This window comes from Caulobacter sp. FG121, from assembly GCF_057809815.1.
The window spans coordinates 330,087-435,475 of sequence record NZ_JBMDKR010000001.1 but is presented as its reverse complement, the minus strand read 5'-3'; the positions used below and the strand labels follow the sequence as shown (position 1 = coordinate 435,475).

Genomic DNA, 105,389 nt, shown 5'->3' with positions numbered 1-105,389 from the left:
CGCAGGGCGTTGGCCCCTCGACCACGGACGCCCCCGCGCTGGCGGGCGCCCCGACCTCCACGCCGGTGACCACGCCGGTCGAAAGCCCGGCCTCCCTCTATGCCGACGCCATTCGCCGGATCGACGCGCGTGACCTGACCGGCGTGGCGACCCTCAAGCGCGCTGCCAATCTCGGCTACGCCCAGGCCCAGTTCTACCTCGCCAAGCTGTACGAAAACGGCGAGGCCGGCCTCCGCAAGGATCCGGTCGAGGCGCGCCGCTGGACCGAACGGGCCGCCCTGGGCGGCGATCGCAAGGCCATGCACAACCTCGGCCTCTATTTCTTCGAAGGCCAGGGCGGGACCAAGAACACCACCACGGCCGCCCAGTGGTTCCGGAAGGCCGCTGACCTCGGCCTGTCGGACAGCCAGTACAATCTCGGCCGCCTCTACGAGGAAGGCTACGGCGTCTCCCAGAACGCTGCGGAAGCCTACAAGTGGTATCTGATCGCCGCACGGGCCGGAGACTCCGAGGCCCGGTCCAGCGCCGCGCGCGTCGCCAAGGACCTGTCGCCGCCGGCGATCGCCGCGGCCGAGCGGTCGGCCCAGGGGTTCCGCGCGGCAAGCCCGACGGCGACGCCGGCCAGCGCGGCGGTCCAGGCCGCTGTCGGCGGGACGTCAAGCGACGTGACCGCCGCCCAGCGGGCGCTTTCGACCCTTGGCTTCTATCGCGGTCCGCAGGATGGCGTGCCGTCGCAGGGGCTGAAGGGCGCCATCGCCGCCTTCCAGCGTGAGCAGGGCATCCCCCCGACGGGTACGCTCGACGCCGCGACGATGCAGAAGCTGTCGACCTACGCCCGATAATGCGCGGCGTTCGCGCCGGCGGTTTTTCCGGTCGCATGGCGCCCCGGGAGGGGCATAGTTAGGCCGTGGACCTCTACCTTCCCATCGCCGAGATGTCGGTCAACGCGCCACTGCTGATCGCGCTTGGGGCGCTGGTCGGCTTCATCTCGGGCCTGTTCGGCATCGGCGGCGGGTTCCTGATGACGCCCGTTCTGGTGTTCATGGGCATCCCGCCGGCGGTGGCCGTGGCCAGCCTGGCCAACCATGTCGCCGCTTCATCCTTCTCGAGCGTCACCGCCTACAGCCGCCGGCGGATGGTCGATTTCCGCATGGGCGGCGTTCTGGCCGCGGGCGGCGTCGCCGGCGCCTTCATTGGCGTCGAGGTGTTCCGGGTTTTGCGCCTGCTCGGACAGGCGGACCTCGTCGTGGCGGTGTCCTATCTGGTGTTCCTGGGCGTGATCGGGGCCTTGATGCTATGGGAGTCGCTCGGCGCGGTCCTGCGCAGCCGCCGGGGCGAGCCGCCGCCGCCACGCCGCGACCGCCGCCCGATCCTGCTGTACGCCCTGCCGTGGAAGATACGGTTCCCCAAGTCCCGCCTGTACATCAGCGTGATCCCGCCGATCGTGCTGGGCCTGTTCGTCGGCATCCTGTCGGCGATCATGGGCGTCGGCGGCGGCTTCGTCCTCGTCCCGGCGATGGTCTATCTGCTGCGCATGCCGGCCAATGTCGTGGTCGGCACCAGTCTGTTCCAGATCGTCATCACCACGGTGCTGACCAGCGTGCTGCAGGCCGGACGCAACCAGACCGTCGATGTGGTGCTGGCGACCTTGCTGCTGATCGGCGGGGTGCTGGGCGCCCAGCTTGGCGCCAGGGCCTCCGCGCGATTCCGGGCCGAAGAGCTGCGCGCCCTGCTGGCCCTGGTCGTGCTGCTGGTCGGCTTGCGCATGGGCCTTGGCCTGTTCATTCAGCCCGCCGACCCGTTCGTGCTGGTGGCGGGGGTCGGATGATGCCCGTCGCCGCGCCGCCGCCTGTTCTATCCGCAACGATCTCGGCGACGCTGACCGAGACGGATGTGCGCGTCACATCGGGGTTCCGGGGGGCGAGGATCTCGGTTTACGGCGCGGTCTTCAATCCGGGCGGACGGCCCAGCGACGTCGTGGTTGTGGTCAAGGGCCCGGTCCAGCCGGTGCGTATCGCCCGCAAGGTCCGCGTCGCCGGCGTCTGGCTCAACAGCCGGCCTGTCGTGTTCGAGGGCGCGCCGGGCTTCTACCGGGCGGCCTCGACCCGGCCTCTGGGCGACATCGCCCGGTTTGGGCAACTGCGAAAGCTGGGCCTCGGCCTCGATCACCTGGCCATCGCGGCCCCGGCCGAGCGGCGCATCGAGACCCGCTACGGCGTCCGCGACATGGTCGTGAACACCCTCGGCCCCGACTACTACGCCTGGCGCGCCGCGGTGGTGCGATTGAAGCAGACGGCGGGCCTCTACAGCGCTGACGCCGACGGCGTCACCTTCGTCGACCGTGGACTGTTCCTCGCCCAGGTCGTTCTGCCCGCCGAGGCGCCGATTGGTCAGTACACGGCGCGCGTGATCCTGTTTCAGGGGGGACACCCCGTCTCCGACCGCACCTTGCCGCTCAAGGTGGAAAAGGTCGGGCTTGAGAGGGCGCTTTACCTTTTCGCGCACCTGCATCCGTGGTCGTATGGCATTGTTTCGGCGCTCATTGCCCTGGGCGCCGGCTGGGCGGCCTCGCGGGCGTTTCGCAGGAGTTGACGGGGATGAGGCAGGCGAGCGCGCGGGTGCCCGCGTCGGCGTGGACGCTCGGGATCATCAGCCTGACGCCGTTCTATGTCACTTCGGCCATCTACTGTTACGGCCCTCACCGCTTCGGCGCCCTGGCGCTGCTGGCGCTCGGAACCTGGTCGACAGCCATGCTGGCCTACCTCGGCGGCATCCGCGCCGGCCTGGAGCTGGCCAGCGATCACCCGCCGCGCTGGTGGAGCATGTCGCTGTCGCTGCTGACGCCGATCGCGGGGTTCGGCCTGCTGTACGGCGCCCTGGCCCACCGCTTCGACGCGGTCTGGGAGGTGTCGGGCTTCCTCATCGCCTTCCTGCTGGTCTGGGTCTGGGATGTCCGCGACATCGAGGGCCCCGCCTGGCGACCGCGCTATCGCACCCTGATCACCGCCGGCGCCGCCATCGCCCTGGCGTTTGCGCTGGAACAGGCGATGAGCATGTAGAGCCCCGGCGGGGTCAATCCCCGACCAGCGACGCCCAGCCGATCGCGTGCACCTTGCCCGCCCCCAACGCCGCGGCGAGCGGCCGGCTCGCAAACATCCCGGCGAAGGCCTCATCCTTCACGTTCAGTCCGCCGGCATAGGCTCCGAAGGCCGGCAGGATGACCCGGGTCCCGTCGGTCAGGAAACAGCGCCGCCGCACGCGTCCGCCGCGCCCGGCGACCTTCGCGGCGGGATGAAGATGTCCGGACGCCTCGCCCGGCTGGCAGCCTGCCCGAGGCTCGTGCCGCAGGCGAAGACCCCCCAGATCCATCTCGTCGACGATCTCGCCCGGCAGGGCGCGCGGGCCGTCGGCATCATGGTTGCCGACAATCCAGATTAACCGCCGCGCATCGGCCAGCGCCGCCAGACGTACGGCGTCAACACGGTCCAGCCGATCCTCGGCCGACCCGTCGTGGAAGCTGTCGCCGAGGAAGATCAGCAGATCAGGCGCTGTGGCCGCGACCTCGCGCTCCAGCCGGTCGAGCGTCTCGCGCGTGTCGTAGGGTGGCAGCAGCTGGCCGCGCCGGGCGTAGGCCGAGCCCTTCTCGAAATGCAGGTCCGCGACGATCAGCGCCCGATGATCCGGCAGCCACAGCGCGCCGGTGGCGCGCAACACCGCAGCCTCGCCGTTGATCGCGATCGCCAGCCCGCCGCAGGGCGAGGCGTGGAACATCGGCGGGAAGGCGACGGGGGCGTTCATCCCATGGCCTCGGCGATCAGGGCCTCGGCCGCTTCGGCCAGCATCATCTCGCTGGCGCCGCCCGGCGCGCGTTCGCGGCCCAGTTCCATGAACATCGGCACAGCGAACGGCGAGACATGCTCGAGCTTCACATGCCGGATATGACCCTTGATCCGCGCCAGCATCTGGCTGACCCGGCCGATCTCGACCAGGTTGGTCGCCGCATCCGACCGCGCGCAGCGCAGCAGCAGATGGTCGGGCTGGTGCCGGCGCAGCACGTCGTAGATCAGGTCGGTCGAGAAGGTCACCTGCCGCCCGGACTTCTCGGCCCCCGGCATCCTCCGCTCGATCAGGCCGGAGATCAGGGCGCAGCCCTTGAACGCGCGCTTCATCATGAAGCTCTCGTCCAGCCAGGCCTCGAGATCGTCGCCCAGCATGTCCTCCTCGAACAGGGCGTCGAGATCGAGCCCGTCCATGGGCCGCAGCGACCAGATGGCCATCGAATAGTCATTGCAGACGAAACCCAGCGGCCCGATGCCTAGCCGGTCCAGCCGGCGCGTGAGCAGCATGGCGAGAGTCGTGTGCGCGTGGCGACCATCGAACGGATAGCAGGTCAGGAAGTGACGCTTTCCTTCCGGAAAGGTCTCGACCAGCATCTGGTCGGGCCGGGGCAAGGCCGAGTGCAGGCGCTGGGCCTCCAGCCATTCCCGCACCTCGTCCGGAAATACGTGCCATTCGGCGTCGTTCGACATCATCCGCCTGACCTTGCCGGCCAGGAAGGTCGAGATGGCGAACTTGCTGCTGCCCCAGCTGGGCATCTTGGGATCGACATGCGGCGCCGGCGTCACCAGCACGTCGACGCCGGTCACCGCCTGCAGCCGCCAGACCTGGCCGCCGAAGATGAAGGTGTCGCCCGGCGACAGCATCTCGAGGAAGCCTTCCTCCATCTCGCCCAGCTTGCGGCCGGGCCGCCCGCCGCGCGCCGCCATCCGTACGCTGAGCATGGCCGGTGCGATGATCGCGCCGATGTTCATCCGGTGCCTGCGGATGGTGTCGGCGTCTCGCGCGACCCACAGCCCGTCGCGGGTCTTCACGATCCGGCGGAAGCGGTCATAGGTCTTCAGGGCGTAGCCGCCGGTCGAGACGAACTCGATGACGCTCTCGAAATCCTCCCAGCTGAGGTCGCGATAGGGCCCGGCCCCGCGCACCTCGTCGTACAGCGCCAACAGGTCGAACGGTCCGGCGCAGGCGCAGCTCATGACGTGCTGGGCCAGCACGTCCAGCGCGCCGGTTCGCGGCGGGTCGCCGTCCAGCGAGTTCTCGGCGATCGCCTCGATGGCCGCCTGGCACTCCAGCACCTCAAACCGGTTGGCAGGCACGAACAGCGCCTTCGACGGCTCGTCCAGTCGGTGGTTGGCCCGGCCGATGCGCTGGACCATCCGCGCGGCGCCCTTGGGCGCGGCGAGCTGGATGACCAGGTCGACGTCGCCCCAGTCGATGCCCAGATCGAGCGTCGAGGTGCAGACCACGGCCTTCAGCTCGCCCCGCGCCATGGCCGCCTCGACCTTGCGCCGCTGCTCGGCCGCCAGACTGCCGTGGTGCAGGGCGATCGGCAGGCTGTCGTCGTTGATCTTCCACAGCTCCTGGAACGCGAACTCGGCCTGGAAGCGGGTGTTGACGAAGATCAGCGTGGTGCGGTGCCGCTTGATGATCTCGTAGACGTCGCCCATCGCGTGCTGCGCCGTATGCCCGGCCCACGGCACCCGCCCGCCAGAGATCAGCACGTCGACGACGGGAGAGGGGCCCGGTGGCCCCCGCACGAGATCGACGCTGTCGGTGTTCCGGCCGAGCCAGTCCCGGATCAGGTCCGGATCATCCACCGTGGCTGACAGCCCGACCCGCCGCATCTTCGGCGCGATCGTCTGCAGCCGGCTCAGGCCGAGAGCCAGCAGATCGCCGCGCTTCGACGGCCACAGCGTGTGGATCTCGTCGATGATCACGCAGCTGAGGTCCTCGAACAGCCCCTGCGCGCCCTCCCAGGCCAGCAGCAGCGCCAGTTGCTCGGGCGTCGTCAGCAGCATGTCCGGCGGCTTCAGCTTCTGGCGCTGCTTTCGCGACACGCCGGTGTCACCGGTGCGGGACTCGGCGACGATGTTCAGGCCCATCTCGCTGATGGGCGCCAGCAGGTTGCGCTCGACATCGACGGCCAGCGCCTTCAGCGGCGACAGGTACAGGGTGTGGATGCCGCGCGGACCATTGGGCGGCGGCCGTTCAGCCAGCTCGATCAGGCTCGGCAGAAAGCCGGCAAGCGTCTTGCCGCCGCCGGTCGGGGCGATCAGCAGGGCGTCGCGGCCCTGCCGGCCCTTCTCGACCATCGCCAGCTGATGCTCGCGCGCGGCCCAGCCGCGGCTGGCGAACCAGTCGGCGAAGCGCGGCGGCAACGGCGGGGAGGCGACGCCGTCCATGGGGTTCAGCCACTGACCGCGTTTGCGAGCAGGCTGATGCCGACGGCGAGAATGGCGGTGTTGTAGAGGTAGGCCGCCATGCCGTGGGCGGTGACCAGGTTGCGCAGCTTCGTGCTGCCGATGGTGTTGTCCGACACCTGGAAGGTCGCGCCGATGGTGAAGGCGACATAGGCGAAGTCGAGGTAGCTGGTCGGCGGCTCGCCCGGGAAGCCGATGCCGGCATTCTGGCTCTCGCCGGTGATCGCGAAATGCCGGTGGGCGTAGTGCGGCACGAACACCGAGTGCATCAGCAGCCAGCCGACGGCCAGGGTCACCCCGACGATGACCGGCGTCAGCGCCTTGTGGTCCTTGTCCGGGTGAAGCAGCGCCATGACGATGCCGCCCAGGCTGGCGATGATCGCCGCGCCGACGACCAACAGGACCACGCCTCCGCCGTCATCCTGCCGCCCCGCGCGGTCGCGGATGTCCTTCTCGCTCGCCGTCAGGAACAGCCGCCACAGCAGGATCAGGTACAGCAGCGCCCCGGCATCCCAGCCCACCAGGACGGGGTGGACCTGCAGCAGCGGGACCGTCGTCGCGGCGAATCCCGCGGTCACCGCGACAGCGAGGGCGGCGACCGGGCGCCAGTGCGCGGCCAGCATCGAGGGTCGGATCGGGGCGGGGGACGTCATTGTCCCGCAACCCATCACTCCGGCGGCCTCGCGTCAATGTTCCCGGTCTGTTTCAGTGACACCGCTTGACGCGCCCGTAATCCTCGCGTTCGAATGGCGAGGGGCTTGAGGGGGTCTTGATGCGCGGTTTCTGGATCATTCTCGCGGCTGTGGCGGTGGTGTCCGGCGCGACGCCGGCGCTGGCGGGCGAGCGGCTCGATGACCGCACGGCCGAAGCGGTCACGCCGGGCGATGTCGTCCGTCTGCAGCGCGCCGCCGCGCGGGGCGACGCCCAGGCGATGTACGATCTGGCCATGGTCTATCGCGATGGCGACGGTGCGGCGAAAGACCTCGAGAAGGCCTTCGCCTGGTTCCGCAAGTCGGCCGTGCGCGGCAACGCCGAGGCGATGAACGAGGTCGGCTGCGCCTATTCCCGGGGTCTCGGCGTGGCCCAGAACTACGTCGCCGCCCTGGCCTGGTTCCGCAAGGCCGCGGACAAGGGCGACGTCATCGCCATGCTCAATGTCGGCGTCGCCTACGACAACGGCGAGGGCATCCCAAGCGACGACGCGGAGGCGGTCCGATGGTACCGCCGCGCGGCCGAGGGCGGTGATCCCACGGCGGCCCTCTATCTGGCCAACATGTACGAGCGCGCCGAGGGCGTGAAGCTCGACTACGCCGAAGCCGCCCGCTGGTATCGCCGCGCGACGGCCTCCGACGACGCCGGCGAACGCGCCCAGGCCGAGGCCGGCCTCGACCGCGTCGACGACGGTCAGCTGCCGATCGCCCCGCCGAGGGATGCGACCTCGCTGACCGCGACCTGAACTCGAACCGGACCGTTCCGTTTTTGTTCAAAGCCCGCTAGACCGGGCGGGTGAACGCGCCGACTCCCGTCCTGGAACTCGCTCCCGCCCTGGTCGTGCTGCCGGGCGCGCGGGCGGCCGTGGCGGACGCGGTCGGGGCGAAGGATCTGCGGCCGCCCTATGCGCGGGAGCTGCTGGAGCACGGGCCGGTGCTGCTCGCTCATGCCGGCATGACGGCCCGGCGCCTCGGCCTGCACGCCCCGGCCCGATCCCGGTCGATCTTCGATGCTCTGGAGCTGTTCGCCTTCGTCCGCCCGGCGAAGTTCACCGCCCCCTCGGCCGCGGGACTGGCGCAGGCGCTGGGTCTGGAAGAGCCCAAGGGCGCCGCCGCCCAGGCGGTCTCCCTGCGTCAGACCTGCGCCCTGTTGCTGGCCGAACTCGGCGCCCAGCCCTGGCCGTCGCGCGAGGAAGCCCTGGCCCTGGCCGAGACGCTGGAGCGCGCCGGCTGGGCCTGGGGTCCGGCCTGCATCGCCGCCCTGCGCGCCGGCGGGCCGATCAATCGCCCCCATCGCGGCTCGGGCCTGGAGGTCTGGAGCCGTATCCCCGAATGGGAGGACCAGGCCCCGGTCGGCGAGCCGGGCACGCGCGCTATCACCCCGGAGGACGCCGAACAGCGCCTCGCGGACCTGCTGCAGCGGGCCGGCCTCGATGAGGTCCGCACCCTGCAGAAGGTGTTCGCCGCCGAGACGGCTTACGCCTTCCAGCCGCGTGAGCGGGAAGGGGAGCCCCGCATGATGCTGGCCGAGGCCGGCACCGGCGTCGGCAAGACGCTCGGCTACCTCGCCCCGGCCTCGGTCTGGGCCGAGACCAACGGCCCCTCCGTCTGGGTCTCGACCTACACCCGCGCCCTGCAGCGCCAGATCGAACGCGAGAGCGCGGCCATCTACCCCGACCCCGAGGTCCGCGCCCGCAAGGCGGTCGTGCGAAAAGGTCGTGAGAACTATCTGTGTTTGCTCAATTTTCACGAGGCTGTTCAAGCAGCCCAGCTGGGCAACGGCGACCTGATCGGGCTCGGCCTCACTGCCCGCTGGGTCCGCGCCAGTCGCGACGGCGACATGACCGGCGGCGACTTCCCGGCCTGGCTGCCGACCCTGTTCGCCGTCGGCGTCGCCCACGCGGCCAGCGCCGGCAACCTGGTCGACCGGCGCGGCGAGTGCGTCCACGCCGGCTGCGTCCACTACCGCTCCTGCTTCATCGAGAAGGCCGTGCGCGGCTCCAAGCGGGCCGACATCGTCATCGCCAACCATGCGCTGGTCATGACCCAGGCGGCCTTCGACGGCGCTCGCACGGCGCGCGGCCTGAAGGGCGACAACGAGACCACCACCCTGCGCCGCATCGTCTTCGACGAGGGTCACCACCTGTTCGACGCGGCCGACAGCGCCTTTTCCACGGCCCTCAGCGGCGCCGAGGCGGCCGAGATGCGCCGCTGGATCCGCGGGCCCGAGGGACGCGGCCGGCGCGGGCGCGGCTTGGAGCAGCGGCTGCTGGAGATCGTCGGCGACCGCGAGGAAGCGCGCCACGCGCTGCAGGACGCCATTCGCGCCGCCGGCGCCCTCCCGGGCGAAGGCTGGTCAGGCCGCATTGCCCCGCCCGACGGCGGCGTCAATCCGCAGGGCCCGGTCGAGGCCTTCCTCGTGGCCGCCATGGAACAGATGCGCGCCCGCGCCAGCCAGAGCGACCAGGGCATGGAATGCGCCGCCCGCCCGGCCACCGACCTGGTCCGTGAGACCGCCGCCGGCGCGACGCGGGCTTTGGCCGCCGTCGAGGCGCCGCTGCTGGCGCTCGCCCGCCACCTCGAAGACGTGCTCGACCAGGACGCCGACGAGCTGCCGACCAGCGACCGCGCCCGCATTGAAGGGGCCCTGCGCGGCCTCGACCGCCGCGCCCGCATGACCCTCCCGGCCTGGCGCTCGATGCTCAAGGCCATCGAGGAGGACGCCGAGGACGACCCCGACTTCGTCGACTGGTTCGACGCCACCTTCCTCTATGGCCGGGTGGTCGACGCCGCCTGCCGCCGCCACTGGGTCGACCCGACCGAGCCGCTGACCGCCGCCGTCATCGCCCCGGCGCACGGCATCCTCGTGACCAGCGCCACCCTGGCCGACAGCACGCTCGCCGACCCCTTCGCGCTCGCCGAAATGCGCACCGGCGCCGCCCGCCTGCCCGAACGGCCCCAGACCCTGCGGCTGGCCTCGCCGTTCGACTACGCAGCCAACAGCCGGGCCTTCGTCGTCACCGATGTCGGCAAGGACGACCCGCGCCAGGTCTCGGCCGCCATGCGCGAACTGTTCCTCGCCGCGGGGGGCGGGGGCCTTGGCCTGTTCACCGCCATCCGCCGGCTGAAGGCCGTGCACGAGCGCATCGCCGCGCCGCTGGCCGACAAGGGTCTGGCCCTCTACGCCCAGCACGTTGACCCGCTGGAGGCCGGCGCCCTGGTCGACATCTTCCGCGCCGAGGAAAACGCCTGCCTGCTCGGCACCGACGCCGTCCGGGACGGCATCGACGTCCCCGGCCGCTCCCTGCGCCTGCTGGTCTTCGACCGCGTGCCCTGGCCCCGGCCCGACATCCTGCACAAGGCCCGCCGCCTGCGCTTCGGTGGCAAGGGCTACGACGACGGCCTGGCCCGCGCCCGCATCGCCCAGGCCTTCGGCCGCCTGATCCGGAGAGCTGACGACAAGGGCGTGTTTGTCATGCTCGACGCGGCGGCGCCGACGCGACTGTTCAGCAGCTTGCCGGAGGGGGTGGAACTGCAGCGCATGGGTCTGGTCGAAGCGATTGAAGCGACAGCGGAATTTTTGAAGGCACCGCAAGATCCCAATTGAAACTCCGCTCATCCTCGCGGAAGCGAGGACCCAGGTTTGCGGCCGGTGCACGCACGGCAGCCGCTGTTCGCCCATCACCACGATGAGCCGCTGCATCGAAAAGCCTTGGGCCCCTCATCCGCGAGGATGAGCGAGGGGAGGCTCAGCAGATCTCCGGATACAGGTCCCGCCATCCGGGATTGGTCTTCTCGATCAGTTCGATCTTCCAGGCCCGGCGCCAGACCTTCATCTGTCGCTCGCGGCGGAAGGCGTCGTCGTGGGTGTCGAAGGCCTCGTACCAGACCAGCCTCTTCACGCCGTAGCGGCAGGTGAACCCCGGTATCAGGCCTTCGCGATGCTCGCCGACCCGGCGCACGAGGCTGTCGGTCGAACCGATATAGAGCGTCCCGTTTCGCCGGCTTGCGAGAATGTAGACATAGAAGGCCATGGGGTTCGGAGGGAGCTTGCCGAAAAAACAATCATAAAGGGTGTTTAGGTAGTTGTCAATCTAGGGAAATTCCCGGCTCGGGGAGCCAGACATCCCTCGAGGTGCGTGCACCGGCAGTAAACCTGGGTCCTCGCTTCCGCGAGGATGAGCGGGGAGAAAGGGGCGGGGGGCGGAGGAGTGAAAGCCGATACCCACAAGTCACCCTCGTCCTGACTCCCCACCGTCTTATTCCTGCAACGCTGCCGGCCTACAGGCGTTGCGGCGGGGCTTGAGTAGCGTAGCGGAGGCGTCCAGTGATCAGCGATATCCCCGGGGAACCCCGGTCATTCCTGCCCCGCCAGACCCCGGCCGCGACCCTCGCCCGAAAAGTCCGCTGGCATGTCGGGCTGTCGCAGCAGGCCTTCGCGGTGACCTTCGGCATCGACCCCGAGCGCCTCGGCTGGATCGAGCGCGGCGAGGTCGAACCCGACCCGGTGCTGGAAGCCTATCTCCGTGTCATCGACCGCGCCCCGCACATGGTGCTGGCGGCGCTGGCCGAACGGCGCGGCTGAACCCCTAGTCCCTGAAGAACGACGCCTGCACGCTGGTCGCCAGCAGCAGGCCGTCATCGCGCCACAGCCGGGCTTCCTGGTCGGCGAACCCGCGATGGAACACGTTGGCGTCGGCCACGCCCAGCACCGGCCGCGCGCCGTTGGCGGTCAGGGCCTCGCCGTCGGTGTGGAAATAGGTCGTCAGGGTGATGGTGCCCATCGGCCCCAGCTTTCCGCGCACCTGGATGATCCGCACGATGAAGGCGTCGCTGAGGGCCGCCAGCGACAGGAAATCCAGAGTCCGTTCGGGCAGGTCGCTCAGCCAGCAGCGGGTCAGGGCGCTGCGTGGGCCGTCCGCGGGCGGCTCTCCGAACTGCGGCGAACCCTCGATGAAGCGGAAGGCGTAGCGCTGGGTCCAGCCGTTGCGCCCGCCCATGAACAGGGGTTCGGCCTCGGAAGCCGGCGGGGCGCCCGGCATCACCGCCGGCCGGTGGGTCCAGGTCTCGGTCCGCCGTCCGCAGACCACCGAGGCGGTGGCGGCGACCTTGCCGTTCTGGACCAGATCGACTGTCCAGTGCTGCACGGTCCGGCCGGTGCGCTTTTCTATCCAGCTGACCTCGAATTCGCCGTCGGCGATGGCGCCGCAGAAGGTCACCGTGAGCGCGATCGGGTCGCCGAGACAGGCCGGATCCTCAAGCACCGCCCGCAACAACGTCGCCGCCGTGGTCCCGCCGAACGGCCCGGCCATGTTGGCGTAGGCCGGATGGGTGCGTCCCGTCGCGCTCCGCTCGCCCGTGGACGTCAGGGTGGTGGCTTCGTCGAGCGGATGGAGGGCGGTCATGGGCGGTCGGATCCTGCGGGCGAGGCAACCATCCCTATCAGCGCCGCCGCTCCGGGCAAGACGGGTTTTCAAAAAAGACCCGCTCAGAGGCGACTATCTGGAAGTCATCGGTCTTGCACGCCGCGCGGCCGACAAGGTCGGCGCGGCGGTAGAGCGGCGCTCCGATGCCTGGTCCAGAGAGGGCGGACGGGACTTCCGGCGTTCCCACTCGTCGTAGTACCCGACCTTCTCGTCGATCAGCACCAGCGCCGATCGCAGGTCGGCGATCCGCTCCTCGACCTGGGCGCGATGTTGCAGCAGCAGCGCGCGTCGATCGCCGAGCGTGCGCCAGCCGGCCACCGACAGGTCGGTCAGCCGGCGCATCTCGGCCACGGTCATCCCCGCCCGACGGAGCCGCTCGAGGAACAGCAGGTGCTCGACGTGGCCGTGTTCGTAGACACGCCGACCGCCGCCATCGCGATCGACGTTCGGGATCAGCCCCTGGCTTTCATACCAGCGGATGGTGTGGACGCTGCGGCCGCAGCGCTTGGCCAGGCCGCCGATGTGAAAGCGTTCGGTCATGGCGTCAGGGGCTCCAGGACGGCTTCGGAGAGAGCGCTGTCGAGATACTCCCTCACCTCGGTCATCTTGCCGTCCTTCATCGTGATCACGAAGCAGTACTGGTTGTTGTAGGCCTTGCCGGATTTCAGCGTCACCGCGCCACGGGCCTCGACAACGACCACGTCGCCATCAGCCAGGATGCGGCTGGCGGTGTTGGTGTAGGTCGTTGCGTACTGTTCGCGCAGCGGCCGGAAAAGGTTGTCGCGGGCGGCCCTCTTGCCGTGATGGACCTGGCTCCAGACGCCGTCGGTCATGGGCCGCCAGACAACATCGTCGGCGAACGCCTCGAAAAAGGGCTGACTGTCGCCGAGGGCGAGCGCGTCCATCACCGCCGAGACGATGGCGCGGTTTTCTTCTGTATGGGACATGGGACTGGTCTCCTGAACTGAACCAGTCACGGAAGAAACCGCCTAGAGGGGACTCTAGGTCAAGAGGTCTTCGCCAACACCCCGACTGGACCTCGCGCCCGACCGCCCTAGCTGGACCTGACGGGGGAATACCGGAGGTCTGATGATGAACCGCGTGCTCCTGCCGCTTGTGGCCGCCCTGCTGCTCGCCCCGCCCGCCGCGCTGGCCTGGGCTCCCACGAGCGAGGCGACCGCGATCCTTCTCGCCGGCAAGCCGTGGGTGTCCGTCACCGTCGACCCTGCCGGCGACGCGGCCCTGATCCGCGCGGCGATCGACATTCCCGCTCCACCGGAAAAGGTCTGGGCGGCGATGATCGACTGCCGCAACGCGCGGGCCATGGTCGCCAACGTCGCCAGCTGCCGGATCCTGTCGCGGGGAACCGGCTGGGACATCCGGGAGCACGTCACCCAGGGCGGGGCGCTGATCCCGACGATCCGCAACGTGTTCCGGTCGGACTATGAACCGTACCGCCGGATCCGGTTTCACCGCGTCGACGGGGATCTCAAGGCTATGAACGGCGAGTGGGGCCTGATCCCGCTGAATGGCGGCCAGGGTACGCGGGTGACCTACGAGAACCACCTGTCCGTCCGCCTCTTCGCTCCGCCGGCCCTGATCCGCGCGGGTCTGCGCAAGGACACGCCAAAGGTGCTGGAGAACCTGCGGCGGATCGTGGCCGGCGGTTAGTGCTTCCCCCTGTCCCGGCCGAAGTTCGGCTCGGCGCTTTCCTGGCCGAGCGCGATGACGCCTCGACGGATGGCGCGCGTGCGGGTGAACAGCTCGTGCAGCTTGTCGGCCTCGCCCCAGCGGATCGCGCGGCTGAGCGCCTGCAGGTCCTCGGTGAACCGACCCAGCACCTCCAGCACCGCGTCCTTGTTGGCCACGAAGATGTCGCGCCACATGGTCGGGTCGCTGGCGGCGATGCGGGTGAAGTCGCGGAAGCCGCCGGCGGAATACTTCATCACCTCGCCCTCGGTGACGCCCTCGAGGTCCGAGGCCGTGCCGACGATGTTGTAGGCGATCAGGTGGGGCAGGTGGCTGGTGATGGCCAGCACCAGGTCATGGTGCGCCGTGTCCATCACCTCGACCTGGGCGCCGCAACCGCGCCAGAAGGCCGACAGCTTCGCGACGGCCTCGGCATAGCCGGACGCCTCGCTGGGCAGCGGGGTCAGGATGGTCCAGCGGCCGTCGAACAGCTCGGCGAAGCCGGCGTCCGGGCCGGAGTGCTCGGTGCCGGCGATCGGATGGCCGGGGATGACGAACACGTTGTCCGGCGCATGCGCCATCAGCGCCTCGGCGACCGTACCCTTGACCGAACCGACGTCGCTGATGATGGCGCCGGGCGCCAGATGGCCGGCGGCGGCCGCCATGGCCTCGCCCATGGCCAGCACGGGCACGGCGAAGATCACCAGGTCCGACCCCGTCACGCCGTCGCCGATGTCGCCGGTCACCCGGTCGGCCAGACCCAGCTCGGTCACCCGCGCCCGCACGAACTCCGACGGGTCGGCAACGACAATCTTGCCGACGAGGCCATGCGCCCGCGCCGCCCGGACAATTGAGGAGCCGATCAGGCCGCAGCCGACGATGGTCAGCTGGTTGAACAACTTGCCGGGCATCAGCGGGCCATGAACGTGGCGAGGGCGTCGACGACGGCGCGGTTGTGCTCTTCCAGGCCGATCGTGATGCGAAGGTGGTCGGGCAGGCCGTAGTTGCTCACGCCGCGGGTCAGATAGCCCTTCGACGCCAGAAACGCTTCGGCCTCGACGGCGGTCCTGCCCGGCGTCGTCGGGAATCCGGCCAGAACGAAGTTGGCCGCCGACGGCGCGATGTCGAGGCCGAGGCCCGACAGTTGCTGCGTCAGCCAGGGCCGCCAAGTCTCGACCAGATCGATCGAGCGCTGCTTGAACGCCTCGTCGCCCAGCGCCGCCACCGCGGCCAGCTGGGCCGGGATGTTGACGTTGAACGGCAGGCGGATGCGGTCGATGGCGGCGGTCATTTCGGCCGGCAGATAGCCCCAGCCCACGCGCAGCGCGGCCAGGCCGTAGATCTTCGAGAAGGTCCGGGTGACGGCGATGTTGCGCTCGTGGCGCGCCAGCTCGAAGTCCTCGCGCTCGCCTTCGCCGGTCTGGAACTCGGCATAGGCGCCGTCGAGCACCAGCACCACCGACGGCGGCAGGGCCTCGTGCAGGCGGCGGATCTCGCTGAACGGGATCCAGGTGCCGGTCGGGTTGGCCGGGTTGGCCACGAACACCAGCCGGGTGCGCTCGTCGACCTGCGCCAGCAGGGCGTCGACGTCGACGTGCAGGTCCTTCTCCGGCGCGTTGCGGATTTCGGCGCCGCAGGCGCGCGCGCCGATGGCCCAGGCGGCGAAGCCGTGTTCGGGCTGGACCATGTTGTCGCCAGGCTCGAGATAGGTCTGGCAGAGCAGCTGGAACACCTCGTCCGAGCCACAGCCGAACAGCAGTCGTTCGGGTTCCAGCGCGTAAGCCGCCGCGATGCCTTCGCGCAGGATGGTCGTGCGGGGGTCGGGATACAGGTTCAGCTTGCCGGCGGCCTCGGCGTAGGCCGCGTGGGCCTTGGGCGAAGAGCCGAGAATGTTCTCGTTGGCCGACAGCTTGATCGGGTGCGCGATGCCCTCGGCCGTCGCCTTGCCGGGCTTGTAGGCCACGATGTCGAGGATGCCCGGCTTGGGCGTGGGGCGGTCGGCTTTGGAACGGTCGGTCGCTTGGGCGGTCATGTCAGAGGTCCGGTTTAAGCGGGCCTCTTACACGAAGAGGCCTAAAGGTCGAAGGGTTCGGGAGCCGCGCCGATGACGCCATGCAGCCGCCCCGGCGCGCGGGCCAGCCTGGCGTCATCGTGCTGATAATAGCCCGCCAGAGCATAGAGGGTCAGGCCGCCATGCTGGGCCAGCGGGCCGCCGGCGACGCCGTCGCGGCTCAGCGCCTCGATGGTCTTGCCGATGTCGGGGGCGTCGGTGACCCACAGGGTCTGGTCGGCGCCGGACGGGCCGACCTCGACCTGGGCCACGGCCAGGGCGGCGGTCGGGCCCCAGGCGGTCAGGCAGGGCAGGGTGGCGAACACCTTCAACGTCGGCTCGGCCAGCAACCGGCCCCACCAGCTGGAGTCCGGCGTCAGGGCCAGCACGCCGACGCCGCCCAGCGTCTTGGCGGCGGCCAGCGCCTGTTCGGGCTTGTCGGCCAGCGACAGCTTCGGCGCGACCCCGAAACGCAGCCGGGCCAGCTCGACGGCGCGGCTCTCCAGCTTGCCGCCCCAGACAGTCAGGTGGAACTGGCCCTGCTGGCTCAGGCTGTCGCCGATGATCTCGCGCCAGATGCGCACGACAAGGGCCGGACTGGCCGCCGGATCACGCGCGGCCAGCAGCCGCCGCATGATCTGGGCCTCGCGCACCGGCCGCAGACCGAACTTTCCGCCGTCGCCCGCCGCCTTCTTGGCCTCGGCCACGGCCTTGGCCAGCGCCGCCCGTTCGCCCACAAGCGCCAGCAACTCGCCGTCGAGGACGTCGATGCGGGCGCGGATGGCGTCCAGTGTCAGAGGCGGTGTGGGGGCGTCGGCGCCCATAAATCTTCCCCGAAGCGAGCCTGCGGACCTATGGCATTGCGGCGAAAGGGGCAATACCCCTCAAGAGGCGCAAGAATATTCCATCATTGTAATCCCGGCCGCCGCGCAGCGATGAGCCGGGAAGACGGTAGATCAGAAAACCCGCGGCGACGGCCCCAAACCCAACGGCCCGAACTTCGCCTCGCCGTCACGGAGCTCGACCGGGCCGCCGAAGCTCTGGCCTCCGCCGTCCGCGTCTTTCAGTCGGGCGTCGAGCCGGCCTTCCAGCCGTCCGTCGGGCCCGACCCGCAGCGGCCCGCCGTTGCCGGTCAGCAGGGCGTCGCCGCCCCGCAGTTCCGCGCCGCGCACGGTCAACACGCCGCCGCCGTCGCGCCAGCGCCGCACGGCCGACGGCCAACTGTTTCCATGGAAGCCGCTGACCTTTGACAGCACGAGGTCCCAGGTCATCGAGACCGGCCGATCCTGCGCGATCCGCGCGGGCAGGCCCTTCAGCCGCAACCGCGCGCCCTCGACCCTGAACATCACGCCGCCCTGGTCGTCGGGACCCGGCCGGGTGTGCAGCTCCAGTCGGTCGGCCGACTGGATCATGTAGGGCCTGGCGCCGGGGGGCGTGTCGAAACTCAGGTCCACCCCCTCGATCGACAGCTTCGGCGGCGTCGCCCCGAACCCGCCGAGGCTCGCGCGCAGGGCCTTTGCCCGCACGGCCACGGGGCCGCCGTCCGGTCGCGTCAGCGTCACGCCTTCCGGCGCCACCATCATCCACTGGTCCAGCCGGTAGATATAGGCCTCGCTCTTCAGCAGCGGCATCGCCAGCGCCCAGCCTGACGGCTCGCCGATGCGCGGCTCGGTCAGGGTCACGTCGAGCCGGAAGGGAAAGCCGGTCACAGTCCGGGTCTTCCACGCCACCGGATAGCCCCGCGCCCGCAGCTGCGCGACGGCGGCGTCCATTCGGGCCACCGCCTCACCGCGCAGCTTGACCCAGGCGATGCCCCAGCCGCCGATCAGCAGCAGCGCCATCAGCCAGGGCAGAAAAAGTCCGATCCGCGAGGACTTCCGGGCGGGCGGGCGATCGGGCAGGGTCATCGGCGGGCACGCTTTGCAGGGACAGCGAATGGGCGACGCGGCAGGGGACCGCTGGGTGTTCGGATACGGATCGCTTATGTGGCGCCCCGGGTTCCCGTTCATAGACCGCCGACGTGCAACCCTCCACGGGCGGCGGCGCGCCTTCTGCATATATTCGGTGCACCATCGCGGCACCTATGAGCGTCCGGGGCTGGTGCTCGGCCTGGCCCCCGGCGGCGCGACCCGGGGCGTGGCCTATCGCGTCGCGGCCAGGGACTGGCCGGAAACCTACGCCTATCTGCGCGAACGCGAGCAGCCGACCGAGACCTATGTCGAGGCCTGGCGACAGGCCAGAATCGATGGCGTCGGCCGGGTCGAGACGCTCGTCTTCCTCTCAGACCCGAAACATCCGCAATGGGCCGGGGCCCTGACGCTGGAGCGGCAGGCAGACCTCATCGACGGCGCGACCGGCCTTTCCGGCCGCAACATCGACTACCTGCGCGATCTCGTCGTCCACCTGCGCGAGGAAGCCGTCCGCGACGCTGGCATGGATCGCCTGCTGGCCATGGTCGAGGCCCGCGAGGCGTCAGGGGCGGCGCCGGTCTAGCTGGCCCGCTTCCAGGTTTGCGACGCGCAGATGGGCGCGACGATGCAGCCCTTGAGCTTCAGCGTGTTGGGGTCGGTCATCTCGATGGCGCCCTGGTAGACGCCGCCGTTGCTCGGCCGATAGATCGCGCCGCCGGACCAGCGGGGCGGCCCGCCGGAGAACCCGGTCATGATCACCAGCCCCTTGAGCGTCCGGTTGCGCAGCGTGGGGTCCTTGTTTTCGGTGTCCTTCAGCGTCGGATCGGCCTTGATCTGGTCCGAGGTGAGAATCTTGCCGCAGATCTTGCCGCCGCAGTTGAACACCTCGACCAGGCCGTGGCTGTCGCCGGTCATCCAGACGCCGACGGGCGATCCGGGGCCGGCTGCGACGGATGAAGAGGCCGCGCCGGCCGTCAACAGCAGGACGGCGGAGAGGGCGAGGAAGGGCCGGGGCAGGGTCATGAGGGTTTCCGGTCAGGTCTGGAGTGTCAGCAGGATAGGACAGGGTCCGTATCCAGCGCGAGAGCGAGGGTCCAGTTCAGCGCCAGTATTGGCCCAAAACGGCGATCGTGGGGCGACTAGAGCCCCTCAGCGATCAGGGCGTTGGACGCCGTCTCGATGCGGGTCTCCATCTCGCGCATGAACTCACCGCGCTTGAGGCCGGGCGGGATGGCGGGCAGGAACTCGAACACGATGGTGCCGGGGTAGCGCAGCACGCCGTGGGCCGGCCAGTGCACGCCGGTGTTCAGCGCCATCGGCGTCACCGGCATGTTCAGGTCGCGGTACAGCGCGGCGATGCCCGGCTTGTAATCAGGCTCGGCACCCGGCGCCTTGCGCGTGCCTTCTGCGAAGATGACCAGCTGCCGAGCGTCCTTCAGCCGGTCCCGGGCGTCCAGCACCAGTTTCTTGAGCGCGGCGGCATGCCCCTCGCGGTCGACGACGATCATCCCGCCCTTCCGCGCGTACCAGCCCAGGAAGGGGATCCACATCAGCTCCTTTTTGGTCACGAAGCAGGCGTCCGGGAGCAGGGCGAAGCCGCCGAAGACGTCGAACATGCATTGATGCTTGCCGGCGATCAGCACGGCGCCCTTCGGCAGGTGCTCACGGCCGCGAACCTCGACCTTGATGTTGCAGATCACCCGCAGCAGCAGCGTGGTGCCCGCGCCGTACCAGGTCAGCACATGCGTCACCCAGCGCCGCGGCGCGAGGAACAGCGGGATCATGCACAGCGCGACGAGCAGGGAGTAAAGGTAGTAGGCGACGGTGAAGGTCAGCGACCGGACCAGGATCAAGGCTTGGTTCCTTTTGCGGCCGGCCCGGCCGGCGGCGTCTTCGAGGATTTGGAGCCGGCGCCGGCCACGCTTTCGCGGACCAGGGTCGCCAGAAACTTGCAGTACTCGATGGACAGCCGCCGCGCATCCCCGCTCTTGCGCCACCAGTGGCGAACGTCGACGGGGCCGGTGACCACGGGATAGGGCGTCAGGGTCGCGCCCGGCATCGCTTCCCGCAACAGCAGCATGGTCCGCGGCATGTGGTAGTCGGACGTCACCACGATCAGGCTGTCATAGCCCTTGCCGCGCGCCCATTCGGCGATTTCGCCCGCGTTGCCGACGGTGTCGGCGGCCGCGTAGCCGAGGTCGACGCAGCAGTCGTAGATCGGCTTCACCGCGCCGGTCACGGCCAGCAGGTCGGCGCGGCTGGCCTCCTTGTTCACGCCGGAAATCAGCAGCCGACGGCCCTTGCCGCGTTCGAGCAGCCGCACCGCCGCTTCCAGGCGCAGGTCCGAGGCGCCGGTCAGGGCGACTACCGCGTCGGCCACTGGCGGCTGGTCGGCCGGCGTCGAGCGCTCGATCCGCTGGGCGAACGCGACGAGGCCGACGGCCCAGATCAGGGCCAGGACAAGGACGGCGGCAAGAACGCGTCTCACGTCAACTCTCCAATCAGTCCGCGCGCGGCCAGCCGGGCGGCGACGGCGGCGACCAAGGCGGCCAGCAGCGGCGTCGGAACGACCGCGACAAGGTCAATCCAGGCCACCGGCAGCACCGGCGTCAGGCCCTGCCCCCCGCCGGCCAGTCTGGCCAGGGCCCCGATGATGGCCGCCCCGCTCGCGCCGAACAAGCCCGCCAGCGCCGCGGCCTGCGCGAATCGTGTCTGGAACAGGCGAATGACGAAGGCAGGCTGGGCGCCGGACAGGTGCAGCACCTCGATGGTGTCCCGGTCCGCCGCCATGGCCGCTCGCGTGGCGAAGGCGATCACCGCGCCGGCCGCCGAGGCGATCAGCAGGAACACGGCGAGCGCCGACCAGCGCGCGATCCCGGCGCCCCGCTCGATATCGCCGATCCAGAGACTGTGGTCGTCGACGGTCGCATCGAGGCCGGCGGCCTTCAGGGCCTGATCCAGCGCCGCGGCGCTGGCCGGGGCCTTTGGGTCGAGGTCGACGGCGACGAGGCGCGGGATAGGCAGGTCGTCCAGCAGCGCCTCATGGCCGAGCCAGGGCTCCAGCAAGGCTTCCGCCTTTTCCTTCTCCAGCGCGCGGGCTTCGGTGACGCCCTTGACCCCCGACAACGCCTCGGCGGCGCGACCGGCGGCGGCGTCCGGCGTCTCGGCCGCCTGGGCGCGCACCACCACGGTGGCCGAGCCGGTCAGCTGGCTGGTCCAGCCATGCGCGGCGCGGTTGGCGGCCAGCGCGCCCAGCGCCGTCAGGCAGGCGAGGAAGCACAGCACCGCGACCACGAACACCAGCGAGCCGTCCTGCGGATCGCGGCGCGGCAACAGCGGGCCGGGCTTCCAGCGTAGCGGGTCAAACAGGTCGCTCATGCGCCCGCCATCCCAACGCCCCGACCGAAGGCGCGCAGACGGCCCTTGTCCAGATGCAGCACGGGCTGGCCGGAGCGGGCGACGAGGTCCTCGTCATGGCTGGCGATCAGCACGGTCGTGCCGAGCCGGTTCAGCTCGACGAACAGCTTCAGAATGCGCAGGGCGTGGGCGTCGTCGACGTTTCCGGTCGGTTCGTCGGCCAGCAGGATGTCGGGGCGGTTCACCACGGCCCGGGCGATGGCCAGCCGCTGCTTCTCGCCGCCCGACAGGGTCGGGGGCAGGGCGTGCATGCGCGCCTTCAGCCCGACCCAGGCCAATAGTTCGGCGACGTCATTGCGGTATTCGTCAGGCTTGGCTCCGGCGATGCGCAGGGGAAGGGCGACATTGTCGAACGCCGACAGGTGATCGAGCAGCTTGAATTCCTGGAACACCACGCCGATGCGCCGGCGCAGGAACGGGCGGTTGGACGGGGCCACGGCCTCAACATCGCGACCGAACAGCTCGATGGTTCCGCGCGAAGGACGCTCCGCCAGGTAGATCAGCTTGAGCAGGCTGCTCTTGCCGGCCCCGGAGGCGCCGGTGAGGAAGTGGAACGACCCCGGCGTAAGGTCGAAATTGACGTCCCGCAGCACCTCGGCCGACCGGCCATAGCGCATCCCTACGCCGTTGAAGCGCAGTATGGGGCCGGCGAGCGGTTCACCGGTGGGTGCGGCGTCTCGGTTTCTGGACATGGGAGCCGAAATCGGCGACCTCAATGGAGGAGCGGGAGCGTCCGATTCGCCGGCATGATACTGACCTGTCCAGAGTGCGCTACCCGCTATTTCGTCCCCGACGACAAGGTCGGTCCCGAGGGGCGAACGGTTAAGTGCTCGTCCTGCGGAAACCGCTGGACGGCCCATGGCGAACCCGCCCTGGAGCTGTTCGTTGACGCCCACGAGGGCGCGACGGCCCGCAACACCCCCGACCCCGCCTTTGACGAACAGCCCGTCAGCGCCCTGCCGGGCGAGGAACTGCCGAAGGTCTTCCGCCAGAAGGCCGACACCGATCGCAAGGTCCGCGAAGCGGTGACCACCGGCATCGTCTGGGCGGGCATGGCCGTGGCCCTGATGGCCATGGTTGGAACGGCGGCCGTTTTCAGGGTTCATGTGGTCAAGCTCTGGCCAGGTAGCGCCGCGGCCTATGCCAGAGTGGGTCTGCGAGTAAACCGGCTGGGCCTGACCATCGAAAAGGTCCACGCCCGAGCCGACAAGGTGGACGGCCACGCTGCCCTGGCCGTGACCGGCGTGATCCGCAACATCAGCAATGAAGCCGTCGCGGCGCCGCCCTTGATCGTCTCCCTCTCCAACAAGGCGCATAAAGTCGTGGCCCGGAAAATCGCCGCGCCGTCGGAGCCTTCCGACCGCCTGATCCCGGCGGGCGGCGTTCGCCATTTCTCCGTTATGATGCTCGACCCGCCGACGACCGCCGCCGATCTGGACGTCGACTTCGATCTCGACCATCGGGCGGCGCCGGTCGCCCATCAACCGCAGGCGAAGCGGCCGGAGCTTCGGGGCTCGGCCGCGGCCGAACCCGTGGCCGGGGCGCCGGTCGCGGCGGCGGAAGCGCATCCGCTGCCCGACAGTTCTCCCTACGCGTTGCCCAAGGAAGGCCACTGATGAGCGACCAGCCGTCCGTCCTGATTTCGGAAGCCGAGGTCGCCGAGCGCGTCGCGGCGGTGGCCGCCCTGATCGCGCCCCGGATCGACGACGAAACGGTCATGGTCTGCCTTCTGACCGGCGGCCTGTGGTTCGCCGCCGACCTGACCCGCGCCCTGGCCCGCCGGGGTCGCCATGTGCATTTCGACGCCCTTTGGCTGTCGTCCTACCGTGACGAGCGCCACAGCTATGGCCGGTGCGAGGTCCGCGCGGACCTGCAGCGCCCGGTTCTGGGCCGCAAGGCGTTGATCGTCGACGACGTGTTCGACACCGGCCTGTCGCTGAGCGAGGCGGCCCGTCTGGTCAAGGACGCCGGCGCCGCCGAGGTCCTGACCGCCGTCTTCGCCAGCAAACCCTGGCCGACCGAGCGGGCGCTCAAGGTCGACTTCGTCGCCTGGGAAGCGCCCGCCCGGTTCCTGGTCGGCTACGGCATGGACGTGGCGGGCACGATGCGCGGGTTGCCGTACATCGGGGCGATGGACTGACTTCCAGATGATCCTCTCCGCGAAGCGGGGAGGGGGACCATGCGAAGCATGGTGGAGGGGCAGCGCTATCATCGGCGGGATGACCGGAATTCAGGATGGGGCCGCTTGCGTTCGCGCCGCCCCTCCACCGCCGTCCCGGCGGCCCCCCTCCCCGGCAAGCCGGGGAGAAATGTCAGTTCACCCCTCCCACTGAAACACCTCTTCGACCCCCACCCCGAACACCCGCGAAATGCGGAACGCCGCCTCGAGCGAGGGCGAGTACTTGCCCTGCTCGATGGCGACGATGGTCTGGCGGGTCATGCCGATGGCGTCGGCGAGCGCCTGCTGGGTCATCTCGCCCCGGTCGAACCGCAGGCGGCGGATCTGGTTCCGGATCGGCGGAGGGCCGGCCACGGTCAGACGCCCCGGCGATAGGCGATGATGATCCAGCCCGACCGGACCACTTCGCCTACCACCATCGCGGCCAGAATGCCGTTGGCCATGAACAGAGGGCTGACCTTGAGCATCCACAACGCCGATACGCAGAACACCGCGCCATTCAGGGCGTAGAATCCGGCGCGGGCGCCCTTGAGGTCGATCAACTGCTCCCGCTCGTCCATCGGCGCGTTCGCGGCCTTGCCGGAGGTGACAGCCAGGGCGATGGCCAGGATGATCTGCACGATGGTCAGCACCACCACACCGCCGATGAACAGGCCCACGGCCGAGGGGCTCAGCGACCGGTCCTGCAGGTCGGGCCACAGGATCCAGAAATAGGTTCCCCACACGCCGGTGGTGGCGAGCAGCGAAATCCAGGCGGACTTTTCGCGGAAGGGCATGACGGGCTCCAGAGGTGGAATGTCGGATATGTCCGACGTGGTGTAGAAAATATTGGACACAGAGTCCAGAATATTTTTCATCCCGCCGCTGCAAGCCTGCCGCCACGTCATACTTGCCGCTGCCCCGCGTGGCCTGACAGGCTGCCGGAAAAGCCTCCGGGAGCAGACGGCCATGGCCTTCGAAGCGATCACCACCGACCTGCGGGACGGGATCCTGACCATCACCCTCAATCGGCCCGACGCGCTAAACGCCTACACCGCCCGCATGGGCGCCGAACTGGCGCAGGCCTTCGTCGACGCCGACGCCGACGACGCGGTGCGGGTGATCATCGTCACCGGAGCGGGCCGCGGATTCTGCGCCGGGGCGGACATGTCGGCCGGGGCGGACGCCTTCGGCGGCGACGGCGCGAAACTGTTCGGCGAGGGCCGTCCGAAGACCGGCGCGCCGAAGGGCGGCTTTGTCGAGGCCATCTACACCTGCCGCAAGCCGTCGATCGCCGCGATCAACGGCGGGGCGGTCGGGGTGGGCATCACCATGACCCTGCCGATGGACATCCGCATCGCCTCGACGAAGGCCAAGATCGGCTTCGTCTTCGCCCGTCGGGGTCTCGCGCCCGAAGCCGGCGCCGCATCCTTCCTGCCACGCATCGTCGGCCTGCCCCAGGCCCTGCGCTGGTGCTACTCGGGCAGGGTGTTCGGCCCCGACGAGGCCCTCGCCGGCGGCCTGGTCAGCGAGGTGGTCGAGCCCGAAGTCCTGCTCGACCGCGCCCGCGAGATCGCCCGCGAGATCGTCGAGGAAACCGCCCCGGTCTCGATCGCCATCACCCGCGCCCTGTTCCAGCGATTCGCCGAAGAGCCGGATCCCCTGAAGGTGCTGGCCGTAGACGGTCCGCTGGCCATGGCCATGGGCGCGAGCGCGGACGTCCGCGAAGGCGTCTCGGCGTTCCTCGAAAAGCGCAAGCCGGCCTTCCCGGGCAAGGTCTCGACCGACATGCCGCCGCCCTGGCCGTGGTGGGAATAGGGGACATGTACCGCAGGTACGTGTCCCCCAATCGAGCAGCCCGGTTTAGGGGACACGTACCTTCGGTACATGTCCCCGCCTAAACCCAGTCCCCCGCCGTCTCGGCCGCCAGCATCTCGTCATAGGTCGGCCGGCGGCGGATCACCGCGAACCGCGCGCCATCGACCAGCACCTCCGGAACCAGCGGCCGGGAATTGTACTCGCTGGCCATCGCCGCCCCGTAGGCGCCGGCGCTCATGAAGGCCACCAGGTCGCCGGCGGCCATCGGCGGCAGCAGGCGGTCGCGGGTGAAGGTGTCGCCGGTCTCGCACACCGGCCCGACCACGTCGCAGATCACCGGCGCCGCGTCGGTCGCCTTCACCGGCTGGATCTCGTGATAGGCGTCGTACATCGCCGGCCGGATCAGGTCGTTCATCGCCGCGTCCAGCACCAGGAAGCGCCGGCCTTCCGGCCGCACGTTAAGGTGCGTGACGCTGGCAAGCAGCACCCCGGCGTTGGCGGCGATCACCCGGCCGGGTTCGAAGGCGAAGCGGATGTCCTTCAGTCCCGCCATCACGCGCCCGATCATCGCCGCGTAGGCGGCCGGTCCCGGCGGATCGGGCATGTTGAAATAGGGAACGCCCAGCCCGCCGCCGAGATCGAGCCGCTCGACGGTCATGCCCTCGGCGCGCAGGGCTTCGACCAGCCCGCGCATGCGCGTGAACGCGGCCTCGAACGGGGCCAGGTCGGTGATCTGGCTGCCGATGTGGCAGGCCACGCCGAGCGGCTTGAGGTGCGGGTTGTTGGAGGCGTTGGCGTACAGCCGCGCGGCCTCGTCGAACGACACGCCGAACTTGTTCTCGGCCTTGCCGGTGGCGATCTTGGCGTGTCCGCCGGCCGCGACGTCCGGATTGACCCGGAACACGATCGGCGCGCGCAGGCCCAGGTCTTTGGCCACCTGCGCCACCAGCTTCAGCTCCGGCTCGGACTCGACGTTGATCTCCGACACGCCGGCCTTCAGCGCGAACGCGATCTCGCCGCGGGTCTTGCCGACGCCGGAGAAGACGATGCGCTCGCCTGGAATGCCCGCCGCCAGCGCCCGGCGGATCTCGCCCTCGGAGACGGTGTCCGCCCCGGCCCCGAGATCGCCCAGGGTCCGGAGCACCGACACATTGCCGTTGGCCTTGACCGCATAGGCGACCAGCGGATCGCCCAGGCCGGCGTCGACCAGAGCCTCACGGAATACGGTGTAGTGCCGCTCCAGCGTGGCGCGGGAATAGACATAGACCGGCGTGCCCACGACCTCGGCGATCCGGGAAAGGGGCGTGTCCTCGCAATGGAGCTCGCCGCCCCGGACCTCGAAGTGGTTCACAGGCGTTCCGGTCTACTTGGGATTGGAGCCCGGGATCGGGGCTTCGGTCGGCGTGCGCCGGTCGATGGCCGGGTCCATGACGGTGCCGTTGGATGAGGCGCGCGGCGCGGGGCCGCCGGGGCCCGGAGGCTGCAGTTCGCCCAGCCGGCCGCAACCGGCCAGCGTCACGGCCGCGAGGGCCGTCATGAGGATCAGGGCCTTGGCTTTCATTTCAGAGCATCCTTCCAGCGCTTGATCTGGGACCGCACCTGGTCCGGCGCCGTTCCGCCATAGCTTACGCGGCTTGCCGACGAGGCGGCAGGGGTCAGAACCTTGAAAACGTCCGCGCCGATGCCCTGGTTCAGGGCCTGCAGCTCGGCCAGCGGCAGCTCGGCCAGGTCGACGCCCAGCTGTTCGGCCCGCTTCACCGCCGCGCCGGTCACATGGTGGGCGTCGCGGAACGGCAGATCGAGCTCCCGCACCAGCCAGTCGGCGAGGTCCGTGGCCGTCGAGAACCCGGCCCCGGCCGCGGCGGCCATCCGCTCGGTATTGGGCTCCAGGTCGGTGATCATGCCGGTCATCGCCAGCAGGCTCAGCTCCAGCGCGTCGAACGCCTCGAAGGTCGGGACCTTGTCCTCCTGCATGTCCTTGGAATAGGCCAGCGGCAGCCCCTTCATGACTACCGTCAGGCTGGTCAGCGAGCCGAGGATCCGCCCGACCTTGGCCCGGATCAGCTCGGCCGCGTCGGGGTTCTTCTTTTGCGGCATGATCGAGCTGCCGGTGGTGAAGGCGTCGCTCAGCCGGATGAAGCCGAACTGCGGCGTCATCCACAGCACGATCTCCTCGGCCAGCCGCGACAGGTGCGTGGCGGCGATGCTGGCGGCGGACAAGGCCTCCAGCGCGAAGTCGCGGGCCGAGACGCTGTCCAGCGAGTTGGCCGTGGGTCGGTCGAAACCGAGCGCCTTCGCGGTCATCTGGCGGTCGATGGGGAAGGGCGAGCCGGCCAGCGCCGCCGCCCCCAGCGGGCATTCGTTCATCCGCGCCCGCGCGTCGCGGAACCGCGAGGCGTCGCGGCCGAACATCTCGACATAGGCCATCAGATGGTGGCCCAGCGTCACCGGCTGGGCCGGCTGCAGGTGGGTGAAGCCGGGCATCAGCGTGTCGGTATGCGCTTCGGCCTTGGCGATCAGGGCGGCTTGCAGCCCCTCCAGCTGGGCGGCCGAACGGTCGCAGGCTTCGCGCACCCAGAGGCGGAAATCGAGCGCCACCTGGTCGTTGCGCGAGCGGGCGGTGTGCAACCGGCCGGCCACCGGGCCGATCAGCTCGCGCAGCCGCGCCTCCACATTCATGTGGATGTCCTCGAACTCGTCCCGGAACGGGAAGGTCCCGGCCTCCATCTCTGCGGCGATCGCCGAAAGCCCGCGCTGGATTTCGGCGGCGGCCTCGCTAGATATGACCCCCGTCTTCGCCAGCATAGCGGCATGGGCCTGCGATCCGGCGATGTCCTGGCTCGCGAGGCGCTTGTCGAAGCCGATGGAGACGTTGATCGCCTGCATCAGGGCATTGGGGCTGGCCGAGAACCGACCGCCCCACATGGCTTGCCCTTCACCGGGCTTATTCGAGGGTTTGTCAGTCATATGAGCGAAGTCCAGCCGGCCAAACCCGGACCCGACCTGTTGAAGTGGGCCATCCGGGGCGCCGCCCTGATCGGCGTCGCGGCGGTTCTATACGTCATCGTCAGCGCCTCCATCAAACCCAAGAGCGAGGCGGACTTGCGACAGTTCGCCAGGGGCGAGCTCGTCAAGCTGGTGGTGCCCTCCGCGCCGACCGCGCCGCCTACGGCCGGGTTCACCGACGCGACGGGAAAGGCCATGACCCTCGCCGACTTCAAGGGCCAGATCGTGGTGGTCAACCTGTGGGCAACCTGGTGCGCCCCGTGCCGCCTGGAAATGCCGACGCTGGCCAAGCTGGCGGCCGCCTACCAGACCCAGCCGGTGCAGGTCGTGGCCATCAGCGTCGACCGCGATGCCGACCTGAACCTGGCGAAGGACGACATCGCGAAGAACGCCCCGCTCAAGCTCTATCGCGACCCCGGCTACAAGTTCGCTTTCGGCCTCAAGCCCACGGCGGCGGGCTTCCCGACGACGATCATCTTCGACAAACAGGGCCGCGAACGCGCCCGCCTCAGCGGCGGCGCCGACTGGAACGGCAAGGAATCCCGGGCGCTGATCGAGGCGCTGCTGAAGGAGTAGGGGGGACTGCTCCCCCCCATCCGTCATCGTCGGACTTGTTCCGACGATCCATGCGTGGACTGTTTGCCGGGTGGGGCAGGGCGCTGAACGCGCGCTCCGGCTTGAGATCGGTGTTCATGGGTCGTCGGAACAAGTCCGACGATGACGGGAGGTATGTTGAACAAGAGCATCGACGCTGACGCCCTCGAACGCATCGCCGACCGGTCCTGGCCGGCGGCAGGCCGAGGTCGACTCGGCGACTGGATCGTCAACACGGATCGCGGCTTCTCCGGGCGGCTGAATGCCTGCTGGCCGCTGGGCGATCCGGGGCTGCCGATCGGCGACGCCGTCGACGCCGTCGAAGCGCGCTACGCCGCCGCGGGCCTGCCGTCGCTGTTCAAGCCGGTCGACCGCCTGTCGCCTGAGCTGGAGACCGAGCTGACCCGGCGCGGATACACGTCTCGCACAGAGACCCTGATGATGATCGGGCCGTTGCACGGCGAGGGCGGCCGGGCCGAGGTCACCGCTCATCCCGACGAACGCTTTGAAGCCGTCTTCAACGGCGCCCAGAACGATTCCGAGGACGCCGCCGAGCGGATGGGAGCCTTTCACCGCATTCCGTCGCCGCGTGGCTTTGCGGTGATCGAGATCGACGGGGCGCCCGTGGCTATCGGCGGCACGGCCATCGAGGGCGAGTGGGCCGGGGTGTTCGGCATGCGCACGCTGGCGGCCCATCGGCGCAAGGGTCTGGCAAGAGACATCCTGGGCGCCTTGTTCGCTACCGCGCGGGCGGCTGGCGCAAGCCGGGGCTATCTGCAGGTCGAGGCCGACAACGACCCTGCCGTGAGGCTCTACGAGGGCTTCGGCTTCCGCGAGGCCTATCGCTACCGCTACTGGGGTCGGTAGACCGGCGCGCGCTGCGCGATCACCACGCCCGCCAGCGTCAGCACCCCGCCGACCATCTGCAGCGGCGTCAGGGCTTCATGGAACAGAATCCATCCGGCGACCGCCGCGACCACGGGCTGGGCCAGCACCACCACCGACGCGATCGAGGCCGGAAGCCGGCCCAGCGCCCAGGCGATCGAGCCCTGTCCAGCCACATGCACGACGGCCAGGCCGATGCAGGCCAGCCAGCCGGCGCCTGACGCCGGAATGATGTCCTCGCCCATGCCGAACGCGACCACCAGCAGGACGGGCGTGCTCACCAGAGTGGACCAGAACATCGCCCGTGACGCGCCCGCGCCCTGCCGCGCCTGGCGCATGGCGAGGAAATAGAGGGCGTACCAGACCGCCGTGGCCAGCGAGAGGAGGTCGCCCAGCATCGGGGCGATGGCCTGCCCCTTGTCGGCGGCGGCGGCCATGGTCCAGGCGCCCGCGATGGCCAGGGCGAGGCCCGCAAGGAAGATGCGGCCAGGGCGTTCGCGGAACGCGAACCAGGCCACGGTCGTGACCACCACCGGCGACAGGTTTGTCAGCACCGTGGCGTTGGCCACCGAGGTCAGCTTGACCCCGTAGTGCCAGAACGACAGGTCCATGGCGAAGAACAGCCCGGCCAGCAGCATGGCGCGGGAGGGCAGGGCGCGCAGGGCGCCGCCTTCGTTGCGCCAGGCGAGCACCGCCAGCAGCGGCAGGGCCAGCAACAGCCGCCAGAAGCCCGCGGCGGCCGGGCCGGTTTCGGTCATCCGAACGAAGATCGGCGCGAAGCCGATGGCGCAAGCGCCGAACACCAGCGCTACAAGGGCCGAAACGGGCGCCTTCACGGGCGCGGCCGCCTCGGTCACCAGTCGAAGCCCAGCTCGGCCCGCAGCGCCGCGCCGGTCATCCCGGCCTCGCGCAGCGTACCCAGAGTTTCGCCGCCCTTGCGTTTGGCGAACCGCTCGCCGGTCGCCGGGTCGAGGATCAGCCGGTGATGGCGATAGGTCGGGGTCGGCAGGCCCAGCAGCGCCTGCAGCAGGCGCTGGATATGGCAGGCCTCGAAAAGGTCGGCGCCGCGCACCACGTCGGTCACGCCCTGCAGCGCGTCATCGACGACGCAGGCCAGATGGTAGGCCACCCCGACATCCTTGCGCGCGAGGACGACATCGCCGGCCAGCTCGGGCTTGGCCTCCAGGCGGCCATGCTCGCCGGCCGGTCCCTCGCCCTTTTCCTGGAATCGCAGCCCACGCAGGCTTCCGAGTTCGGCGCGGGCCGCGTCGATCGACAGTCGCCAGGCGAACGGCTTGAGCTCCGACAGCCAGCGGTCTTCCTCATTGGGATGGATCGGGCCGCCGCGGAACGGCTCGACATGTCCGTGCGGCGCGCTCAGGGCGGCCTCGGCCAGGTCCTTGCGCGTCCTGAAGCAGCGATAGACCAGGCCGCGCGCCTGCAGCTGCTCCAGGGCGGCCTCATAGTCAGCCAGATGTTCGGACTGCCGGCGCACCGGCTCATCCCACTCGAGACCCAGCCAGGCCAGGTCATCGAGGATCGCCGCCTCATGCTCGGGCCGACACCGGGTCGCGTCGATGTCCTCGATACGCACAAGGAATCGCCCGCCGGCCTTCCGGGCGGCGGCGAAGCCCTTCACCGCCGAATAGGCATGGCCGCGATGCAGCCGGCCGGTCGGGGAGGGGGCGAAACGGGTAACGAAGGAGGCGCTCACCGGCCGTCTGTAGACCGGCGCGCGCCGTTTCGCATCGTCAGTTGTTGGCGGGGGCCTCGGAAATGTCTTCCAGCACCGCGCCGGCCTTGCGGGCCGAGGCCTCCTGGGCGACGTCGCCGAGCGAGACGATGCCGGTCAGCTTGTCGGCGCCGTCGACGATCAGGATGCGCCGCACCTGCTTGTCGGTCATCTGGAAGATGACGTCGGCGATCGAGGCGTCCTCACGGCAGGTCTGCACCTCGGTGGTCATGACTTCATCGACCCGGGTGTCAAAGCTGCGCTGCTCGCCGACCACGCGCAGGACGATGTCGCGGTCGGTGATGATGCCGCGGATCTGCCCGTCCTCGACCACCGGAATGGCGCCGGCGTCCAGGTGGGTCATGCGGCGGGCCACATCGGCCACGGTATCGGAAGGCTTGGCGACCTGCGGATTGGCGGTCATCACGTCGGAGATCAGCATGGGAGAACTTTCGGCCGTTGAGGGTCAGCTGACCCAACGGCTTGCGGCGGCGGCTGTTCCGCTCTCACTTCCGCTCATCCCGGCGAAGGCCGGGATGAGCGGATTTTGGGACCGAACCCGATCAGCCCGCCTTCGCCCGTGCCGCCGGGAACATGCCCAGGTGACCCAGCACGGCGCGCAGGAAGCCCTCCTCGCCACCGAGGCCTTCCTTGAGCGGATCGAACTGGCGGAAGCTGGTCATTTCGGCCAGGCCGTGGGCGGCGCACCAGGCGGCGATGGTCGCCAGCTCGATGTCGACATCCGCCACCGTCGGCCCGGCCAGCGCGCGGAAGGTCTCGCGGACCTGGCAATAGGCGCTGTCTTCCTTGTCCTGCATGCCTTCCGGCAGCTCATCCTTGTCGCGCGAACAGTCGTACATCACCCGGTACAACGCCGGGTGCGCCCGCGAGAACTGCACATAGGCGACGCCGATCTCGGTCATCCGCGCGCCGACTTCGCTCGTGCGTTCCTTGGCGGCGGTCATGGCTTCGCCCAGCGCGTCCCATCCGACGTGGGCCACGGCTTCGAGAAGTTCGCCCTTGTCCTTGAAGTGGTGATAGGGCGCGGCCGGACTGACCCCGGCCTCGCGCGCCACCGCACGGAGCGACAGGGCGCTGGGCCCCTCGTTCTCCAGAATCCGGCGCGCGGCGTCCACGAGGGCGCGCCGCAGGTCACCATGGTGATAGGGCCGGGCTTCGGCGGTTGCAGCTTCTCTCATGGCGCTCACGTTAAATCTCTATCCGAACGCTGTAAAGATCATCTTGACGGCGTTCAGATAGGTGCTATTTAAGCATCGTTCAGATCGAACAGCCCCTCGCTCCCCCGAGGGGACAAACTGGGGGGCTCCGATCAAAACAGGGGCCCAAACTTAAGGACTGTGTGTCATGACCAATTCCAAGCTCATCAGCTTCGAGCGCTTCTTCGACCGTTCGAGCGTCGCCTTCTTCCTCATCCTCGGCGCCGCCGCGGCCGGTGCGACCCTCTTCGTCGGGGTCTAATTCCCGCAACGACCATTCGATCCCGTTACGTCCCCCCGATCCCCCGGGGCGGACGGCGGGGCCGACCTGACAAGGGCCGCGATGAGCGGCCCTTTTTCGTGGCTCGCGCCCGGCCCGTCTTGGCCCCGTCACAAAACAGGGTCTATCCTGCGAGTCGCGTTCGGGGATGTTGGCGATCCCTGATGAGGCGCGGAAAGCGAGGCGGGTCTTCAGGACGGTCGCGTATTCAGTTCAGCCGTTGTCGGCTCCCCCGTCGTCGGGGAGCGCCCGATGACGATGCAAAGGATTCAGGCGCACACGGCCAGGGTGCTGAAAGCGCCCCCGTCGGGTTTTCCCGCCCTGGTGCTGAACGCCGACTTCCGGCCGCTCAGCTACTACCCCCTGTCGCTCTGGCCCTGGCAGGAGGTCATCAAGGCCGTGTTCCTCGACCGGGTCGAGGTCATCTCCACCTACGACAAGATGGTCCACAGCCCCTCGTTCGAGATGCGGCTGCCCAGCGTGGTCTGTCTCAAGTCCTATGTCGCCCAGGACCGTCCGCCGGCCTTCACCCGTTTCAACCTGTTCCTGCGCGACAGCTTCAGCTGCCAGTACTGCAGCGCCGGCGCGGACCTGACGTTCGACCACGTCATCCCGCGTTCGCGCGGCGGCCGCACGACCTGGGAAAACATCGTCACCGCCTGCTCCCGCTGCAACCTGACCAAGGGCGGCCGCACGCCCAAGGAGGCGCAGATGCACCCGCACCGCGCGCCGCGCCGTCCTTCGATGCACGAGCTGCAGGACCACGGCCGGCGCTTCCCGCCGGGCTTCCTGCACGAGAGCTGGCTCGACTTCCTCTACTGGGACATCGAACTGGAGGCGTAGAAGGGATCCTCCCCCATCGGGGGAGGTGGATCGCCGTCAGGCGAGACGGAGGGGGTCCGTTCCGGTCTCGGGTGACCCACTCAGTCAGCCCTGCGGGCTGCCAGCTCCCCCGGTGGGGGAGCATCCACGCGGTTCCGGCTTGGGAATTGCAGGAAACCTGCGATGACTGTCCCCGCTCGCGCCATGACGGCCGGGCTTCGCGACCCGGAGCGTCCATGAAGCCCCCCATCAAACGGCTGTCCGACCTCAAGCCGGCGAGCGCGCCCGAAGCCTATGCGCCGCCGACCCCGAAGGTGTCCCGTCGCAAGCCCGGCAAGGTATTGACCGCCGCCGAGAAAGCCGCCTTCCTCGCGGCGCGCCCGGACCTCAATTCGAAGAGTTGAAACCAAACCGTCACACCGGCGTTGTGAACGGACGGCCATTCAGGGGCAGGGGGTGACCCATGAAGATTCTCGAGATCATTCGACTGCCGTTTGCCGTCGCCGGCGCCTTCGTCGGGGCGCTTGGCCTGCCGGGCTGCTGGGAGGCGATCAAGGGCTGTCTCGCCGAGGCGCGGGCGATGCCGAAGTCACAATCCGGCGTTCTGGCAAACCGCCTGTAAACCCTTTTGGCGGTAAGGTTCCGCCATGAGTACCTCGACCCTTTCTGTTGCCCCTGATCGTCGCCGCGCCGGGCGTCACCGCGCCCTGCTGGCCGGCAAACTGGCCAACGACGACGCGACGACGACGATCGACTGCGTGATCCGCAACATCAGCAATACCGGCGCGATGATCGAAACCGCGACGCCGCAGCTGATCCCCAATCGCCTGCAACTGGTGCAGGTCAAGGAAGGCACGGTCTGGGACGTCGAGGTCGTCTGGCGACGCGGCAACCGCATCGGCCTCGCGCTCGGCGAACGTCACGATCTCCGGGACACCACCGAAACGCAGCTCAAGGCCCTGCGCGCCATCTGGAGCCAGATGACGCTTCGCTGATCCTCCCCTCTCGGGGGAGGTGGCCCGAAGGGCCGGAGGGGGTCCGCCCGGATTTCGGATGACCCCCTCAGTCGTCGCTGCGCGCCGACAGCTCCCCCGATGGGGAGCATCTACATTACTGTGTCAGGCTCGGGCGGATCATAGGCGGGCGCCGGGTCCGGCTCGCCGGGCAGACCGGGGTCGTTGTCCGGCTGCGGCGGCGAATAGGGCGGCGCGGGATCGGGGTCGGTCGGTGTTCCAGGATCGGGCATGCGAGTCCAACCCGCGAGCCGCGCCGGAGTTCCTAGACCTTTTCGCTGATCCGGATCGCGGCCTTGCAGCCAAAGCGGATGAGCGCCGCCAGCACCGGATAGCCGGGCGCCTCGTGCGCGCCCTCGTCGCGGGCGATGTCCCGATGCGACAGTTCCTCGTCGCGGAATTTCGACAGTTCGGCCGCCAGGTCCGGATCGCGTCCGGCAAGCTCGGCGATCTGGCCGGCGTAGTGACCTTCGATGACCGACTCGACCGCCTCGGTGCAGGCATGGGCGGCCTTGTCGCCCATCAGGGCGGTGCCGGCGCCGAGCGCGAAGCCCGCCGCGCGCCACAGCGGCGCCATCAGGGTCGGACGCACCTTGTGCTGGTTCAGCAGGGCGTCGAAGCGGGCCAGGTGCACGGCCTCGTGCCCCTCCATCTCGGCCAGTTGGCCGGCGACCCGCTCATGGCCCCGCGCCTTGCCCAGTACGGCCTGCTGACCGCGATAGATGTGCACGGCGCCGAGTTCGCCGGCGTGGTCGACGCGCAGGATCTCGGCCAGACGCTGGCGGCTGGCGCCACGGCCGGGACGGGCGGGAACCGGGCGATCAGACACGACGCATCCTCACGGCGAGCAGGCTGTAGACAAGCAGCTTGAGAGACACCAGCGCGTTCCAGCCGGCCATCGACAGGCCGAGGAACACCCAGGCCGCCTTGTCGCAGGCCGGGGCCTTGATCGAGCCGCCCTTCATGACGGAGTCGAGGCTGGTCAGATGGGGAATGGCGCCCGAGGCGCAGGTCTTGGGTCCGGGCCAGAACTTCCATTCCGCGCCCGCGTGATAGACGGCGACCGCGACGCCCACCAGGAAGATCAACGCCAGGACCAGGCTCCCCAGCCGGCGGACCCGGTCGTCCTTCAGCAGCATCTGGCCCGCGACGGCGATCAGGCCGACGGTCAGGGCCACCCAGTAGACCTCGCGCGCTTTCAGACACAGCGTGCAGGGAGCGAGATGGCCAAAGGTCTCGAAAGCATGGGCGATGGCCAACATCAACGCCGACGACAGCGCGGCGACCAGTGGCCAGTTTTCGAGAATGCGATTGATCAGGGCTTTGAGGGCGGGAGGCATCTCAGCAGGCGCTCGTTCCGTTTCCGAGGAAGTGGCTGGCCACAAGACCTATCACGATCAGGGCGATCGCAAGGCCGGCGATCAGCGCAAGCCGGCGTTCGATGATCGGCAGCATGGCCGGCCCGAATTTCTTGACCACGCCGGCGACGAGGAAGAACCGCGCGCCCCGCGTCACGACGGAGGCGGCCAGGAATACGGGGAAGGCGAACTGGGCGAGGCCCGAGGCGATGGTCACCAGCTTGTAGGGAATCGGCGTCAGGCCCTTGATCAGGATGACCCAGACTCCGTACTTCCCGTACCAGCACTGGAACTGGGCCAGGCCGCCTTCGTGCCCGGACAGTTTCATCAGCCAGAGCGCCGCGTCCTGCAGGAAGTAGCCGATGGCGTAGCCCAGGCAACCGCCCAGCACCGACGCCAGGGTGCACAGCGCCGCATAGCGCCAGGCCTTTTCCGGCCGGGCGAGCACCATCGGCGCCAGCATGACGTCCGGCGGAACGGGAAAGAACGAGCTCTCGGCGAACGAGACCGCGAACAGCGTGGCGGGGGCGTGACGCGAGGCGGCGAGCCCCATCACCCAGTCGTAAAGTCGGCGCAGCATCCGGCTGTGCTATCAGGGACGGACAACCTTGTCTCGCGCCTGCATGGAAAAGGGATGTCTCAATGACGACTCGGACGGCGAGCTGCCAGTGCGGCGGCCTGACGGCGACCTGCACGGGGGAGCCAAACGTGGTCTCCTTGTGCAGCTGTCTGGCCTGCCAGAAGCGGACCGGGTCAGCCTTCGGGCTCGTCGCCGTCTACCCGCGCGAAGCGGTCGAGGTGAGTGGCGCATCAAGCGCCTACCATCGCGTCGCCGAGAGCGGAAACACGAGCGCGATGCACTTCTGCCCGACGTGCGGCGGGATGGTGTACTGGCTGCCTGACGCCTGGCCGGAAATCATCTGCGTCTCCGTCGGGGCCTTCGCCGACCCGACTTTCCCGATGCCGGTCCGGACGGTCTACGACGAGACCCGTCATCCCTGGATCGGCTTCGAGGCGGCTACCCGACTTTAGTTTCATCTGTTACTAACGCGCCCGAACGCGAAGGAGATCTGACGATGAACGCCCAACCCAAGGCCGACCTGTTCGACAACCCGCTCGGCACCGACGGCTTCGAGTTCGTCGAGTTCACCTCGCCCGAGCCGGAGAAGCTCAAGGCGCTGTTCGAGTCGATGGGCTTTACGGCCGTGTCGAAGCACCGCTCCAAGAACGTGCTGCGCTTCCGCCAGGGCGACATCAACTTCATCCTCAACATGGAGCCCGAGGGCCAGCCGGCGGAGTTCCGCGAGGTTCACGGCCCGTCGGCGAACGCCATGGCCTTTCGTGTGCGTGACGCCGCCCAGGCCCTGAAGATGGCCGTCGAGCGCGGCGCCAGGCCGGTCCAGGGTCTGGTCGGTCCGATGGAGCTGAACATCCCGGCCATCGAAGGCATCGGCGGCACCAACCTCTATCTGGTCGACCGCTACGGCGCGCAGGAGATCTACGATGTCGACTTCCTGCCGATCGAAGGCGCGGCGGCCGTCGAGGAAGCCAACAGCGTCGGCCTGACCTATCTCGACCACCTGACCCACAACGTCTTTCGCGGCGGCATGGCCAAGTGGGCGGAATTCTACGAGCGGGTCTTCAATTTCCGCGAGATTCGCTATTTCGATATCGAGGGCAAGGTCACCGGCCTGTTCTCCAAGGCGATGACCAGCCCGGACGGCAAGATCCGCATCCCGCTCAACGAGAGCCAGGACGAGCAGAGCCAGATCGAGGAATTCCTGCGCGACTACAAGGGCGAGGGCATCCAGCACCTGGCCTTCGGGACGGACGACATCTTCGCCACCGTCGAAACGCTGCGCGCGCGCGGCGTGAAGTTCCAGGTGACCCCGGACAGCTACTACGAGCTGCTCGACGGCCGGGTGCTGAACCACGGTGAGGACACGGCCCGCCTGAAGGCGAGCCACATCCTGCTCGACGGCGCCCCGACTGAAGGCCAGGGCCTGCTGCTGCAGATCTTCACCGAGAACCAGGTCGGCCCGATCTTCTTCGAGATCATCCAGCGCAAGGGCAACGAGGGCTTCGGCGAGGGCAACTTCAAGGCCCTGTTCGAGTCCATCGAGCTCGACCAGATCCGCCGGGGCGTGGTGAAGGCGTAGCGGTTCTATCCTCCCCGCGAAGCCGGGGAGGGGGACCGCCCGGAGGGCGGTGGAGGGGTCAGCGCGAACGCCAGCGGCCCCATCCTGAATTCAGGTTCTTCCGGCGAGCCCGGCGCTGCCCCCTCCACCATGCTCCGCATGGTCCCCCTCCCCGGCTTCGCGGGGAGGAAAGTTGAGGTGGCTGTTGTCGGTGATCGGGAGTCGAAAGGTGGATCGTATGAGACTCATCACCCTCGCCATCATGGCGCTTGCCCTCATGGCCCCCCCCGCCCTCGCCAGGCCCAAATGGGCCATCGCCATCCACGGCGGGGCCGGGGTCATCGAGCGCAAGGACATGTCGCCGGAGACCGAGGCCGCCTATCGCGCCGCCATGGCCCGGGCGGTCGCCACCGGGACCGCCGTGCTCGACAGGGGCGGCGCGGCGATGGACGCCGTCGAGGCGGTGATCCGCGAATTCGAGGATGACCCCCTGTTCAACGCCGGACGGGGCGCGGTGTTCACCGCCGAGGGAGCCAACTCCCTCGACGCGGCGGTGATGGACGGCGCGACGCTCAAGGCCGGCGCCGTGGCCGGGGTCACCCGCACCCGCCACCCCATCAGCCTCGCCCGCGCGGTGATGGAAAAGTCGAAGCACGTGATGATGGTCGGCGCGGGGGCCGACGCCTTCTCCGTCTCCGCCGGTCTGGAGCAGGTGGAGCCGTCGTTCTTCTTCACCGAGCGGCGGTGGGCCCAGCTGGTCGCGGAACTGACGGCCCAGGGCCTGCCGATTCCGCCGCGGCCCCAGGGCGCGCCGGCGCCGCACGCCTTCATCTCCATCCCCGACGATCGCAAGTTCGGCACCGTCGGCGTGGTCGCGCTGGACAGCGCCGGCAACGTGGCGGCAGGCACCTCGACGGGCGGCACCACCGCCAAGCGCTGGGGCCGGGTCGGCGACAGCCCGATCATCGGCGCGGGCACCTATGCGTCGAACCAGTCCTGCGCCGTCTCCGGCACCGGGACCGGCGAGTATTTCATCCGCCTGACGGTCGCCCGCGAGATCTGCGCCCTGGTGCAGTACAGGGGTCTGAGCCTGCAGAAGGCCGCCGACGAGGTGATCCAGACCCGCCTGACCGCCCTCGGCGGCGACGGCGGCATCATCGCCCTCACCCCCGACGGCCAGATCGCCTGGAGCTTCAACACCTCGGGCATGTATCGCACCCGCGCCGCCGAGGGACAGGCGCCGGTGATCTCCATCTACAAGGACGAGCCGTAGCCATGGCCAAAGGTAACTGGATCCCCGTTCGCGGCGCGGAAGGCCTGCACAGCAAGCAGGCGCACGCCGATCTGCCCGAAGGGACCTACGAGCGGGAGATGTCCAAGGAGGGCTTCTTCGGCCCGGCGGCGTTCCTCTACCATCGCAAGCCGCCGACCGGCTGGACCAGCTTCGAGGGCCCGCTGCGACCGCGCGCCTTTGACCTGAACGGCCTGAACGAGGCCGCGCCCTCGCCCTGGGACGCCCCGGTCATCCTGCACAACGCCGCCTGCGAGATGCGCTTCTGGAAGCTGTCGGCCGCCATGCCGGTCCTGGCCCGCAACGCCGATGGCGACCAGCTGCTGTTCATCCACGCGGGGGCTGGCGAGCTCTACTGCGACTTCGGCCGGCTGTCGTATGAGGCCGGCGACTACCTCTATCTGCCGCGTGGCACGATGTGGCGGCTCAGCCCCGCGGCCCCGACCGCCGTACTGACCATCCAGGCGACCAACGGCCACTTTACCCTTCCGGACAAGGGCCTGCTCGGGAACCACGCCCTGTTCGACCCGGCCCTGCTGGTCACCCCGGCCATGGACGACGCCTTCCGCGCTCACCAGGCGGAGGAGGGGACCTTTCCGGTCCAGATCAAGAAGCGCGGCCAGGTTTCGGTGGCAACCTACGGCTACAATCCGCTGGACGCCGTCGGCTGGCACGGCGAGCTGGCGCCGGTGAAGATCAACGTCCGCGACTTCCGGCCGCTGAACAGCCACCGCTACCACCTGCCGCCGAGCGTCCACACGACCTTCCTGGCCGACCGGTTCGTCGTCTGCACCTTCGCCCCGCGCCCGTTCGAGACCGATCCCGGCGCGATCAAGATCCCGTTCTTCCACAACAATGACGACTACGACGAGGTGCTTTTCTACCACGCCGGCGACTTCTTCAGCCGCGACGGCATCGACGCCGGCATGCTGACCTTCCATCCGAGCGGCTTCACCCACGGCCCGCACCCCAAGGCGCTGAAGAACATGCTCAGCCAGCCCAAGCCGGCGACCGACGAATACGCGGTGATGATCGACACCCGCGACCCGCTGGAGGTTGGCGAGGGCGCGGCGACGGTGGAAAATGCGGCCTACGTGGACAGCTGGAAGGCTTCATGACCGACGCGACCGACCCTGATCTGCTCGACATGGCCGAGGACGAACTGAAGCGCGCCCTGACGATCCGCTGGCGTGAGCTCGCCAAGGTCACCCCATGGGGCGATACCTTCGAGGGAATTTCGCCTGACGGGAGAAATGTCGAGGTGGAACGAAACTATCTGTGGGCGAGCGAGCCGGGAGGGGACATTCTGGTGGAGATTGCGGTGTTCGGCGGCCCCTCGCGCTATGATGCTGGGGCCAAGGTCAGCCGCCTGATCCCGAAGACCGCCTGAACGGCGGCTTGGGGATCTTCGAGGGGGTGCGAAGATGACGGATCACAGTGAGTTTCCCTGGGGGCCGCAGTATGAGCCCGGCCTGCTGACGCCGTTCGGCGTGATCGGCTGGGTCGTGGCCTCGGCCCTGCTGCTGATGCTGCTGCTGGGCATGGTCAATCCGCCGGCGCGGCGGGCCGGCGCGGCGCATCTGGACGAGATCTACAAGATCATCCTCGCCGCGGCCCGTTTCGCGCTGAAGCAGGACGAGTTCGGCATCCTGCGCGGGGCGGACGTCCTGCGCCGGGTGATCAAGACCTACCTCGGCGGCGTGCTGATGGCCGGCGGTTCGCTCGGCAAGCAGATGAAGGCGCTGAACACCGCCCTCGGCGAGAAGGACGACAAGGACAAGAAGAAGGACGACAAGCACGGCAAGGACGCCCACGGGAAGGGCGGCCATGGCGGCGGTCACGGCGGCGGACATGGCGCCCATGGAACCCCGGCGGCCCACGGCGGCCATGGCGGCGGCCACGGCGAGGCGCCCTCGGCGGTCGCCCATACGGTCCAGGGCCACAGCATCACGGTCAATGTCGGCGGCGACGGCCACGGCGGCCATGAGGAAGAGCACGAGGAAGAGGAAAAGCCCCTCAGCCTCGAGGAACAGCTCATCGCCCTGCGCAAGGCGGTCCGCGAGTTCGAGGCCTGGTGGAGCGACAAGCCGGCCCGTATGGCCGAGCTGCGCGCCGCGCACGACGACCTGACGATTCCCAAGAAACCGGACCCGGCCATGATGGCCCTATTTGAAGAGAAAAAATGAAGCTAGCGTCCCTCAAGGGTGGCCGGGACGGCCACCTCGTCGTCGTCTCCAACGATCTCGCCTGGTGCGTATCCGCGGGGGCCGTCGCGCCGACCCTCCAGGCGGCGCTCGACGATTGGGGGTACTGCGAACCCTTGCTGCGCGGCCTGGCCGAGAGCCTTGAGCATGGGTCGGTGCCGAAGGATCGCTTTCACGAGCATGACGCCGCCTCGCCCCTGCCGCGCGCCTACCAGTGGGCCGACGGCAGCGCCTATGTGAACCATGTCGCCCTCGTGCGGCAGGCCCGCGCCGCGGAGATGCCGGCCAGCTTCTGGACAGACCCGCTGATGTACCAGGGCGGCTCTGACGGCTTCCTCGGCCCCCGCGACAACATCCCCCTCAAGGACGAGGCCTGGGGCTGCGACATGGAGGGCGAGATCGCGGTGATCACGGGCGACGTCCCGCTCGGCGCCACCCGCGAAGAAGCCCTGGCCGCGATCCGGCTGGTCCTGCTCTGCAACGACGTCTCCCTGCGCAACCTGATCCCGGGCGAGATCGGCAAGAGCTTCGGCTTCTTCCAGTCCAAGCCGGCCAGCGCCTTTTCGCCGGTCGCGGTGACGCCGGACGCGCTCGGCGACCGCTGGAAGGACGGCAAGCTCCATGGCGCCCTGGAGGTCGAACTCAACGGCAAGCCGTTCGGCGAGGCCGACGCCGGGGTCGACATGACCTTCGACTTCGGGACCCTCATCGCCCACGCGGCAAAGACCCGCGCGCTGGGCGCAGGCACGATCATCGGCTCGGGCACGGTGTCGAACCGCGACGCGGACGGCGGTCCAGGCAAACCGATCAGCGACGGCGGGTTGGGCTACAGTTGCATCGCCGAAGTGCGCACTGTGGAGACGCTGCTCGCCGGAGAGGCGAAAACGCCTTTCCTGCGCCACGGCGACACGGTCCGCATTGAGATGCGCGACGAGAAGCGCCACTCGATCTTCGGCGCCATTGAACAGCAGGTGGCCGCCGCCTGAGCCGCCGGCTGATGGGAAGGAAGAGGATCATGGGCGCAGACGTGACGCCGTTGCCGCGCAAGCGGTCGCCCGACACGCTGGTGCTCGACGACTACCTTCCCTATCGGCTGTCGATCGCCTCGAACGGGGTCTCCGGCCTGATCGCGCGGGCCTATCAGGATCGCTTCGGCCTCTCGATCCCGCAGTGGCGTCTGTTGGCCGTGCTGGCCGAGGGCGCCCTGTCGCCCCAGGCTCTGGTCGCCCGCACGGCGATGGACAAGGTGACCGTCAGCCGCGCCGCCCAGGGTCTTGTCACGCGCAACCTCGTCGTTCGGACCGACAGCCCCTCCGACGGCCGCTCCCACACCCTGGCGCTCACCGACACCGGCCGCCGCCTGCACGGCGAGATCGCCCCCCTGGCCCTGGCCTATGAAGCGGCCCTGCTGGCCGGTCTCGCCCCCGCCGAAGTGCTCACGCTCAAGCGCCTGCTGTCCCGACTGGAAGCCGCGGCGGCCCGCCTGTCGGGTGAAGGTCGCTGACGACTCCGCCAGCGCGTTGACCTGAGCCGCGCCGTCGCTAGATTGCCGCCTCCGCAGGCCCCTGTGGTGGAATTGGTAGACGCGCCGGACTCAAAATCCGGTTCCGCAAGGAGTGTCGGTTCGAGCCCGACCGGGGGCACCATCGTGCTTCGCCTTGCGGGCTTCGCAGGACAGGTCCGGCAGTTTCATGCGAAGCAGGATGCCCTTCGAAGCCTTGGCGAAGGAGGGCGAAGACGCCCGATCCCGAGATGGAGTGACCCTGATGGCCCAGACGAAGATCGGCGCGGCGACGGCGGTGACCCGGCTCAGCGGCTGGACAGCGGCCACGGACGGCCGGGACGCCATCCTCAAGACGTTCACGTTCCCGGACTTCAACGCCGCCTTCGGCTTCATGACGCGGGTCGCGCTGATGGCCGACAAGCTCGACCACCATCCCGAATGGTTCAATGTCTACAACCGCGTCGAGGTGCTGCTGGCGACCCACGACGCCGACGGGGTCACCGAACTCGACGTGACGCTGGCCGGTTTCATGGACGCGATCGCCGGCTGATCCTGATCGACGGCCCTTGCGAAGCGCCGGATAGCGTTGGAACATCGCCCCCACCCCCGTGAACAGGGGACAGGCGGGGGGAGTGTTGATGATCACGGGCGCCGGCGGCGATGGCCGCCCCCTGTCGAACTGGCGGCTGGCGGCCTTCGCGCTGCCCTGTGTTCCCGTGGCGGCGATGCTGCTGCCGGTGACGGTCTATCTGCCCAACTACTACGCGACCGAACTGGGCGTCGGCCTGGGCGTGCTGGCGACGGTGTTCGGCGTGATCCGCCTGTTCGACCTGGTGCTCGACCCGGTGCTGGGCTTCCTGATCGACAAGACCGACACCCGCTACGGCCGCTACCGGCCATGGCTGGTGGCGGGCGCGCTGATCGCCGTGGTCGCCGCCTGGATGCTGTTCATGGCCGGCCCGGGGATCGACGGCGCCTATATCCTCGTCTGGCTGATCTTCGGTTTCGTAGGCCAGTCCATGGCCTCGATGGCCCATGTGGCCTGGGCGGCCCGGATCGCGCCGCACTACGACCAACGGTCGCGGGTCTACGGCTGGTGGCAGGGGTTCACGGTGCTGGGCCTGATCTCGATCCTCGCCATGCCGCCGCTGATGCGACTGGGCTTCGGCCTGGATCATGCGGCCGGTGTGCAGGCCATGGGCTGGTTCGTCATGCTGACCCTGCCGCCGACCATAGCCGCGGCGGTTCTGCTGGTCGGCGAGCCGCCAACCACGCCAAACGCCAGCCCGCCCCACTGGCGCCAGTATCTGGCCCTGATGGGCCGGGGTTCGGTCCTGCGCCTGCTGGCCACCGACATCGCCCTGGGCACAGGACCGGCCATCGCCGGGTCGCTGTTCTTCTTCTATTTCGAGGCCATCCGCGGGGTCGACCGTGGACTGGCCGGTCTGCTGCTGCTGGTCTATTTCGTCGGCGCCATGGCCGGGGCGCCACTGTGGGCCCGGCTGGCCCGGCGCATCGGCAAGCACAGGGCCTTGATGATCGCGGCGATCGGCTACGCCCTGGCCCAGATCGCGATTCTGGTCGTGCCGTCGGGCCTTGTCTGGGCCATCGTGGTCATGGCTCTTTCGGGCCTGCCCTTTTCCGCCGGTCCGATCCTGTTGAGGGCGATGATGGCCGACGTCGGCGACGAGGAGCGGTTGGCCAGCGGAGTCGACCGCAACGGCCTGCTCTTCGGTCTGCTCAGCGGAACGGTCAAGATCGGCTCGTCCCTGGCCGTGATCGTCGGGTTCAGCGCCCTGGACGCATTGGGGTTCGAGGCCAAGGCGGGTGCGGCCAACAGCCCGGAGGCGCTGTTGGCCCTTACGATCGGGTTTTCCGTCGCGCCGGCGTTGCTGGGTCTGGCCGCCGCCGCGATCATCGCCGGCCACCGGCTGGACGCCGACGCCCACGCCTCCATGCGCCGACAACTCGACGACCGTGACGGCCGGAACGGCGAGGGTGCATAGCCGGCGCCCGGCCTGCCGCCGAGCCTGAGGCCGGGCGGCGCGGAACGGACGACAGTCAGGTGGACGCCTCGGCGTCCACCGTCAGGTCGATCAGTAGCCGATGAACTTCGAGAAGGTCGGCACGATCAGCAGCCAGGTGTCGAGGGCATAGGCCATCGATTCCGAGGTGTAGCCCTTGGCCACGTCGATGTCGTAGCGGGCGTAGGGGTCCATCTCGTCGTCCAGCGCGCAACGGCCGAAGCGCTTGGTGTAGTTCCACTCGTTGCACTTCGAATAGGTCATGCCCTTGTCGAGATCGAAGCCGGCGGAGAACTGGATGCTGGTGCAGCGGCCGGCGGTGCAGTCGTAGAAGTAGACGCGCCAGTTCAGATCGTCGGACGAGCTCTTGATCATCGGATCACCGGCGTCGTCCTTGGTGATCTCGACCGGCAGGTTCTTGGCGCGCAGCACGGACGCCACGTCCTGGGCGCTCACGCCGGCGACGGGATAGGTGAGGGCGGCGGCGGGCGCGGCGGACAAGGCGACGGCGGCGATCGCGGCGGCGGCGGCGGCGGCGAGGATCTTCTTCACGATGGTAGTCCCCCAAGTGACACAGGCAATGAAGGCCATATGAAGCCAGCCTGCACCTGAAACCATACCCCAAAGAGGGGGCTCCCCGCGAGACTGATCTCGACAGCCCGGCTCAGGGCGGGGCCTTGCCCAGACAGGTCGCAACGCAGTGTTCGGCGAGAACCTGGCCCGCGTCGATCAGCCGGATGTCGAGATCGTCGGGCCCCAGGACCAGCGGGACCTCGGTGCAGCCGGCGATGATGGCCTGGGCGCCGGCCTCGGCGAGCGACTGCGCCACGGCGGCCATCTCGTCCTGGACCTCCTCGCCCAGGTCGCCGCCCTTGATGCGGTAGAGCAGGCTCATGAACCACTCCTGCTTGGCTTTCGTCAGTGCGACGGCCTCCAGCCCCATGCCCGTCAGCCGGTCCGAATAGAGCCCAAGCGCCAGTCCGGTGCCCAGGATGCCGACCCGGCTGGCGCCGTCACGCCGCGCCCTCTGGCAGGCGGCGTCGATCATGTTCACCAGCGGCAGTCCGGCCGCCGCCTCGACCTCGGCGGCATAGGCATGGGCGGTGTTGCAGGCGATCGCCAGCACTTGCGCGCCGGACGCCGCCAGGCCCTTCGCCATCGCCGCCAGCACCGGACCGGGGTTGCTGCTCGGTTCGTTTCGGTCGGGCGCCTGCGGATTGATGTCGACCAGCACCCGCAGGTGATCCTGATCCCGCCCGGCGGGCGTCGCCGCCTGCAGCTTGGCGAGGAAGTCCAGCGTCGCCGCCGGCCCCATTCCGCCCAGAACACCGAGGGTTTTCATCACAGCAGCGCCGGCTCAAGTTCGCCGTGATAGCCAAACAGCCCCTGCGCCCCGCCTGTGTGCAGAAACACCACGGTCTCGCCAGCGAAGGCGCCGGCCTTCGACAGGGCGATCAGGCCTTTCATGGCCTTGCCGGTATAGACCGGATCAAGCAGCAGCCCCTCGGTGCGCGCGGCCAGCGTCAGGGCGTCGATGACGGCCTGGTCGATCAGGCCATAGCCGGCCCCGACATAGTCGCAGTCGGCCACGACCATCTCCCGGGTCACGCGCTCGGGATGGCCGAGCAGGCCGGCGGTCTCGACGGCCAGGTTGAAGACGTTGGTCTCCTGCTTCTCCTTCGGCGCCCGCACGCCGATGCCCAGCACCGGGATGTCAGCCCCGCTGACGGCCATACCGGCCACGAGACCGGCGTGGGTTCCAGCGCTGCCGGTCGCGGTCACCAGCCGGTCGATGACCAGCCCCTCGTCGTTGGCCTGCGCCGCCAGCTCAAGCGCGCAGTCGACATAGCCCAGGGCCCCGACCGCATTCGAACCACCGCCGGGGATAATGTAGGGAACCGCGCCCCGCGCCCGGGCGGCGGCGGCGTTGACCTCCATCTCGGCGTTCATGTCGAGGCCCGCCGGCACGGTGCGGATCTTCGCGCCCAGAAGTCGGTCGAGCAGCACATTGCCCGAGCCGACATAGTCGACGGCCGTGTTGCCCGTGCGGTTCTCCAGAACGATCTCGCAGGCCATGCCGAAGCTGGCCGCCGCCGCCGCCGTCTGGCGGACATGGTTGGACTGCACCGCCCCCTGGGTGATCAGGGTGTCAGCGCCCTGTTCCAGCGCCTCGCCCAGCAGGAACTCCAGCTTGCGGGTCTTGTTGCCGCCCCCGGCCAGGCCCGTGCAGTCGTCGCGCTTGATCCACAGGTCGATGCCCAGCTCGGCGCTCAGGCGCGGCGCCGGCTCCAGCGGGGTCGGCAGATGCGCGAACCGGGCGCGGGCGAACTTGGCGAGATTCATGAGGCGACCTGAGTCTGGATTTTCGTGATATCCAGACTACTTCAAAGCTTCGCGCAGGGGAGGAGATTCACAATGACCCCCAAAGTCGTGTTCGCGTCAGCCGCACTGGTACTGTCCCTCGGGTTCGCCGCGCCGGCGTCATCGGCCGCCTTCGTGCTGGGCGGAGGGCTGGCCGACGCCTGTTCCCGCTTCGCGGTTCAGGGCCGGTCGGACGATTATTCGCTCAGCACCTGCACCTACGCGCTTGAGACCGAAAACCTGGTCAAGCGCGACCGGGCGGCCACCCTGGTCAATCGCGGGGTCATCCAGCTTCGGCGCAAGGCCTACGCCCAGGCCAACCGCGACTTCGACACGGCCATCCGCATCCAGCCGGCGATGGGCGAGGCCTATGTGAACCGCGGCGCGGCCCTGATCGCCCAGCGGCGCTGGGAAGAGGGCAAGACCGACATCGACAAGGGCCTGACCCTGAGCCCGGACGAGCCGGAAAAGGCCTATTTCAACCGGGCCCTGGCCTGGGAAGCACTCGACGACATGGCGGCCGCCTGGCGCGACTACAGCAAGGCGTCCGAGCTGAAGCCGGACTGGGACGCCCCCCGCAAGGAACTGGCCCGCTTCACGGTGACGCCGAAGTAGGGCCGCCCACATCCGGTCATCCCGGTGAACGGAAACAGGAAGGGTTGAGGGGAGTTGACGAAAATGTCGGCGCTCAATCGCATACTCATTGCCGCATTGGCCTTCGCCGTCGCCGGTCCCGCTGCCGCTTCGGTCATGGTCCTGGGCTCCGGCCTGGCGCCGGATTGTTCGAAAGCGGCCTTCGCCGGCCGGTCCGACACCGACTCAATCCAGCTCTGCAGCCGGGCCCTCGCCGAGGAGGGACTGGTTCGCCGCGACCGCGCCGGCACTCTGGTCAATCGCGGCGTGATGCTCATGCGGACCCGCGACTACCTCTCGGCCCGGGCCGACTTCGACCGGGCCATCGCGCTGGAGCCGACGCTGGGCGAGGCCTTCGTCAATCGCGGCGTCTCCCTGATGGCCGACCAGGACTACGCCGGCGCCCTTGCCGAGATCGACCGCGGCCTGGCCCTCGGCGTCGATGAGCCGGCCAAGGCCTGGTACAATCGCGGGCTTGTCCAGGAGGGCCTCGGCGACGCGCCCGGCGCCTACCACGACTACCGCAAGGCCCAGGACCTCGCCCCCGACTGGGCCCTTCCGGCGAAACAGCTGACACGGTTCACGGTGACGCAGCCCTGAAGGATGCTCCCCTTCGGGGGAGCTGTCCGCGAAGCGGACTGAGGGGGTCCCCCGAGACCGGAGCGGACCCCCTCCGTCTCGCCTATGGCGAGCCACCTCCCCCGAGAGGGGGAATTATATACGTGACAAAGCAGCATTGATTTCGTAAGGTTTCCTCACTGAAGGAAGCCCTACCGATGAACCTGACCGCACCGATCTTCACCGACGCCGACAAGGCCCGCGAACACCTTGAAGCCACCCGTTGGCCGCAAGGTCCGATCTGCCCGCATTGCGGCGTCGTGAACGAAGCCACCGCGCTCAAGGGCAAGGCTCACCGTGCGGGCCTGTATCAGTGCAACGCCTGTCGCGAGCAGTTCACCGCTACGGTTGGAACCGTGTTCGAAAGCTCGAAGGTTCCGCTCAACAAGTGGCTACTGGCGACCTACCTCATGTCGTCCAGCAAGAAGGGTATCTCGGCTCACCAGATCGGCCGCACGCTCGGCGTCACCTATAAGACCGCTTGGTTCATGTGCCACCGCATCCGCGAGGCGATGGGCGACAACGGCGCCCCGATGGGCGGCGAAGGCAAGTTCGTCGAAGCCGATGAAACCTATGTCGGCGGCAAGGAAACCAACAAGCACCTGTCCAAGCGCAAGCCCGGCCAGATCGGCGGCGTTGGCAAGCAGGTCGTGTTCGCCCTCGTTGAGCGTGGTGGCCGCGCCCGTTCGTTCCATGTGGCCAACGTCACCGGCAAGACCCTCGCGCCCATCCTGCGCACCCAGGTCCGCCGCGAAAGCGTCCTTATGACCGACGAAGCGGGCCAATACCGCAACGTCGGAACCGAGTTCGCGGGCCATGAGAAGGTCAACCACGGCAAGGACGAATACGTCCGTGGCAATGCGCACTCCAACACCGTCGAGGGCTTCTTCGCGATCCTGAAGCGCGGCGTCGTCGGCACGTTCCATCATGTCTCGGAAGCGCACCTCGCGCGCTACCTTGCCGAGTTCGACTTCCGCTACTCCAACCGCATCGCCCTCGGCATCACCGACACGATGCGCACTGACGAGCTGCTGCGTGGCATCGCTGGCAAGCGCCTGACTTATCGGCGGGTTGGTCAAGCCGCGCACGCGTAGGCAGAAGGCGCGTCGTATCTATGCGATGCGAAAATCCACGCGAGAATACGAGCCAAAATAGCGCGTACTTTTTTTGATCGCATTCAGAATGAGAACGCAAAATTGCACATTTTTGGCTGTATGGTCCGTTTTATGGAACACGACCTGTTTCCTCCGCTTGTCGGATTCGAGTCTAAAAAGGCGGCCCAAGCAGCGGCCTTTTTTGCGCTGTGCGCGGACGGAAAGATCGAGAAGCTGAAACTGATCAAGCTGCTGTACTTGGCGGAACGCTACGCCATGGATCGCCTCGATCATCCGATGTTCTATGACGAGTTTTATTCCCTGAAAGATGGGCCGATCTGTTCCAGCGCCCTAAATGGGATCAACGGCGGCATCGATCAGGAGACGTGGTCTCGCTACATCGCGCGTAACGGAAACATCGTAACGCCTGTTCGGAAAATGGACCGCGCGGATTTCGATGAACTGAGCAATGCGGACATCGCGATCCTCGAAAGTCTGTGGGACAAATTCGCCCGATTTACTTCGGGACAAATTCGCCGCCACACGCACGAGCACTGCCAAGAATACGAAGAGGTGACGTCTGGTCGCCTTCCAATCAGCTACGCCGCCGTCTTTCGAGCGCTCCGCAAGCCTGACCCTGAAGGGCTCGCCGAAACCGTCGATGAGGTGCGACGCACACAGAGCCTGCTGGCGATCTGAGTGGCGGGGACAACGCTCTCTCCCGGCGATGTCTTCTGGTTGTTCGGAACTGGCGGGGCCGCCAATCCGACAGGTGGTCACCGCATGATCTGCTTGGCCGCAAATCCTGCCGACAAAGATTACTTGGTGGTCCCGATTTGTACGCCGCAGCCGCAAAGCGACCGCACCTGCGAGCTTACGCCACAAGAATATGCACTGCTCAAGCACAGGAGTTACGCGGCATATCACTTGATGCGCGTCATGAGCCAAAAGGCCTTGGACGCGGCGGTGCTTGGCACTCAGTTCAAGAAACAACCCTCAATGGACGCCGCCACTCTTAAGCGCGTCCGAGACGGCGTATCCACATCACCAGAATCGATACCCAGACTTCAAACCTACCTGAAGACACACGCCTAGCGGCTATCGGCCTTCACCGGCCTTCCTCGCTTGCGCCCCGGAACCGGTTTGGACACCGCATGCGGCTTCGGAGGCATTGCCGCGAGATTGCGTAGAACCCGCTCGAACTCCGCGTTGTCGGCGTCGGGCTCATTCAAATCGGCCGGGCTGTCCTTTGACATTCAAACCCTACTTCCCGTCCAAGCCGATGAAGCTGGACTACATATATTTCCACGTTGGCCGCATATCCGTGAACTGGGCGGACGCCGAAGAAGCGATCGACGGCTGTCTCCGCTTATTCGCCCGCGCCAATCCAGACCCGCTCTATCAAATCCCCATTAGCACAAAGCGCCGCATCGAAGTTTTCAAACGCCAACTCAAAGTGCTGAACCTCGATGACGAGGTTCGGACTAAGGGGAAGGAAATCATAGCCCGCTTCAAGCACCTCGCCTGGCACCGGCACTGGACGACACACGGCACAATCGAAACCCCGTCGTTCATGGGGCAGACATGGCGAAGCTATCGAGGGTTTGTCTCTTTCCTCAAAGAAAACATTTCGACTCGTGAGCTGGAATCCTTGGACCTGCATCTTAGCGATCTTGAAGAGATGGGTGACGAGGCTCTTCGCCTATTCTCCGATATCGTCCACTGGAAGGCGTACGATCTCGGGTGTGAGACCCCGAAAAAGACCGAGAAGGTCCTTCGCAAAATCAGCGTGCGTTTGTCCTGACGCCTCCCACCTCGCAAGGCGTTCGACCAGAGCCTTCAGAATCTCAATCTCAGTAGCGCCGGCCTGTCCCTCTGGGGAATCGCACGGTTCAGATTGCTTTGTCACGTATATAATTCCCCCGAGAGGGGAGGATCCCCACTGGACGAACCCTTCCCGGCGCCCCAGCGTTAGAACCGACTGAACGGGAGGCACGATCATGCGCTGGCGCGACGGCAGACAATCGGGAAACATCGAGGACCGACGCGGACTGGGACCGGTCGGCGCGGTCGGCGGCCTCGGCCTCGGCGGGGTGGTGATCGTCCTGATCGGCGTCTTCGTCTTCGGTGTTGATCCCCAGCAGATGATCAGCGCGGTCACGGACGGCGGCGCGGTCAGCGCGCCGGCCCAGGAGGGCAAGCGCGGCGCCGTAACCGACGAGGGCGGCCAGTTCGTCGGGGCGGTCGAGACCTCCACGACCGACGTCTGGACCGAAATCTTCCGCCAGTCCGGCGCGACCTACAGCCCGACGGCCGGGGTGGTGCTCTATGACCAGGCCACGGCCACCGGCTGCGGCGTCGGTCAGGCCGCGATGGGCCCCTTCTACTGTCCGGAGGACAAGAAGGTGTACCTCGACCTGACCTTCTGGACCGAACTGGAGACCCGTTTCGGCGCGGCCGGCGATTTCGCCCGCGCCTATGTCATCGCCCACGAGATCGGCCACCATGTCCAGGACCTGCGCGGCGAACTGTCGGCGGGGCAGGGCGCGCAGGCCCGCGGCGCGGGCGGCGGCTCGGTCCGCGTCGAGCTGCAGGCCGACTGCTACGCCGGCGTCTGGGCCGCCCGCACGGGCGCGGCGACGCAAGGCCGCGTGGCGCTCGAGGCGGGCGACATCGAGGAGGGCCTGCAGGCCGCCAGCGCCGTCGGCGACGACACCATCCAGCGCCAGACCCAGGGCCGCATCGTCCCCGATGCCTTCACCCATGGCACGGCGGCCCAGCGCATGCGCTGGTTCAAACGCGGCTACGACAGCGGCGACCCCGCCCAATGCGACACGATCCGGGCGCCGGCGCTCTAGGCGGGCAGCCGAACGATTCCGTCAGGCGCGAGGTTCAGGCGGAGCCAGCCATCCCGCTGCGCGACGGCGCCGGTCACCCGCACGGGATCGGCAACGAAGGGCAGCACGTCCGTGCCCAAAATCGCCCCGTCAGGGCCGAGTGCAATGAACACCCGCTTTGTCCGTTCGGGCCCACCGGTGACGAACAGCAGCGGCAGGCCGGACCGGACGCACAGTTCCGCGCAGCCCTTGTGCGTCAGCCCCTCGCCCGGTCGCATGGACCCCAGCCAGCATTTGGCGTCCATCAGTTCGCCCTCGAGGCTCACAGCGCCGAGGGTCTGACCTGGCGGTGGCTCCGGCGGCGGAGCCTCAGCGATCTCGCGAATCCAGCCGAACGGCTTCGACGCTGTGATCATCAGATGGTCGCCGCGCACGGCGGCCGAGCCGCTGACCTCGACCACCTTCCCGACGAACGCGGACAGCTCGAGCGCCACGCCGCATTTGTCGGGGCAGCCGATCAGGGCGGTGCGGGATCGCCCCTCCGCGTCGACGAACCGCAGCATCGGGTAGGGGTCCATCACCAGCCGGCCGCGCCAGGTCTCGACCTTCGTGGGATCCCAGCGGCCGGGGCCGGGCGGCGTCATGTGGCCGCCCAGCGCCACCCCCGCCAGTCCTGCCGCGCCGGCGGTCGCCAATCCGCCGAGTAGCAGCCCGCGCTTCACGCCGTCGGTCGGGGCATTGTAGCCGACGAACAACGGACCCGTTCGACGGGTCATCAGAGGTTTGCGGCTCATCCGGGCGCGCCTTCGATCAGGGCGCCAGGGCTGACCGCGCCGATCGGCAGCGGATCAACACCGACCAGCGCCCGGCCGGCCTCGATCCGAACCGGATAGGTCGCCACGCGTTCCTCGAAAGGCGGCGGCGAGATCCCGTCGGTCGGCCGGTACTGCCAGCCGTGCCACGGGCAGGTGACGCAGCCGTCGATGATCCGGCCTTCGCCGAGCGGGCCATTCTGATGCGGACAGACGTTGCTCAGGGCGAACACCCGGTCGCCGTCGCGGAACACGGCGATCCGTTCGCCGCCTTCCGGCGCGACGATCACAGCGGCTCCGTCGGGGATGTCCAGCGCGGGGCCGGCGTCGAGCCAGTCGCCCGCGCGTCCGGCCTGCCGGTCCCGCAGCGCCTCGCGCACGCCGGCGAGGAGATGCAGGACCGCCAGCCCGCCCGCCGCGCCCAGCAAAAAGCGCGGATAGACGTCGGCCCGTTCGACCAGCAACGCGCCGAACGCCACATGCGCCACCAGCAGGCCGTAGGCGACGTAGACCGCCATATGCAGCCCCTTCCACCAGCCCGGCGTCAGCACCTTGAGCCAGTGGTCGTGACTGGTCGCGGCCATCAGCAGCAGGATCAGAAGCGCCGCCAGGCCGAACAGCTCGAACGGCACGGCCGTGATCGCCAGCGCCGGCGGGCGCGAGACCAGCAGGGCGACGAACGGGTTGTAGGGCGAGGCGCCGTAGTACCAGGCCAGCACCAGCCCCGCGTGGACCAGCGCGATCAGGCAGACCATCACCCCGAAGTGTCGCCGATTGTACAGCAGCGGCGTCGCGGCCGGGACCAGCCGCGCCATCGGGCCGATCGCCAGCACCACCGTCAGCAGGGCGAACGCGGCCGCGCCGGTCGCCCGTAGCACGATCTGCACCGGATGAAATGCTTCCCCGGCCGGGACGGCCAGGCTGGCCGCGACAACGAACGCCGCGGTGAAGGCCAGGGCGATCACGACCATCCAGGCGTCATAGAGCACCTTGAACGGGTTCCAGCCGATGGCGCTGTACCTGTGGGACATCAGCGCGGCGTTTCCGCCGGCGCGGCGGCGGGCAGGGGCGGGCGATGCTTCACCGTCGTCGCCACGGCCGCCAGCATCAGCGGCGTCAGGATCAGCCAGACGGCCAGGTGCCGCCGGCGCTTGCCCCGGGTCATGGCGCGAACCCTCGCAGCGCCTTCAGCAGCAACACCGGCCAGAGCAACACGGCCGCCGGGGCGATGATCAGCCGGAAGCCGAGGCCGGCGCCGCGCGCGCCCGGGTCGGCCCGGCCCGCCAGCACGGTGATCCATATCAAGGCGAAGACCGCGCCGGCGGCCAGATACAATCCGGCGCCCGTCACGATCAGTCCGGCAATGGTCAGCAAGGTCCCGTCCATGGAGCCTCCCCCGGCGATGACAGTGCGAACCCGCCCGATCACAGTCAATCGCGCACCGGTCACAGGTTGCGGCGCGGTCGGTGAACGACGCACGGCGGCTTCCCCCGGCAAGCGCCGTACAAAGCGCTTGTCAGGCCAGGCCGCCGGGCCTACGCCGCGCGCCAGCGATCGCCCGGCGGCTCCCGGGTCAGGGGCGGAGAGAGCATGAGCAAGGACGCGACACCGGCGCAGCCCGGGGCGCACGGCGCGGGGCGGTTCTGGCCGCTGGTGCTGGGCTCGATCGGCATCGTCTACGGCGACATCGGCACCAGCCCGCTCTACGCCTTCCGTGAAGCCCTCGGACAGGCCTCGCCCAACGGCGTGGTGCTGGCCGGCGTCATGGGTGTGACCTCGCTGGCCCTGTGGGCGCTGATCCTCGTCGTCACGGTCAAGTACGTCTTCTTCCTCATGCGGCTCGACAACCGGGGCGAGGGCGGGGTGCTGTCGCTGATGGCGCTGGCCGAGCGCGCCACCGGCGGCCGCACGATGCTGATCTTCGCGCTCGGCGTCATGGGCGCGGCGCTGTTCTACGGCGACGCCATCATCACGCCCGCCATCTCGGTGCTGTCCGCGGTCGAGGGCCTGCGAACGGTGCCGGGCCTCGAGACCGCGGTCACACCCCAGGCCCTGATGATCATCAGCCTGATCATTCTCGGCGTCCTGTTCGCGGTGCAGTCGCGCGGCACGGGCGGGGTCGGCCAGTGGTTCGGACCCATCTGCCTCGTCTGGTTCGGCCTGCTGGCGGTGCTCGGCGTCACACACCTGGTCGGGCAACCGGCGATCCTGCTGGCGCTCAGCCCGACCTACGCGGCCGCCTTCCTCGCGACCCACGGGACCGTCGGCCTGTTCGTGCTGGGATCGGTGTTCCTGACCGTCACGGGCGCGGAAGCCCTCTACGCCGACATGGGCCACTTCGGCCGCCGGCCCATCGCCTTCGCCTGGCTGGCGCTGGTGTTCCCCTGCCTGATCCTCAACTACCTCGGCCAGGGCGCCATGGCCCTGCAGGCCATCGCCGGGGCCGGCGGGAACAAGGTCGAGAACGCCGACTGGTTCTTCCTCATGGCTCCCGAAGTGCTGCGCGCGCCGGTGGTCATCCTCGCCATGGCCGCCACCGTCATCGCCAGCCAGGCGGTGATCACCGGCGCCTTCTCGATCAGCCGCCAGGCCATCCAGCTGGGCCTGCTGCCGCGCATGGTCGTACGCCAGACGTCGCGGCACGAGGCCGGCCAGATCTACATGCCGCAGATCAACGGCCTGCTGCTGGTCGGGGTCGTGCTGCTGATCGCCATCTTCAAGACCTCCAGCGGCCTGGCCCACGCCTACGGCCTGGCGGTCACCGGCACCATGGTCATCACCACCTCGCTGGCCTTCCTGGTCGTACGCCACAAGTGGAAATGGCCGCTGTGGAAGGCCGCCCTCCTGATCGCGCCGATGATCACCGTCGACCTGATCTTCCTCGGCGCCAACGCCCTGAAGATCCTCCACGGCGGCTTCGTGCCGCTGATGCTCGGCGGGGCCCTGTTCCTCGTCATGGCCACCTGGGCCAGGGGCAGCGGCCTGCTCAACGCCAAGGCCGCCCGCGACAGCGCCCCGCTGGCCGACGTGCTGGCCATGCTGACCGGCCGCCCGCCCCGCCGCGTCGCCGGCACGGCCATCTTCCTCACGGCCGACCCGGACCACGCGCCGTCAGCCCTGATGCACAACCTCAAGCACAACCGCGTGCTGCACGAGGTCAACGTCTTCCTGACCGTCCGCACGACCGACACCCCGACCGTCGCCGAGGCCGATCGCGTGATCACCCGCCGGCTCGACGGCGATTTCTGGATGGTTACGGTGGCCTGGGGCTACATGGAGACGCCGAACGTCCCGGCCGCCCTGACCGCCTGCCGCGCCGAGGGCCTGAAGATCGACCTGATGTCGACCAGCTTCTTCCTCGGCCGCCGCACGGTGGTCGCCTCGGCGAAGTCGGGCATGCCGAACTGGCAGGACCGCCTGTTCATCGCCCTGTCGAAGAACGCCACCACCCCGACCGACTTCTACCACCTGCCCCCGGGCCGCGTGGTCGAGATGGGCACGCAGGTGAGCATCTAGGGGGCGTGCGTGGTTCGAGACGCGGACCTGAGGGTCCGCTCCTCACCATGACGAACACAAATGCCCGTCATCCTGAGGAGCGAGCCTCAAGCGAGCGTCTCGAAGGACGCAACAATCCCCCGCGCGGCGAAACCCTGCGTTCTTCGACACGGCCCGGAGTTTATCCTCGGGCCGACCGCCGGTCGGACCCGGGGGGGGGCTGCTCAGGATAACTTGGAGGGGAGGCGCTGAACCACCTCATCCTGCCGTAGACAAACTGCAAGTCATCCTGAGCAGCAGCCGCAGGCTGCGTGTCGAAGGACGCAGGAACGCTCCACCTTGCCCCCAAACCGAGCCGGGCCTACTCTCCGCGCGTTCTCCGGGGAGCCGCACCTGAGCGGCTGAGATTCGGCTATCGCCGTGACCCGCCGAACCTGATCCGGGTCATGCCGGCGAAGGGAGAGGAGCCTACCCTATCCGTGTTCCCGGCGAAGGCCGGGATCCAGATTCAGCCTCCCAAGCCAGGGGGTTTCATCTGGGCCCCGGCCTTCGCCGGGGAAACGGGAAAGGTGGATCACCCGGACCCGGCAAGGCTCCCAACCGAGGACCTTGCGCCATGAACATCCACGCTCCCGTCTCCCCGACCACCGATGACGTCGCCGTCGGCCCGCGTCTGGGCAGCCGCAAGGTCTACGCCTCGGGCGAGCTGTTCCCGGACATCCGCGTGCCGTTCCGCGAGGTCGCCCTGCACCCGACGGCCAACGAGCCGCCGCTGACCATCTACGACCCCTCGGGCCCCTACACCGACCCGGACGCGGTGATCGACATCGACAAGGGCCTCCCGCGCATCCGCGAGGCCTGGGTCACCGGCCGGGGCGACGTCGAGGTCGTCACCGACCCCCGTCAGGTCAAGCCCGAGGACAACGGCTTCGCCCGCGGCAAGCACCTGGCCCCGCAGTTCCACGACGAGACCCGCAAGGTCTACAAGGCGAAGACCGGCGCCGCCGTCACCCAGCTGGAATACGCCCGCAAGGGCATCACCACGCCGGAGATGGAATACGTCGCCATCCGCGAGAACCTGCGCCGCGAGCAGACCGCCCCCTGCGTCCGCGACGGCGAGGACTTCGGCGCCTCCATCCCCGACTTCGTCACCCCGGAGTTCGTCCGCCAGGAGATCGCCCGCGGCCGCGCCATCATCCCGGCCAACATCAACCACGGCGAGCTGGAGCCGATGGCCATCGGCCGCAACTTCCTCGTCAAGATCAACGCCAACATCGGCAACAGCGCCGTGCTCAGCACCGTGGCCGACGAGGTCGACAAGATGGTCTGGGCCACCCGCTGGGGCGCCGACACGGTCATGGACCTGTCGACCGGCCGCAACATCCACAACATCCGCGACTGGATCCTGCGCAACAGCCCCGTGCCGATCGGCACGGTGCCGATCTACCAGGCGCTGGAGAAGGTCGGCGGCGTGGCCGAGGACCTCAACTGGGAGGTCTTCCGCGACACCCTGATCGAACAGGCCGAGCAGGGCGTCGACTACTTCACCATCCACGCGGGCGTGCGCCTGCCGTTCATCCCGCTGACGGCCAAGCGCGTCACCGGCATCGTCAGCCGCGGCGGCTCGATCATGGCCAAGTGGTGCCTGGCCCACCACAAGGAGAGCTTCCTCTACGACCACTTCGAGGACATCTGCGACATCATGCGGGCCTATGACGTGTCGTTCAGCCTCGGCGACGGCCTGCGCCCCGGCAGCACGCGCGACGCCAACGACGAGGCCCAGTTCGCCGAGCTGCGCACCCTGGGCGAACTGACCAAGGTCGCCTGGAACCACGGCTGCCAGGTGATGATCGAGGGGCCCGGCCACGTGGCCATGCACAAGATCAAGGCCAACATGGATGAGCAGCTCAAGCACTGCCACGAGGCGCCGTTCTACACCCTCGGTCCGCTGACCACCGACATCGCCCCCGGCTACGACCACATCACCTCAGCCATCGGCGCGGCGATGATCGGCTGGTTCGGCACGGCGATGCTCTGCTACGTCACGCCCAAGGAGCACCTGGGCCTGCCCGACCGCGACGACGTCAAGACGGGGGTCATCACCTACAAGCTGGCCGCCCACGCCGCCGACCTCGCCAAGGGCCACCCGGCCGCCCACCTGCGCGACGACGCCGTCTCCCGCGCCCGCTACGAGTTCCGCTGGGAAGACCAGTTCAACCTCGGCCTAGACCCGGAAACGGCCCAGAAGTTCCACGACGCCACCCTGCCGAAGGAAGCCCACAAGACGGCGCACTTCTGCTCCATGTGCGGCCCCAAGTTCTGCAGCATGAAGATCACCCAGGAAGTCCGCGAGTTCGCCGCCGGGCTGGCCCCGAACGAGGCGGCCGAGGGGATGGCGGCGATGAGCCGGAAGTTCAGGGACCTGGGCGGGGAGATTGAGGTGAAGGTGGAGTAGGGGGTTAGGCCTCGTCACGAACCTTCGCTACGTAGATTTGCAGCCGTTGAATGGCATCTGCGACAAGTTGCTGAATGTCGTGATCGTCGAGGTGCCGGGGAAATCGTCGGACTGCTTCTAGGCTGGTTAGAGCTTCGTCGATCTCCCCCAAGGCCTCTTCATCAATTTCGGTCTTATCTTGCCATCGATACATGTGGGTCAGCTCATGAGCGACCGCTGCCTTCATACTGAGAGAGGAGTTCGGATCCACGACGTTCGGACCAGGATAGATGTCTGATCCGAATACAATCTCGTGAACTTCCACTTCCTCTTCCTCGTAGACTCGAAATCGCGTCCTAGCCCCCTGCTCATGCCGCACCGGTGCAAGTCGATCCATCCCCATGAAGGTGTTTCGCGCCCGACTCGCCTCGTGGCCGGTCAAAGGAGCGACATGTCGGCCCGTTAGCAGCGAGTCCTTGTTCTTCGGCATAGAAGGTCTCAGCGCCGCGCAAGGAATTCAAGATCATGAGGGGCGTCTGGCAAGGCCAGAAACTGTCGAAGAATCCGTCCGCATTCGCCGCGAGCCGCTCCTGTATTTAGTACAGTCATCCTAGTTTGGTCACGATTGGGTTTTTCAACACCGACGGCGACCCAAAGCGGATTTCGCTTATCAAAGAAATCACCGGACCACCCGCGGAAAGTATATCGACAATCTCGTGCAAGACGAGATAGTCGTTTTCTCCATCGCTGCCTTGCTTTATCCGTGCCTAGGTTTGCAAGATCGGTATTATATTCTTTCATCGTTGCCGCGTAGCCGTGCATCATTACGGCGGCGTCGACTAGAGAGGCGCGCCGACTTGCCGCGCGTGCGGGGGCGGGAAGGTGGCCCAATTCTGGGCGGACGCTCGCGAGCAGGTCGTAGAATTCTGCCGCGACGAGCGCCAAACCATCTAGCTCGGGTGCTTCGAGGGTTTGCTCAGCCGCAAATGTTTTCATCATTTCTCGAAGTGTCGAGAGGGTCATGACCTGCGGATTTTTTGCAACGAGACGATCCGTCACACGATTTACATTTCCGGTAAGATTATCGGAATGGTCTATGACTCGCTTAGCAAGTAAGGAAAGGTCATCATGCGTTGTAAGATCGTATGCTTTTGATTTAGCGGTGGGTTTTGTTCTTTGATTTTTGTCAAAAAAGTAGTTTCCCTCATCTTCTCGGCTCAGGAAATACAATTCAATTTTGAATTCCTTGGAGTCTGAGAATTTCGGATAGTCACGTTTGGCGTTCCGCCAAATATTTACGGCCTTTACGATCGCTTGTTGTCTATGGTGAGAATCAGGAAGGTATATCTTTCCAGAATATATGTATAACTCGTCCGTATCGGTATTTGAGTATGCCTCGAAATTTGATGGCCTGAGGTTCCAAATTAGCGGATTCAAGAAAAGTTGCTCACCCTTCAGGAGTTTTTCCACAATATCGTTGGCATTGTCGGCGTCGAATATATAATTCGAGCTATCCGGATAGCCTCCTGCAAGTGAAAGTTCGCGAGGCGGTGAGGGGTGAACGTCCGGCTGGATGCCGCGTTGTACGTCTTGATCCGTCCATAGGATGCCGCCGGCGGCAGCGTCCGCCAGCTCACCCGCAGTGATCGAGAAGGTCGCTAGTGTGTCTGGCCCGCCATCTGTCCACTGGACCCCAGGACAAGTGAATCGACCACGGTAGATCGTTTCGTTGGCCCCCATTTTGGGTTTTGGGAGTAGTCCATCGATCTTTGCGTCAATGCTCACGGCGGCCCTCGACGAGAAAATAGAGCATCACTCTACTGCGGATTGTTCGTGGGGCAACTGGCGTGAAATTCTGATGGACGGAAATCGACGTATGGAAGCAGGGGCGCACACTCTTTTCTGCTCTCACCCCCTTCATCTCATGCCAAGATCATCGCCGACCGGCCCAGGTCACTCAAGGCCGGGCCTGCGGCCCGCCGCGCGCGGGCGCTCGCACAGCGCGCCTTGACTGACCCGGGCCGGTCGGCAGGCTGGCCTGCGTGAGATTTGGGACTTCCTCCCCGCGAAGCCGGGGAGGGGGACCACGCGGAGCGTGGTGGAGGGGGCGGCGCGGACGTCAGCGGCCCCGTCCTGAATTCCGGTCTTTCCGGGGAGTCCGGCGCTGACCCCTCCACCGCCTGGCGGCGGTCCCCCTCCCCGGCGCGCTTCGCTTGCGGGGAGGATTCTCCCGGGGGAATTCCGCCGATCCCCGCGCCCAACCCCCTGAAATCCCTCACCTCCATCCCCGCTACGCTACAGCGCGAAACAATCTGTCCCACACCCCTCCGCCCCGCCCCCATACTCACCTCATCCCGCTGCAGGGGAGGGCGTCTCGGCCAGGCGATCCGATGCGGCGGCGGGGTGGAGTTCGAGCGGGAAGCTCCGACGGCGTCAGTCGTTCAGGTCCCTCATCGTCGGCGTTGGAGCCGGGCGGAGAGATCAGACCGGAACGGCCTCTGGCCGGAGGGGCGGCAGGTGAGCGGGGGTTACGCTCACGGTCTGGGGAGGGCTTCGCCGCCCCCCGCCCGCCGGAGGCTTCTGCCGGCCAAGCGCTAAGAGCGCTGCCTACCGGCGGCCACCGGATAACGGATTTCGCGGCGCGCGACGGTCTTCCCACCGCTTGCACCCTCTACCCACAAACATCCGGGCAAGCCCGGAGCGCGCCGCGCCCTCCTCATCCTTCACTGCCCGTGAAGTCGCGTAGTCATGTCCACAGACGGATCAGACTGCCCCGTTGACTCCCGCCGCCTGACAAGAACAAAATAAGAACATGCTCATCCCCGGTCCCATCCCCCATCCCCTGCCGCCGGGGCGGCGATCTGCGCCTCGCCGGTGAATGGCGCGGATGTTCCAGATCCTGCGCACCGCCATGCCGGCGCCGGGCGACACGCTGAAGTTCGAGTGCGGCGCCTGCAAACACCAGGCAAGCTGGACCCGCCGCAGGGCCTTCGCCACCTTCGGCGAGGGCGCCTCGCCCTACGATGTGCGCAAGGGCCTCAAATGCAGCCGCTGCCGCGAGACGCGCGACATCAGGGTGTGGATTTGACGCCGCGCCCGGCGGGGCCGTAGCGTCGGCGCCATGTGCAACGCCTACAATCTGACGACCAGCCTGTTCGCCATCGGCGAGGCGCTCGCGGGCCAACTGGACCAGGGCCTGGTCCTGCCGGACGGGGTGACGGCGGCGAGCTCCAACCTGCCGGTGCCCGAGGCGCTCTATCCGAAGAAGGACGGCCTGTTCCTGCGGCCTGTCGACGGCGGGGTGGAGCCGGTCGTCGGCCGCTGGGGCTTTGTGCCGTTCAATCACAAGGGCCCGCTCAAGGCGGTCAAGTTCCCGATGAACAACGCCCGGTCCGAGACCATGGCGAGCAAGTGGCCGTTCCGCGAGGCGACGGCCCGCCGCCGCTGCCTGATCCCGATGACCGCCTTCACCGAATGGACCGGCCCGGTCGGAAGCAAGACCCGCCACGCCATCACGGCCGCCGGCGGGGGCCTGCTGTTCGCCGCCGGCCTGTGGGAGGACAGCAACCCCGACGAGGGGCCGCTGACCAGCTACACCATGGTCATGACCGCCACGCAGCCGGGCGACGACATGGCCCCGTTCCACGATCGCCAGCCGGTGCTGCTCGACGCCGGCCGCGCGGCGACCTGGCTCGACCTGACCGCCGACTACGCCCCGATCCTGACCGCCCTGCCGCCGGGCGCGCTGGCCTTCGACCCGCCGGAGCCGGCTGCGGGATAGGATGAACTATCGCCGCGAGGAGCCTCTGATGGCCAAGCCGCTGGACCGCGAAGGCATCGCCGCCGCCATGCGCGACACCGCATGGAAGGCCGTTCACGGCACACGCGAGGAGCGCTCGGGAGTGTTCAATCCTGCTCCCGCAAAGACCCTCGCCGCCAGAACCGCCCCGCAGCGCGCGGTGAAGCGGGGCGGCTGAGCCGACGATACCCCGGGCTCCGCAAGGCGACTCCGCCCCTCGCAAGAGGAAGAAGGTTGCCGCCCCGGCTCCCTCAACCTATCACCGTTCACATGTCCCCCGCCGATCCCGCCCAGCCCCCGTCACCGGAGGCGCCGTCGACCGCGCCCCGGTTCGCGGCGGCGTCGCTGATCGCGGTGGTGTTCATCAACATGCTCGGCTTCGGGATCATCGTCCCGCTGCTGCCGTTCTACGCCCATTCGTTCAACGCCCCGGCCTGGCAGATGGCGCTGATCTTCTCGGCCTATTCGGTCGGAGCCTTCTTCGGCGAGCCGTTCTGGGGCCGGCTGTCGGACCGCTACGGCCGCAAGCCGATCCTGATCTCGACGATCACGGCCAACGGGCTCTGCTACCTCTGCCTGGCCTTCGCGCCGAACATCGGCATGGCCTTTCTCATCCGCCTGCTCGGCGGGCTGGCGGCCGGCAACGGGGCGGTGATCCAGGGCTATATCGCCGACGTCACTCCGGTGGCGAAGCGCGCGCGCCAGCTCAGCTACCAGGGCGCGGCCTGGAACGTCGGCCTGATCGTCGGGCCCTCGATCGGCGGGCTGTTCGCCCATACCGGCATCGGCCCGGCGGGCTTCCGCATCCCGCTGTTCATCGCCTCGGGCCTGGCCTTCCTCTGCGTGGCCGCCGTGGTCACGGTGATCCGCGAGAGCCGTATCCGCGAGACCAGCTTCTCGCACCGGGCCAGCCGTTGGGCGGCGCTGGACGAGGCGCTGCGCCATCCCGTGATCGGCCGGCTGATCCTGCTGACCTTCCTCGTCGGCTTCGCCTTCACAGGCATCGAGTCGGTATTCGGCCTCTGGGCCCAGGCCCGCTTCGACTGGACGCCGCGCAACATCGGCTTCGCCTTCGCCTGCGTCGGGGTCTGCGCCTTCCTGTCCCAGACCCTGCTGACCGGCCGCCTTTCGGAGCGCTACGGCGCCGGGCCGATGCTGGCCGTCGGCATGGCGCTGGCGACCGTGTCGATGCTGCTGCAGATCGTCTCGACCGGCGGGGTGATGACCACGGTGCTGATGTGCCTCAACGCGATCGGCAGCTCGGTGGCCTTCCCCAATGTCGGGGCGCTGATCTCCGGCGCCGCCGACCCGCATCGCCAGGGCCAGATCATGGGCCTCAACAACGCCGCCGGAGCCCTCGCGCGGGTGGCCGGACCGCTCAGCGCCGGCCTGATCTTCGCCAAGGTGATCAACGGCCCCTTCATCCTCGGCGCGGCCGTGGTCGCCCCCGCGATCCTGCTGGCCCTGTCGGCCAGTCTACGGGCGGCGGCGAGCAGGGACTCGACCGTTCACTGAACGGCGGTCTAGGCTGGGGCATGACCCACGCCCGCCTGATCCCCGCCGTCCTGTTCGCCCTGGCCCTGTCGGCCTGTGACAAGCCCGCTCCGGCCGCCGCGCCGCCGCCGGCCATGGCGCCCGCGCCGGAGGCGGGTCTGGCGCTCGATCTCGACAGCGGCGGGCTGACCATCGTCATCGCCGACACCGGCTCGACCCGGCCGGTCGCCTTCGGCCTGGCCAAGGCCGACGCCCTGTCGATGCTCAACAAGGCCGAGGGCGTGGCGGGCAAGGAGAGCGTCAACAGCGAGTGCGGCGCCGGTCCGCTGACCTTCGTCGAATGGCCCGACGGCCTGACCGCCCTGTTCCAGGACGGCAAGTTCGCCGGCTGGACGGTTGACGAGCGCGGCAGCGGTTCGCTGGGCTTCATGAACGGCGTCGGTATCGGCTCGACCCGTGCCGAGCTGCTCGCGCAATTCCCGGCGACCACGGTCGAGGAAAGCACGCTCGGCATCGAGTTCACGATCGACGCCGACGCCCCCGTCGGCGGCCTGCTGGCCGGCCGCGACGCCGCAGCCAAGATCACCGACCTCTGGGCAGGCGTGACCTGCATGTTCCGCTAGGCGGCTCCGATGCGCGGCGCGGCGCCTCCGGTCTCCACCGACGCCTATCTGGACGGCCTGCCCGACGCCCAGCGCGCGGCGCTGCAGGCCCTCCGCGCGACGGTGCTGGACGTCATCCCGAACGCGGTGGAGTGCATCAGCTACGGCATGCCGGCCTTCCGGCTGAACGGGAAGGTGGTCTGCTACTTCGCAGCGGCGAAGGGCCACTGCGCCTTCTATCCCGGTGGTCTGGTCGACGCTTTCCTGCCGGAGCTCGACGGCTTCTCGACCAGCAAGGGCACGATCCGCTTCCAGCCGGACCGGCCGATCCCCGAACCCCTGCTGCGCCGGATCATCGCCGACGCGGTGGAGCGTACGATCGCCCGGAGCCGCACGTGACGGACGTCGCCATCCGCAGCCTCACCGCCGCCGACGTCGACGCCTTCCGCGCCCTGCGGATCGAGGCGATGACGGCCGAGCCGGAGTCTTTCGGCACCGACATCCTCGAGGAGCGGGCCAAGACCGTCGAGGCGAGCGCCGCCACGCTGGCGGCCACGACCCTGTTTGGCGGCTTCGTTGACGGCGAACTCGTCGCCATGGCCGGCTTCGCGCGACACAAGGCCCTGCGCGAACAGCACAAGGGCACGGTCTGGAGCATGTACGTCCGCGCCTCGGCCCGCGGCCGGGGCCTCGGCGGCCGGCTGCTCGATGCGGTGATCGACCATGCCCGCGGCGAGGTCGAAGTCCTGCAACTCGTCGTGGTCTCGACCAACACGGCGGCGGTTGCGCTCTACGAAAGCCGGGGCTTCCAGCGCTGGGGCCTCGAGCCGTTCGCGCTGAAACTGGGGGAGGGGCGCTTCACGACGGACGGCTACTACTGGATGCCCCTGACCCGGGGCGCGCCCTAAGACCGTGTTAACGCGACACATTCTAAACTTCAGGGGAATTTGGGGCCGTCCCGGCGGCCCGTCTGAAGGCAGGACGCATGTCCGTAACCCGCACCAGCAACTTCCGTCGTCCGAACGACCACTTCGAGCCGGAGGACCAGAGCGATCCCCAGGCCCAGCGCCGCATGCGGGGCGTGCTCGAACACATCGACTACACGACCTTCGCGGCCAACAAGGCCGTCATCGGCCAGGCGCTCGGCGCCGGGGACGCGAAGAAGTTCCAGCGGCTGGCCGTGGCGGCCGCGTCCGCCCGCGCGACCTGGGTTGCCCAGGCGCTGGCCGTTTCCGCCGGCGGCGGCAAGATGACGCCGCAGGATCTCAGCCAGCTCACACATCTGCGCCAGACGTTCGAGGAACTGGCCGAGGCCTACGAGGCGATGCGCCGGATGGTCGAGCGCGGCTATATCGGCTTCTCGACGCCGATCGATCCGGTTTGATTATACCCGGACGTTATTGACATTCTATTTTGCCCGGGTAAAAGGCGCGCTCTGTTGAAAGGAGCGCCGTCATGGCCCACGACCCCGAAACCCCCTGCGCCGCGTTTGAAGGTCAGCGCCTGATCGCGGCCGGCCCGCTGTCCGATGTCGCCCCGGCGGTTCGCGGCGTGCTCAACCAGCGTCCCAACGCTTCGGTCCTGATCCTGTCGGATGACGACAGTCGCCGGGTCGAGGTCGATCTGCGCGGCACCGTCGCCGAGGTCGCCGCCCGCGTCGCCGCCGTCGAGGCCAAAGGTCCCGGCCGTCCGAAGCTGGGCGTGGTGCCGCGTGAGGTGACCCTGCTTCCGCGCCACTGGGACTGGCTGGCGGCCCAGCCGGGCGGGGCGTCGGTGGCGCTGCGCAAGCTGGTCGAGGCGGCCCGCAAGGACCCGCGCGAGCGCGCCCGGGCGGCCCGCGACAGCGCCTACACCTTCATGACCACCCTGGCCGGCGACGCACCGGGCTTCGAGGACGCGGTGCGGGCGCTCTATGCGGCCGACGGCGCGGCCTTCGAGACCCATACGGTCGCCTGGCCGGGCGATGTCCGTGACCACGCCCTGCGGCTCGCCGCGCCCTTCTTCGGAGATCCGTCATGAGCCGGGAACGTCGCAAGGAACTGCTGGCGGCCTACAAGGAGCGTAAACCCCGGCCGGGGGTCTTCGCCGTGCGGTGCGCGGCGACGGGCCAGGCCTGGGTCCAGGCGACGCCAAACCTCGACACCTGTCGGAATGGCGTCTGGTTTCCGCTCAAGCTCGGCTCGCATCCCAACAAGGTGCTGCAGGCGGAATGGAAGACCCACGGCGCCGACGCCTTCACCATCGAGGACATCGAGGCGTTGGAAGAAGACGACCTGTCCAACTGGGAGCTGACGAGCAAGCTCAAGAGCCGCGAACGGCACTGGCGCGAGGCCCTGAACGCGACGGCGGTCACGGGCTAGGCGAGGGGACATGCGCCGCTTTCGGTGCGTGTCCCCTAGGTCCGCTGGATAAGGTCCCAGCGGTTGCCGCAGAGGTCCTCGAACACGGCCACGGAACCGTAGGGCTCGCGGCGGGGAAGCTCGAGGAACCGCACGCCGGACGCGGCCATGCGCGCGTGGTCGCGGTCGAAATCGTCGGTCTCGAGGAACAGGAACACGCGCCCGCCACCCTGTTTGCCGATGACGGCCCGCTGGTCGGCGTCAGCCGCCCGGGCCAGCAGCAGACCGCCGCCGGGCGATCCCGGCGGCGCGACCACCACCCAGCGCTTGTCGCCGCCCTGGGCGGTGTCCTCGATCAGGTCGAACCCCAGTTTGCCTGTGAAGAAGGCGATGGCCGGATCATACTCGGCGACGAGCAGAGCGGTCAGGGCGAGGCGCTGGGGCATGAGTCGATCTCCGGAGTCGGATGCAGTCTACGGCCGAAACGCAAAAGGCCCTCCCGTCGGGAGGGCCTCTGCCTTGGACTTTTCGTCAGCCGACTACTGCGGCGGCATGGTCGGGTCCGGCGTCACCGGCGGCGCCATGGGCGACGGCTCGGGCGCGACGATCGGCGGCGGGGCGGCCGGGGCGACGATGACCGGCGGCGTGGTCGGTTCAACCGGAGTCGCTACCGGCGCGGGCGGCGGAACATAGGGTTCATGCACGCTCGTGTCGGCGGGAGGCGTCGGGGCCACCTCGGCCCTGCGCGCCGGCGAAGCGCGACGCGCGGGTTCCGCGCTCCGGGCCCGGATCTCGGGCGCGGGACGGGCGGCCGGGGTCTCTACCACGAGGGGCGGCGGTGCGACCGGCGTGGCTTCGATGGGGGCCGGTTCCACCGGCCTCAACGTGGCCGCCATGGCCACGGGGCGCGGAGCCGGCGTCGCGGCCACGGACTTGCCCGGTCGCGCATTGTCGCCCTGGGCGGTGATCACCAGAACAGCGCCGGCGCACAGGGCGGCGATGCCGATCGGGGCAACCAGGCGCCAGTCGGGTCCCTTGCGGGTTGATACCCCGCTCATGCGGGCGGTCAGGGCGTCGTTACCGACCGGAGAGAACGGCGGGCTGGAGGAAAAAGGTGCGCCACCGGCAGTGGCGGGCATCGGGGCGGCGTTGCCGAACAACGCGAGAGCAGCTTCACGATCCAAAGTCATGGCGGGCCTTTCTGCGGGAATTGACTAGTTGTTCAACGGTCAATCCGCGGAAAGGGTTCCCCTGATATCAAACGGAGATTTGGATAACGACAAGGGCGTCGCGAATGGGGATCCGATACTGAGGTGCACTGGCGCAATGGAAATCATGTCTGAAATATGTGCTTTATTCGGCGAGATTGGGGATCGAATACATGAAGACGATAGGGTCGTCGGTAGTGAGTTCTGACGTCGCCCTTGCGGCCCCCTCGGCGCCGGGCGCCTCGATTACGGGCAGCCGGGTGCGCTCTTTGCGCCACGTTCACCGGCGCGCAATGCCTGACCTCTAGGCTTGGCTTGACCCCAATTCGCTCGACAGGCGAAACATCGGGGGCGTTCGGAGGGCGTACTCATGAAGCTTAAGGCGCGGATCGCGCGCGAGGTCAGGTTCTTCAAGGGCCTCAGTCGCACGTTGAAGTGGGTCAAGCCCATCGCGCCCGACAGCAAGGAGCTGATCTGCGACGATCTGGAGGCGGCGGTCGACCGCTTTCGCGACAGTCCGGCGATCACCTTCGAGGGCAAGACGCTCAGCTATGGCGACGTCGACGCGCTGGCCAACCGCTATGCACACTGGGCCAAGGAACAGGGCATCACGCGCGGTCAGACCGTCGCGCTGTTCATGCCCAACCGCGCCGAGTATCTGGCGATCTGGTACGGCCTGACCAAGGTCGGGGTCGCCACGGCCCTGATCAACACCAACCTGACGGGTGCGCCGCTGGCGCATTGCCTGAACATCTCAGGCGCCCTGCACTGCCTGGTCGACGGCGAGACCTCGCCGGCCTTCGAAGCCGTCCGGGACCAGCTGACCAAGCATATCGCCCAATGGACGCTGGGCCCGGTCGCCGGCGACCGGCGCGATCTTGTCGCCGCGCTGAAGAGCTGCAGCAACCTGCGCCCGGACCGGCTGACGGCTCGCGGCGAGCTGCGGGCCAGCGACACGGCGTTGTGGATCTACACCAGCGGGACGACGGGCCTGCCCAAGGCGGCGCGCATCAACCACATGCGCGTCCAGCTCTACATGCGGGGTTTCGCCGGGGCGACGGGTGCGGAAGCGACCGACCGGATCTATCAGGTGCTGCCGCTCTACCACGCCACCGGCGGGCTGTGCGGCATGGGCGCGGCGCTGCTGACCGGCGCGTCGGTCGTGCTGCGCAAGAAGTTCTCGACGACCCACTTCTGGAAGGACGTGCACGACGAAGCCTGCACGATGTTCGTCTACATCGGCGAACTGTGCCGCTATCTCGTCAACAGCCCGCCCGATCCGCTGGAGCGTGATCACAAACTGCGACTGGCCTTCGGCAACGGTCTTCGGGCCGACGTCTGGGAACAGATGGTCGAGCGCTTCAACATCCCGCAGGTGATGGAGTTCTACGGCTCGACCGAAGGCAATGTGTCGATGTTCAACTTCGACGGCCATGTCGGGGCGATCGGCCGGCTGCCGAAGTGGCTGAAGAAGCGCGCCAACGCCCGCCTGGTCCAGTTCGATGTCGCGACCGAACAGCCTGTCCGCGGCCCGAACGGCTGCTGCATCGAATGCGGCCCCGACCAGATCGGTGAATGCATCGGCAAGATCGACACCAGCGACCCGCGGACCAACTTCACCGGCTACGCCGACAAGGCTTCGACCGAGAAGAAGGTGCTGCGCGACGTCTTCGACAAGGGCGACGCCTGGTTCCGGACCGGCGACCTGATGCGCCAGGACGCGGACGGCTATTTCTACTTCATCGACCGGATCGGCGACACTTTCCGCTGGAAAGGCGAGAACGTGTCGACGGGCGAGGTCGCCGACCAGCTGGCCGAGGCTCCCGGCGTCGAGGAGGCCAACGTCTATGGCGTCGCCGTGCCGCAGCAGGACGGTCGCGCCGGGATGGTCGCCCTGACGGTCAATGACGACTTCGATCTCGCGGCCTTCTACACCCACGTGGAATCGAAGCTGCCGGCCTACGCCCAGCCGCTGTTCCTGCGGCTGCAGCGTCAGATCGAGATCACCGGCACCTTCAAGTATCGCAAGGTCGACCTCGTCGAGGACGGCTTCGACCCTTCGAAGGTCAAGGACCCGCTGTACTTCCGCAATTCCGTGAAGAAGGCCTGGACGAAAATCAGCAAGGCCGCCTTCGAGAAGATCTGCGAAGGCGGGTTCAAGCTCTAGCGGTCAGCCCGGCACAACGATGTAGCCGGCCCGGGGGAAGTGGACGTGAACCGTGCCGACGGCCGCGTCCTCGCGCGCCAGGGTCACGCTGCGCGGCGTCGCCGCGACCAGAAAACCGGACACGGGATCGCGGCCATAGTCGTCCGCCATGACCACGACCTTGTCGCCCGGCGCCAGGCCGAGCGGATCGCGGATATCGTGCTTCAGGCCGGACTCGGGCGCGGTGACCATCGCGATCGCGAGAGCCTCGGCGCCGGACATCTCCGTCGGCTTGCCATGGCCCAGCGCCGCGACGCGTGCGGCCCATTCGCCCAGCTTCGGCATTCCGGCCGTCAGCTCCGCGAGCGCGGGGGGCAGGGCGCCGCCGAGGAACCAGATGTTCATGTAGGCGGCGATGTCGGCGAGGCCGGCGGTCTCGCCGTTCAGCCAGCCGGTGGTCGACTGGGCCAGCTGGTCCTCGAGCCAGGCAGCCTGGGCTCGCCACTGGCCCTTCATCGGTCCGACGGCGGCCTTCATCGCCTTGACGTCGAACGGCCGGCCGGACAGCTGCTCGCGATCCTTCAGAAAGGCCTCGGGCGTCTGGTCGCCCAGCGTGCCGAAGATGATCGGCACCGTCGCCTGGAAGAACGGCCGGTCGGCCCACAGGTTGATCGCCCAGTCGAGGCCGCCCCGCACGGCGCGCGGCTGCGGCCAGCGCCGTTCGATCTCGGCGAGAATGATCTGGGTGTCGCAGTAGATGTCCGCGCCGATCTGCAGCGACGGCGTCCGGCGATAGCCGCCGGTCAGGGGCGTGTAGTCCGGCTTGGGCATCATGTTGGGGATCTTCACCGACCCCCAGGCCAGGCCCTTGAGGCCGAACAGCAGTCGCACCTTCTCCGAGAAGGGCGAGCTGTCGAAGTGATGCAGGATGGGCAGGTCGGTCATGGCGTCTTCCCCGTTTTGTGCATCGGACGCGCCTGCCTTCCCGTCAGTCTACGAGAAAGCACTTTACAATACAAAGTGACGGCGTTATCTCCGGAATCACAGACCATGGCCGGGAGAGGCTGCGATGACCGACGAGAAGATCCAGACCCTGAAAGACGACATCGCCTTCATGCGCGCGCTGGCGCAGGAGGGGCAAAGCGCGCCGCTGCTCGGAGGATCGATCCTGGTCGCCGCCGGCGTGACGTTCGGCGTCGCCGGCGTTGCCCACTGGGCGGTGGTGTCGAAGGTCCTGAACCTGCCGCAGGTCACTCTGGCGTTTATCTGGCCGGGGGCGCTGATCCTGTTCCTCGTCCAGCTGGTCTGGCTGCGACGGGGCGGGAACGCCCGGCCGGGGGCCCAGTCGCCCGGCAACCGCGCCTCGAGCGCGGCCTGGGCGTCGATGGGCTGGACCATCTTCGTAATCAGCCTCGCCATCGGCATTCTCGCCGCCAGGACCCACAGTTCCGTCCCGGTGCTGATCTTCCCGCCGCTGATCCTCGGCCTCTACGGCATGGGCTGGAGCGTCGCCGCGGCCATGACGCGCAAGCGCTGGATCTGGATGACGGCGGTCGGCTCCTACGCCGGGGCGCTGCTGGTAGCCTGGCTCGCGGTCGATCCGATCGTCTATCTGGTCTATTCCGCCGCCCTGCTGCTGTTGATGGCGTTGCCGGGATACATCCTGATGCGTCAGGAACCCTCGGACACGATTTGAGAAAGCGTTCGTCATGACCGACGGATTCGACATCGACCGGATCGACGAGGTCATCCATGGCCGCGTGCGGTTGGGCATCATGGCCTTCCTGTCGGGGGCGGTGACCGCGGACTTCAACACGTTGAAGGCCCGGCTGCAGGCGACCGACGGCAACCTGTCGGCCCACCTGCGCAAGCTCGAGGACGCCGGGTATGTCGCCGTGGCCAAGAGCTTCGTCGACCGCAAGCCGCTCACGACGCTGACGCTGACCGATGCGGGCCGACAGGCCTTCACCACCTACCTCGACGCCATCGGCAAGCTGGTCGACGGTCAGCGGTAGGCCTTGCCGCATTCGCGGACCGCGTTAAGTCCGTCACATGACCCAGACGCGCCGCACCCTGCTTGCCGGACTGACCGCCCTGGCCGCCGGATTCGCGGCCGCCTGCTCTCCGCTGACGATGTTCGCGACGCTCGCGCCGCGCGACCCTGCCAGACGGGGTGCGGCCGGCATCGCCTACGGACCGAACCCGCGTCAGAAGCTCGACATCTACACCCCCGCCGTCCCGGCCCCGGGATTGCCGACAGCGGTGTTCTTCTACGGCGGCTCATGGGATTCCGGCCGGCGCGGCGACTATCGCTGGGTGGGCCAGGCTCTGGCCTCGCGTGGCTTTGTGGCCGTCGTGGCGGACTACCGGCTGTACCCGGAGGTGCGCTTCCCCGACTTCCTCGACGACTGCGCCCTGGCTGTTCGCTGGGCGGCCGACCATGCCGCTCAGTTCGGCGGCGACCCGTCGCACATCGTGCTCGTCGGCCATTCCGCCGGGGCCTACAACGCCATGATGCTGGCGCTGGATCCCGGCTATCTGACCCGCGCCGGCGTTGATCCGAAGGTGATCCGCGGCGTCGCCGGTCTGGCCGGCCCCTACGCCTTCCTGCCGCTGGACGGTCCGGTCACGAAGCGCACCTTCGGCGAGGCCCCCGACCTGACCCTGACCCAGCCGATCCATTTCGTCAGCCCGGACTCACCACCGGTGTTCCTTGCAACCGGAGAGGCCGACACCACGGTCTATCCGCGCAACAGCCGCAAGCTGGAAAAAGCGCTGCGTGACGCCGGCGCGACGGTTCAGGCGGAATACTATCCGGGTATCGATCACGCCGGCATCGTGCTGGCGCTGTCGCGACCGCTGCGGGGCAGGGCCCCGGTTCTCGACCAGTTGACCACCTTCCTGAAGGCCGGCCTCTAGCGTCCAGCCCCGCCGCGCCTATCTAGCGACGATGCGTCTGAACCAGGTCACCGCCTCCGCCCGCGATCTCGCCGCATCGATCGCCTTCTATGAAACCCTCGGCCTGAGGCTGATCGTCCGCAACGATCACTACGCCCGCTTCGAGTGCCCCGACGCCGACGGCGGCGAGCCGCCGACCTTCTCCCTGCATCTCGCGCCGGAAGCGGCCGGCGTCTCGGACACGGTGGTCTATTTCGAGGATGACGATCTCGACGCGACTGTCGCCCGCCTCAAGGCCGCGGGTCTCGCCTTCGACAGCGATCCTGCGGACCAGAGCTGGCAGTGGCGCGAGGCGCGGCTGCGGGATCCGTCAGGCAACAGCGTCTGCCTCTATCGCGCGGGAACGATCCGACGCTTCCCGCCCTGGCGTCTCGGCTAGTCCTGCGACGACCAGCCGTATTTGAGGACCACCGACAGCGTCCAGGCGTCCTTGCCGAGCGACTGCATGTCGTCCAGCCGCCAGCGCCCGCCGGACTGCTCCCAGTAGGTGCGGATCACCTGCGGCTCGCCGCCGTTCTTGAACCGCGTCGTAACGATCATCCGGTCCGGGCGCCCGTCGACGACTTCGCTGGTGAGTGACAGGTCGCTGAGCGTCCAGTCCTGCGAATTGGTCCAGGGGAAGAAGTCTATCCGCCCGACCTCGCCGCCGGCGTCCTTTCGCATGCCCTGCCAGAGCGCCAGCAGGCGCGGCGTGTAGAGCGCGTCAGGGTCGTCATAGGTCTGGTCGCGTGACAGCCGGTCGTAAACGCTCGCGACATAGACGGATGGCGCATCGGTCAGCGCCTGGGCGCGCGCGACAGCAGGGGCCAGCAGGATGAGAACGGCGAGCAAGACAGAACGCATGGGACCCCCGGATTTGCGCCGCCACGCTGCGCCACGGTCCCTCGACTGTCAAAGGCGCTGAAAAACCACCGATACCCGCAATGGGCCAAGCCCTTGTGATTGTTGCGGGATTGGCGCGAAACATCGCGCAGGGACGTTATCTGAACAGCGTTCATCATGCGCCGCAATTGAACGGCAAAGCCTTAGACGCTATATGCCGGGGCTCCAGAGCGGCCGCGATTTTTGTGCGGCGCCGCGAATTTTCCCGGGTAGAGGGACGACGCCATGCTGCTGACCATGATGAAGGCCAAGCTGCACCGCGCCACGGTGACCCAGGCTGACCTCGACTATGAGGGTTCGATCGCCATCGACCGCGATCTGCTCGACCAGTCCGGCATCCTGCCGCACGAGCAGGTGGACGTGCTCAACATCACCAACGGCGCCCGCTTCACCACCTACGCCATCGAGGCGCCGCGTGGGAGCAAGGTGATCGGCGTCAACGGCGCGGCCGCCCGTCTGGTGCAGAAGGGCGACAAGGTCATCGTCGTGACCTACTGTCAGCTGCCGGCCGAAGAAGCCCGCAACTACAATCCAAACGTCGTGCTTCTGGACGACGCGAACCACGTCAAGCACGCGGCCTGATCCAGACGATTGAGTGACGGCGCGTGATGGCGCAGGGTTCTTCCAACAGGAGGATTCCATGCGCACGCCCGTAACCCTGCTCGCCCTGGCCGCTGCTTCGTTGGCGCTGGCCGCCTGCGAACCGACCGGCCCCAAGGGCATCGATTCCGACCTCCTGACCCAGCAGGTCCGCAACGCCATCGGCGATCCCAACACCTGCGTCCTGATCGTCGAGAAGGTGTCCGCGAGGGTCGTTTTCCGCTTCGGCGACTACACCACCTGCGCCACCGCGCGGCCGTCCTGCAACGGGCCCGGAACCATCACCACCGACGATCTGGCGAAACTCGCCGCCGCCGGCGACGCCCGCACCCTGAGCTGCGACGCGCCCGGCGAGGCCGGTGATCGGGTCGGCTGGGCCTCGGGCGCGATCACTCCGACCCCGGGCAAGTCCTACGGCGACCTCGCCTACGCCGCCAACATGCAGGGCCCCGCCGTCCTGCCCGGCCGCGAAATCAAGGTCCGGCTGGAGAGCGCGTTCCGGAAGGCCGGGATGTAGGAATAAGGGGACATGTACCAAAGGTACGTGTCCCCCAATCGAGCGGCTACGGGGTCAGGGGACATGTACCTCCGGTACATGCCCCCACGCACCTACTTCACCAGTTCGAACGTGGCGTTGATGTCGATCCGGACCTTCAGTTCACCGGCCTCGACCGGCGTCGACTCGGCCTTGTCCATGCGGGCCATGGCCAGCATCGGCATCGGCGTGGGCGGGCTGTAGCCGCCCCCTTCGCTGAGGGTCACAAGTCGGGCGATGCGGTAGCCGGTAGCCCTGGCATACAGATCCGCCTTGGCCTGCAGCGCTTTCACGGCGTCCAGCCGCGCGGCGTCCTCGGCCGCGTCGCTGTTCTGCAGCCCGAACGCAATGCCGCCCAGCGAGTTGGCGCCGGCGTTGACCACCGCATCGACGGCGAGGCCCAGCCTGGTCAGGTCCCGCACGACCACGGTCACCTGGTTGGACGCCTGGTAGCCGGTCAGCTTCGGCGGCAGGTTCTCCTGATAGACATACTGCGGGCTCAGGCTGAGGCCGCTGGTCTGGATGTCCTTGTCGGCGATGCCGCCCTTCTTCAGCGCAGCGATCACCTGAGTCATCCGCGTGGCGTTGAGGCGCAGGGCTTCGGCGGCCGTCGGGGCCTCGGTCTGCACGCCGGTGGAGATGGTCGCCATGTCCGGCTTGCGGCTCACCTCACCGGAGGCGGCGAGGCTGAGCGTGGTGGCGCGGAAGAGCGTATCGGCGGTCGCGGTCGGGGCGGACTGCGCCAGCGCGGCGCCGGCAGAGGTGACGGTAATCAGCGCGCCGAGGGCGGCGGCGCGGAAGAGGGCTTTCATGACTGGTCTCCTGATCGGGGCTGGTTGCGTATCCCCGTCGCGATTGTGTTTGGCTGATCCAACATGAACCGGACCTTTAAGGCGTGTTCGGGGCATGCTAACCGGCGCAACTCGCTCTAGAGGCCCGTAGCTCAATGGTTAGAGCTGACCGCTCATAACGGTCTGGTTGGGGGTTCGAGTCCCTCCGGGCCTACCAGCCTTCGCGCCGCACGATGTGCGCCGCTACGGCTCGGCAAGCGAGCGGGGACATGTACCAAAGGTACGTGTCCCCCAATCGTGCGCGCGGGTTTAGGGGACACGTACCTGCGGTACATGTCCCCCTCGGACCACCTGACGCCTGGTCGCGCGACCTTCCCCAACGACCCCCTACCCATCTCCGTCCGCCATCCTTAGGATCGTTGCCAACAACAACGCGCCCCAGGAACAGGACACCCGCCATGAAGACCCGCATCACCGAGATGTTCGGCATCGAGCATCCGATCCTCCAGGGCGGCATGCACTTTGTCGGCTTCGCCGAGATGGCGGCGGCCGTGTCCAACGCGGGCGGCCTGGGCATCATCACCGGCCTGACCCAGCGCACGCCGGACGATCTGGCCAAGGAAATCGCCCGCTGCCGCGAGATGACCGACAAGCCGTTCGGCGTGAACCTCACCTTCCTGCCGTCGGTCAACACGCCGGACTACCCCGGCTATGTGAAGGCGATCATCGAGGGCGGGGTGAAGGCGGTCGAGACCGCCGGCAACAACCCGGCCAAGTGGCTGCCGGCCCTCAAGGACGCCGGCATCAAGGTGATCCACAAATGCACCTCGGTCCGCCACTCGCTGAAGGCCGAGTCCATCGGCTGTGACGCGGTCAGCGTCGACGGTTTCGAATGCGGCGGCCACCCGGGCGAGGATGACGTCGGCAACTGGGTGCTGCTGCCCCGCGCGGCGGAAGAGCTGAAGATCCCGTTCGTCGCCTCGGGCGGCGTGGGCAACGGCGCCCAGCTGGTCGCGGCGCTCGCCATGGGCGCCGACGGCATCAACATGGGCACCCGCTTCATCGCCACGAAGGAAGCGCCGGTCCACCAGAACGTGAAGGACGCCATCGTCGCGGCCAGCGAACTGGACACCCGCCTGGTCATGCGCCCGCTGCGCAACACCGAGCGCGTGCTGGTCAACGCCGGCGTCGAGCGCCTGCTCCAGAAGGAGAAGGAGCTCGGCTCCAACATCAAGTTCGAGGACATCATCGCGGAAGTCGCGGGCGTCTATCCCAAGATCATGATCGAGGGCGACATGGACGTCGGCGCCTGGTCCTGCGGCATGGTCGCCGGCCTGATCCACGACATCCCGACCTGCAAGGAGCTGATCGACCGCATCATGGCCGACGCTCACCAGATCATCAGCCAGCGGCTGGCGAAGTTCGACGCCTCCTGACCGGGGCGTCCCGTTGGAGCGGGGCAGGGCGCGTCAAACGCGCGTCTTGCCTTCCCCAACGAGAGAGCGATTAGGTCGCCGCGTTCACTGACAGGACCGGTTCCATGAAGCTCGATTCCTCCATCTCGGCCGTCATCACCGGCGGGGCCTCGGGCCTCGGCGCTGCGACGGCGCGACGCCTGGCCGCCGACGGCGTCAAGGTCGCCATCTTCGATCTCAACGAGGAACTGGGCGAAGCCCTGGCGAAGGAGCTGGGCGGGGTCTTCTGCAAGGTGAACGTGGCCTCCAGCGAGGAGGTCGACGCCGGTTTCGCCAAGGCCCGCGCGGCGATCGGCCAGGAACGGATCCTGGTCAACTGCGCCGGCGTCGGCGGCGGGGCCAAGACGGTCTCGCGCGACAAGCAGACCGGCGAGATCAAGGAATACCCGCTGGAGAACTTCGAGCGGATCGTCGGCATCAACCTGATCGGGACCTTCCGCTGCATCACCAAGAGCGCGGCCGGCATGCTGACGCTGGACCTGACCGACGAGGGCGAGCGCGGCGCGATCGTCAACACCGCCTCGGTCGCGGCCGAGGACGGCCAGATCGGCCAGGTGGCCTATTCCGCCTCGAAGGCCGGCATCGTCGGCATGACCCTTGTCATCGCCCGCGACCTCGCCAGCGAGTCGATCCGGGTGAACACCATCCTGCCGGGCATCTTCGACACCCCGCTGCTGGGCCGCGCGCCGGAGCATGTGAAGGCCGGGCTCGCCGCCCAGGTGCCCAACCCGCGCCGTCTGGGCGTGCCGGACGAGTATGCCCATCTGGCCCACACCATGATCACCAACGGCTATTTCAACGGCGAGGACGTCCGTCTCGACGGCGCCATTCGCATGACCCCCCGCTGACTTTCGACGCTTTCAAACCCATCCCCTCCGAAGGAACACGACCATGAGTGAAGCCTGGATCATCGACGCCGTCCGCACCCCGCGCGGCATCGGCAAATACGGCAAGGGCGCCCTGTCCGAGATGCACCCGCAGCAGCTGGGCGCCGCCGTGCTCAAGGCGCTGGCCGAGCGCAACAAGATCAACACCGCCGAAGTCGACGACGTGATCTGGGGCACCAGCTCGCAGCGCGGCCCCGCCGCGGGTGACCTCGGCCGCATGTCGGCGCTCGACGCCGGCTATGACATCAAGTCCAGCGGCGTGACTCTCGACCGCTTCTGCGGCTCGGGCATCACCACGGTGAACTTCGCCGCCTCGACCATCATGGCCGGCATGTCCGACATGGTCGTGGCCGGCGGCTGCGAAATGATGTCGATGCCGAACCGTCGCTCGCCGGAAGACGGCCCGGTGACCATGGACCAGGGCAACCTGCGCCTGCGCGCCAGGCACCCCCAGTCGCACCAGGGTATCTGCGCCGACTCCATCGCCACCCTGGAAGGCATCAGCCGTGAAGCCCTCGACGGCCTCGCCCTGGTCAGCCAGCAGCGCGCCGCCGTCGCCATCGCCGAGAACCGGTTCGCGAAGAGCCTGATCCCGGTCTACAAGGAAGACGGCACGCTGGCCCTCGACCACGAGGAATTCCCGCGTCCGCAGACGACCGCCGAAGGCCTCGCGGCCCTGAAGCCGTCGTTCGAAGCCCTGGCCGACGTCCCTCTTGACGCCAACGGCACGACCTTCCGCAAGCTGATCACGGCGGTCTATCCGGACCTGGACATCAAGTTCTTCCACCACGCCGGCAACAGCTCGGGCGTCGTCGATGGCTCGGGCGCCCTGCTGCTGACCTCGCCGGCCTACGCCAAGGCCAACGGCATGACCCCGCGCGCGCGCGTCGTGGCCATGGCCAACATGGGAGACAGCCCCACGCTGATGCTCAACGCGCCGGTGCCCGCCGCCCGCAAGGTCCTGGCCAAGGCCGGCCTGACGGTCGAGGACATCGACCTGTGGGAAATCAACGAAGCGTTCGCCGTGGTGGCCGAGAAGTTCATCCGCGACCTGAAGCTCGACCGGGACAAGGTCAACGTCAACGGCGGCGCCATGGCCCTGGGCCACCCGATCGGCGCCACCGGCTCGATCCTCATCGGCACGATGGTCGACGAGCTGGAGCGGACCGGCAAACGCTACGGCCTGATCACCATGTGCGCCGCCGGCGGCATGGCCCCGGCCATCATCATCGAGCGCATGTAGGCAAGGCTCCTCCCCTTCGGGGGAGGTGGATCGCCTCAGGGCGAGACGGAGGGGGTCCGCTCAGATCGAGCGGGCCCCTTCTGCGTTTCGGAACCCACGCGTCGCGCCCTGCGGTCTCAGCCGCCCACCACCTTCAGCACATGCTCCCACTCCGCCTCGGTCACCGGCTGCACCGACAGCCGGAACGAGGTGATCAGGGACATCTTTTCCAGCGCGGGGTCGGCCTTGGCCTCGGCCAGGGTGAAGGGCCGCGTCAGCGGCGCCACGGCCTTCAGGTCCACGCAGCGGAACACGCCCTTGGCGTCGGTCGGGTCGATGTAGGCCTCGGTGATCACTTCGGCGATGCCGACGATCTCCTTGCCGGCCTGGGAATGGTAGAAGAACACCCGGTCCCCGAGCCGCATGGCCATGAGGTTTAGCTTGGCGGTGTGATTGCGCACACCGGTCCAGGGCTCGCCCTTCGCGCCTGTCGCGACCAGATCGTCCCACGAGAAGACATCCGGTTCGGACTTCACCAGCCAGTACGCCATCGCTCGCTCCTTCGCCGCTGATCCCCTATATCCCTGACATGGCCGAAGCCTTCAACGACCTGAGCCTGTCCGCCGACCGCGAGGCCCGCTACGCCGAGGTCGCCGCCGAGATCGCCTCCGTGCTGGACGGCGAGCCCAACCGCACGGCCCGCATGGCCACGGTCGCCTCGATGCTGGCCGCCAGCTTCGAACACTACTTCTGGACCGGCTTCTATGTCGTCGATCCGGACAAGGCGGATGAGCTGGTCGTCGGCCCCTATCAGGGCACGCTCGGCTGCCTGCGCATCGCCTTCGGCCGCGGCGTCTGCGGCGCGGCCGCGGCCACGGGAAAGACCCAGCTTGTCCCGGATGTGCACGCCTTTCCGGGACACATCGCCTGCGACAGCCGCTCCGCCAGCGAGGTCGTCGTCCCGGTGTTTGGACCCGATGGCGCCCTGATCGCCGTATTTGACGTGGATTCCGACCAGCCGGCCGCCTTTGACGAGACAGACGCCCGCTGGCTGGAGCGAATTCTCGCCTCGGTATTCAGCGGTTAATTTCGGCCCGCTACTTGCTGGTACGGGGGAGAAATTCCCCGTCCGGGACACATTCCGTCCCTACAAGCGAGCCGCGACCCGATGCTGAACGCCAGGACCGTCCATCCTTCCGACCTGTCTGCCGACGACATCGCCGTCTGGGACACCCTGGTCGCCGCCGAGCCCGCGTTCGGCAATCCGCTGTTGAGCCCCGACTTCGCGCTGGCCGTCGGCGCGGTGCGCGACGATGCTCGCGTGACGGTCTATCGCGACGACGACCAGGCCGTGGGTTTCCTGCCGCATCACCGTCGTCCGGGCGGCATGGGTCGGCCGCTGGGCGCCCCGTTGTCCGATTATCACGCCCTGATCGCCGGGCCCGTCGCTGGCCTGAGCGGGCCGCGCGCCCTGGCGCTCGCCGGTCTCGGCGCCTGGCGCTTCACCGGGCTCATCGATCCGCACGGGGTCTTCGCCGACACCGAACAGGGTGAGACGTCCGGCTACGCCATCGCGCTCGACGAAGCGCCCGACGCCTACCTCGAACGACTCCGCGCCGCGTCGCCGAAACGGTTCAAGAACTGGCGCCGGCTCGACAGCAAGCTGGAACGCGAAGTCGGTCCGGTGCGCATGGAGGCCAGCGATGATCCCGCCGTCTACCAGCAGATCATGGACTGGAAGCGGGAGCAGCTGATCCGCACGGGTGTCGCCGACTTCCTCCGTCCCGACTGGACCCGCCAGCTGCTGGCCAACCTCGCCGTCGGCCAGGGAAACCTGCGCGGCCTGAACCTGACGATGTGGGCCGGCGACACCCTGGTGGCGGGCCATTTCGGCGTCACCCGCAACGGCTGGTATCACCCGTGGGTCGCCTCGACGAACCCGGACCTGGGCGAGTACTCGCCCGGCCAGACCTTCCTGATGAAGGCGATCGCCGCCATGCCGGGGCTGGGCCTGTCGGTCTACGACCTCGGCCCGAGCCACGACCACTACAAGAGACACTACGCCGCGCCGAGCCAGACGGTTGGCGAAGGCACCGTCGCCGCCTCGTCCCCCGCCGGGATGCTGGCGGGCGGGCGTGAACGCGTGTGGACCATGGCCGGCGCCCGGCGGGACGGCCTCGTCGCCAGTCTGCGCCGACGGCTGGACGCCATCGCGGTGACCGAGCTCTCGACCGCCGGCCGGGTGAAGGGTTTCGTTGACGCCGTCGCGGCCCAGCCGCGCCGCCGCCTGGCGATGGAGGGCGAATAAGAGCTCATGGGCGCGACGGTCTCCATCGTCATCCCGACCCAACGCCGGCCCGCGGGCCTCGCGCTCGCCCTGCGCTCGGTGCTCGCCCAGACGGGCGTAGACCTCTCGACCGTCGAACTGATTGTCGCCGACAATGACCAGCAGCCCAGCGCCCGGCTGGCCGTCGAGTCGGCGGCCCGGACCGCTCCGTTCCCGGTGCGCTACCTCCATGTGCCCGAAGCAGGCGTCGCCAACGTGCGCAACGGCGCGGTGAAGGCGGCCGAGGGGGGGCTGATCGCCTTCCTCGACGACGACGAGGAAGCCCCGGCCGGCTGGCTCGCGGCCCTGCTGGACGCCATGACCCGCTATGAGGCTGATGTCGTCTTCGGCCCTGTCCAGGCTCGCGCGCCGGATTCGGTCACCGCCCATCGCGACTATCTCGAACGCTTCTTTTCCCGTGAGGGACCGGCGATGGCCGGTCCGATGCCGGGCTACTTCGGGTGTGGCAACAGCCTGCTCCGCCGGGCCGCGCTTCCCGACCCCGTGCAGCCCTTCAGCCTGCTGCGCAACCGCATCGGGGGTGAGGACGACATGCTGTTCGGCCACATGCAGGCCGCCGGCGCCCGCTTTGTCTGGGCGCCTGACGCGGTGGTCTGGGAAGACCCGGTCCCCGATCGCCTGACCCTGCGCTACACGCTGGCGCGCGCCTTCGCCTATGGCCAGGGGCCGACCGCCCACTGCGCGGCCGCCAGCCCGCCGGACTGGATCGGCGTCGCCCGGTGGATGCTCATCGGCCTCGGCCAGGCGGCCGTCTACGGCCTGATCGCCGCCGTCAAATGGGCCGCTCACACCCCCGACCGGGCCCAGGCGCTCGACCGCGCCGCGCGCGGCCTCGGCAAGACCTTCTGGTTCGGCCCCTTCAAGATCAACTTCTACGGACGCAGCGCATGACCATCATTCGCGACTGGACCCCGGACAAGGTCTACGCCTTCGGCAAGGAGGTGCAGACCTACGAGCACGATCTGCACACCCGGCCGATGTTTGATGACGCCGGCCTGGCCGATCTGCTGGATCGCTACCCTCGCGAGAAGCTGGGCGTGTTCACGATGGGCGAGGATCCGCGCGAATGGCGGACCTGGCGGCGTGGCACGGCCGGCGGCCTGCCCGGCAGGGTGCTGCTTGAAATGGCCCGCGAAGGCCGCATCTGGCTGAACCTGCGGGCGACCAACGACTACCTGCCGGACTACGCCGCGCTGGCCGACGAGGTGTTCGCCGAGAAGGAGGCCCAGGTTCCGGGTCTGCACACGATGAAGCGTGATCTCGGCGTGCTCATCAGTTCGCCCAATGCCCAGGTCTTCTATCATCTGGACGTGCCGATGGTGTCGCTGTGGCAGATCCGCGGTGTGAAGAATGTCTGGGCCTATCCGGTGGCGGAGCCTTTCGTCGGGGCGGAGGCACTCGAGGCTATCGTTCTGCGCGAGACGGCTGAACAGTTCGCGTTCGACCCTGACTGGGATGCCGGCGCCGCCCGCGTCGAATTGACGCCTGGCCGGATGTTGACCTGGCCGCAGAACGCACCACATCGTATCGAGAACGGGCCAATGCTGAATGTCTCTCTGTCGATGGAGTTCATGACCCCTTCGGCGCTGATGCGGGCCAACGTTATCTACGCCAACGGCCTGCTGCGCCGGCGGCTTGGCGCTGACCCGCGGGTCCAGCCGGGCTTCTCGCCCGTCGGTCTGGCCAAGGTCGCGGCGGCACGGGCCGCCAAGGCGCTGAAGCTGCAAAAAGCCCACGAGCGGGTCCTGCCCGTGACGTTTGATCTTGAATCCGGAGTTCCGGGCCGCGCGCAGCGCGCGGCCTAGAGGAGGGGGACACACACCATTCGTGCGGAGACGATTGGCGTGTGTCCCCTTTACCCCTTCAGCACTCTTGCCCGATCGGCCTGATCGCTCCAAATGATCGGGATGACAGGCCCCCGAACCATCGACCTGACCGGCGAAGCCGCCGCCGACGCCCGCGCCCTGCGGGACGCCTTCGGCTGTTTCACCACGGGCGTGACCGTCGTCACCACGATCGATGGCGAGACGCCGGTGGGCTTCACCGCCAACAGTTTCGCGTCGGTCTCGCTCGATCCGCCGCTGGCGCTGATCTGCGTCGGGGCCGAAGCCAGCTGCCTGCCGGCCCTGACGGCCAGCGGCGTCTTCGTGGTCAATGTGCTGCACGTCGACCAGCAGGCCCTGGCCGCCCAGTTCGCCCGTCGCGGCGCCGACCGGTTCGAGGGCGTCACGCCGGAAACCTGGCACACTGGCGCGCCCGTCCTGCCCGGCTGCATGGCCAACTTCGAGTGCCGCACCCATGCCATGGTCGATGCCGGCGACCACCAGATCATCATCGGCCGCATCCTCAAGGTGCATCATGACGCCGACCACGAGCCGCTGGTCTATCTGCGCGGCGGGTACCGCAAGGTGCACACGGATTGATCCTCCCCCATCGGGGGAGGTGGATCGCCGCAGGCGAGACGGAGGGGGTCACCCGAGATCTGAGCGGACCCCCTCAGTCGGCTTCGCCGACAGCTCCCCCGATGGGGAGCAACTTTCGGTGCGCCCACCCCTGACGCTGGGTCATACTTGGCGTCGGCCCTTCGAGGGCTTAAGTGACGCTCACGTAAACGATAACCTGATCAGGGAGATACCCCATGGGTGAAGCCTATATCGTCGCCGCCGGCCGCACCGCGGGCGGCCGCAAGGGTGGCCGTCTGAGCGGGGTTCACCCCGCCGACCTCGCCGGTGAAGTCCTCAAGGCCCTGGTCGCGCGCACCGGCGCCGACCCGGCCACGGTCGAGGACGTCATCATGGGCTGCGTCGGCCAGGGCGGCGAACAGGCCGTCAACATCGCGCGCAACGCGGTGCTGGCCAGCGGCTTCCCGGAAAGCGTGCCGGCCACCTCGGTCGACCGTCAGTGCGGCTCCTCGCAGCAGTCGCTGCACTTCGCGGCCCAGGCCGTGATGTCGGGCGCCATGGACTGCGTCATCGCCGCCGGCGTCGAGAGCATGAGCCGCGTGCCGATGGGCAGCCCCTCGGTCCTCGCGATGAAGGCCGGCATGGGCAATTACATGAGCCCGAACATGCAGGAGCGCTATCCGAACATCCAGTTCAGCCAGTTCGCCGGCGCCGAGATGATCTCGAAGAAGTACGGCTTCACCAAGGACGACCTGGACGCCTTCGCCTTCCAGAGCCATCAGCGCGCCATCGCCGCGACCAAGGCCGGTCACTTCGACAAGGAAATCGTCGGCGTCGAGATCACCCTGGCCGACGGCACCAAGGAAACCCACGTCATCGACGAGGGGATCCGCTTCGACGCCAGCCTTGAAGGCATCAAGGGCGTGAAGCTGCTGGTCGAGGGCGGCACGGTCACGGCCGCCAGCTCCAGCCAGATCTGCGACGGCGCCTCGGGCCTGCTGGTCGTCAACGAAGCCGGTCTCAAGCGCCTCGGCGTCGAGCCGCTGGCCCGCGTGCACCACATGACCGTTACCGCCGGCGATCCCGTCGTGATGCTCGAAGAGCCGGTGTTCGCGACCCAGAAGGCCCTCAAGAAGGCCGGCATGAAGATCAGCGACATCGACCTGTACGAAGTCAACGAAGCCTTCGCGCCCGTGCCGCTGGCCTGGCTGCAGGGCAACGACGCCGATCCGGACAAGCTGAACATCTCGGGCGGCGCCATCGCGCTCGGCCACCCGCTCGGCGGCTCCGGCGCCAAGCTGATGGCCACCCTGATCCACAACCTGCGCCGCACCGGCAAGCGCTATGGCCTGCAGACCATGTGCGAAGGCGGCGGCCTGGCCAACGTAACGATCGTCGAAGCGCTCTAGTTCAGACGCTCTGACCGAAACAGAAGGGGCCGCTCACCGGACAGGTGGGCGGCCCTTTCTCTATGCAGCTACACCCCCCCGTCATCCTCGCCCTTGTGGCGAGGATCCCTCTGGACGTGTCTCGAACCATTCCATCTGGAAGACTGCTCGTGCGGCTTCGCGAGGGGTCCTGGGCACAAGGCCCAGGATGACGGCGATGGTGATGTGCCTCAAACCAGCCTTGGCCCGGGAACCCATTCCGCGATGGCCGGATACAGGTCATCCCAGTGCGGATTGTCCCGTTCGATCAGGTTGATTTTCCACTCGCGCGGCCAGCGCTTGAGCGATTTCTCTCGTTGAATGGCGCCGATCATGCGTTCGCGCGGCTCGTACCAGACGAGGCGCCTGAGCCCGTACTTGCGGGTGAAGCCGGGATAGACGCCTTCGCGATGCTGAACGATGCGGCTGAGGAACCGACTGGTCACGCCGATGTAGATCGTCCCGTGGAAGCGGTCGGACATCATGTAGACGGCGATGAAGCTGTCGCGTGTAACCATAGATTGAAATTAGACAATAACTCTCGCCAATTTCAACCCTCGTCATCCTCGCCCTTGTGGCGAGGACCCCTCTGGACGTGTCTCGAACCGTTCCGTCTGGAAGGCCGCTCGTGCGGCTTCGCGAGGGGTCCTGGGCACAAGGCCCAGGATGACGAAGCTTTCGTAGCCGCGGGTGGCGGCTACTTCGCAGCGCTCACCCGCCACACCACATTCCCCACATCATCCGCCACCAGCAGAGCGCCGGTACGGTCCACAGCCACGCCGACCGGCCGGCCCAACGCCTGGCCCTTGCTGTCGAGGAAGCCGGTCAGGAAGTCCTGCGCGGCGCCGGCGGGCTTGCCGCCGCTGAACGGCACGAACACCACCTTGTAGCCGCTGGCCGGCTTGCGGTTCCACGAGCCGTGCTGACCGACGAAGGCGCCGCCCTGATAGACCGCAGGGAAGGGGCCCGCCGCATAGAAGGCCAGCCCCAGCGAGGCCGTGTGCGCGCCGAGCGCAAAGTCAGGGCGGATCGCCTTCGCCACCATATCCGGCCGCTGTGGCTGCATGCGCACGTCGACATTCTGGCCGTAGTAGCTCCACGGCCAGCCGTAGTGGCCGCCGTCCTGCACGCTGGTCATGTAGTCGGGCACCAGGTCGTTGCCGAGCATGTCGCGCTCGTTGACGGCGGTCCACAGCGCCCCGCCCGTCGGCTCCCAGGCCATCCCGACCGGATTGCGCAGGCCGGTGGCGAACACCCGCAGCGTCTTGCTGGCCAGATCGAGCTCGAGAATTCCGGCCCGGTTGACCTCCTTCTCGATGCCGCCCTCGGCGAGGTTCGAATGCGAGCCGACCGAGATGTACAGCTTCGTCCCGTCGGGGCTGGCCAGCAGGTTGCGAACCCAGTGCTGGTTCGGCGTCCCGGCCGGCAGGTCGACCACCTTGACCCCCGGCGCGGTGATCGTCGTCGCACCCGCCGTGTAGGGGAAGGCCATCACGCTGTCGGTGTTGGCGACATAGAGGGTCTGCCCGACCAGGGCGACGCCGAGCGGCGAGTTCAACCCCTTGAGGAAAACCGTCCGCGCCTCGGGAACGCCGTTGCCGTCGGCGTCGCGCAGCAGGGTGATCTGGTTGGCGCTCGGCGCGTCGGCCCCGGCGCGTTTGAACACCGCGGCGGCCACCCAGTCTGTCAGGCTGGTCTTCTTGCGGGCCGGGGAGTTGCTCTCGACCACCAGCACGTCGCCGTTCGGCAGCAGGTACAGCCAGCGCGGGTGCGCCAGCCCGTCGGCGAAGCGGGTCACCGTGAACCCGGTCGGCGCGGTCGGCCCGCCGCCCGCCGGCCAGCCCACGGCCTTGGCCGGATTGAGCATGGGGATCGGCCCGTTCGGATCCGGCGCCGTCAGTTTCACGTCGGGCCCGTAGGTGGCCGACGAGGGCATCTCGCTGGCCTTGCCGCAGGCGGCGAGGGCGAGCAGCGCGGCCGACAGGGCGGCGAGCTTGGCGGTGCGGTTCATGATGGCGTTTCCCCAGCCGGTTTTGCGGTGAGGATATGGCGCGCGGGCCCCCGGGGGCAATGCGCGGCGTTGGCTCGCCGCCTACAGGCCGTCGAGCTGGATGTGGATCTCGCCGTCGCCGCGCACGGCCACCACGATGCGCTGGCCGTCGTCGCCGAGCGCGTAGCGGCGGCCGTTCGACACGCCGGACAAACGTCCCGCGACCCAGCGTCCGCCATCGGCCACCGACAGACGCATGCCGCCGGCTTCGGCGGGCAGGGTGATGACATAGCGACCGGCGTCCAGATGGTGGAACACCACCACGCCGCCGGCGCCGGCGGCCACGGCGGCCACCGGCCCGGCGCAGCTGTCCTTCTCGAGCTCGACGGTCAGCGCCGACCCCGGCCAGGCCGAGGCCGCCGACCCGGCCAGCAGGACCACGGCGGCGCAAACGGCGCCCAGCCCGATCTTCCCTCTGGTCATGATGCCCGCCCCCGTATGGTCGCCCCGAGAGGGACTGACCTGTGAACGCTAACACGGAAATGGGAGAAGTGCCGACCCACTCTGAATACTCCGCTCATCCTCTCTTTCGCGAGGATGAGCGGAGCGGGGAGGGGTTTGACCTCCGTCAACGCGCCCGCCCGCGTACGCCCGCACCCTGCGCGCCAGACCGGAGCGCGCCATGGACGTCCTTGAAGCCCTCGCCGAACGCCGCACCAGCCGCGCCTATCTGCCGACACCCGTATCCCGGCAGGCGGTCGAGACGATCCTGACAGCCGCCGGCCGCGCGCCCTCGGGCGGCAACCTCCAGCCGTGGCGGGTCTGGGCGCTGTCGGGCGAGGCGCTGGACGGCCTGCGCGCGACGGTGCTGGCGAAGGTCGACGGCGGCCAGATGATCGACGGCGACTACGAGTACCTGATCTATCCGCCCAGCCTGAAGGAGCCCTACCTCACCCGCCAGTTCCGCAACGGCGAGCAGCTCTACGGGGCGATGAACATCACCCGCGACGACGCCGCCGGCCGCATGCAGCAGTTCCGCCGCAACTTCGAGCTGTTCGGCGCCCCGGTCGGCCTGTTCTTCGGCATCGACCGGACCATGGGCCAGGCCCAGTGGTCGGACCTGGGCATGTACATCCAGTCGGTCCTGCTGGCCGCCACGGCGCTCGGCCTGCAGACCGCCGCCCTCGAGTCCTGGTCCCTCTGGCACCGCACGACACGCGCGTATCTCGACATGCCCGAGGACCTGATCCTGTTCTGCGCCGTCGCGGTCGGCCACGCCGATCCGGACGACCCGGTCAACACGTTGAGGGCCGAACGCGCCCCGCTGGACGAGGTGGCGGTGTTGCGGGGGTTTTGATCGCGCTCAAGCCGGTCACAACAACCCCCGCTCATCCCGGCGAAGGCCGGGACCCAGGATTTTTTGAACCACAACACACCCGTCCAACAAGCGCGCGGGCCATGCCTGAACCGTGAGCCGAGCCCGAAAACGCCTGGGCCCCGGCGTTGGCGCTTCGCGCCGCCCTTCGGGTCGCCGGGATGAGCGGAGAGGGGGGGGATCCGCGCGCTGCTTCCCCGGCCCTCAAACCGGCAACGCCACCGTATTCTTCACCTCCTCCAGCACCGCATAGGTCCGCGTCTCGCGCACCCCCGGCAAATTCACCAGCGTCTCGCCCAGGAACGCCCGGTACGCCGCCATGTCCTCGACGCGCGCCTTGATCAGATAGTCGAACCCTCCAGCCACCATGTGGCACTCCAATATCTCCGGCGTGCGCCGCACCGTCGCGGCGAACTGGTCGAAGGTTTCGCCGGTGGTGCGGTCGAGCTGGATCTCGACGAAGATCATCAGGGCGCGGTCCATCTTCTGCGGGTCGAGCAGGGCGACGAAGCCGGTGATGAAGCCGCGCTCGCGCAGCCGGCGGAAGCGGTCGTGGCAGGCCGCCGGCGACAGGCCGACACGGGCGGCCAGGTCCTGGTTGGTGATCCGGCCGTCGGTCTGCAGGACTCGCAGGATCTTGCGGTCTAGCTCGTCCAGCATGTCGGCGATCCTTCGGCGAATGGCTCGATATCGTCGAAAGTCTACGGACGTGGCGCGAACAAGCCAAGCACCTTCGACGCGTTCCGGGGTATGACAGAACATCCTTCGTCAACCGGTATCGCCATGTCCGACCGTCCGACCCTAACGGCCGCCCGCGCCGCCATCGCGCCCCTCTACCGCGCGCCGGAGCCCGAACGGCTGGTCGCCCTGGTCCCCGCCGCGTCGCTGTCGGCGGCCGAACGGACGTCTGTCGAGACGCGGGCCAGGGTCATGCTGGCCGACCTGCGCAAGGCCGGGTCCGACGGCTGGGTCGAGCGGTTCCTGCAGGAATACAGTCTGACCACCGACGAGGGCGTGGCCCTGCTGTCGCTGGCCGAGGCCTATCTGCGCGTGCCCGACGTGCTGACCGCCGCCGACCTGGTGCGCGACAAGCTGGGCCGGGCCGACTGGGCCGCCCACGCCGGCCAGTCCGGCTCGGTGCTGGTCAATTCCGCGACGCTCGGTCTGATCCTCGCCCGCGGTCTGATGGACGATGAGGCCGGCGCCCTGACGCGGCTGGTCGGGCGCCTGGGCGAGCCGGCGATCCTCAAGGCCGTGGCCGCCGCCATGCAGATGATGGGCGAGGCCTTCGTGCTCGGCCGGACGATCCAGGAAGCGCTCAAGCGCGCCGACCGGGGCGGGGCGGCGGCCTTCCGGCACAGCTTCGACATGCTGGGCGAGGCGGCCCGCACGATGGACGACGCGGACCGCTACCTGGCCGCCTATTTCGACGCCATCGCGGCGGTCGGCGCGGCCTGCGGCTTCGAGGGCGAGATGCACGCCCGTGACAGCGTCTCGGTCAAGCTGTCGGCCATCCACCCGCGCTACGAGACGGCGCAGGACGCGTCCTGCGTGCCCGAGCTGGTCGCCCGCACGATCGCGCTGGCCGAGGCGGCGCTGGAGGCCGGCATCGGCCTGACCATCGACGCCGAGGAGGCCGAGCGGCTGGAGATGAGCCTCGACATCATCGAGGCCGTCGCCCGCGCGCCGTCGCTGGCCGGCTGGGATGGCCTCGGCATGGCGGTGCAGGCCTACCAGCGCCGCGCGCCGGCGGTCATCGCCTGGGCCGACGCGCTCGGCCGCGAGACCGGCCGGCGGCTGACCGTGCGGCTGGTCAAGGGCGCCTACTGGGACAGCGAGATCAAGCGCGGCCAGGAGCGAGGTATGCCGGACTACCCGGTGTTCACGCGCAAGGCGGCGACCGACGTCAGCTATCTGGCTTGCGCCCGGGCGATGCTGGACGCTCCGGGGATCTACCCCGCCTTCGCCACTCACAACGCCCTGACCGTGGCGACCATCCTTAACTGGGCGGGTCCGCGCAAGGATTTCGAGTTCCAGCGCCTGCACGGCATGGGCGGCGGTCTCTATGAGCGGCTGATGCGGGACGAGGGCGTGGCCGCCCGGGTCTATGCGCCGGTCGGCGGCTACCGCGACCTGCTGGCCTACCTCGTCCGCCGTCTGCTGGAGAACGGAGCCAACACCAGCTTCGTGCACCAGATCGCCGACGAGAGCATTTCCGACGAGGAGCTCCTCGCCGACCCCGTTTCCATCGTTCAGGCCGCCGGCCTGCAACCCCACAGCCGGATCGCCAACCCCATGGACCTCTACGCCCCCGAACGCCGCAACAGCGCCGGCCTCGACCTGACCGACCGCGCCGTGCTGGACGGGCTCGTCGCGGAGATGGGCAAGACCTGGGCGGTGTCCCAGACCGCCGCCCCGCTGATCGGCGGCAAGGCCCTCGCGGGCGCGGGCAAGCCGGTGACCGATCCCGCCGACCACGGCCGCGTCGTCGGGACGGTGGTCGAGGCGAGCGTCGCCGACGTCGGCCGGGCCATCATCCGCGCCTATGCCGCGCAAGGGCAATGGGCCGCCACGCCTGTCGCCGACCGCGCCGCCTGCCTCGACCGCATGGCCGAACTGATGGAACGCGACCACGTGCGCCTGATGGCGCTCTGCGTGCGCGAGGCCGGCAAGAGTATTCCCGACGCCCTTGGCGAGGTGCGGGAAGCCGTCGACTTCTGCTGCTACTACGCCGCCCGCGCCCGCGAGACCTTTCTGCCGATCACCCTGCCGGGGCCGACGGGCGAGAAGAACGAACTGACGCTGACCGGCCGGGGCGTGTTCGCCTGCGTCAGCCCGTGGAACTTCCCGCTGGCCATCTTCCTCGGACAGGTCACCGCCGCGCTGGTCGCCGGCAACGCCGTGGTCGCCAAGCCCGCGCCGCAGACGCCGCTGATCGCTCACGCGGCCGTGCAGCTTCTGCTGGAAGCCGGCGTGCCGGCTGATGTCATCGCCCTCGTGCCCGGCGGTCCCGACGTCGGCCAGGCCCTGACCGCCGATCCGCGCGTCATGGGCGTCTGTTTCACCGGCTCGACGGCGACCGCGCGGCGCATCGCCCGCACCCTGCTGGAGGATGAGCGCCGCCCGCTGGTGCCGCTGATCGCCGAGACCGGCGGCCTCAACGCGATGATCGTCGACTCCACGGCCCTGCCCGAGCAGGTGGTCGCCGATGTGATCGTTTCGGCCTTCCAGAGCGCCGGCCAGCGCTGTTCGGCCCTGCGCCTGCTCTGCGTCCAGGAGGACGTGGCCGACAAGGTTCTGGAGATGCTGAAGGGGGCGATGGACCTGCTGACGCTCGGCGATCCGGCCCGCCCGGACACCGACATCGGCCCGGTCATCGACGCGCCGGCGCGCGACGGCCTGCAGGCCTGGATCGCGGCCAACCGGGCGAAGGTCATCCACCAGTTGTCGCTGCCCGCCGGCCTCGAAGCGGGGACCTTCGTGCCGCCGACGGTGATCAGGCTCGACCGCGTCGAGGACCTGACCCGCGAGGTGTTCGGCCCGGTGCTGCATGTGGTGACCTGGAAGGCCGGCGGCCTCGACGACCTGCTGGCCCGCATCAACGCCAGCGGCTACGGCCTGACCATGGGGCTGCACAGCCGCATCGGCGAGACGGCCGACCGCGTCCGCGCGGGGGCGAAAGTCGGCAACCTCTATGTGAATCGCTCGATGATCGGCGCCGTGGTCGGCGTCCAGCCCTTCGGCGGCGAGGGCCTCAGCGGCACCGGCCCCAAGGCCGGCGGTCCGCACTACCTCGCCCGCTTCGCTGTCGAGCGCACGGTCTCGACCGACACGACGTCGGCCGGCGGCAACGCGACGCTTCTGAGTCTGGAAGACTGACCAGCGGGTCCATGTCCCCGACACGAAAACACCCCCGGAGATCGCTCTCCGGGGGCGTCGTCACAGTGGGGCTCCGGGGGGGGAGAGACCTACTGGAACATGCCGAACAGCACCGAGGCGATGACGCCCGTGGCGATGGCGGTCAGGACGACGTCGTTGTCGACCCGGTTGTATTCGTAGCCGCGCGGGGGCGGGGGCAGACGGTAGTGGCGGTAGTCCACGGCGTAGGCCCGGCCGCGGTACTGCGACGGCAGGCGATCGCCCCGGCGCCACTGGCGCTGCTGGTAGCCGTTGGGCTGGTGATAGCGGCCGCCGTCGTAGCGACGGTCGGCCCGGCGTTCCCAGCGGGTGTCGCGACGCTCGTCACGACGGTCGTAGCCGTTCCGGTCGCCATTGCGGTCGTCGTAGTAGCCGCCGTCGGAGTAGCCGCCCTGGCCCTGATAGCCGCCCTGACCCTGATAACCACCCTGGCCTTGGTAACCACCCTGGCCCTGGTAACCACCCTGGCCTTGATAGCCGCCCTGCGGCTGGCCCTGATAGGAGCCGCCCTGACGCTGGTAGTCGCCGCCCTGGCGCGAGCCGCCGTAGGACTGGGCGCTGGCGGCGCCGGCCGAAGCCAGGACCGACAGGGCGATCGCGGCTGAGAGGATCTTCTTCATGGCGGGTCTCCTTGACGGCGGGCCTTTGGAGGATCCGGCGGCGGCCGTTGTTGAGATGCGTTATGGGCGGCCCCGCTTGAGCCCAGTCTGAACAGCGCTGGTCATCTCCCGTTCATCTGCGGCGACCGTCGCCCGGACACGAAAACGCTCCCGGAGCGGGCCCCGGGAGCGCGGTTCGTTGTCTGACCGTCGGCTAGTTGAACAGGTCCATCAGCACCAGCGAGATCAGACCGCCGGCGATGGCCACCAGCACCACGTCGTTGCCGACGCGGACGTAGTGGTAGCCGCGCGGCGGCGGGGCCAGGTGATAGGTGCGGTAGTTCACGACGTAGCGGCTCGACCGGTATTGCGACGGCAGGCGCTGGCCGTGACGCCAGTGACGCGCCTGATAGCCCCGGGGACCCTGGTAGCGCGGCGCGTTGTAACGACGTTCCGCGCGGCGCTCGCGAGCCTGGACCGGAACCGGACGGGCAGGCTGGGCCTGCGGTCGACCGGGCTGGCCGCGCGGCGTCTCGTGACGGCGGTCCTGACCCTGCTGGCCGTTCGAACGCTGCGGGTCCTGGCCCTGGCGTTGGTAGGGCTGCGCGCCGGCGATGCCGGCCGTGGCGAGCACCGTCACGGCGAGGACGGCGGAGATGAACTTCTTCATGGGTGGCGATTCCGGCCCGCGGCGAACCTCGGGGTGAAGTCCGTCAGAGAGCCTCGCGAGACCCCTGTGTTCGAGCTGTTGTGCAACGGACCGCGACCCGTTCGGTTTCAGCGCTTGTGGCAGTTGTGATCTGGATCAGGCCGCGCGCTTGCGCCGGGCCGGCGCCGCGGCTTCCAGCAACCCGGTGACCCCATCGGCCGTCAGGGGCCGGCTGAACAGGTAGCCCTGGATGTCGCCGCAGCCGGCGGCGTTCAGACTGTCGCGCTGCACCTCGGTCTCGACGCCCTCGGCGATGACCGCCAGGTTCAGCGCCCTGGCCAGCTTGATGATGGCCGAGACCACCTCGTCCGCCTCCGGATCGACGCCCAGGTTGACGATGAAGGACCGGTCGATCTTGATCTTGTCGATCGGATACCGCTGCAGATAGCTCAGGCTCGAGTAGCCGGTCCCGAAATCATCGAGCGTCAGACTGAAGCCGAGGTCACGCAGCCGGTGCAGCGTGTCGTGCGTGTCGGGATCGTCTCCGACCAGCACGCCTTCGGTGATTTCGAGATCGTACCGGCGAGGATCGATGCCATGGTCCCGCACCAGGCGGCCGACATCCTGCACGAAGCCCGGCGCGCGCAGCTGTGTCGCCGAAACGTTGACGCCGATCTTCAGGCCGGGCCACTCGCTGCCTTCCTCGAAGGCCCGACCGAGTGTGAACAGGCCCAGCGCGCCGATCAGACCGCATTCTTCCGCGACCGGAACGAAGAAGGCCGGCGACACCGAGCCGCGGACCGGGTGATCCCAGCGCACGAGAGCCTCGACCCCGGTCATGACGCCGCGACGGTTGACCTGCGGCTGATAGACCATCGTCAGGTTTCCCTGCTCGAGGGCTTCGCGCAGGTCGGCTTCCAGGGCGCGGCGACTCTTCACCGCCGCGTCCATTTCGATCTCGAAGAAGCTGAACCGGTTCCGGCCGTCCTCGACGGCGCGATTGAGGGCCAGGTCGGCCTGGCGCACCGCTTCGCCGGGATCCATTTCGCCGTCCCGCACCAGGGCGATGCCGACGGCCGCGCAGACGAAGACCCGACCGAAGGACAGGCTGAACGGCTCGCCCATCACCTCGATCAGACGGGCCGCCAGGTTCGCCGCCTGGCCGGCATGGTCGGCGGCATGGACGATGGCGAACTGGTCGCTGGAGAAGCGCGCGAAGACATCGGTGGTGCGACACTGGGCGGCGAGCCGCCGCGCGACCTGCTGGATCAGCTCGTCGCCGGCCTGGTGTCCGTGCAGGTCGTTGACCTCGCGAACCTTGTCCAGGCTGATGCAGTGGATCGCCACGAGTGACTCCGGCGTCCGGCGCAGACGGTCGAGCGCGTGGTCGAGCTTTTCCAGGAAGCGCGTGCGGTTCGGCAGGCCGGTCAACGAGTCGAAATAGGCCAGGTGGGTGGCGCGGGCCTCGCTGGCGATCAGCCCCTGCGCCATGCGCGTGCTTCGCCGGAACAGCCACAGCGCGGCGAGGCTGAGCAGGGACAGAAGGGCGACGGCCGGAATGCCGGCCTTCCTCAACATGTCGGCGCCGGGGGTTTGGGGTCGCCAGTCGATGGTCGCCAGGTACTCGCCTGAACTCGATACCATCGGCACGTGAGCCTCGCCGGGCTCTCCGCGGGAGTCCGCGGTGTGAAGGTGGAGGCCGTTCAACAGGAACCGCCGAGCAAACAGCTGGACGAAGGAGTCCTCGATCGGCAGGGCGGTCACGACGATCGGCGCACGGCGTCCAGTCAGGACGGCATGCCCGAAGTCGGGCTGCACCAGGGTGGCGGTGAGGATGTACATCTGCTCGCCGACCAGGGCGAACGTGCTGGCCTGCAGCGGTTCCAGATCGCCGCCATGGGCCCGGCTCGGCGGCATGAGGCGTTCGCGATCAGCTTCCTTGGCCCGAACGCCGGCGACCAGCGGCGACGTCGCCGGGGCGAAGGCCGCATAGCGCGCGAGCGGCGCAACGAAGCCATGCCGCGCCGCGAACTGCGGCCGGTTCGCGGGATCCAGAACGAAAGCAACGTCGATGCCGCTGGTCTGATGCAGATACTGGCCGATGTTTTCGCGGGCCCAGTCCGGATCGAAGCGGTTGGCCAGGTGGACGACCGCGTCGTCCCAGACGACCTGCGGCACGACCCGGTGCGCGACTTCTTCGGTGATGCCGTTCAAGCCGTTGGTGACGATGGCCTGCTCCCGCGCGCGGGCGAGGCCGTCGAAATGGCGGGTCAGGCTCAGCAGACCGCTGACGAGCAGAACGATGATCAGGAATGACAGGCCGGCGATCGGCCAGAAGAAGTCCGCCTTCAGAATCTTGCCGTTCATCTTAAGGCGGTTCCGCAGTCCGTGGTCGCAAAACCGGGTCTAGCGGCCAGCCCCTAACATTCAGGTAACAGGCGAGTAGAAGCGGGTGCTCGCGGTTTACTCAAGCCAGCCGCTCATAGTTTGACCGGGTGATTGCCTCCCAATACTCACAGTCTATCGACCACTCAATTTGAGCATGTCGAGCGCGCTTTCTTTACGACGGACGTCTGGAGAAGTTGGGACCTGGTGTCATCGGACGCCCCATCGGCCAGGGGGAAGGGGATGGCGCCTCTGAACCGGCCAGCGCCTCGAAGGCGGCGACGATATCGTCGTCGCTGATCAGGTCGGGCGTCTGGAAACGGGTGAACACGAGGCCGGTGATCAGCGCGTCGATCACCCGGGCGAACTGGTCGGCGGGCATGGGCAGGGACCCCGGCGGAGCAATGCGCGTGAAGCCGTCCGCCATGGCGCGGTAGGTTTCGGCGTTTCGCTCGGTCAGGCGCTGGCGCATGTGCGCGTGGGTCAGGTTGTAGAGCTGGAACGCCGCCGCGCCTGCGGCCATGGGGAGACGGGCGCGGGACGCCACCGCCACCGCCTCGCCCAGAATGCGCAGTTGCACCCGCAACGGCGCGCCCGGCCGGAAGTCAGCCTCGATCGGCGTCCACTGGCTGTCCATGACAGCCAGGAACAGGTCTTCGCGACTCTTGAAGTTGCCGTAGAACGACCCGCGCGAGAGGTTTGCCCGCGTGCAGACCGCCTCGATCGAGGTGCGGTCGAAGCCCTTCTCGGCGATCACGGCGGCGGCGGCCTCGACAAGGGTCTTGCGGGTCCGCTGGCGCTTGTCGCCCTTGGGAATGCCTTTGCGGCTGACCGGAGTTCGCGTCATCAGCGATATCTACGGCGCCAGATTAAATGCGGCAATGCATTTAACGTGACAATCCCGCCTGACGACGAAAGCCCCGGCCGCTGGGCGACCGGGGCTGGCCGTGGGCCGGCAAGGCCCCTGGCGACTAGGAGTCGCGGCGCATGTCGGGCGAGCGATCGTCACCCATGCCCGGGCGGTCCCGGCTTTCGTCGTCGAAGGCCTCGCCGGCGGTGTGGCCGGCGAACGAGCGGTCCTCGCCGTACAGGCTGCGCTCCCGGGCGACTTCGTCGCTCGAGTACGGCCCGGCGGCCGGATCGAAGGCCTGCCAACCTGCCTCATGGTAGGCCCGGCCGCGATTGGTGGCGTCCACGCCGCGGCCGGCCTGCAGCAGTCCGTCCACGCGCATGGCGTCGTTGTCATCGACCCGAACGCTGACCAGCGAGCCGCCACGGCGGACGCCCTCGGCGTAGACGTTGGCTTCCTCGTCGGTGTGGCCGGCATCTTTCAGGGCGCCGAGAATTCCGCCCGCCGCACCACCGGCGACAGCGCCCACCGCGGCGCCGACCGCTGTCGACACCAGCCAGCCGGCCGCGACCACCGGGCCCAGACCCGGAATGGCCAGCATGCCGAGGCCCGCCAGTAATCCGGCTCCGCCGCCGATCAGGCCACCCGTCGTGGCGCCCTTGCCGGCCCCTTCAGCCGCGTCGCTCTCTCCGTCGCCATCGCTGTCGCGAAGGGCGCCGTCGTGCCAGTTGCCGGTGTTGCTGGCGACCAGGCTGATCCGGTCGTCGTTGATGCCGGCGTTTTTCAGGTCGCGGACGGCGGCCAGGGCGTCGGTATGGCGGTCGAACAGCCGCGTTACAGTCTTCGTCATGGTCTTAACTCCAGTTACTGAGAGATGTTATTGCGGGCTGACCGCGCCCTTGTAGTCGACCGACACCGCGACTTCCTTGCCGCCCATAGTGGCCTTGCCGCTCCAGATTCCCTGCTCGTTCTGGGTCAGCGCGCTCACATTGCTGTAGCCGGCGTTCTCGATCGCGCCCTTGGCCTGGGCTTCCGTGAACGAGTTGGCGCCCGGGGTCTGGGCGGTCTCGCCGGTCGTCGGCGTGGTGTCGACAGCGGCATTGCCGGGAGCTTCCGGCGCCGAAACGACCGGACCCTCCGTGCGATCGGACTCGGCCGGCTTCTGGCCACAGGCCACAAGCAAAATAGCTGCCACGGAAACCGCGGCGGTTACAGTAAGGACTTTCATGATGTCTCTCCCTCAGGAGATGGATAAAGACATCGCTCGAAAGTTGGTTCCAAAGAACAGCAAACGGTGTTCCGTTGTCTGTATAGGCTCAACGACCCGTGGTTGGCGTTCGTGAGGCGGTCGCGCGCTAGGTTGGCGCCTGTTCGCCCGCGAGCATCGCGAACGCCGCATGGAAGGCCTCGTCCGGAACCAGGTCCGGCGTCAGGAAGCGCTGGAACAGCAGACCCTCGGTCACCGCGTGGATCAGCACGACCAGCGTCTCGGCCGGCATCGGCAGGCCGCCCTCGTCGGCGACGCTGCGCAGCCAGGTGGCGCCAGTGGCGAAGCTGGCGCGGGTGGCGGCCTCCACCTCGGCGCGGAGAGCGTCGTGGGACAGGGCGTGCGCCATGCCGGTCAGCCGCCCGAAGGCCGCGGTCTCCCGTTCGGGGATCGAGGCGACATAGGCCTCCGACAGGGCGCGCATCTTCTCTGCGAACGTAGAGTCGGGGCGGATCTTCGGCCGCACCGGCGACCAGTAGGTCTGTCCCAGGGCGATGAACAGGTCGTCGCGGTTTCTGAAGTTGCCGTAGATCGCCCCGCTGGTCATGCCGGCCCGCTCGGCTACGGCCTGCAGGGTCGTGCGCTCGTAGCCACGCTCGCGGATCAACTGGCGGGCTGCTTCCAGCAGGGCGGCGCGCGTCCGGGCGCGCTTGTCGCCCTTGGGGCGGCGGCGGGCGTCGGACGGGGCAGGGGCGGCGGACATGTTCCGGACTCTAGCGGCTTGCAAAATTATAGGAGGTATATTTTATAAAGGTATTACATTTTCAAGCGCCGATCGCTTCAGGACCCGCCATGACCACCGCCGACCCCATCGCCGCCATGCTCGGCCGCTACACCGACGCCGACGAGATCGCCGGCGCGGCGACCCTGGTCTGGAAGGATGGCAAGGTCGTCCAGACCTGCGCGGCCGGCTGGCGGGACCGGGAGTCTCTCGATCCTCTGGAGCGTGACGCGATCTTCCGCATAGCTTCGATGACCAAGCCGGTTACGTCGGTCGCCGCGCTGATGCTGGTGGACGAGGGCCGGATCGCTCTCAGCGACCCGATCAGCAAATGGGCGCCCGAGTTCGCGGAGATGCGGGTGCTGCGCTCGCCGACCGGGCCGCTGGACGAGACCGACCCGGCGGTGCGGGAAATCACCTTCGACGACCTGCTGACCCATCGTTCGGGCCTGACCTACAGCTCCTTCCATGACGGCCCGATCCAGCCGGCCTATGACGCGGCGCTGGGCGGCCAGATCGACAGCCACGTCACGCCCGACGACTGGATCGCGGCGCTGGCGGGCCTGCCCCTGATCGATCAGCCCGGCGCAGGCTTTCACTACGGCAACTCCACCGACCTGCTCGGATTCCTGATCGCGCGGATCGAGGGCGAGTCCCTCGGCGCGGTGCTGAAGCGTAGAATCTTCGAGCCCCTTGGCATGACCGACACCGGCTTCTTCGTGCCGGCGGACAAGGCTCACCGCCGGGCGCAGATGTACGGCTTCAACGCCGACGGCGGGCTGGTTCCGAAGCCCGTCGGGGCGGGCGGTGCGGGCGCCGTAGTGCCTGATCGGACCACGGCGACGCCGTACGAGGCCGGAAGCGGCGGCCTGTGGTCGACGCTGGACGACTATCTGGCCTTTGCCCGGCTGTTCATCGGCGACGGCGCGGTCGACGGGGTGCGGCTTCTGAAGCCCGGGACGCTCCGGGCAATGATGACCAACCAGCTGACCGGTGATCAGCGCGCGCGGGCCGAGACCTTCGGCATGCCGCTCTTCACCGCCCATGGCTTCGGGTATGGCCTGGCGGTGGTGATGGACCCCAACACGGCGGCGGTCACCCGCTGCAAGGGCGGTGTCGGCACCGTCGGCTGGCCGGGGGCCTACGGCGGCTGGTGGCAGGCCGATCCGACCACCGGGACCGTGATGATCTTCCTCGCCCACAACGTCATGGAGCCCGAGCTGATGGCCATGGGCATCGGCCTGAACGTCTACGGCGCGATCACCGAGTTCCACGGCCTGGCCAGCGCGCTCTAGCCGCAAGGCCTTCCAGCCCCACGACGATGTCGCGCGAGGCGGGATAAAGCCAGCGGCGTATCAAAAACGTCAATGAAGTTAACGCTTTAGGGGCGAGTGAACGGTCGCCGGAGAGGCGAGCCGGTCAGGCGGCCGTCATGCCGCCGTCCACCACCACCTCGGACCCCGTCATGAAGGCCGCGCCGTCGGAGGCGAGGAACACGATGGCGTTGGCGATATCGATGTCGCGGCCGAGCCGGCCCATCGGGTGGCTCTGGGCGAAACGCTCCAGCGTGCTGTTGGACCCTTCGCCGTTGCGCGCCGACACAGCTACTGCGGCCTCGGCCATCATCGGGGTGTCGATGATCCCCGGATGCACCGAGTTGACGCGGATCTTCAGGCCGCCCCGGGCGCATTCCAGCGCCGCCGACTTCGTCATAAGCCGCACGGCGCCCTTGGAGGCGTTGTAGGCCAGACCGCCGGGCTGACCGACCAGGCCCGCGACCGACGACAGGTTGATGATCGAGCCGCCGCCGTCCCAACGCGTGGCGCGTTCAGCGATGGCCGGGATGGCGTGCTTGAGGCCGAGGAATACGCCCTCGACATTGACCTGCTGCATGCGCCGGAAGTCCTCCAGCGCGGTCTCGACGATGCCCTTCATCCAGAAGATGCCGGCGTTGTTCACCAGGATGTCGAGCCCGCCGAAGGTCGCCTTCGCGAAGGCCACGGCGGCGATCCAGTCGGCCTCGACGGTGACGTCATGCTTGATGTAGGCCCCGCCGACGGCTTCGGCCGTGGCTGTCCCGTCGTTGAAGTCCGTGATGACGACCTTGGCGCCCGCCGCCGCCAGCGCTTTCGCGGTCGCCGCGCCGATGCCGCGCGCGCCGCCGGTGACCAGCGCCACCCGCCCCGTGAGATCCTGCATACCGTCCTCCCCCATTGCTGGAGAGGGCTATACCGGCGTTCGTCGGTCTTTGCAGCGATCAACCGGCCAGTTTGGCGGCGAGATTGGTCATCGCCGTCCGGGTCGCGTCGTCGGCGGGAAACAGCAGCTCCAGCCTCAGGTCGCGCACCGTGACGTCCTCGCTGGTGCCGAAATGGGCGATGGTCGACAGGAAGCTGAGCGGCTGATCGGGGGTGTTCAGCACGACCGGCGCCAGCGGCCGCCGCTGCAGCGGCGCCGTGCGATGCGGGTGGCTCGCCGCCGCCGACTGCAGGGCCAGCAACAGGTCCTGCAGGACAGGGTCGTCGCCGGCCTCGAGCGCCTCGAGCTGGATGCGCGCGGCCATCTCGGCCAGCATCTCGGGATAGTTGGCGATGGAGACCGGGGCCAGCGGGCTGTCGGTCAGCATGCGGACGACGTTCATCGGTCCGGTCCCCTGGTGCAGCGGCTCTAACAGGGCGCGGGCCGTCGGATTGGCGTCAAGGATGGTCCAGTGCCGGTCGCACAGCAGGGCCGGGTAGGGCGCGTGCCGCGTCATCATCTCGTCGAGCACGGCCCGGAACGGCTCCAGCGCAGCCGAGTCCAGCGGCGACGCCGGAAACGCCGGCGCGAACCCGGCCGCCTGCAACAGCGCGTTCTGGGCGCCCAGCGGCAGCAGAAGCCCCTCCGCCAGCTGCAGAACCATGTCCCGGCTGGGCTGGGCGCGGCCGGACTCAAGGAACGAGAGATGCCGGGCCGAAACGTCACAGGTCAGGGCCAGATCGAGCTGGCTCATCCGCCGCCCGGCGCGGAACCGGCGCAGGGCGGCGGCGAAGGGCCCCGCCTCAGGGCGGGTCGGAGCGAGCACATCGGACATGGCTCATGCTCTCAAGGCCGGCGCGCGCTGTCCATGACCTGGCAGGTAATTGCCGGGCCTACCTCCCGTCGCCGAGGTTGGGGGCCATCAATCCGAGGAGATCTGACATGCGTGGCTTCTGGAAGACCTGGATAACGGTGTGGTGCTGGGGCGTTCTGGCCTTCGGCCTGGTGCTGGCGTTGTCGGCCGTGCCGGTTCTGGACGCGGCCCCGAGGTTCGTGTTGGCCCTCATCGGCGGCGACCCTGCGCTGGCCCGGCTGCTGGACCAGCCGGTGATGAGGTTCGCGTTCGGCCTGCAGGGCGCGCTGACCCTGGGCTGGGGCTTCACCATGATCGCCATGATCCGTCTGGCCGACACCGGCGGTGCGCCGGTCTGGCGGTCGCTGACCGCGGCGTTCCTGACCTGGTATGTCATCGACAGCCTGATCTCGATCTCGACCGGCTTCCCGCTCAACGCGGTGTCCAACACCCTGCTGACGGTCGGCTTCCTCATCCCGGTTCTGGCCACGGGCGCGCTCAAGGCGCGTGACCCCGCCACGGCGTGATGGCCGGAGTGGCTACGGCAAGGCCCGGCGAAGGAAGGGCACCGGCACGCCATAGGTCAGGCGGCGCCAGACCCATTCCACCGGGCCGAACCGGAACAGGCGCAGCCAGAGGCCGGCGACGAGGCACTGCGCCGCGAAGATCGCCAGCGCCAGGCCCGTGCCCTCGACGAGCCCGATCCGGCCCTGGAGCCCCAGCCCCACGCCATAGAACAGGCCGATGCCGATCAGGGTTTGCGAGATGTAGGTGGTGAGCGCCATCCGTCCCACCGGCGCCAGCGTCGCCAACGCCTTGCGCCAGCCGCCTGACCACAGCAGGACGAACCCGCTCGCATAGGCCAGCGCCATGGCGGGGACGGCGACGGCCGACAGCGCGCTTTCGATCTCCCACTGTACCGTGGGCGGGAAGTCCGGCGTGACCGCGTGCAGCGGCGTCAGGACGGCGTTGCCGATCACCCCGATTGGGGCGCAGATCCAGAAGACGCGCGTGAACAGCCTGCGATGGTCGGCGAGATTGCGGTAGAGGCCGAGTTTTCCGATCAGGGCGCCCAGCAGGAACATGCCGAGGATCGAAATCGCCTTGCCATCGTAGACCATCTGCAAGGCCTTGAGCTTCAACAGGCTGAGGTTGGCGATGAAGATGCTCGCCGGGTCGGCGCCGCTGAAAGCCCGCGTGATGTCCGCGAAGCCGCCGTCCGCGTCTCCGCCAGAGGAGCCGTGGAAGACCATCGGCGCGAGCCACGCCATGAAGACCGGCCAGGCGATCCTCAGCGCGAGCACGATCGCGGCGGCCGCGCCGACCGCCGTCGGGCTCCAGCGCCGGCAGAGAACCAGCACAAAGCCGATCAGCGCATAGTCCTTGAGGATGTCTCCGTACCAGAGGCTGGCGTGGAGCAGGCCGATGACCAGCAGGACGGTGAGCCGTCGCGTGAAGTACCGGCTGAAGTCGGCGCCCCGCCGGTCGGCGCTCGCCAGCTGGACCGCGAATCCGATGCCGAACAGCAGCGAGAACAGGGAGTAGAACTTGCCCCTGATGAGAAAGTCCTGAAGCATTGCCGCCGGGCCGTCGACGCCGAACCGGTCGAGCGCCGCCTGGCCGGCCGCCGTCATGAAGTT

124 protein-coding genes, 2 tRNA genes and 1 riboswitch (2 of these 127 cut by a window edge) are annotated in these 105,389 nt (G+C 68.4%); of the genes, 68 read left to right on the top strand and 58 right to left on the bottom strand.

Annotated features, from left to right (window positions below):
• The 4 genes from ACODSL_RS02330 to ACODSL_RS02315 all read left to right on the top strand — a co-directional run.
• A protein-coding gene (locus ACODSL_RS02330) for a peptidoglycan-binding protein (RefSeq protein WP_488899016.1) crosses the window boundary here: on the top strand, positions 1–842 show its 3' portion. The gene continues 2,134 nt to the left of window position 1, outside the view; the window shows 842 of its 2,976 coding nt (coding positions 2,135–2,976); its start codon lies off the left edge, out of view; the stop codon is at positions 840–842.
• A 65-nt stretch (positions 843–907) separates the two neighbouring features.
• On the top strand, positions 908–1,828 hold the full coding sequence (locus ACODSL_RS02325) for a sulfite exporter TauE/SafE family protein (protein ID WP_488899015.1): 921 nt from the start codon (positions 908–910) through the stop codon (positions 1,826–1,828).
• Positions 1,828–2,592 carry a TIGR02186 family protein gene (locus tag ACODSL_RS02320; RefSeq protein ID WP_488899014.1) on the top strand — a complete coding sequence of 255 codons (765 nt, stop codon included), beginning with the start codon at positions 1,828–1,830 and terminating at the stop codon, positions 2,590–2,592. Before ACODSL_RS02325 ends, ACODSL_RS02320 begins: the two co-directional genes overlap by 1 nt.
• 5 nt (positions 2,593–2,597) lie before the next feature.
• Complete coding sequence (locus ACODSL_RS02315; protein WP_488899013.1) at positions 2,598–3,059, top strand: DUF3429 domain-containing protein; 462 nt, start codon at positions 2,598–2,600, stop codon at positions 3,057–3,059.
• A gap of 13 nt (positions 3,060–3,072) precedes the next feature.
• Here ACODSL_RS02315 and pdeM read toward each other — a convergent pair whose 3' ends face one another.
• Genes pdeM through ACODSL_RS02300 form a run of 3 tightly spaced genes read right to left on the bottom strand, consistent with a single transcriptional unit; the run spans position 3,073 to position 6,913 of the window.
• Complete coding sequence (gene pdeM, locus ACODSL_RS02310) at positions 3,073–3,798, bottom strand: ligase-associated DNA damage response endonuclease PdeM (RefSeq protein WP_488899012.1); 726 nt, start codon at positions 3,796–3,798, stop codon at positions 3,073–3,075.
• Complete coding sequence (locus ACODSL_RS02305) at positions 3,795–6,242, bottom strand: ligase-associated DNA damage response DEXH box helicase (RefSeq protein WP_488899011.1); 2,448 nt, start codon at positions 6,240–6,242, stop codon at positions 3,795–3,797. Before ACODSL_RS02305 ends, pdeM begins: the two co-directional genes overlap by 4 nt.
• Before the next feature lie 5 nt (positions 6,243–6,247).
• Positions 6,248–6,913, bottom strand: a complete 666-nt coding sequence (locus tag ACODSL_RS02300) for a DUF1345 domain-containing protein (RefSeq protein ID WP_488899010.1) — start codon at positions 6,911–6,913, stop codon at positions 6,248–6,250.
• A gap of 119 nt (positions 6,914–7,032) precedes the next feature.
• Here ACODSL_RS02300 and ACODSL_RS02295 point away from each other — a divergent pair, with 119 nt between their 5' ends.
• Together ACODSL_RS02295 and ACODSL_RS02290 are read left to right on the top strand one after the other, a co-directional pair.
• On the top strand, positions 7,033–7,716 hold the full coding sequence (locus ACODSL_RS02295; protein WP_488899009.1) for a tetratricopeptide repeat protein: 684 nt from the start codon (positions 7,033–7,035) through the stop codon (positions 7,714–7,716).
• A gap of 50 nt (positions 7,717–7,766) precedes the next feature.
• Positions 7,767–10,577: an ATP-dependent DNA helicase gene (locus ACODSL_RS02290; protein ID WP_488899008.1), complete on the top strand. Its 2,811-nt coding sequence runs from the start codon at positions 7,767–7,769 to the stop codon at positions 10,575–10,577.
• Positions 10,578–10,719: 142 nt separating this feature from the next.
• On the opposite strand, the gene ACODSL_RS02285 is transcribed toward ACODSL_RS02290, so the two are convergent.
• Positions 10,720–11,004, bottom strand: coding sequence for a GIY-YIG nuclease family protein (locus ACODSL_RS02285; protein ID WP_488899007.1), 285 nt, complete (start codon positions 11,002–11,004; stop codon positions 10,720–10,722).
• A 293-nt stretch (positions 11,005–11,297) separates the two neighbouring features.
• Here ACODSL_RS02285 and ACODSL_RS02280 point away from each other — a divergent pair, with 293 nt between their 5' ends.
• Entirely contained in the window at positions 11,298–11,555 is a 258-nt protein-coding gene (locus ACODSL_RS02280) for a hypothetical protein (RefSeq protein WP_488899006.1), read from the top strand.
• 4 nt (positions 11,556–11,559) lie between these two features.
• Here ACODSL_RS02280 and ACODSL_RS02275 read toward each other — a convergent pair whose 3' ends face one another.
• The 3 genes from ACODSL_RS02275 to ACODSL_RS02265 all read right to left on the bottom strand — a co-directional run bounded on the left by ACODSL_RS02275 (position 11,560) and on the right by ACODSL_RS02265 (position 13,343).
• The gene (locus tag ACODSL_RS02275) at positions 11,560–12,375 is read right to left on the bottom strand and encodes an acyl-CoA thioesterase (protein WP_488899005.1); all 816 of its coding nucleotides are present in this window, start codon (positions 12,373–12,375) and stop codon (positions 11,560–11,562) included.
• A 93-nt stretch (positions 12,376–12,468) separates the two neighbouring features.
• A complete protein-coding gene (locus tag ACODSL_RS02270; protein ID WP_488899004.1) occupies positions 12,469–12,936 on the bottom strand; it encodes a MerR family transcriptional regulator in 468 nt (155 codons plus the stop codon).
• The gene (locus ACODSL_RS02265; RefSeq protein WP_488899003.1) at positions 12,933–13,343 is read right to left on the bottom strand and encodes a nuclear transport factor 2 family protein; all 411 of its coding nucleotides are present in this window, start codon (positions 13,341–13,343) and stop codon (positions 12,933–12,935) included. The genes ACODSL_RS02270 and ACODSL_RS02265 overlap by 4 nt, the downstream gene beginning before the upstream one ends.
• A 142-nt stretch (positions 13,344–13,485) precedes the next feature.
• On the opposite strand from ACODSL_RS02265, the gene ACODSL_RS02260 reads away from it, so the two are divergent.
• Positions 13,486–14,067, top strand: a complete 582-nt coding sequence (locus tag ACODSL_RS02260) for an SRPBCC family protein (protein WP_488899002.1) — start codon at positions 13,486–13,488, stop codon at positions 14,065–14,067.
• Here the strand turns inward: ACODSL_RS02260 and ACODSL_RS02255 are convergent.
• The 4 genes from ACODSL_RS02255 to ACODSL_RS02240 form a co-directional block, all read right to left on the bottom strand.
• Positions 14,064–14,996, bottom strand: a complete 933-nt coding sequence (locus ACODSL_RS02255) for a prephenate/arogenate dehydrogenase family protein (protein ID WP_488899001.1) — start codon at positions 14,994–14,996, stop codon at positions 14,064–14,066. The two genes, ACODSL_RS02260 and ACODSL_RS02255, sit on opposite strands and share 4 nt — an antisense overlap.
• Complete coding sequence (hisC, locus tag ACODSL_RS02250) at positions 14,996–16,117, bottom strand: histidinol-phosphate transaminase (protein WP_488899000.1); 1,122 nt, start codon at positions 16,115–16,117, stop codon at positions 14,996–14,998. Before hisC ends, ACODSL_RS02255 begins: the two co-directional genes overlap by 1 nt.
• A 41-nt stretch (positions 16,118–16,158) precedes the next feature.
• On the bottom strand, positions 16,159–16,959 hold the full coding sequence (locus ACODSL_RS02245; protein WP_488898999.1) for a chorismate mutase: 801 nt from the start codon (positions 16,957–16,959) through the stop codon (positions 16,159–16,161).
• A gap of 132 nt (positions 16,960–17,091) precedes the next feature.
• A complete protein-coding gene (locus tag ACODSL_RS02240) occupies positions 17,092–18,042 on the bottom strand; it encodes a DUF2125 domain-containing protein (protein WP_488898998.1) in 951 nt (316 codons plus the stop codon).
• 28 nt (positions 18,043–18,070) lie between these two features.
• Here ACODSL_RS02240 and ACODSL_RS02235 point away from each other — a divergent pair, with 28 nt between their 5' ends.
• Positions 18,071–18,628 carry a gamma-glutamylcyclotransferase gene (locus ACODSL_RS02235; RefSeq protein ID WP_488898997.1) on the top strand — a complete coding sequence of 186 codons (558 nt, stop codon included), beginning with the start codon at positions 18,071–18,073 and terminating at the stop codon, positions 18,626–18,628.
• Here ACODSL_RS02235 and ACODSL_RS02230 read toward each other — a convergent pair.
• The 5 genes from ACODSL_RS02230 to ftsE form a co-directional block, all read right to left on the bottom strand.
• On the bottom strand, positions 18,625–19,068 hold the full coding sequence (locus tag ACODSL_RS02230; protein WP_488898996.1) for a DUF2147 domain-containing protein: 444 nt from the start codon (positions 19,066–19,068) through the stop codon (positions 18,625–18,627). The two genes, ACODSL_RS02235 and ACODSL_RS02230, sit on opposite strands and share 4 nt — an antisense overlap.
• 116 nt (positions 19,069–19,184) lie before the next feature.
• On the bottom strand, positions 19,185–19,898 hold the full coding sequence (locus ACODSL_RS02225; protein WP_488898995.1) for a lysophospholipid acyltransferase family protein: 714 nt from the start codon (positions 19,896–19,898) through the stop codon (positions 19,185–19,187).
• Positions 19,895–20,533 (bottom strand): YdcF family protein, encoded by a 639-nt coding sequence (locus tag ACODSL_RS02220; protein ID WP_488898994.1) that lies wholly within the window; start codon positions 20,531–20,533, stop codon positions 19,895–19,897. Before ACODSL_RS02220 ends, ACODSL_RS02225 begins: the two co-directional genes overlap by 4 nt.
• Positions 20,530–21,423 carry a cell division protein FtsX gene (locus ACODSL_RS02215; protein WP_488898993.1) on the bottom strand — a complete coding sequence of 298 codons (894 nt, stop codon included), beginning with the start codon at positions 21,421–21,423 and terminating at the stop codon, positions 20,530–20,532. Before ACODSL_RS02215 ends, ACODSL_RS02220 begins: the two co-directional genes overlap by 4 nt.
• On the bottom strand, positions 21,420–22,154 hold the full coding sequence (ftsE, locus tag ACODSL_RS02210; protein WP_488898992.1) for a cell division ATP-binding protein FtsE: 735 nt from the start codon (positions 22,152–22,154) through the stop codon (positions 21,420–21,422). The genes ACODSL_RS02215 and ftsE overlap by 4 nt, the downstream gene beginning before the upstream one ends.
• Positions 22,155–22,208: 54 nt before the next feature.
• On the opposite strand from ftsE, the gene ACODSL_RS02205 reads away from it, so the two are divergent.
• Together ACODSL_RS02205 and ACODSL_RS02200 are read left to right on the top strand one after the other, a co-directional pair.
• Positions 22,209–23,078 carry an MJ0042-type zinc finger domain-containing protein gene (locus ACODSL_RS02205; protein ID WP_488898991.1) on the top strand — a complete coding sequence of 290 codons (870 nt, stop codon included), beginning with the start codon at positions 22,209–22,211 and terminating at the stop codon, positions 23,076–23,078.
• Positions 23,078–23,602 carry a phosphoribosyltransferase gene (locus ACODSL_RS02200; protein ID WP_488898990.1) on the top strand — a complete coding sequence of 175 codons (525 nt, stop codon included), beginning with the start codon at positions 23,078–23,080 and terminating at the stop codon, positions 23,600–23,602. The genes ACODSL_RS02205 and ACODSL_RS02200 overlap by 1 nt, the downstream gene beginning before the upstream one ends.
• A gap of 177 nt (positions 23,603–23,779) precedes the next feature.
• Here the strand turns inward: ACODSL_RS02200 and ACODSL_RS02195 are convergent, their stop codons facing one another.
• Positions 23,780–23,995: a helix-turn-helix transcriptional regulator gene (locus ACODSL_RS02195; RefSeq protein WP_488898989.1), complete on the bottom strand. Its 216-nt coding sequence runs from the start codon at positions 23,993–23,995 to the stop codon at positions 23,780–23,782.
• Positions 23,996–23,997: 2 nt separating this feature from the next.
• Complete coding sequence (locus tag ACODSL_RS02190) at positions 23,998–24,417, bottom strand: hypothetical protein (RefSeq protein ID WP_488898988.1); 420 nt, start codon at positions 24,415–24,417, stop codon at positions 23,998–24,000.
• A 172-nt stretch (positions 24,418–24,589) separates the two neighbouring features.
• Here ACODSL_RS02190 and ACODSL_RS02185 point away from each other — a divergent pair, with 172 nt between their 5' ends.
• The gene (locus ACODSL_RS02185) at positions 24,590–25,438 is read left to right on the top strand and encodes an enoyl-CoA hydratase-related protein (protein ID WP_488898987.1); all 849 of its coding nucleotides are present in this window, start codon (positions 24,590–24,592) and stop codon (positions 25,436–25,438) included.
• Between the two features lie 79 nt (positions 25,439–25,517).
• Here the strand turns inward: ACODSL_RS02185 and lysA are convergent, their stop codons facing one another.
• Genes lysA through argH form a run of 3 tightly spaced genes read right to left on the bottom strand, consistent with a single transcriptional unit; the run spans position 25,518 to position 28,405 of the window.
• The gene (gene lysA / locus ACODSL_RS02180; protein WP_488898986.1) at positions 25,518–26,789 is read right to left on the bottom strand and encodes a diaminopimelate decarboxylase; all 1,272 of its coding nucleotides are present in this window, start codon (positions 26,787–26,789) and stop codon (positions 25,518–25,520) included.
• Positions 26,790–26,801: 12 nt separating this feature from the next.
• Positions 26,802–26,999 carry a hypothetical protein gene (locus ACODSL_RS02175; RefSeq protein ID WP_488898985.1) on the bottom strand — a complete coding sequence of 66 codons (198 nt, stop codon included), beginning with the start codon at positions 26,997–26,999 and terminating at the stop codon, positions 26,802–26,804.
• The gene (gene argH, locus ACODSL_RS02170) at positions 26,996–28,405 is read right to left on the bottom strand and encodes an argininosuccinate lyase (protein WP_488898984.1); all 1,410 of its coding nucleotides are present in this window, start codon (positions 28,403–28,405) and stop codon (positions 26,996–26,998) included. Before argH ends, ACODSL_RS02175 begins: the two co-directional genes overlap by 4 nt.
• On the opposite strand from argH, the gene ACODSL_RS02165 reads away from it, so the two are divergent.
• The gene (locus tag ACODSL_RS02165; protein ID WP_488898983.1) at positions 28,406–29,020 is read left to right on the top strand and encodes a TlpA family protein disulfide reductase; all 615 of its coding nucleotides are present in this window, start codon (positions 28,406–28,408) and stop codon (positions 29,018–29,020) included.
• A 153-nt stretch (positions 29,021–29,173) separates the two neighbouring features.
• A complete protein-coding gene (locus tag ACODSL_RS02160) occupies positions 29,174–29,905 on the top strand; it encodes a GNAT family N-acetyltransferase (protein WP_488898982.1) in 732 nt (243 codons plus the stop codon).
• On the opposite strand, the gene ACODSL_RS02155 is transcribed toward ACODSL_RS02160, so the two are convergent.
• The 4 genes from ACODSL_RS02155 to ACODSL_RS02140 all read right to left on the bottom strand — a co-directional run bounded on the left by ACODSL_RS02155 (position 29,890) and on the right by ACODSL_RS02140 (position 32,854).
• On the bottom strand, positions 29,890–30,780 hold the full coding sequence (locus ACODSL_RS02155; protein WP_488898981.1) for a DMT family transporter: 891 nt from the start codon (positions 30,778–30,780) through the stop codon (positions 29,890–29,892). The two genes, ACODSL_RS02160 and ACODSL_RS02155, sit on opposite strands and share 16 nt — an antisense overlap.
• Positions 30,777–31,637, bottom strand: coding sequence for a tRNA glutamyl-Q(34) synthetase GluQRS (gluQRS, locus tag ACODSL_RS02150; protein ID WP_488898980.1), 861 nt, complete (start codon positions 31,635–31,637; stop codon positions 30,777–30,779). Before gluQRS ends, ACODSL_RS02155 begins: the two co-directional genes overlap by 4 nt.
• Positions 31,638–31,674: 37 nt before the next feature.
• A complete protein-coding gene (locus ACODSL_RS02145) occupies positions 31,675–32,097 on the bottom strand; it encodes a CBS domain-containing protein (RefSeq protein ID WP_488898979.1) in 423 nt (140 codons plus the stop codon).
• Between the two features lie 121 nt (positions 32,098–32,218).
• On the bottom strand, positions 32,219–32,854 hold the full coding sequence (locus ACODSL_RS02140; protein ID WP_488899721.1) for a TetR/AcrR family transcriptional regulator: 636 nt from the start codon (positions 32,852–32,854) through the stop codon (positions 32,219–32,221).
• A gap of 556 nt (positions 32,855–33,410) precedes the next feature.
• On the opposite strand from ACODSL_RS02140, the gene ACODSL_RS02135 reads away from it, so the two are divergent.
• From ACODSL_RS02135 to ACODSL_RS02120, 4 genes are all read left to right on the top strand, one after another.
• Positions 33,411–33,995: an HNH endonuclease gene (locus ACODSL_RS02135; protein ID WP_488899720.1), complete on the top strand. Its 585-nt coding sequence runs from the start codon at positions 33,411–33,413 to the stop codon at positions 33,993–33,995.
• 215 nt (positions 33,996–34,210) lie between these two features.
• The gene (locus tag ACODSL_RS02130) at positions 34,211–34,378 is read left to right on the top strand and encodes a hypothetical protein (RefSeq protein WP_488898978.1); all 168 of its coding nucleotides are present in this window, start codon (positions 34,211–34,213) and stop codon (positions 34,376–34,378) included.
• A gap of 59 nt (positions 34,379–34,437) precedes the next feature.
• The gene (locus tag ACODSL_RS02125) at positions 34,438–34,596 is read left to right on the top strand and encodes a hypothetical protein (protein ID WP_488898977.1); all 159 of its coding nucleotides are present in this window, start codon (positions 34,438–34,440) and stop codon (positions 34,594–34,596) included.
• 25 nt (positions 34,597–34,621) lie between these two features.
• The gene (locus ACODSL_RS02120) at positions 34,622–34,969 is read left to right on the top strand and encodes a PilZ domain-containing protein (protein WP_488898976.1); all 348 of its coding nucleotides are present in this window, start codon (positions 34,622–34,624) and stop codon (positions 34,967–34,969) included.
• A gap of 110 nt (positions 34,970–35,079) precedes the next feature.
• On the opposite strand, the gene ACODSL_RS02115 is transcribed toward ACODSL_RS02120, so the two are convergent.
• From ACODSL_RS02115 to ACODSL_RS02100, 4 genes are read right to left on the bottom strand one after another with little or no spacing between them, the layout of a single operon-like run.
• On the bottom strand, positions 35,080–35,220 hold the full coding sequence (locus ACODSL_RS02115) for a hypothetical protein (protein ID WP_488898975.1): 141 nt from the start codon (positions 35,218–35,220) through the stop codon (positions 35,080–35,082).
• A 32-nt stretch (positions 35,221–35,252) separates the two neighbouring features.
• Complete coding sequence (locus ACODSL_RS02110; protein ID WP_488898974.1) at positions 35,253–35,816, bottom strand: demethoxyubiquinone hydroxylase family protein; 564 nt, start codon at positions 35,814–35,816, stop codon at positions 35,253–35,255.
• Complete coding sequence (locus ACODSL_RS02105) at positions 35,809–36,327, bottom strand: disulfide bond formation protein B (protein WP_488898973.1); 519 nt, start codon at positions 36,325–36,327, stop codon at positions 35,809–35,811. Before ACODSL_RS02105 ends, ACODSL_RS02110 begins: the two co-directional genes overlap by 8 nt.
• Before the next feature lies 1 nt (position 36,328).
• The gene (locus ACODSL_RS02100; protein ID WP_488898972.1) at positions 36,329–36,925 is read right to left on the bottom strand and encodes a YqaA family protein; all 597 of its coding nucleotides are present in this window, start codon (positions 36,923–36,925) and stop codon (positions 36,329–36,331) included.
• A gap of 62 nt (positions 36,926–36,987) precedes the next feature.
• Between ACODSL_RS02100 and ACODSL_RS02095 the strand changes: the two genes are divergently transcribed.
• The 11 genes from ACODSL_RS02095 (at position 36,988) to ACODSL_RS02045 (ending at position 45,488) form a co-directional block, all read left to right on the top strand.
• Positions 36,988–37,377 carry a GFA family protein gene (locus ACODSL_RS02095; RefSeq protein WP_488898971.1) on the top strand — a complete coding sequence of 130 codons (390 nt, stop codon included), beginning with the start codon at positions 36,988–36,990 and terminating at the stop codon, positions 37,375–37,377.
• A gap of 44 nt (positions 37,378–37,421) precedes the next feature.
• Entirely contained in the window at positions 37,422–38,504 is a 1,083-nt protein-coding gene (hppD, locus tag ACODSL_RS02090; protein WP_488898970.1) for a 4-hydroxyphenylpyruvate dioxygenase, read from the top strand.
• 217 nt (positions 38,505–38,721) lie between these two features.
• Positions 38,722–39,756, top strand: a complete 1,035-nt coding sequence (locus ACODSL_RS02085) for an isoaspartyl peptidase/L-asparaginase family protein (RefSeq protein WP_488898969.1) — start codon at positions 38,722–38,724, stop codon at positions 39,754–39,756.
• 2 nt (positions 39,757–39,758) lie between these two features.
• Complete coding sequence (locus ACODSL_RS02080) at positions 39,759–40,892, top strand: homogentisate 1,2-dioxygenase (protein ID WP_488898968.1); 1,134 nt, start codon at positions 39,759–39,761, stop codon at positions 40,890–40,892.
• Positions 40,889–41,164 (top strand): hypothetical protein, encoded by a 276-nt coding sequence (locus tag ACODSL_RS02075; protein ID WP_488898967.1) that lies wholly within the window; start codon positions 40,889–40,891, stop codon positions 41,162–41,164. The genes ACODSL_RS02080 and ACODSL_RS02075 overlap by 4 nt, the downstream gene beginning before the upstream one ends.
• A 34-nt stretch (positions 41,165–41,198) precedes the next feature.
• A complete protein-coding gene (locus ACODSL_RS02070) occupies positions 41,199–41,960 on the top strand; it encodes a hypothetical protein (RefSeq protein WP_488898966.1) in 762 nt (253 codons plus the stop codon).
• A complete protein-coding gene (locus ACODSL_RS02065; RefSeq protein ID WP_488898965.1) occupies positions 41,957–42,964 on the top strand; it encodes a fumarylacetoacetate hydrolase family protein in 1,008 nt (335 codons plus the stop codon). Before ACODSL_RS02070 ends, ACODSL_RS02065 begins: the two co-directional genes overlap by 4 nt.
• A gap of 29 nt (positions 42,965–42,993) precedes the next feature.
• Positions 42,994–43,482 (top strand): MarR family winged helix-turn-helix transcriptional regulator, encoded by a 489-nt coding sequence (locus tag ACODSL_RS02060; RefSeq protein WP_488898964.1) that lies wholly within the window; start codon positions 42,994–42,996, stop codon positions 43,480–43,482.
• 57 nt (positions 43,483–43,539) lie between these two features.
• Positions 43,540–43,624: transfer RNA gene (locus ACODSL_RS02055), tRNA-Leu, on the top strand.
• A gap of 120 nt (positions 43,625–43,744) precedes the next feature.
• Positions 43,745–44,032, top strand: coding sequence for a 4a-hydroxytetrahydrobiopterin dehydratase (locus ACODSL_RS02050; RefSeq protein ID WP_488898963.1), 288 nt, complete (start codon positions 43,745–43,747; stop codon positions 44,030–44,032).
• A gap of 88 nt (positions 44,033–44,120) precedes the next feature.
• Positions 44,121–45,488, top strand: a complete 1,368-nt coding sequence (locus ACODSL_RS02045; protein ID WP_488898962.1) for an MFS transporter — start codon at positions 44,121–44,123, stop codon at positions 45,486–45,488.
• A 90-nt stretch (positions 45,489–45,578) separates the two neighbouring features.
• Here ACODSL_RS02045 and ACODSL_RS02040 read toward each other — a convergent pair whose 3' ends face one another.
• From ACODSL_RS02040 to cuyA, 3 genes are all read right to left on the bottom strand, one after another.
• Positions 45,579–46,058: a YbjN domain-containing protein gene (locus tag ACODSL_RS02040; RefSeq protein WP_488898961.1), complete on the bottom strand. Its 480-nt coding sequence runs from the start codon at positions 46,056–46,058 to the stop codon at positions 45,579–45,581.
• 112 nt (positions 46,059–46,170) lie between these two features.
• Positions 46,171–46,851, bottom strand: coding sequence for a cysteate racemase (gene cuyB / locus ACODSL_RS02035; RefSeq protein WP_488898960.1), 681 nt, complete (start codon positions 46,849–46,851; stop codon positions 46,171–46,173).
• Complete coding sequence (gene cuyA / locus ACODSL_RS02030; protein WP_488898959.1) at positions 46,848–47,849, bottom strand: D-cysteate sulfo-lyase; 1,002 nt, start codon at positions 47,847–47,849, stop codon at positions 46,848–46,850. The genes cuyB and cuyA overlap by 4 nt, the downstream gene beginning before the upstream one ends.
• 72 nt (positions 47,850–47,921) lie before the next feature.
• Between cuyA and ACODSL_RS02025 the strand changes: the two genes are divergently transcribed.
• The 6 genes from ACODSL_RS02025 (at position 47,922) to ypfJ (ending at position 53,070) form a co-directional block, all read left to right on the top strand.
• The gene (locus ACODSL_RS02025; RefSeq protein ID WP_488898958.1) at positions 47,922–48,482 is read left to right on the top strand and encodes a tetratricopeptide repeat protein; all 561 of its coding nucleotides are present in this window, start codon (positions 47,922–47,924) and stop codon (positions 48,480–48,482) included.
• Between the two features lie 63 nt (positions 48,483–48,545).
• Positions 48,546–49,100, top strand: a complete 555-nt coding sequence (locus ACODSL_RS02020) for a tetratricopeptide repeat protein (protein WP_488898957.1) — start codon at positions 48,546–48,548, stop codon at positions 49,098–49,100.
• A 176-nt stretch (positions 49,101–49,276) separates the two neighbouring features.
• On the top strand, positions 49,277–50,212 hold the full coding sequence (locus tag ACODSL_RS02015; RefSeq protein WP_488898956.1) for an IS1595 family transposase: 936 nt from the start codon (positions 49,277–49,279) through the stop codon (positions 50,210–50,212).
• Between the two features lie 132 nt (positions 50,213–50,344).
• Positions 50,345–50,911, top strand: coding sequence for a type II toxin-antitoxin system antitoxin SocA domain-containing protein (locus ACODSL_RS02010; protein WP_488898955.1), 567 nt, complete (start codon positions 50,345–50,347; stop codon positions 50,909–50,911).
• A 583-nt stretch (positions 50,912–51,494) separates the two neighbouring features.
• A complete protein-coding gene (locus ACODSL_RS02005; protein ID WP_488898954.1) occupies positions 51,495–52,016 on the top strand; it encodes a hypothetical protein in 522 nt (173 codons plus the stop codon).
• A gap of 196 nt (positions 52,017–52,212) precedes the next feature.
• Positions 52,213–53,070: a KPN_02809 family neutral zinc metallopeptidase gene (gene ypfJ, locus ACODSL_RS02000; protein WP_488898953.1), complete on the top strand. Its 858-nt coding sequence runs from the start codon at positions 52,213–52,215 to the stop codon at positions 53,068–53,070.
• Here ypfJ and ACODSL_RS01995 read toward each other — a convergent pair.
• Genes ACODSL_RS01995 through ACODSL_RS01980 form a run of 4 tightly spaced genes read right to left on the bottom strand, consistent with a single transcriptional unit; the run spans position 53,067 to position 55,247 of the window.
• The gene (locus ACODSL_RS01995; RefSeq protein ID WP_488898952.1) at positions 53,067–53,843 is read right to left on the bottom strand and encodes a hypothetical protein; all 777 of its coding nucleotides are present in this window, start codon (positions 53,841–53,843) and stop codon (positions 53,067–53,069) included. The two genes, ypfJ and ACODSL_RS01995, sit on opposite strands and share 4 nt — an antisense overlap.
• A complete protein-coding gene (locus ACODSL_RS01990; RefSeq protein WP_488898951.1) occupies positions 53,840–54,892 on the bottom strand; it encodes a Rieske 2Fe-2S domain-containing protein in 1,053 nt (350 codons plus the stop codon). The genes ACODSL_RS01995 and ACODSL_RS01990 overlap by 4 nt, the downstream gene beginning before the upstream one ends.
• Positions 54,892–55,026, bottom strand: coding sequence for a hypothetical protein (locus ACODSL_RS01985; protein WP_488898950.1), 135 nt, complete (start codon positions 55,024–55,026; stop codon positions 54,892–54,894). The genes ACODSL_RS01990 and ACODSL_RS01985 overlap by 1 nt, the downstream gene beginning before the upstream one ends.
• On the bottom strand, positions 55,023–55,247 hold the full coding sequence (locus ACODSL_RS01980) for a hypothetical protein (RefSeq protein WP_488898949.1): 225 nt from the start codon (positions 55,245–55,247) through the stop codon (positions 55,023–55,025). Before ACODSL_RS01980 ends, ACODSL_RS01985 begins: the two co-directional genes overlap by 4 nt.
• Before the next feature lie 204 nt (positions 55,248–55,451).
• On the opposite strand from ACODSL_RS01980, the gene ACODSL_RS01975 reads away from it, so the two are divergent.
• A complete protein-coding gene (locus ACODSL_RS01975) occupies positions 55,452–57,377 on the top strand; it encodes a potassium transporter Kup (RefSeq protein ID WP_488898948.1) in 1,926 nt (641 codons plus the stop codon).
• A gap of 349 nt (positions 57,378–57,726) precedes the next feature.
• A riboswitch (TPP riboswitch) is annotated at positions 57,727–57,834 on the top strand.
• Positions 57,835–57,972: 138 nt separating this feature from the next.
• The gene (thiC, locus tag ACODSL_RS01970; RefSeq protein WP_488898947.1) at positions 57,973–59,811 is read left to right on the top strand and encodes a phosphomethylpyrimidine synthase ThiC; all 1,839 of its coding nucleotides are present in this window, start codon (positions 57,973–57,975) and stop codon (positions 59,809–59,811) included.
• A gap of 4 nt (positions 59,812–59,815) precedes the next feature.
• Here thiC and ACODSL_RS01965 read toward each other — a convergent pair whose 3' ends face one another.
• Entirely contained in the window at positions 59,816–60,280 is a 465-nt protein-coding gene (locus tag ACODSL_RS01965; protein WP_488898946.1) for a hypothetical protein, read from the bottom strand.
• 8 nt (positions 60,281–60,288) lie between these two features.
• The gene (locus ACODSL_RS01960; RefSeq protein ID WP_488898945.1) at positions 60,289–61,575 is read right to left on the bottom strand and encodes a DNA sulfur modification protein DndB; all 1,287 of its coding nucleotides are present in this window, start codon (positions 61,573–61,575) and stop codon (positions 60,289–60,291) included.
• A gap of 1,102 nt (positions 61,576–62,677) precedes the next feature.
• Here ACODSL_RS01960 and ACODSL_RS01955 point away from each other — a divergent pair.
• The 10 genes from ACODSL_RS01955 (at position 62,678) to ACODSL_RS01910 (ending at position 68,045) form a co-directional block, all read left to right on the top strand.
• Positions 62,678–62,878, top strand: coding sequence for a hypothetical protein (locus tag ACODSL_RS01955; RefSeq protein WP_488898944.1), 201 nt, complete (start codon positions 62,678–62,680; stop codon positions 62,876–62,878).
• A gap of 33 nt (positions 62,879–62,911) precedes the next feature.
• Positions 62,912–63,571 (top strand): SOS response-associated peptidase, encoded by a 660-nt coding sequence (locus tag ACODSL_RS01950; protein WP_488898943.1) that lies wholly within the window; start codon positions 62,912–62,914, stop codon positions 63,569–63,571.
• Positions 63,572–63,599: 28 nt separating this feature from the next.
• Entirely contained in the window at positions 63,600–63,767 is a 168-nt protein-coding gene (locus tag ACODSL_RS01945; protein ID WP_488898942.1) for a hypothetical protein, read from the top strand.
• 92 nt (positions 63,768–63,859) lie between these two features.
• Positions 63,860–65,104, top strand: a complete 1,245-nt coding sequence (locus ACODSL_RS01940) for an MFS transporter (protein WP_488898941.1) — start codon at positions 63,860–63,862, stop codon at positions 65,102–65,104.
• A gap of 20 nt (positions 65,105–65,124) precedes the next feature.
• Positions 65,125–65,706 (top strand): hypothetical protein, encoded by a 582-nt coding sequence (locus tag ACODSL_RS01935; protein WP_488898940.1) that lies wholly within the window; start codon positions 65,125–65,127, stop codon positions 65,704–65,706.
• A 9-nt stretch (positions 65,707–65,715) separates the two neighbouring features.
• Positions 65,716–66,084 carry an iron chaperone gene (locus ACODSL_RS01930; protein ID WP_488898939.1) on the top strand — a complete coding sequence of 123 codons (369 nt, stop codon included), beginning with the start codon at positions 65,716–65,718 and terminating at the stop codon, positions 66,082–66,084.
• Positions 66,081–66,593, top strand: coding sequence for a GNAT family N-acetyltransferase (locus ACODSL_RS01925; RefSeq protein ID WP_488898938.1), 513 nt, complete (start codon positions 66,081–66,083; stop codon positions 66,591–66,593). Before ACODSL_RS01930 ends, ACODSL_RS01925 begins: the two co-directional genes overlap by 4 nt.
• A gap of 77 nt (positions 66,594–66,670) precedes the next feature.
• Complete coding sequence (locus ACODSL_RS01920) at positions 66,671–67,069, top strand: hypothetical protein (RefSeq protein ID WP_488898937.1); 399 nt, start codon at positions 66,671–66,673, stop codon at positions 67,067–67,069.
• Positions 67,070–67,140: 71 nt separating this feature from the next.
• The gene (locus ACODSL_RS01915; protein ID WP_488898936.1) at positions 67,141–67,704 is read left to right on the top strand and encodes a DUF2239 family protein; all 564 of its coding nucleotides are present in this window, start codon (positions 67,141–67,143) and stop codon (positions 67,702–67,704) included.
• Positions 67,701–68,045: a GIY-YIG nuclease family protein gene (locus ACODSL_RS01910; protein ID WP_488898935.1), complete on the top strand. Its 345-nt coding sequence runs from the start codon at positions 67,701–67,703 to the stop codon at positions 68,043–68,045. Before ACODSL_RS01915 ends, ACODSL_RS01910 begins: the two co-directional genes overlap by 4 nt.
• Before the next feature lie 35 nt (positions 68,046–68,080).
• Here the strand turns inward: ACODSL_RS01910 and ACODSL_RS01905 are convergent, their stop codons facing one another.
• The gene (locus tag ACODSL_RS01905; RefSeq protein WP_488898934.1) at positions 68,081–68,470 is read right to left on the bottom strand and encodes a VOC family protein; all 390 of its coding nucleotides are present in this window, start codon (positions 68,468–68,470) and stop codon (positions 68,081–68,083) included.
• A 93-nt stretch (positions 68,471–68,563) separates the two neighbouring features.
• Positions 68,564–69,214: a hypothetical protein gene (locus ACODSL_RS01900; RefSeq protein WP_488898933.1), complete on the bottom strand. Its 651-nt coding sequence runs from the start codon at positions 69,212–69,214 to the stop codon at positions 68,564–68,566.
• Between the two features lie 388 nt (positions 69,215–69,602).
• On the opposite strand from ACODSL_RS01900, the gene ACODSL_RS01895 reads away from it, so the two are divergent.
• Positions 69,603–71,399 carry a long-chain-acyl-CoA synthetase gene (locus ACODSL_RS01895; protein ID WP_488898932.1) on the top strand — a complete coding sequence of 599 codons (1,797 nt, stop codon included), beginning with the start codon at positions 69,603–69,605 and terminating at the stop codon, positions 71,397–71,399.
• A 3-nt stretch (positions 71,400–71,402) separates the two neighbouring features.
• Here the strand turns inward: ACODSL_RS01895 and ACODSL_RS01890 are convergent, their stop codons facing one another.
• Positions 71,403–72,323: a glutathione S-transferase family protein gene (locus ACODSL_RS01890; RefSeq protein ID WP_488898931.1), complete on the bottom strand. Its 921-nt coding sequence runs from the start codon at positions 72,321–72,323 to the stop codon at positions 71,403–71,405.
• 124 nt (positions 72,324–72,447) lie between these two features.
• Between ACODSL_RS01890 and ACODSL_RS01885 the strand changes: the two genes are divergently transcribed.
• The 4 genes from ACODSL_RS01885 to ACODSL_RS01870 are packed head-to-tail and all read left to right on the top strand — an operon-like array spanning position 72,448 to position 74,715.
• Positions 72,448–73,074 carry a hypothetical protein gene (locus ACODSL_RS01885; RefSeq protein ID WP_488898930.1) on the top strand — a complete coding sequence of 209 codons (627 nt, stop codon included), beginning with the start codon at positions 72,448–72,450 and terminating at the stop codon, positions 73,072–73,074.
• Positions 73,075–73,087: 13 nt separating this feature from the next.
• Entirely contained in the window at positions 73,088–73,393 is a 306-nt protein-coding gene (locus ACODSL_RS01880) for a winged helix-turn-helix domain-containing protein (RefSeq protein ID WP_488898929.1), read from the top strand.
• Positions 73,394–73,430: 37 nt separating this feature from the next.
• Entirely contained in the window at positions 73,431–74,297 is an 867-nt protein-coding gene (locus ACODSL_RS01875) for an alpha/beta hydrolase (RefSeq protein ID WP_488898928.1), read from the top strand.
• A gap of 31 nt (positions 74,298–74,328) precedes the next feature.
• Positions 74,329–74,715, top strand: a complete 387-nt coding sequence (locus tag ACODSL_RS01870) for a VOC family protein (protein ID WP_488898927.1) — start codon at positions 74,329–74,331, stop codon at positions 74,713–74,715.
• Here the strand turns inward: ACODSL_RS01870 and ACODSL_RS01865 are convergent.
• A complete protein-coding gene (locus ACODSL_RS01865; protein ID WP_488898926.1) occupies positions 74,712–75,179 on the bottom strand; it encodes a hypothetical protein in 468 nt (155 codons plus the stop codon). The genes ACODSL_RS01870 and ACODSL_RS01865 overlap by 4 nt on opposite strands.
• 264 nt (positions 75,180–75,443) lie before the next feature.
• On the opposite strand from ACODSL_RS01865, the gene panD reads away from it, so the two are divergent.
• Positions 75,444–75,800: an aspartate 1-decarboxylase gene (gene panD / locus ACODSL_RS01860; protein ID WP_488898925.1), complete on the top strand. Its 357-nt coding sequence runs from the start codon at positions 75,444–75,446 to the stop codon at positions 75,798–75,800.
• A 58-nt stretch (positions 75,801–75,858) separates the two neighbouring features.
• The gene (locus ACODSL_RS01855) at positions 75,859–76,335 is read left to right on the top strand and encodes a hypothetical protein (protein WP_488898924.1); all 477 of its coding nucleotides are present in this window, start codon (positions 75,859–75,861) and stop codon (positions 76,333–76,335) included.
• A gap of 92 nt (positions 76,336–76,427) precedes the next feature.
• Here ACODSL_RS01855 and ACODSL_RS01850 read toward each other — a convergent pair whose 3' ends face one another.
• The gene (locus ACODSL_RS01850; RefSeq protein WP_488898923.1) at positions 76,428–77,165 is read right to left on the bottom strand and encodes an SIMPL domain-containing protein; all 738 of its coding nucleotides are present in this window, start codon (positions 77,163–77,165) and stop codon (positions 76,428–76,430) included.
• Between the two features lie 120 nt (positions 77,166–77,285).
• Between ACODSL_RS01850 and ACODSL_RS01845 the strand changes: the two genes are divergently transcribed.
• The 4 genes from ACODSL_RS01845 to ACODSL_RS01830 all read left to right on the top strand — a co-directional run bounded on the left by ACODSL_RS01845 (position 77,286) and on the right by ACODSL_RS01830 (position 80,749).
• Positions 77,286–77,361: transfer RNA gene (locus ACODSL_RS01845), tRNA-Ile, on the top strand.
• Positions 77,362–77,602: 241 nt separating this feature from the next.
• Positions 77,603–78,580: an NAD(P)H-dependent flavin oxidoreductase gene (locus ACODSL_RS01840; RefSeq protein ID WP_488898922.1), complete on the top strand. Its 978-nt coding sequence runs from the start codon at positions 77,603–77,605 to the stop codon at positions 78,578–78,580.
• Positions 78,581–78,684: 104 nt separating this feature from the next.
• On the top strand, positions 78,685–79,467 hold the full coding sequence (locus tag ACODSL_RS01835; protein WP_488898921.1) for an SDR family NAD(P)-dependent oxidoreductase: 783 nt from the start codon (positions 78,685–78,687) through the stop codon (positions 79,465–79,467).
• Between the two features lie 43 nt (positions 79,468–79,510).
• On the top strand, positions 79,511–80,749 hold the full coding sequence (locus ACODSL_RS01830) for an acetyl-CoA C-acetyltransferase (RefSeq protein WP_488898920.1): 1,239 nt from the start codon (positions 79,511–79,513) through the stop codon (positions 80,747–80,749).
• A 116-nt stretch (positions 80,750–80,865) separates the two neighbouring features.
• Here ACODSL_RS01830 and ACODSL_RS01825 read toward each other — a convergent pair whose 3' ends face one another.
• Complete coding sequence (locus ACODSL_RS01825; RefSeq protein WP_488898919.1) at positions 80,866–81,279, bottom strand: EVE domain-containing protein; 414 nt, start codon at positions 81,277–81,279, stop codon at positions 80,866–80,868.
• Positions 81,280–81,317: 38 nt separating this feature from the next.
• On the opposite strand from ACODSL_RS01825, the gene ACODSL_RS01820 reads away from it, so the two are divergent.
• The 6 genes from ACODSL_RS01820 (at position 81,318) to ACODSL_RS01795 (ending at position 86,886) form a co-directional block, all read left to right on the top strand.
• The gene (locus tag ACODSL_RS01820; protein ID WP_488898918.1) at positions 81,318–81,815 is read left to right on the top strand and encodes a GAF domain-containing protein; all 498 of its coding nucleotides are present in this window, start codon (positions 81,318–81,320) and stop codon (positions 81,813–81,815) included.
• Between the two features lie 81 nt (positions 81,816–81,896).
• On the top strand, positions 81,897–83,036 hold the full coding sequence (locus ACODSL_RS01815; RefSeq protein WP_488898917.1) for a GNAT family N-acetyltransferase: 1,140 nt from the start codon (positions 81,897–81,899) through the stop codon (positions 83,034–83,036).
• Positions 83,037–83,042: 6 nt separating this feature from the next.
• The gene (locus ACODSL_RS01810) at positions 83,043–83,966 is read left to right on the top strand and encodes a glycosyltransferase family 2 protein (protein WP_488898916.1); all 924 of its coding nucleotides are present in this window, start codon (positions 83,043–83,045) and stop codon (positions 83,964–83,966) included.
• Entirely contained in the window at positions 83,963–84,880 is a 918-nt protein-coding gene (locus tag ACODSL_RS01805) for a hypothetical protein (protein WP_488898915.1), read from the top strand. The genes ACODSL_RS01810 and ACODSL_RS01805 overlap by 4 nt, the downstream gene beginning before the upstream one ends.
• 102 nt (positions 84,881–84,982) lie before the next feature.
• On the top strand, positions 84,983–85,498 hold the full coding sequence (locus ACODSL_RS01800; protein ID WP_488898914.1) for a flavin reductase family protein: 516 nt from the start codon (positions 84,983–84,985) through the stop codon (positions 85,496–85,498).
• Positions 85,499–85,713: 215 nt separating this feature from the next.
• Positions 85,714–86,886: an acetyl-CoA C-acetyltransferase gene (locus tag ACODSL_RS01795; RefSeq protein WP_488898913.1), complete on the top strand. Its 1,173-nt coding sequence runs from the start codon at positions 85,714–85,716 to the stop codon at positions 86,884–86,886.
• A gap of 209 nt (positions 86,887–87,095) precedes the next feature.
• On the opposite strand, the gene ACODSL_RS01790 is transcribed toward ACODSL_RS01795, so the two are convergent.
• The 3 genes from ACODSL_RS01790 to ACODSL_RS01780 form a co-directional block, all read right to left on the bottom strand.
• Entirely contained in the window at positions 87,096–87,422 is a 327-nt protein-coding gene (locus ACODSL_RS01790) for a GIY-YIG nuclease family protein (protein ID WP_488898912.1), read from the bottom strand.
• A 179-nt stretch (positions 87,423–87,601) separates the two neighbouring features.
• On the bottom strand, positions 87,602–88,915 hold the full coding sequence (locus ACODSL_RS01785) for a PQQ-dependent sugar dehydrogenase (protein ID WP_488898911.1): 1,314 nt from the start codon (positions 88,913–88,915) through the stop codon (positions 87,602–87,604).
• Between the two features lie 81 nt (positions 88,916–88,996).
• Positions 88,997–89,377 (bottom strand): hypothetical protein, encoded by a 381-nt coding sequence (locus ACODSL_RS01780; RefSeq protein WP_488898910.1) that lies wholly within the window; start codon positions 89,375–89,377, stop codon positions 88,997–88,999.
• 199 nt (positions 89,378–89,576) lie between these two features.
• Here ACODSL_RS01780 and ACODSL_RS01775 point away from each other — a divergent pair, with 199 nt between their 5' ends.
• Entirely contained in the window at positions 89,577–90,251 is a 675-nt protein-coding gene (locus ACODSL_RS01775) for a nitroreductase (RefSeq protein WP_488898909.1), read from the top strand.
• 222 nt (positions 90,252–90,473) lie between these two features.
• Here ACODSL_RS01775 and ACODSL_RS01770 read toward each other — a convergent pair whose 3' ends face one another.
• A complete protein-coding gene (locus ACODSL_RS01770; RefSeq protein WP_488898908.1) occupies positions 90,474–90,929 on the bottom strand; it encodes an Lrp/AsnC ligand binding domain-containing protein in 456 nt (151 codons plus the stop codon).
• A gap of 123 nt (positions 90,930–91,052) precedes the next feature.
• On the opposite strand from ACODSL_RS01770, the gene putA reads away from it, so the two are divergent.
• Positions 91,053–94,148, top strand: coding sequence for a bifunctional proline dehydrogenase/L-glutamate gamma-semialdehyde dehydrogenase PutA (gene putA / locus ACODSL_RS01765; RefSeq protein ID WP_488898907.1), 3,096 nt, complete (start codon positions 91,053–91,055; stop codon positions 94,146–94,148).
• Between the two features lie 89 nt (positions 94,149–94,237).
• Here putA and ACODSL_RS01760 read toward each other — a convergent pair whose 3' ends face one another.
• The 7 genes from ACODSL_RS01760 to ACODSL_RS01730 all read right to left on the bottom strand — a co-directional run bounded on the left by ACODSL_RS01760 (position 94,238) and on the right by ACODSL_RS01730 (position 100,640).
• A complete protein-coding gene (locus ACODSL_RS01760; protein WP_488898906.1) occupies positions 94,238–94,807 on the bottom strand; it encodes an RcnB family protein in 570 nt (189 codons plus the stop codon).
• 193 nt (positions 94,808–95,000) lie between these two features.
• Complete coding sequence (locus ACODSL_RS01755) at positions 95,001–95,456, bottom strand: RcnB family protein (protein ID WP_488898905.1); 456 nt, start codon at positions 95,454–95,456, stop codon at positions 95,001–95,003.
• A 135-nt stretch (positions 95,457–95,591) separates the two neighbouring features.
• Positions 95,592–97,802, bottom strand: coding sequence for a putative bifunctional diguanylate cyclase/phosphodiesterase (locus tag ACODSL_RS01750; protein ID WP_488898904.1), 2,211 nt, complete (start codon positions 97,800–97,802; stop codon positions 95,592–95,594).
• Positions 97,803–97,995: 193 nt separating this feature from the next.
• Positions 97,996–98,667 carry a TetR/AcrR family transcriptional regulator gene (locus tag ACODSL_RS01745; RefSeq protein ID WP_488898903.1) on the bottom strand — a complete coding sequence of 224 codons (672 nt, stop codon included), beginning with the start codon at positions 98,665–98,667 and terminating at the stop codon, positions 97,996–97,998.
• A 124-nt stretch (positions 98,668–98,791) separates the two neighbouring features.
• On the bottom strand, positions 98,792–99,520 hold the full coding sequence (locus ACODSL_RS01740; protein ID WP_488898902.1) for a hypothetical protein: 729 nt from the start codon (positions 99,518–99,520) through the stop codon (positions 98,792–98,794).
• A gap of 27 nt (positions 99,521–99,547) precedes the next feature.
• The gene (locus ACODSL_RS01735; protein WP_488898901.1) at positions 99,548–99,898 is read right to left on the bottom strand and encodes a hypothetical protein; all 351 of its coding nucleotides are present in this window, start codon (positions 99,896–99,898) and stop codon (positions 99,548–99,550) included.
• Between the two features lie 127 nt (positions 99,899–100,025).
• Entirely contained in the window at positions 100,026–100,640 is a 615-nt protein-coding gene (locus ACODSL_RS01730) for a TetR/AcrR family transcriptional regulator (protein ID WP_488898900.1), read from the bottom strand.
• Between the two features lie 89 nt (positions 100,641–100,729).
• Between ACODSL_RS01730 and ACODSL_RS01725 the strand changes: the two genes are divergently transcribed.
• Complete coding sequence (locus ACODSL_RS01725) at positions 100,730–101,953, top strand: serine hydrolase domain-containing protein (protein WP_488898899.1); 1,224 nt, start codon at positions 100,730–100,732, stop codon at positions 101,951–101,953.
• Between the two features lie 124 nt (positions 101,954–102,077).
• Here the strand turns inward: ACODSL_RS01725 and ACODSL_RS01720 are convergent, their stop codons facing one another.
• Both ACODSL_RS01720 and ACODSL_RS01715 read right to left on the bottom strand, forming a co-directional pair.
• Positions 102,078–102,857, bottom strand: coding sequence for a glucose 1-dehydrogenase (locus ACODSL_RS01720; RefSeq protein WP_488898898.1), 780 nt, complete (start codon positions 102,855–102,857; stop codon positions 102,078–102,080).
• 58 nt (positions 102,858–102,915) lie between these two features.
• Positions 102,916–103,731, bottom strand: a complete 816-nt coding sequence (locus ACODSL_RS01715) for a helix-turn-helix domain-containing protein (RefSeq protein ID WP_488898897.1) — start codon at positions 103,729–103,731, stop codon at positions 102,916–102,918.
• Between the two features lie 107 nt (positions 103,732–103,838).
• Here ACODSL_RS01715 and ACODSL_RS01710 point away from each other — a divergent pair, with 107 nt between their 5' ends.
• Positions 103,839–104,276: a hypothetical protein gene (locus ACODSL_RS01710; protein WP_488898896.1), complete on the top strand. Its 438-nt coding sequence runs from the start codon at positions 103,839–103,841 to the stop codon at positions 104,274–104,276.
• A gap of 12 nt (positions 104,277–104,288) precedes the next feature.
• On the opposite strand, the gene ACODSL_RS01705 is transcribed toward ACODSL_RS01710, so the two are convergent.
• On the bottom strand, positions 104,289–105,389 hold the 3' portion of the coding sequence (locus tag ACODSL_RS01705; protein ID WP_488898895.1) for a DUF418 domain-containing protein. 132 nt of this gene lie beyond the right edge of the window; only the last 1,101 of its 1,233 coding nucleotides appear in the window; its start codon lies beyond the right edge, outside the window — the gene reads right to left on this strand; the stop codon is at positions 104,289–104,291.

What these genes read in the sequence shown, in the direction of transcription:
- ACODSL_RS01810 (WP_488898916.1), top strand. Translation starts at nt 83,043, where the DNA reads ATGGGCGCGACGGTCTCCATCGTCATCCCGACCCAACGCCGGCCCGCG.
- ACODSL_RS02275 (WP_488899005.1), bottom strand. Translation starts at nt 12,375, where the DNA reads ATGACCGCCCTCCATCCGCTCGACGAAGCCACCACCCTGACGTCCACG.
- ACODSL_RS01965 (WP_488898946.1), bottom strand. Translation starts at nt 60,280, where the DNA reads ATGCCGAAGAACAAGGACTCGCTGCTAACGGGCCGACATGTCGCTCCT.
- ACODSL_RS01900 (WP_488898933.1), bottom strand. Translation starts at nt 69,214, where the DNA reads ATGACTTTGGATCGTGAAGCTGCTCTCGCGTTGTTCGGCAACGCCGCC.
- ACODSL_RS01920 (WP_488898937.1), top strand. Translation starts at nt 66,671, where the DNA reads ATGTCCGTAACCCGCACCAGCAACTTCCGTCGTCCGAACGACCACTTC.
- ACODSL_RS02050 (WP_488898963.1), top strand. Translation starts at nt 43,745, where the DNA reads ATGGCCCAGACGAAGATCGGCGCGGCGACGGCGGTGACCCGGCTCAGC.
- ACODSL_RS02295 (WP_488899009.1), top strand. Translation starts at nt 7,033, where the DNA reads ATGCGCGGTTTCTGGATCATTCTCGCGGCTGTGGCGGTGGTGTCCGGC.
- ACODSL_RS02245 (WP_488898999.1), bottom strand. Translation starts at nt 16,959, where the DNA reads ATGGGCGCCGACGCCCCCACACCGCCTCTGACACTGGACGCCATCCGC.
- ACODSL_RS02320 (WP_488899014.1), top strand. Translation starts at nt 1,828, where the DNA reads ATGCCCGTCGCCGCGCCGCCGCCTGTTCTATCCGCAACGATCTCGGCG.
- ACODSL_RS01915 (WP_488898936.1), top strand. Translation starts at nt 67,141, where the DNA reads ATGGCCCACGACCCCGAAACCCCCTGCGCCGCGTTTGAAGGTCAGCGC.
- ACODSL_RS02175 (WP_488898985.1), bottom strand. Translation starts at nt 26,999, where the DNA reads ATGAAAGCCAAGGCCCTGATCCTCATGACGGCCCTCGCGGCCGTGACG.
- hppD (WP_488898970.1), top strand. Translation starts at nt 37,422, where the DNA reads ATGAACGCCCAACCCAAGGCCGACCTGTTCGACAACCCGCTCGGCACC.
- ACODSL_RS02240 (WP_488898998.1), bottom strand. Translation starts at nt 18,042, where the DNA reads ATGACCCTGCCCGATCGCCCGCCCGCCCGGAAGTCCTCGCGGATCGGA.
- ACODSL_RS02215 (WP_488898993.1), bottom strand. Translation starts at nt 21,423, where the DNA reads ATGAGCGACCTGTTTGACCCGCTACGCTGGAAGCCCGGCCCGCTGTTG.
- ACODSL_RS01950 (WP_488898943.1), top strand. Translation starts at nt 62,912, where the DNA reads ATGTGCAACGCCTACAATCTGACGACCAGCCTGTTCGCCATCGGCGAG.
- ACODSL_RS02285 (WP_488899007.1), bottom strand. Translation starts at nt 11,004, where the DNA reads ATGGCCTTCTATGTCTACATTCTCGCAAGCCGGCGAAACGGGACGCTC.
- ACODSL_RS01870 (WP_488898927.1), top strand. Translation starts at nt 74,329, where the DNA reads ATGCGTCTGAACCAGGTCACCGCCTCCGCCCGCGATCTCGCCGCATCG.
- ACODSL_RS02085 (WP_488898969.1), top strand. Translation starts at nt 38,722, where the DNA reads ATGAGACTCATCACCCTCGCCATCATGGCGCTTGCCCTCATGGCCCCC.
- ACODSL_RS02145 (WP_488898979.1), bottom strand. Translation starts at nt 32,097, where the DNA reads ATGCTGATCTCCGACGTGATGACCGCCAATCCGCAGGTCGCCAAGCCT.
- ACODSL_RS02300 (WP_488899010.1), bottom strand. Translation starts at nt 6,913, where the DNA reads ATGACGTCCCCCGCCCCGATCCGACCCTCGATGCTGGCCGCGCACTGG.
- ACODSL_RS02315 (WP_488899013.1), top strand. Translation starts at nt 2,598, where the DNA reads ATGAGGCAGGCGAGCGCGCGGGTGCCCGCGTCGGCGTGGACGCTCGGG.
- ACODSL_RS02140 (WP_488899721.1), bottom strand. Translation starts at nt 32,854, where the DNA reads ATGAGAGAAGCTGCAACCGCCGAAGCCCGGCCCTATCACCATGGTGAC.
- ACODSL_RS02200 (WP_488898990.1), top strand. Translation starts at nt 23,078, where the DNA reads ATGAGCGACCAGCCGTCCGTCCTGATTTCGGAAGCCGAGGTCGCCGAG.
- ACODSL_RS01885 (WP_488898930.1), top strand. Translation starts at nt 72,448, where the DNA reads ATGACCGACGAGAAGATCCAGACCCTGAAAGACGACATCGCCTTCATG.
- ACODSL_RS01910 (WP_488898935.1), top strand. Translation starts at nt 67,701, where the DNA reads ATGAGCCGGGAACGTCGCAAGGAACTGCTGGCGGCCTACAAGGAGCGT.
- ACODSL_RS02125 (WP_488898977.1), top strand. Translation starts at nt 34,438, where the DNA reads ATGAAGATTCTCGAGATCATTCGACTGCCGTTTGCCGTCGCCGGCGCC.
- ACODSL_RS01805 (WP_488898915.1), top strand. Translation starts at nt 83,963, where the DNA reads ATGACCATCATTCGCGACTGGACCCCGGACAAGGTCTACGCCTTCGGC.
- ACODSL_RS02045 (WP_488898962.1), top strand. Translation starts at nt 44,121, where the DNA reads ATGATCACGGGCGCCGGCGGCGATGGCCGCCCCCTGTCGAACTGGCGG.
- ACODSL_RS01975 (WP_488898948.1), top strand. Translation starts at nt 55,452, where the DNA reads ATGAGCAAGGACGCGACACCGGCGCAGCCCGGGGCGCACGGCGCGGGG.
- ACODSL_RS02070 (WP_488898966.1), top strand. Translation starts at nt 41,199, where the DNA reads ATGACGGATCACAGTGAGTTTCCCTGGGGGCCGCAGTATGAGCCCGGC.
- ACODSL_RS02255 (WP_488899001.1), bottom strand. Translation starts at nt 14,996, where the DNA reads ATGCCCGGCAAGTTGTTCAACCAGCTGACCATCGTCGGCTGCGGCCTG.
- ACODSL_RS01990 (WP_488898951.1), bottom strand. Translation starts at nt 54,892, where the DNA reads ATGTCCCACAGGTACAGCGCCATCGGCTGGAACCCGTTCAAGGTGCTC.
- ACODSL_RS01945 (WP_488898942.1), top strand. Translation starts at nt 63,600, where the DNA reads ATGGCCAAGCCGCTGGACCGCGAAGGCATCGCCGCCGCCATGCGCGAC.
- ACODSL_RS02010 (WP_488898955.1), top strand. Translation starts at nt 50,345, where the DNA reads ATGGAACACGACCTGTTTCCTCCGCTTGTCGGATTCGAGTCTAAAAAG.
- ACODSL_RS01995 (WP_488898952.1), bottom strand. Translation starts at nt 53,843, where the DNA reads ATGAGCCGCAAACCTCTGATGACCCGTCGAACGGGTCCGTTGTTCGTC.
- ACODSL_RS02270 (WP_488899004.1), bottom strand. Translation starts at nt 12,936, where the DNA reads ATGACCGAACGCTTTCACATCGGCGGCCTGGCCAAGCGCTGCGGCCGC.
- ACODSL_RS01820 (WP_488898918.1), top strand. Translation starts at nt 81,318, where the DNA reads ATGGCCGAAGCCTTCAACGACCTGAGCCTGTCCGCCGACCGCGAGGCC.
- ACODSL_RS01980 (WP_488898949.1), bottom strand. Translation starts at nt 55,247, where the DNA reads ATGGACGGGACCTTGCTGACCATTGCCGGACTGATCGTGACGGGCGCC.
- ACODSL_RS02135 (WP_488899720.1), top strand. Translation starts at nt 33,411, where the DNA reads ATGCAAAGGATTCAGGCGCACACGGCCAGGGTGCTGAAAGCGCCCCCG.
- ACODSL_RS01795 (WP_488898913.1), top strand. Translation starts at nt 85,714, where the DNA reads ATGGGTGAAGCCTATATCGTCGCCGCCGGCCGCACCGCGGGCGGCCGC.
- ACODSL_RS02185 (WP_488898987.1), top strand. Translation starts at nt 24,590, where the DNA reads ATGGCCTTCGAAGCGATCACCACCGACCTGCGGGACGGGATCCTGACC.
- ACODSL_RS01730 (WP_488898900.1), bottom strand. Translation starts at nt 100,640, where the DNA reads ATGTCCGCCGCCCCTGCCCCGTCCGACGCCCGCCGCCGCCCCAAGGGC.
- ACODSL_RS02190 (WP_488898988.1), bottom strand. Translation starts at nt 24,417, where the DNA reads ATGCCCTTCCGCGAAAAGTCCGCCTGGATTTCGCTGCTCGCCACCACC.
- ACODSL_RS01720 (WP_488898898.1), bottom strand. Translation starts at nt 102,857, where the DNA reads ATGCAGGATCTCACGGGGCGGGTGGCGCTGGTCACCGGCGGCGCGCGC.
- ACODSL_RS02235 (WP_488898997.1), top strand. Translation starts at nt 18,071, where the DNA reads ATGGGCGACGCGGCAGGGGACCGCTGGGTGTTCGGATACGGATCGCTT.
- panD (WP_488898925.1), top strand. Translation starts at nt 75,444, where the DNA reads ATGCTGCTGACCATGATGAAGGCCAAGCTGCACCGCGCCACGGTGACC.
- ACODSL_RS02230 (WP_488898996.1), bottom strand. Translation starts at nt 19,068, where the DNA reads ATGACCCTGCCCCGGCCCTTCCTCGCCCTCTCCGCCGTCCTGCTGTTG.
- ACODSL_RS02120 (WP_488898976.1), top strand. Translation starts at nt 34,622, where the DNA reads ATGAGTACCTCGACCCTTTCTGTTGCCCCTGATCGTCGCCGCGCCGGG.
- ypfJ (WP_488898953.1), top strand. Translation starts at nt 52,213, where the DNA reads ATGCGCTGGCGCGACGGCAGACAATCGGGAAACATCGAGGACCGACGC.
- ACODSL_RS01890 (WP_488898931.1), bottom strand. Translation starts at nt 72,323, where the DNA reads ATGACCGACCTGCCCATCCTGCATCACTTCGACAGCTCGCCCTTCTCG.
- ACODSL_RS01800 (WP_488898914.1), top strand. Translation starts at nt 84,983, where the DNA reads ATGACAGGCCCCCGAACCATCGACCTGACCGGCGAAGCCGCCGCCGAC.
- argH (WP_488898984.1), bottom strand. Translation starts at nt 28,405, where the DNA reads ATGACTGACAAACCCTCGAATAAGCCCGGTGAAGGGCAAGCCATGTGG.
- ACODSL_RS02305 (WP_488899011.1), bottom strand. Translation starts at nt 6,242, where the DNA reads ATGGACGGCGTCGCCTCCCCGCCGTTGCCGCCGCGCTTCGCCGACTGG.
- ftsE (WP_488898992.1), bottom strand. Translation starts at nt 22,154, where the DNA reads ATGTCCAGAAACCGAGACGCCGCACCCACCGGTGAACCGCTCGCCGGC.
- ACODSL_RS01850 (WP_488898923.1), bottom strand. Translation starts at nt 77,165, where the DNA reads ATGAAAGCCCTCTTCCGCGCCGCCGCCCTCGGCGCGCTGATTACCGTC.
- ACODSL_RS01835 (WP_488898921.1), top strand. Translation starts at nt 78,685, where the DNA reads ATGAAGCTCGATTCCTCCATCTCGGCCGTCATCACCGGCGGGGCCTCG.
- ACODSL_RS01710 (WP_488898896.1), top strand. Translation starts at nt 103,839, where the DNA reads ATGCGTGGCTTCTGGAAGACCTGGATAACGGTGTGGTGCTGGGGCGTT.
- ACODSL_RS01775 (WP_488898909.1), top strand. Translation starts at nt 89,577, where the DNA reads ATGGACGTCCTTGAAGCCCTCGCCGAACGCCGCACCAGCCGCGCCTAT.
- ACODSL_RS02265 (WP_488899003.1), bottom strand. Translation starts at nt 13,343, where the DNA reads ATGTCCCATACAGAAGAAAACCGCGCCATCGTCTCGGCGGTGATGGAC.
- ACODSL_RS01735 (WP_488898901.1), bottom strand. Translation starts at nt 99,898, where the DNA reads ATGAAAGTCCTTACTGTAACCGCCGCGGTTTCCGTGGCAGCTATTTTG.
- ACODSL_RS02205 (WP_488898991.1), top strand. Translation starts at nt 22,209, where the DNA reads ATGATACTGACCTGTCCAGAGTGCGCTACCCGCTATTTCGTCCCCGAC.
- ACODSL_RS01785 (WP_488898911.1), bottom strand. Translation starts at nt 88,915, where the DNA reads ATGAACCGCACCGCCAAGCTCGCCGCCCTGTCGGCCGCGCTGCTCGCC.
- ACODSL_RS02100 (WP_488898972.1), bottom strand. Translation starts at nt 36,925, where the DNA reads ATGCTGCGCCGACTTTACGACTGGGTGATGGGGCTCGCCGCCTCGCGT.
- ACODSL_RS01780 (WP_488898910.1), bottom strand. Translation starts at nt 89,377, where the DNA reads ATGACCAGAGGGAAGATCGGGCTGGGCGCCGTTTGCGCCGCCGTGGTC.
- ACODSL_RS01825 (WP_488898919.1), bottom strand. Translation starts at nt 81,279, where the DNA reads ATGGCGTACTGGCTGGTGAAGTCCGAACCGGATGTCTTCTCGTGGGAC.
- ACODSL_RS01895 (WP_488898932.1), top strand. Translation starts at nt 69,603, where the DNA reads ATGAAGCTTAAGGCGCGGATCGCGCGCGAGGTCAGGTTCTTCAAGGGC.
- ACODSL_RS01790 (WP_488898912.1), bottom strand. Translation starts at nt 87,422, where the DNA reads ATGGTTACACGCGACAGCTTCATCGCCGTCTACATGATGTCCGACCGC.
- ACODSL_RS02080 (WP_488898968.1), top strand. Translation starts at nt 39,759, where the DNA reads ATGGCCAAAGGTAACTGGATCCCCGTTCGCGGCGCGGAAGGCCTGCAC.
- ACODSL_RS01715 (WP_488898897.1), bottom strand. Translation starts at nt 103,731, where the DNA reads ATGTCCGATGTGCTCGCTCCGACCCGCCCTGAGGCGGGGCCCTTCGCC.
- ACODSL_RS01740 (WP_488898902.1), bottom strand. Translation starts at nt 99,520, where the DNA reads ATGACGAAGACTGTAACGCGGCTGTTCGACCGCCATACCGACGCCCTG.
- ACODSL_RS01905 (WP_488898934.1), bottom strand. Translation starts at nt 68,470, where the DNA reads ATGCCCCAGCGCCTCGCCCTGACCGCTCTGCTCGTCGCCGAGTATGAT.
- ACODSL_RS02060 (WP_488898964.1), top strand. Translation starts at nt 42,994, where the DNA reads ATGGGCGCAGACGTGACGCCGTTGCCGCGCAAGCGGTCGCCCGACACG.
- ACODSL_RS01770 (WP_488898908.1), bottom strand. Translation starts at nt 90,929, where the DNA reads ATGCTGGACGAGCTAGACCGCAAGATCCTGCGAGTCCTGCAGACCGAC.
- ACODSL_RS02065 (WP_488898965.1), top strand. Translation starts at nt 41,957, where the DNA reads ATGAAGCTAGCGTCCCTCAAGGGTGGCCGGGACGGCCACCTCGTCGTC.
- ACODSL_RS02020 (WP_488898957.1), top strand. Translation starts at nt 48,546, where the DNA reads ATGTCGGCGCTCAATCGCATACTCATTGCCGCATTGGCCTTCGCCGTC.
- ACODSL_RS02025 (WP_488898958.1), top strand. Translation starts at nt 47,922, where the DNA reads ATGACCCCCAAAGTCGTGTTCGCGTCAGCCGCACTGGTACTGTCCCTC.
- ACODSL_RS01940 (WP_488898941.1), top strand. Translation starts at nt 63,860, where the DNA reads ATGTCCCCCGCCGATCCCGCCCAGCCCCCGTCACCGGAGGCGCCGTCG.
- hisC (WP_488899000.1), bottom strand. Translation starts at nt 16,117, where the DNA reads ATGACCGCCCAAGCGACCGACCGTTCCAAAGCCGACCGCCCCACGCCC.
- pdeM (WP_488899012.1), bottom strand. Translation starts at nt 3,798, where the DNA reads ATGAACGCCCCCGTCGCCTTCCCGCCGATGTTCCACGCCTCGCCCTGC.
- ACODSL_RS01880 (WP_488898929.1), top strand. Translation starts at nt 73,088, where the DNA reads ATGACCGACGGATTCGACATCGACCGGATCGACGAGGTCATCCATGGC.
- ACODSL_RS01985 (WP_488898950.1), bottom strand. Translation starts at nt 55,026, where the DNA reads ATGACCCGGGGCAAGCGCCGGCGGCACCTGGCCGTCTGGCTGATCCTG.
- ACODSL_RS01815 (WP_488898917.1), top strand. Translation starts at nt 81,897, where the DNA reads ATGCTGAACGCCAGGACCGTCCATCCTTCCGACCTGTCTGCCGACGAC.
- ACODSL_RS02105 (WP_488898973.1), bottom strand. Translation starts at nt 36,327, where the DNA reads ATGCCTCCCGCCCTCAAAGCCCTGATCAATCGCATTCTCGAAAACTGG.
- ACODSL_RS02075 (WP_488898967.1), top strand. Translation starts at nt 40,889, where the DNA reads ATGACCGACGCGACCGACCCTGATCTGCTCGACATGGCCGAGGACGAA.
- ACODSL_RS02005 (WP_488898954.1), top strand. Translation starts at nt 51,495, where the DNA reads ATGAAGCTGGACTACATATATTTCCACGTTGGCCGCATATCCGTGAAC.
- thiC (WP_488898947.1), top strand. Translation starts at nt 57,973, where the DNA reads ATGAACATCCACGCTCCCGTCTCCCCGACCACCGATGACGTCGCCGTC.
- ACODSL_RS01760 (WP_488898906.1), bottom strand. Translation starts at nt 94,807, where the DNA reads ATGAAGAAGATCCTCTCAGCCGCGATCGCCCTGTCGGTCCTGGCTTCG.
- ACODSL_RS01865 (WP_488898926.1), bottom strand. Translation starts at nt 75,179, where the DNA reads ATGCGTTCTGTCTTGCTCGCCGTTCTCATCCTGCTGGCCCCTGCTGTC.
- ACODSL_RS02260 (WP_488899002.1), top strand. Translation starts at nt 13,486, where the DNA reads ATGATGAACCGCGTGCTCCTGCCGCTTGTGGCCGCCCTGCTGCTCGCC.
- cuyA (WP_488898959.1), bottom strand. Translation starts at nt 47,849, where the DNA reads ATGAATCTCGCCAAGTTCGCCCGCGCCCGGTTCGCGCATCTGCCGACC.
- ACODSL_RS01840 (WP_488898922.1), top strand. Translation starts at nt 77,603, where the DNA reads ATGAAGACCCGCATCACCGAGATGTTCGGCATCGAGCATCCGATCCTC.
- ACODSL_RS02160 (WP_488898982.1), top strand. Translation starts at nt 29,174, where the DNA reads ATGTTGAACAAGAGCATCGACGCTGACGCCCTCGAACGCATCGCCGAC.
- ACODSL_RS01725 (WP_488898899.1), top strand. Translation starts at nt 100,730, where the DNA reads ATGACCACCGCCGACCCCATCGCCGCCATGCTCGGCCGCTACACCGAC.
- ACODSL_RS02015 (WP_488898956.1), top strand. Translation starts at nt 49,277, where the DNA reads ATGAACCTGACCGCACCGATCTTCACCGACGCCGACAAGGCCCGCGAA.
- ACODSL_RS02115 (WP_488898975.1), bottom strand. Translation starts at nt 35,220, where the DNA reads ATGCCCGATCCTGGAACACCGACCGACCCCGATCCCGCGCCGCCCTAT.
- ACODSL_RS01750 (WP_488898904.1), bottom strand. Translation starts at nt 97,802, where the DNA reads ATGAACGGCAAGATTCTGAAGGCGGACTTCTTCTGGCCGATCGCCGGC.
- ACODSL_RS01930 (WP_488898939.1), top strand. Translation starts at nt 65,716, where the DNA reads ATGCGCGGCGCGGCGCCTCCGGTCTCCACCGACGCCTATCTGGACGGC.
- ACODSL_RS01875 (WP_488898928.1), top strand. Translation starts at nt 73,431, where the DNA reads ATGACCCAGACGCGCCGCACCCTGCTTGCCGGACTGACCGCCCTGGCC.
- ACODSL_RS01855 (WP_488898924.1), top strand. Translation starts at nt 75,859, where the DNA reads ATGCGCACGCCCGTAACCCTGCTCGCCCTGGCCGCTGCTTCGTTGGCG.
- ACODSL_RS01755 (WP_488898905.1), bottom strand. Translation starts at nt 95,456, where the DNA reads ATGAAGAAGTTCATCTCCGCCGTCCTCGCCGTGACGGTGCTCGCCACG.
- ACODSL_RS01745 (WP_488898903.1), bottom strand. Translation starts at nt 98,667, where the DNA reads ATGACGCGAACTCCGGTCAGCCGCAAAGGCATTCCCAAGGGCGACAAG.
- ACODSL_RS01935 (WP_488898940.1), top strand. Translation starts at nt 65,125, where the DNA reads ATGACCCACGCCCGCCTGATCCCCGCCGTCCTGTTCGCCCTGGCCCTG.
- ACODSL_RS01955 (WP_488898944.1), top strand. Translation starts at nt 62,678, where the DNA reads ATGTTCCAGATCCTGCGCACCGCCATGCCGGCGCCGGGCGACACGCTG.
- ACODSL_RS02130 (WP_488898978.1), top strand. Translation starts at nt 34,211, where the DNA reads ATGAAGCCCCCCATCAAACGGCTGTCCGACCTCAAGCCGGCGAGCGCG.
- ACODSL_RS01830 (WP_488898920.1), top strand. Translation starts at nt 79,511, where the DNA reads ATGAGTGAAGCCTGGATCATCGACGCCGTCCGCACCCCGCGCGGCATC.
- ACODSL_RS02095 (WP_488898971.1), top strand. Translation starts at nt 36,988, where the DNA reads ATGACGACTCGGACGGCGAGCTGCCAGTGCGGCGGCCTGACGGCGACC.
- putA (WP_488898907.1), top strand. Translation starts at nt 91,053, where the DNA reads ATGTCCGACCGTCCGACCCTAACGGCCGCCCGCGCCGCCATCGCGCCC.
- ACODSL_RS02165 (WP_488898983.1), top strand. Translation starts at nt 28,406, where the DNA reads ATGAGCGAAGTCCAGCCGGCCAAACCCGGACCCGACCTGTTGAAGTGG.